Source organism: Streptomyces sp. NPDC093510 (assembly GCF_040683555.1).
Classification (GTDB): domain Bacteria; phylum Actinomycetota; class Actinomycetes; order Streptomycetales; family Streptomycetaceae; genus Streptomyces.
On sequence record NZ_JBFBEE010000018.1, the window covers coordinates 1 to 115343 of the forward strand.

Annotated in this window: 68 protein-coding genes and 1 riboswitch; of the genes, 17 read left to right on the forward strand and 51 right to left on the reverse strand. The window is 71.3% G+C overall.

Annotation, left to right across the window (positions count from 1 at the left end; translation table 11 throughout):
- The 17 genes from AB0N81_RS27435 to AB0N81_RS27515 form a co-directional block, all read right to left on the reverse strand.
- On the reverse strand, positions 1–9986 hold a 9986-nt coding region (locus AB0N81_RS27435; RefSeq protein WP_365362794.1), incomplete at its 3' end, for an SDR family NAD(P)-dependent oxidoreductase.
- A gap of 38 nt (positions 9987–10024) precedes the next feature.
- The gene (locus tag AB0N81_RS27440; protein WP_365362796.1) at positions 10025–10300 is read right to left on the reverse strand and encodes a phosphopantetheine-binding protein; all 276 of its coding nucleotides are present in this window, start codon (positions 10298–10300) and stop codon (positions 10025–10027) included.
- Positions 10301–10317: 17 nt separating this feature from the next.
- On the reverse strand, positions 10318–11346 hold the full coding sequence (locus tag AB0N81_RS27445) for a methyltransferase (protein WP_365362798.1): 1029 nt from the start codon (positions 11344–11346) through the stop codon (positions 10318–10320).
- An 86-nt stretch (positions 11347–11432) separates the two neighbouring features.
- Positions 11433–13361, reverse strand: coding sequence for an amino acid adenylation domain-containing protein (locus AB0N81_RS27450; RefSeq protein WP_365362800.1), 1929 nt, complete (start codon positions 13359–13361; stop codon positions 11433–11435).
- Positions 13358–14188 (reverse strand): alpha/beta fold hydrolase, encoded by an 831-nt coding sequence (locus AB0N81_RS27455; RefSeq protein WP_365362802.1) that lies wholly within the window; start codon positions 14186–14188, stop codon positions 13358–13360. Before AB0N81_RS27455 ends, AB0N81_RS27450 begins: the two co-directional genes overlap by 4 nt.
- A complete protein-coding gene (locus AB0N81_RS27460) occupies positions 14185–15699 on the reverse strand; it encodes an amidase (protein ID WP_365362803.1) in 1515 nt (504 codons plus the stop codon). The genes AB0N81_RS27455 and AB0N81_RS27460 overlap by 4 nt, the downstream gene beginning before the upstream one ends.
- Position 15700: 1 nt before the next feature.
- On the reverse strand, positions 15701–17641 hold the full coding sequence (locus AB0N81_RS27465; RefSeq protein ID WP_365362805.1) for a condensation domain-containing protein: 1941 nt from the start codon (positions 17639–17641) through the stop codon (positions 15701–15703).
- A gap of 41 nt (positions 17642–17682) precedes the next feature.
- On the reverse strand, positions 17683–28989 hold the full coding sequence (locus AB0N81_RS27470) for an SDR family NAD(P)-dependent oxidoreductase (RefSeq protein WP_365362807.1): 11307 nt from the start codon (positions 28987–28989) through the stop codon (positions 17683–17685).
- A gap of 1 nt (position 28990) precedes the next feature.
- Positions 28991–30283, reverse strand: coding sequence for a type III PLP-dependent enzyme (locus AB0N81_RS27475; RefSeq protein ID WP_365362809.1), 1293 nt, complete (start codon positions 30281–30283; stop codon positions 28991–28993).
- A complete protein-coding gene (locus AB0N81_RS27480; protein ID WP_365362811.1) occupies positions 30280–31803 on the reverse strand; it encodes an AMP-binding protein in 1524 nt (507 codons plus the stop codon). The genes AB0N81_RS27475 and AB0N81_RS27480 overlap by 4 nt, the downstream gene beginning before the upstream one ends.
- A gap of 203 nt (positions 31804–32006) precedes the next feature.
- Positions 32007–33710, reverse strand: a complete 1704-nt coding sequence (locus AB0N81_RS27485) for an AMP-binding protein (protein ID WP_365362813.1) — start codon at positions 33708–33710, stop codon at positions 32007–32009.
- 4 nt (positions 33711–33714) lie between these two features.
- Positions 33715–34611, reverse strand: a complete 897-nt coding sequence (locus tag AB0N81_RS27490; RefSeq protein ID WP_365362815.1) for an ACP S-malonyltransferase — start codon at positions 34609–34611, stop codon at positions 33715–33717.
- Between the two features lie 74 nt (positions 34612–34685).
- The gene (locus tag AB0N81_RS27495) at positions 34686–35663 is read right to left on the reverse strand and encodes a hypothetical protein (RefSeq protein ID WP_365362817.1); all 978 of its coding nucleotides are present in this window, start codon (positions 35661–35663) and stop codon (positions 34686–34688) included.
- Positions 35664–36265: 602 nt separating this feature from the next.
- Positions 36266–36916, reverse strand: a complete 651-nt coding sequence (locus AB0N81_RS27500; RefSeq protein WP_365362819.1) for a thymidine kinase — start codon at positions 36914–36916, stop codon at positions 36266–36268.
- Positions 36917–36985: 69 nt separating this feature from the next.
- Entirely contained in the window at positions 36986–38173 is a 1188-nt protein-coding gene (locus AB0N81_RS27505; RefSeq protein WP_365362821.1) for a nucleotide pyrophosphatase/phosphodiesterase family protein, read from the reverse strand.
- Entirely contained in the window at positions 38173–38760 is a 588-nt protein-coding gene (locus AB0N81_RS27510; protein WP_365362823.1) for a DUF5998 family protein, read from the reverse strand. Before AB0N81_RS27510 ends, AB0N81_RS27505 begins: the two co-directional genes overlap by 1 nt.
- 81 nt (positions 38761–38841) lie before the next feature.
- The gene (locus tag AB0N81_RS27515; protein ID WP_365362825.1) at positions 38842–41676 is read right to left on the reverse strand and encodes a GNAT family N-acetyltransferase; all 2835 of its coding nucleotides are present in this window, start codon (positions 41674–41676) and stop codon (positions 38842–38844) included.
- 154 nt (positions 41677–41830) lie between these two features.
- Between AB0N81_RS27515 and AB0N81_RS27520 the strand changes: the two genes are divergently transcribed.
- On the forward strand, positions 41831–42112 hold the full coding sequence (locus tag AB0N81_RS27520) for an HPr family phosphocarrier protein (RefSeq protein WP_362992734.1): 282 nt from the start codon (positions 41831–41833) through the stop codon (positions 42110–42112).
- 119 nt (positions 42113–42231) lie between these two features.
- Here the strand turns inward: AB0N81_RS27520 and AB0N81_RS27525 are convergent, their stop codons facing one another.
- The 4 genes from AB0N81_RS27525 to AB0N81_RS27540 form a co-directional block, all read right to left on the reverse strand.
- Positions 42232–42918 carry a GntR family transcriptional regulator gene (locus AB0N81_RS27525; protein ID WP_365362828.1) on the reverse strand — a complete coding sequence of 229 codons (687 nt, stop codon included), beginning with the start codon at positions 42916–42918 and terminating at the stop codon, positions 42232–42234.
- Between the two features lie 201 nt (positions 42919–43119).
- The gene (locus tag AB0N81_RS27530; protein ID WP_365362830.1) at positions 43120–43923 is read right to left on the reverse strand and encodes a M23 family metallopeptidase; all 804 of its coding nucleotides are present in this window, start codon (positions 43921–43923) and stop codon (positions 43120–43122) included.
- Positions 43924–43935: 12 nt separating this feature from the next.
- Positions 43936–44098, reverse strand: a riboswitch (cyclic di-AMP (ydaO/yuaA leader).
- Between the two features lie 211 nt (positions 44099–44309).
- Positions 44310–45695 (reverse strand): pitrilysin family protein, encoded by a 1386-nt coding sequence (locus AB0N81_RS27535; RefSeq protein WP_365362832.1) that lies wholly within the window; start codon positions 45693–45695, stop codon positions 44310–44312.
- Positions 45692–47053: a pitrilysin family protein gene (locus AB0N81_RS27540; RefSeq protein ID WP_365362834.1), complete on the reverse strand. Its 1362-nt coding sequence runs from the start codon at positions 47051–47053 to the stop codon at positions 45692–45694. Before AB0N81_RS27540 ends, AB0N81_RS27535 begins: the two co-directional genes overlap by 4 nt.
- A gap of 213 nt (positions 47054–47266) precedes the next feature.
- Between AB0N81_RS27540 and AB0N81_RS27545 the strand changes: the two genes are divergently transcribed.
- On the forward strand, positions 47267–49720 hold the full coding sequence (locus AB0N81_RS27545; protein WP_365362836.1) for a DNA topoisomerase IV subunit A: 2454 nt from the start codon (positions 47267–47269) through the stop codon (positions 49718–49720).
- A gap of 31 nt (positions 49721–49751) precedes the next feature.
- Here the strand turns inward: AB0N81_RS27545 and AB0N81_RS27550 are convergent, their stop codons facing one another.
- A complete protein-coding gene (locus tag AB0N81_RS27550; protein WP_365362838.1) occupies positions 49752–50846 on the reverse strand; it encodes a GTP-binding protein in 1095 nt (364 codons plus the stop codon).
- A gap of 315 nt (positions 50847–51161) precedes the next feature.
- Between AB0N81_RS27550 and AB0N81_RS27555 the strand changes: the two genes are divergently transcribed.
- Entirely contained in the window at positions 51162–51719 is a 558-nt protein-coding gene (locus AB0N81_RS27555; RefSeq protein ID WP_365362840.1) for a DUF6082 family protein, read from the forward strand.
- A gap of 239 nt (positions 51720–51958) precedes the next feature.
- On the forward strand, positions 51959–52198 hold the full coding sequence (locus AB0N81_RS27560) for a hypothetical protein (protein ID WP_365362842.1): 240 nt from the start codon (positions 51959–51961) through the stop codon (positions 52196–52198).
- Between the two features lie 73 nt (positions 52199–52271).
- On the opposite strand, the gene AB0N81_RS27565 is transcribed toward AB0N81_RS27560, so the two are convergent.
- On the reverse strand, positions 52272–53447 hold the full coding sequence (locus AB0N81_RS27565) for a citrate synthase/methylcitrate synthase (RefSeq protein WP_365362844.1): 1176 nt from the start codon (positions 53445–53447) through the stop codon (positions 52272–52274).
- Positions 53448–53567: 120 nt separating this feature from the next.
- Here AB0N81_RS27565 and AB0N81_RS27570 point away from each other — a divergent pair, with 120 nt between their 5' ends.
- The 4 genes from AB0N81_RS27570 to AB0N81_RS27585 all read left to right on the forward strand — a co-directional run bounded on the left by AB0N81_RS27570 (position 53568) and on the right by AB0N81_RS27585 (position 58401).
- Entirely contained in the window at positions 53568–54836 is a 1269-nt protein-coding gene (locus AB0N81_RS27570; RefSeq protein WP_365362846.1) for a citrate synthase family protein, read from the forward strand.
- A gap of 133 nt (positions 54837–54969) precedes the next feature.
- The gene (locus AB0N81_RS27575; protein ID WP_365362848.1) at positions 54970–55905 is read left to right on the forward strand and encodes a sucrase ferredoxin; all 936 of its coding nucleotides are present in this window, start codon (positions 54970–54972) and stop codon (positions 55903–55905) included.
- 130 nt (positions 55906–56035) lie between these two features.
- Entirely contained in the window at positions 56036–57727 is a 1692-nt protein-coding gene (locus AB0N81_RS27580) for a sensor histidine kinase (RefSeq protein ID WP_365362850.1), read from the forward strand.
- Positions 57724–58401 (forward strand): response regulator, encoded by a 678-nt coding sequence (locus tag AB0N81_RS27585; protein WP_365362852.1) that lies wholly within the window; start codon positions 57724–57726, stop codon positions 58399–58401. Before AB0N81_RS27580 ends, AB0N81_RS27585 begins: the two co-directional genes overlap by 4 nt.
- A 33-nt stretch (positions 58402–58434) precedes the next feature.
- On the opposite strand, the gene AB0N81_RS27590 is transcribed toward AB0N81_RS27585, so the two are convergent.
- The 6 genes from AB0N81_RS27590 to AB0N81_RS27615 all read right to left on the reverse strand — a co-directional run bounded on the left by AB0N81_RS27590 (position 58435) and on the right by AB0N81_RS27615 (position 65421).
- Positions 58435–60027, reverse strand: coding sequence for a cation acetate symporter (locus AB0N81_RS27590; protein ID WP_365362854.1), 1593 nt, complete (start codon positions 60025–60027; stop codon positions 58435–58437).
- Positions 60024–60566, reverse strand: coding sequence for a DUF485 domain-containing protein (locus AB0N81_RS27595; protein WP_365363025.1), 543 nt, complete (start codon positions 60564–60566; stop codon positions 60024–60026). The genes AB0N81_RS27590 and AB0N81_RS27595 overlap by 4 nt, the downstream gene beginning before the upstream one ends.
- 135 nt (positions 60567–60701) lie before the next feature.
- Entirely contained in the window at positions 60702–61439 is a 738-nt protein-coding gene (locus AB0N81_RS27600; RefSeq protein ID WP_365362856.1) for a response regulator transcription factor, read from the reverse strand.
- The gene (locus AB0N81_RS27605; RefSeq protein ID WP_365362858.1) at positions 61436–62581 is read right to left on the reverse strand and encodes a histidine kinase; all 1146 of its coding nucleotides are present in this window, start codon (positions 62579–62581) and stop codon (positions 61436–61438) included. Before AB0N81_RS27605 ends, AB0N81_RS27600 begins: the two co-directional genes overlap by 4 nt.
- Complete coding sequence (locus AB0N81_RS27610) at positions 62578–63108, reverse strand: DUF1453 domain-containing protein (protein WP_365362860.1); 531 nt, start codon at positions 63106–63108, stop codon at positions 62578–62580. The genes AB0N81_RS27605 and AB0N81_RS27610 overlap by 4 nt, the downstream gene beginning before the upstream one ends.
- Before the next feature lie 189 nt (positions 63109–63297).
- A complete protein-coding gene (locus tag AB0N81_RS27615; protein WP_365362862.1) occupies positions 63298–65421 on the reverse strand; it encodes a DNA topoisomerase IV subunit B in 2124 nt (707 codons plus the stop codon).
- Positions 65422–65861: 440 nt separating this feature from the next.
- Here AB0N81_RS27615 and AB0N81_RS27620 point away from each other — a divergent pair, with 440 nt between their 5' ends.
- Positions 65862–66092 (forward strand): hypothetical protein, encoded by a 231-nt coding sequence (locus AB0N81_RS27620; RefSeq protein WP_055544920.1) that lies wholly within the window; start codon positions 65862–65864, stop codon positions 66090–66092.
- A gap of 187 nt (positions 66093–66279) precedes the next feature.
- Here AB0N81_RS27620 and AB0N81_RS27625 read toward each other — a convergent pair whose 3' ends face one another.
- From AB0N81_RS27625 to AB0N81_RS27655, 7 genes are all read right to left on the reverse strand, one after another.
- Entirely contained in the window at positions 66280–67110 is an 831-nt protein-coding gene (locus tag AB0N81_RS27625) for a serine protease (protein WP_365362864.1), read from the reverse strand.
- Between the two features lie 142 nt (positions 67111–67252).
- Complete coding sequence (locus AB0N81_RS27630) at positions 67253–68797, reverse strand: RNA polymerase sigma factor (RefSeq protein WP_365362866.1); 1545 nt, start codon at positions 68795–68797, stop codon at positions 67253–67255.
- 468 nt (positions 68798–69265) lie between these two features.
- Positions 69266–70153: an FCD domain-containing protein gene (locus tag AB0N81_RS27635; RefSeq protein WP_365362868.1), complete on the reverse strand. Its 888-nt coding sequence runs from the start codon at positions 70151–70153 to the stop codon at positions 69266–69268.
- 161 nt (positions 70154–70314) lie between these two features.
- The gene (locus tag AB0N81_RS27640) at positions 70315–72270 is read right to left on the reverse strand and encodes an ATP-binding cassette domain-containing protein (RefSeq protein ID WP_365362871.1); all 1956 of its coding nucleotides are present in this window, start codon (positions 72268–72270) and stop codon (positions 70315–70317) included.
- 122 nt (positions 72271–72392) lie between these two features.
- A complete protein-coding gene (locus AB0N81_RS27645) occupies positions 72393–73154 on the reverse strand; it encodes an NUDIX hydrolase (protein WP_365362873.1) in 762 nt (253 codons plus the stop codon).
- Positions 73155–73429: 275 nt separating this feature from the next.
- Positions 73430–75358, reverse strand: coding sequence for a glycogen debranching N-terminal domain-containing protein (locus AB0N81_RS27650; RefSeq protein WP_365363027.1), 1929 nt, complete (start codon positions 75356–75358; stop codon positions 73430–73432).
- Between the two features lie 325 nt (positions 75359–75683).
- Positions 75684–77309 (reverse strand): DUF4192 domain-containing protein, encoded by a 1626-nt coding sequence (locus tag AB0N81_RS27655; RefSeq protein WP_365362876.1) that lies wholly within the window; start codon positions 77307–77309, stop codon positions 75684–75686.
- A gap of 247 nt (positions 77310–77556) precedes the next feature.
- On the opposite strand from AB0N81_RS27655, the gene AB0N81_RS27660 reads away from it, so the two are divergent.
- From AB0N81_RS27660 to argB, 4 genes are all read left to right on the forward strand, one after another.
- On the forward strand, positions 77557–78213 hold the full coding sequence (locus AB0N81_RS27660) for an isochorismatase family protein (protein ID WP_365362878.1): 657 nt from the start codon (positions 77557–77559) through the stop codon (positions 78211–78213).
- Between the two features lie 146 nt (positions 78214–78359).
- Positions 78360–79400 carry an N-acetyl-gamma-glutamyl-phosphate reductase gene (gene argC / locus AB0N81_RS27665; protein WP_365362881.1) on the forward strand — a complete coding sequence of 347 codons (1041 nt, stop codon included), beginning with the start codon at positions 78360–78362 and terminating at the stop codon, positions 79398–79400.
- Positions 79397–80548: a bifunctional glutamate N-acetyltransferase/amino-acid acetyltransferase ArgJ gene (gene argJ / locus AB0N81_RS27670; protein WP_365362884.1), complete on the forward strand. Its 1152-nt coding sequence runs from the start codon at positions 79397–79399 to the stop codon at positions 80546–80548. Before argC ends, argJ begins: the two co-directional genes overlap by 4 nt.
- Before the next feature lie 104 nt (positions 80549–80652).
- Complete coding sequence (gene argB / locus AB0N81_RS27675) at positions 80653–81531, forward strand: acetylglutamate kinase (protein WP_365362887.1); 879 nt, start codon at positions 80653–80655, stop codon at positions 81529–81531.
- A 112-nt stretch (positions 81532–81643) separates the two neighbouring features.
- Here argB and AB0N81_RS27680 read toward each other — a convergent pair whose 3' ends face one another.
- Complete coding sequence (locus AB0N81_RS27680; RefSeq protein ID WP_365363029.1) at positions 81644–82135, reverse strand: amino acid acetyltransferase; 492 nt, start codon at positions 82133–82135, stop codon at positions 81644–81646.
- A 325-nt stretch (positions 82136–82460) separates the two neighbouring features.
- Between AB0N81_RS27680 and helR the strand changes: the two genes are divergently transcribed.
- Positions 82461–84665: an RNA polymerase recycling motor ATPase HelR gene (helR, locus tag AB0N81_RS27685; RefSeq protein WP_365363031.1), complete on the forward strand. Its 2205-nt coding sequence runs from the start codon at positions 82461–82463 to the stop codon at positions 84663–84665.
- Positions 84666–84715: 50 nt separating this feature from the next.
- Here helR and AB0N81_RS27690 read toward each other — a convergent pair whose 3' ends face one another.
- Together AB0N81_RS27690 and AB0N81_RS27695 are read right to left on the reverse strand one after the other, a co-directional pair.
- Positions 84716–86284 (reverse strand): amidohydrolase, encoded by a 1569-nt coding sequence (locus AB0N81_RS27690; RefSeq protein WP_365362890.1) that lies wholly within the window; start codon positions 86282–86284, stop codon positions 84716–84718.
- 30 nt (positions 86285–86314) lie between these two features.
- On the reverse strand, positions 86315–86527 hold the full coding sequence (locus AB0N81_RS27695; RefSeq protein WP_365362893.1) for an MbtH family protein: 213 nt from the start codon (positions 86525–86527) through the stop codon (positions 86315–86317).
- Positions 86528–86647: 120 nt separating this feature from the next.
- On the opposite strand from AB0N81_RS27695, the gene AB0N81_RS27700 reads away from it, so the two are divergent.
- Positions 86648–87778, forward strand: coding sequence for an alpha/beta hydrolase-fold protein (locus AB0N81_RS27700; protein ID WP_365362895.1), 1131 nt, complete (start codon positions 86648–86650; stop codon positions 87776–87778).
- A gap of 256 nt (positions 87779–88034) precedes the next feature.
- Here the strand turns inward: AB0N81_RS27700 and AB0N81_RS27705 are convergent, their stop codons facing one another.
- The 8 genes from AB0N81_RS27705 to AB0N81_RS27740 form a co-directional block, all read right to left on the reverse strand.
- A complete protein-coding gene (locus AB0N81_RS27705) occupies positions 88035–89759 on the reverse strand; it encodes an ABC transporter ATP-binding protein (RefSeq protein ID WP_365362897.1) in 1725 nt (574 codons plus the stop codon).
- Positions 89731–100743, reverse strand: coding sequence for an amino acid adenylation domain-containing protein (locus AB0N81_RS27710; RefSeq protein ID WP_365362898.1), 11013 nt, complete (start codon positions 100741–100743; stop codon positions 89731–89733). The genes AB0N81_RS27705 and AB0N81_RS27710 overlap by 29 nt, the downstream gene beginning before the upstream one ends.
- 58 nt (positions 100744–100801) lie before the next feature.
- Positions 100802–102574, reverse strand: a complete 1773-nt coding sequence (locus tag AB0N81_RS27715; protein ID WP_365362900.1) for an ABC transporter ATP-binding protein — start codon at positions 102572–102574, stop codon at positions 100802–100804.
- A 76-nt stretch (positions 102575–102650) separates the two neighbouring features.
- Positions 102651–103700 (reverse strand): iron-siderophore ABC transporter substrate-binding protein, encoded by a 1050-nt coding sequence (locus AB0N81_RS27720; protein WP_365362902.1) that lies wholly within the window; start codon positions 103698–103700, stop codon positions 102651–102653.
- A gap of 170 nt (positions 103701–103870) precedes the next feature.
- A complete protein-coding gene (locus tag AB0N81_RS27725) occupies positions 103871–104713 on the reverse strand; it encodes an ABC transporter ATP-binding protein (protein WP_365362904.1) in 843 nt (280 codons plus the stop codon).
- A 58-nt stretch (positions 104714–104771) separates the two neighbouring features.
- Complete coding sequence (locus AB0N81_RS27730; protein WP_365363033.1) at positions 104772–105779, reverse strand: iron ABC transporter permease; 1008 nt, start codon at positions 105777–105779, stop codon at positions 104772–104774.
- Between the two features lie 146 nt (positions 105780–105925).
- Positions 105926–106984, reverse strand: a complete 1059-nt coding sequence (locus AB0N81_RS27735; protein WP_365362906.1) for an iron ABC transporter permease — start codon at positions 106982–106984, stop codon at positions 105926–105928.
- Positions 106985–107052: 68 nt separating this feature from the next.
- Positions 107053–108402 carry a lysine N(6)-hydroxylase/L-ornithine N(5)-oxygenase family protein gene (locus AB0N81_RS27740; protein WP_365362908.1) on the reverse strand — a complete coding sequence of 450 codons (1350 nt, stop codon included), beginning with the start codon at positions 108400–108402 and terminating at the stop codon, positions 107053–107055.
- A gap of 259 nt (positions 108403–108661) precedes the next feature.
- Here AB0N81_RS27740 and AB0N81_RS27745 point away from each other — a divergent pair, with 259 nt between their 5' ends.
- Positions 108662–109609 (forward strand): methionyl-tRNA formyltransferase, encoded by a 948-nt coding sequence (locus tag AB0N81_RS27745; protein ID WP_365362910.1) that lies wholly within the window; start codon positions 108662–108664, stop codon positions 109607–109609.
- A 182-nt stretch (positions 109610–109791) separates the two neighbouring features.
- Here the strand turns inward: AB0N81_RS27745 and AB0N81_RS27750 are convergent, their stop codons facing one another.
- A complete protein-coding gene (locus tag AB0N81_RS27750) occupies positions 109792–111951 on the reverse strand; it encodes a RecQ family ATP-dependent DNA helicase (protein WP_365362912.1) in 2160 nt (719 codons plus the stop codon).
- Positions 111952–112365: 414 nt separating this feature from the next.
- Between AB0N81_RS27750 and AB0N81_RS27755 the strand changes: the two genes are divergently transcribed.
- Positions 112366–112908 carry a hypothetical protein gene (locus tag AB0N81_RS27755; protein ID WP_365363035.1) on the forward strand — a complete coding sequence of 181 codons (543 nt, stop codon included), beginning with the start codon at positions 112366–112368 and terminating at the stop codon, positions 112906–112908.
- Between the two features lie 253 nt (positions 112909–113161).
- Here the strand turns inward: AB0N81_RS27755 and AB0N81_RS27760 are convergent, their stop codons facing one another.
- The 3 genes from AB0N81_RS27760 to AB0N81_RS27770 all read right to left on the reverse strand — a co-directional run bounded on the left by AB0N81_RS27760 (position 113162) and on the right by AB0N81_RS27770 (position 115300).
- Complete coding sequence (locus AB0N81_RS27760; RefSeq protein WP_365362914.1) at positions 113162–113791, reverse strand: hypothetical protein; 630 nt, start codon at positions 113789–113791, stop codon at positions 113162–113164.
- Between the two features lie 79 nt (positions 113792–113870).
- Positions 113871–114572 (reverse strand): ribonuclease HII, encoded by a 702-nt coding sequence (locus AB0N81_RS27765; RefSeq protein ID WP_365362916.1) that lies wholly within the window; start codon positions 114570–114572, stop codon positions 113871–113873.
- A gap of 113 nt (positions 114573–114685) precedes the next feature.
- A complete protein-coding gene (locus tag AB0N81_RS27770) occupies positions 114686–115300 on the reverse strand; it encodes a TetR/AcrR family transcriptional regulator (RefSeq protein ID WP_365363037.1) in 615 nt (204 codons plus the stop codon).
- Positions 115301–115343 lie beyond the last annotated feature (43 nt).

The following is a 115343-nucleotide window of genomic DNA, read 5'->3' on the forward strand; positions in this document are numbered from 1 at the left end:
GTGCCGAACACATCAGCACCCAGATGACGCGCCACATGCACCGCCGCCATCCCCACACCACCGGACGCGGCATGCACCAGCACCGACTCACCCGCGCTCAGACCCGCCAGATCCACCAACGCGTAGTACGCCGTCAAATACGCCACCGGAGCCGCCGCCGCCTCAGCAAACGACCAACCCCTCGGAACCGGCGCGATGTGCCGTCGGTCCACGACGGCCCGGGGGCCGAACGCCCCGGAGAACAAGCCCATGACCCGGTCGCCGGGTACGAGGCCCTCCACGTCGGGGCCGGTCTCGATGACCACACCGGCCGCCTCAAGACCCAACAGCCCCGCATCGCCCGGATACATACCGAGCACATTCAGCACATCACGGAAGTTCATACCGGCCGCACGGATCGCCACCCGCACCTCACCCGGCCCCAACTCCGCCGACGCCTGCGGAAACTCCGCCACCCGGAAACTGTCCAACGTCCCCGTCGCGGCGAAATCGACACGCCACGGCGTTTTGTCGGCGTCGACACCCGACGTCTCGGGAACGTGCAGGACCGCGTCGGTGGCCCGCGCGAGCCGGGCCGCGAACGCCCGTCCGGCTCGGATCGCCAACTGCGGCTCCTGGTCACCGTGTTGGACGACCACAGCGCGAGCCGACTCCTCGACCTCAGGGGAGTCCACCGGCCCGTCGGTGTCCACCAGCACGATCCGACCCGGATGCTCGGCCTGCGCAGAACGCACCAGACCACGCACAGCAGCAGCCGCCACGTCCGGCACCCCATCACCCGCGACAGCAGCCACCGCACCACAGGTCACGACCACCAGCCGCGCACCATCCCCGTGCCCGGCCGCCAGCCACTCCTGCACAACCTCCAACGCACGCCCAGCAACGGCGCCCACGCAGACTGCCTCACCATCGACGTCACCGTCACCGTCACCGGAGAAGGACACCACCGTCAGATCAGCGCCCCGCTCCTCCGAGCCCTGCCCTTCCGGCACCTCGCTCCCCGAAGCAGCCAACTCCCGCCACTCCACCCGGAACAACGAATCAAAACCACGACCGGCAGCCGCCGAAGCCAACTGCCCCTCCGACACCGCCCGCAACACCAACGACCCCACCGACGCCACCGCAAGACCGGCCCTGTCAGCCACCTGAAGCCGCACCCCACCGGCACCCTCGGACCCTGATATCCGTACGCGCAGCTCGGCGGCTCCGTGCGCGTACACCGTGACGTCCGACCAAGCGAACGGCAGCAGCGCGCGCCCGTCGTCACCGACGAACTCACCGAGCCCGATGCCGTGCAGGGCGGCGTCCAAGAGGGCCGGGTGCAGCCCGAACCCGTCGGACTCCACTCCATCGGGCAGGACGACCTCGGCGTAGACGTCCTCGCCCGCGCGCCAGGCCGCTTTCAGCCCCTGGAAGACAGGCCCGTACTCCAAACCGGACGCCGCGAGATCCCCATACAGCGAGTCCACCGCGACCGGCTCCGCACCGGCCGGCGGCCACACCGCCAGATCGAAGTCCGCCTCCGGAACCCCGGCCACCAGCACACCCTCGGCATGCCGGACCCACGGCACGTCCGCCGCGTCATCCGGACGCGAGTGCACAGTGACAGCCCGCCGCGCGTTCTCATCGGCCTCACCGACCTGGACCCGCAACACCACCGCACCACGCTCATCCACGACCAGCGGAGCATGCAGCGTCAGATCCTCGACCGTGCCACAACCGACCTCATCACCGGCCCGCACCACCATCTCCACGACCGCCGCACCCGGCACCACAACCACGCCACCCACCGCGTGATCCGCAAGCCACCCATGCGACGCCAGCGACAGACGCCCAGTGAACAACGCGCCATCGGTGTCGGGCATCGCCACAGCCGCCCCGAGCAACGGGTGCCCGGCGTTGACCAGCCCGGCTGCCTGGACATCACCGGCGCCGAGGGCCTTCTTGGGCCAGTAGTGCTCGTGCTGGAAGGCGTACGTCGGCAGGTCCACCGGCGTGGCACCCGTACCGTCGAAGAAGGCCCGCCAGTCGACGGCCACGCCGTGCGCGTACAGCCGGGTCACCGCCTCGACGACGGCCTGAGCCTCGGCCCGGTCCCGGCGCAGGGCCGGCACCAGCACGACGTCCGTGTCCGTGTCCGTGTCCGTGTCGGTGAGGGTCTCAGCGGCCATCGCGGTCAGCACCGCCTCCGGACCCACCTCCAGGAAGGCGCTCACACCCTGCCCGGCGAGGGTGCTCACGGCGTCGGCGAACCGGACGGTGCCGCGCACGTGACGCACCCAGTACTCGGGGTCCGACAGTTCCTCGTACGAGAGCGCCTGACCCGTCAGCGTCGACACCAACGCCATCTGCGGCCGCCCATACGTCAGCCCCGCAGCGACCTCACCGAACTCGGCCAGCATCGGCTCCATCAGCGAGGAGTGGAAGGCGTGGCTGACCGACAGCCGCTTCACCTTGCGGCCCGACTCAGCGAAGTGCGCAGCGACTTCGTTTACGGCCGCCTCAGTGCCGGAGATCACCAGGGAGGCGGGCCCGTTCACGGCAGCGATGTCGACCCCGTCGACCAGGGCGGCGCGCACCTCGTCCTCACCGGCCTGCACCGCACACATCGCCCCGCCAGAAGGCAGGCCCTGCATCAGCCGGCCCCGAGCGCAGACCAGCCGTGCCGCATCCTCCAACGACCACACACCAGCGACATACGCGGCCGCCAGCTCACCTATGGAATGCCCGGCCAGCACATCAGCGCGCACACCCCACGACTCGACCAACCGGAACAACGCCACCTCGAACGCGAACAACGCAGGCTGCGTGAACGCGGTCTCATCCAAGACCGCAGCCTCAGAACCGAAGACGACCTCAGCAAGCGGCCCATCCAAGTGCACGTCGAGCGCGGCACACACCTCGTCCCACACAGCAGCAAACACCGGGAAAGCGCCATACAACTCACGCCCCATCCCCAACCGCTGACTGCCCTGACCCGTCAGCAGCACAGCCAGTCGGCCACCGGCCGCCACACCCCGCAACGGCGCGTCACCATCCACAACCGCCTGAAGGCCAGCGAGGAACGACTCCCTGTCCCCGGCCACCACACCGGCCCGATGAGCGAACGCAGACCGAGCCGTCAGGAGCGTCAGCCCCACTCCGGACAGGTCACGCTCGGGCTCCGCCAGCACGAACTCGCGCAGCCGCACAGCCTGACTCCGTACGGCCTCCGCGGTCTTCCCGGACAGCACCCACGGCACCACCGGCAACTCACGGTCGGCAGAGGCAGCTTCACCGTCCAGCGCGGGAGCTTCCTCGACGATCACGTGGGCGTTGGTGCCGCTGATACCGAACGACGAGACACCAGCCCGCCTCACCCGCTCCCCCGCACGCCACTCCCGCGCCTCCGTCAGCAGCCGCACCTCACCCGCAGCCCAATCCACCTGCGAACTCGGCGCATCCACATGCAATGTCGCCGGAAGAACCTCGTGCTGCATCGCCAGAACCATCTTCATGATCCCCGCGACACCAGCAGCGGCCTGCGTATGACCCAGATTCGACTTCACCGAACCCAGCCACAACGGCTCATCGGCGGTCCTCGCCTGTCCGTACGTCGCCAGGAGCGCCTGCACCTCAATGGGGTCACCCAGGCGCGTCCCGGTCCCATGTCCTTCGACCACGTCCACGTCACCGGCGGACACGCCACCCGCCGCCAACGCCTTTTCGATCAGACGCTGTTGCGAGGGTCCGTTGGGCGCTGTGAGGCCATTGCTCGCGCCGTCCTGATTGACGGCCGAGGCCCGCACCACGGCCAGCACGCGGTGGCCGTTCTTCCGCGCGTCGGAGAGCTTCTCCAGGACGAGTACGCCGACGCCCTCGCCCCAGCCAGTGCCGTCCGCGCCCTCCGCGTACGCCTTGCACCGGCCATCCGCCGCGAGGCCCCGCTGACGGCTGAACTCGATGAACGTCTCCGGAGTCGACATCACCGTCACGCCACCCGCAAGGGCCAGCGAACACTCACCACTCCGCAGCGCCTGCGCAGCCAAGTGCACCGACACCAGCGATGACGAACACGCCGTGTCCACCGACACAGCAGGACCCTCAAGACCCAACGTGTACGACACACGGCCCGACGCGAGACTGCCGCCCACGCCCATGAAGCCCTCGGTGTCCCGCTGCGCGGAACGAGCGAGCACCTCGCTGTAGTCGTGGTACATGATCCCGGGGAAGACACCGGTCGAACTGCCACGCAGCGAACCCGGCTCGATGCCGGCCCGCTCAAGGGCCTCCCACGACGTCTCCAGGAGGATCCGGTGCTGCGGGTCCATGGCCAGCGCCTCGCGCGGGCTGATCCCGAAGAACTCCGCGTCGAAGTCCGCGGCACGGTCCAGGAAGCCGCCGTGCCTGGCATAGGTCTTGCCCGGGGCGTCCGGATCGGGATCGTAGATGCCCTCCACGTCCCAGTCCCGGTCGGCCGGGAACGCGCTGACCGCGTCCTTGCCCGTGGAGAGCAGCTTCCACAGGTCCTCCGGCGAGGAGACCCCGCCCGGGAAGCGGCACGCCATCCCGACGATCGCGACCGGCTCGTCGACCGCGCCCTTCGATGCCGCCGACGTCGTGGAGGCCGCCGCGGTGTCCGTGCCGGCGGCCGTCTCGCCGAGCAGCTCCTCGTGGAGGAGGAGGGCGAGGGCGGTGGCGTTCGGGTAGTCGAAGACGAGCGTGGCGGGCAGGCGCAGGCCGGTGACCGCCGCCAGACGGTTGCGGAACTCGACGCCCGTCAGCGAGTCGAAGCCGAGATCCTTGAACGGCAGGCCCGGGTCGATGGAATGCCCGGCCGCGTGGCCGAGGACCGTGGCCGCGGCCTCGCGGACGAGGTCGAGGAGGTGTTCGTGCCGGGCGACGGCCCCGAGGCTCGCCAGCCGCGCGGCGAGACCCTGTTCGCCTTCGCCGTGGCCGTGCCCGGCGGTGGTACGCGCCGTGCGCCGGGCGGCCCCTCGGACCAGAGCCCGCAGCAGCGGCTCGGGGCCGGTGCCGGACCGCCGCGCCTTGACCGCGTCGAAACGCATCGGCACCAGCACTGCCTCGCCCGAGCCGGCGTCGTCGTCCGAACCGGCATCGTCGCCCGAACCGGCATCACCGCCCGAAGCCGATCGGCTCAGGCCCACCGCCGCGTCGAACAGTGCCAGGCCATCCTCCGCCGAGAGCGCGCCATGCCCGCTGTCTTCCATACGGGACAGCTCGGCCGCGCCGACAGCACCGCCCATGCCACCGGACTCCAGGGTCCACAGGCCCCAGCCCAGGGAGAGGCCGGGCAGCCCAGCGGCCCGGCGCCGGGTCGCGAGGGCGTCCAAGTAGGCATTGGCAGCCGCATAGTTGGCCTGGCCCGCACTGCCCAGCGTCGCCGCAGCGGATGAGAACAGCACGAACAGAGACAGTTCCGCGCCCCGCTCCCGCGTCAGCTCGTCCAAGTGCCGGGCCGCCTCCGCCTTCGGAGCCAGCACGGCGTGCAGCCGCTCCGGGGTGAGCTTCTCCAGCAGACCGTCGTCCAGGACACCCGCCGCGTGCACCACACCCGTCAACGGGTACTCAGCCGGAACGGCCTCCAGGACGTCGGCCAACGCCTGCCGGTCAGAGACATCACAGGCCGCCCAGGACACGCGCGCGCCCAACTGGTCCAGCTCAGCCGCGAGTTCGTCGGCTCCTGGTGCCGCGTCGCCCCGACGGGAGACGAGGAGCAGGTGACGTACGCCGTAGTCGGACACAAGGTGCTTGGCGAAGAGGCCACCCAGCGCACCTGAGGCCCCGGTCACCAGGACGGTGCCCTCCGCGAGGCGGAGGGGGGCGGCAGAGCGCTCGGCACCGAGCGGCGCACGCACCAGCCGCGGCGCGTACACGCGGCCTTCGCGCACGGCCAACTCCGGCTCGGCGTAGCCGTACTGGGCCACCAGCGACAAGAACTCGGCCCGTCGCCCGGTGCCAGCACCGGCACCACCCTCATCGACCTCACCGTCGGCATTGACATCGACATCGACATCGACCAGGACGATGCGTCCCGGGTGCTCCGACTGCGCGGAGCGGACGAGGCCGTGCACTGCGGCAGCGGACGCATCGGGCACCTTGTCACCCGCGGCGGCGGCGACCGCACCGGAGGTGACGACCGCGAGCCGCGCACCATCCGCATGCTCGGCCGCCAGCCACTCCTGCACGGCCTCCAACGCACGTTCGGCCACCGCGCCCGGCCCCCGCCCGACACCGGAGAAGGACATGACCGACAGATCAGCGCCCTTGCCATCCGGCACCGCGTTCCCGGAAGCGGGCAGCTCCTGCCACTCCACCCGGAACAAGGAATCACGCCCACGCCCGGCCGTCGACGCACCATCCATGTGCTCCGCCGACACGGCCCGCAGTGCGAGCGAGCCGATCGTGGCCACGGGGGCGCCCGCACTGTCGGCAAGCCGCAGCACCCACCCGGAGGTCCCCGGCGTGATCCGCACCCGCAACGCACCCGCCTGAGCCGCGTGCAAGGTGACATCGCTCCAGGAGAAGGGCAGTTCGGCTTCCTCACCCGCCTGCGGGCTCAGCCCGATGCCGTGCAGGGCGGCGTCGAGGAGCGCCGGGTGCAGCCCGAACCCGTCGGTCGCGGTGCCCTCCGGCAGGACGACCTCGGCGTAGACGTCCTCGCCCGCGCGCCAGGCCACTTTCAGGCCCTGGAAGACAGGCCCGTACTCCAAACCGGACGCCGCGAGATCCCCATACAGCGAGCCCACCGCGACCGGCTCCGCACCGGCCGGCGGCCACACCCCCAGATCGAAGTCCGCCTCCGGAACCCCGGCCACCAGCACACCCTCGGCATGCCGGGTCCACGGCACATCCGCCGCGTCATCCGGACGCGAGTGCACAGTGACAGCCCGCCGTGCGCTCTCATCGGCCTCACCGACCTGGACCCGCAGCACCACCGCACCACGCTCATCCAGAACCAGCGGGGCATGCAGCGTCAGATCCTCGACAGTGCCACAACCGACCTCGTCGCCGGCCCGCACCACCATCTCCACGACCGCCGCACCCGGCACCACGACCGTGCCACCGACCGCGTGATCCGCAAGCCACGCATGCGACGCCAGCGACAGACGCCCGGTGAGCAGCGCACCGTCGAAGTCCGGCAGCTCGACTGCCGCGCCCAGCAACGGGTGCTCTGCGTCCACGAGGCCGACCACCGACACGTCGCCCGCATAGGACTCACCGGCGTCCAGCCAGTAGCGCTGCCGCTGGAAGGCATACGTCGGGAGGTCCACTGGCGTGGCACCCGTACCGTCGAAGAAGGCCCGCCAGTCGACGGCCACGCCGTGCGCGTACAGCCGGGTCACCGCCTCGACAACGGCCTGAGCCTCGGTCCGGCCCCGACGCAAAGCCGGAACCAGCACGGCGTCGCTGTCGGTGAGGGTCTCAGCGGCCATCGCGGTCAGTACCGCGTCCGGTCCCACCTCCAGGAAGGTGCTCACACCCTGCCCGGCGAGCGTGTTCACCGCGTCGGCGAACCGGACGGTGCCGCGCACGTGACGCACCCAGTACTCGGGGTCCGACAGTTCCTCATACGAGAGGGCCTGACCCGTCAGCGTCGACACCAACGCCAAATGCGGCCGCTCATACGTCAGCCCCGCCGCAACCTCACCGAACTCGGCCAGCATCGACTCCACCAACGCCGAGTGGAAGGCATGGCTGACCGAAAGACGCTTCACCTTCCGGCCCAACCCAGCGAAATACGCGGCGACGTCGTCCACAGCAGCCTCGCCACCGGAAACCACCACGGAGGCAGGCCCGTTCACCGCGGCGATGTCGGCCCCGTCAACCAGAGCCGCCCGCACCTCATCCTCACCGGCCTGCACCGCACACATCGCTCCACCGGCCGGAAGGTCCTGCATCAGCCGGCCCCGAGCGCACACCAGCCGAGCCGCATCCTCCAACGACCACACACCAGCCACATACGCGGCCGCCAACTCACCTATGGAATGACCCGCCAAAACATCAGCACGCACACCCCACGACTCAACGAGCCGGAACAACGCCACTTCGAAAGCGAACAGCGCGGGCTGCGTGAACCCAGTCGCGTCCAAGACCGCAGCATCAGCACCGAAGACGACCTCAGCAAGCGGCCGATCCAAGTGCACGTCGAGCGCGGCACACACCTCGTCCCAAGCAGCGGCGAACACCGGGAAGGCGCCATACAGCTCACGGCCCATCCCCAACCGCTGACTGCCCTGGCCCGTCAGCAGAAGGCCAACCCGGCCACCACCGACGGCCGTCCCCTGCAACGACGCCCCGCCATTAACAACCGCCCGCAGCCCGTCCAGCAGCGCCTCCCGGCCGCCGGCCACCACACCGGCCCGATGCGCGAACGCAGACCGAGCCGTCGCCAGCGTGAAACCGCCCGCCACGAGATCCATGCCGGGGCGCTCCTCGACGTACGAGAGCAACCGTGCCGCCTGATCCCGAACCGCTTCCGCCGTCTTCCCCGACAGCACCCACGGAACAGCCCCCAACTCCCGTAGGACGGACGCATCGTCACCCGACGCGAGCGCCGGAGCCTCCTCGACGATCACATGCGCATTGGTGCCACTGATACCGAACGACGACACACCAGCCCGCCGCACCCGCTCCCCCGCACGCCCGGCCCGCCCGGCAGGCCACTCCCGCGCCTCCGTCAGCAGCCGCACCTCACCCGCAGCCCAGTCCACCTGCGAACTCGGCGCATCCACATGCAACGTCGCCGGAAGAACCTCGTGCTGCATCGCCAGCACCATCTTCATGATCCCCGCGACACCAGCAGCAGCCTGCGTATGACCAAGGTTCGACTTCACCGAACCCAGCCACAACGGCTCACCCTCCGCCCGACCCTGCCCATACGTCGCCAGCAACGCCTGCGCCTCGATCGGGTCCCCGAGCCGCGTGCCGGTCCCGTGCCCCTCGACCACATCCACATCACCGGCAGACACACCCGCCGCCGCCAGCGCCTGACGAATCACCCGCTGCTGCGAAGGACCATTCGGCGCCGTCAACTGGCTGCTCGCACCGTCCTGATTGACCGCCGAACCCCGCACCACCGCCAGCACCCGATGCCCGTTGCGCCGCGCATCCGACAACTTCTCCAGGACCAGGACACCCACACCCTCGCCCCAACCCGTACCGTCCGCACCCTCCGCATACGCCTTGCACCGGCCATCCGCCGCAAGACCCCGCTGACGACTGAACTCGATGAAGGTGTCGGGCGTCGACATCACGGTCACGCCGCCCGCCAGGGCCAGCGAGCACTCTCCGCCCCGCAGCGCCTGCGCCGCCAGATGCACCGTCACCAGCGAGGACGAGCACGCCGTGTCCACCGAAACCGCGGGGCCCTCAAGACCCAGCGTGTACGACACACGGCCCGAAACGACGCTCGCCGCGCTGCCGTTGCCGAGGAAGCCGCTGACATCGTCGGGGACGTCGTGCAGGCGTGAGCCGTAGTCGTGGTACATGACGCCCGCGAACACGCCGGTCCGGGTGCCACGCAGGGCACCCGGGTCGATCCCGGCCCGCTCCAGAGCCTCCCACGACGTCTCCAGGAGCAGCCGCTGCTGCGGGTCCGTCGCCAGCGCCTCGCGCGGGCTGATCCCGAAGAAGTCCGCGTCGAACTCGGCAGCGCCGTCGAGGAATCCGCCCTCGTTCGAGTACGTCCTGCCCGCCCGGCCCATGGCCTCCGGGTCCGGGTCGTAGATGCCCTCCACATCCCAGCCACGGTCGTCCGGGAACTCCGCCACCGCGTCGCTGCCCGTGGAGAGCAGCTTCCACAGGTCCTCCGGCGAGGAGACTCCGCCCGGGTACCGGCACGCCATTCCGACGATGGCGATCGGTTCCCGCTGCTTGTCCTCCTCGTCGCGCAGCCGCCGACGAGTGTCCTGCAGCTCTGCGGTGGCCCGCTTGAGGTAGTCGAGGAGCTTCTGTTCGTTCGACTCGTACGGCTGGTTCGACACGTGGTTCACCTATCGGGATGTGAAAGAGAGAAGAGAGATCAGCGCGCTTCGGCGGTGCGCTTCAGTTCGGAGATGGTGCGCCACAGCGAATCCGCAGTGGCGAAGGTCTCCATGTCGAGTGCGGAATCGGTGAACTTGACGTCATAGCTGTTCTCGACGGAGAACAGCAGGTCCACCGTGCCCAGCGAATCCAGCCCCGCGTCACGCAGGTTCAGGTCGGCGGTGATCGGCGTCTCTTCGGGAAGGAAAGGAAGCCAGGCGCGGAGAATGTATTCGAATTGCGCGTCCCACATGATGTTCTCGTTCCTGTACATCGCAGTGTCTGTTTCCGTCAGTCCCGGGCCAGGCGGCATTCGATGACGCTGTGTTCTGTGCCCAGGTTCTTGATGGAGCGGATCTCGAGTCCCGCGCTCGCCACCTGGCTTCGCAGGTCTTCCTCCGAGCGGATGCGGGTGCCTTCCTCGCACACGACCATCTGGAAGAGCGCCCGGATCGACGACACGTTGTCGTGGCCGAGGAGCGGTTCGATGATGAAGAGCGTGGGCTCGACACCGACCCCTTCGTGTTCCTCGACGGTGCCCACCATCGCGCGGCGGATCGTCTTCAGAATGCGGATGCTGCTTTCGGGGCTCCAGTTGTGCAGCACGTTCTTCAGGAAGTACGCGTCGCCGCCGCTCGGCACCTTCTCGAAGAAGTCGACCGGGGTGAAGGAGAGCCGCCGGGAGAGGTCGTCGTCGCCCTCCTCGGCAAGGGACTTGGCGCCGCGTTCTGCGACGTCGGCGCGCTCGGCGACCACGCCTTCCATCGTGGGGTGGGCTGCCAGAATCGTCTTCAGCAGATGGCCGCTGCCGCCGCCGACGTCGATGGACTTGTTGACCCACGAGAAATCGAAGTCGCGCGCGATCTCGGCGGCGGCGGGGCGGGCGATGTCGACCATCGCCTTGTCGTAGACCTCGCCGGCGTCGCTGTCCTTGTCCATGTAGGCGTAGATGGAACTGCCGTATTCCGAGCGGGAAGCGGGCTTGCCGGTCTGCACCGTCGTCAGCAGGTCACGCCATACGTCGTAGTACATCTCGCCGCCGAGCACGCACCAGTGGCGCATCGACTGCGGATGGTCGTCGCGCAGCTGCTGCGAGATCTCGGTGTGCTGGAAGGTGCCGTCCTCGTTCTCGTGGAACACGCCCACGACGCCGAGCACGCGCAGCAGATAGCGGATGCCGTCCGGATCGGCGTCGCAGAGCTCGGCGATCTCCTCCGGCGTCTTCGGGCCGTCAACGAGGCGTGAGGCGATGTCGAGGCGGGCGGCGACGCTGAGCGACCGGGATATCCATCCCATTCCTGCCAACTGCAAGAGCTGCATGTGTTCTTGTCTCCTCAGAAGTTCGCGAGTTCGGGTTTCGGGAGTTCGGGTTTCGGACGTTCGGGAATTGAGGGGTGTGCCGGTTCTCAGTGGACGGCCTCCGCGAGGCGTCGCACCGTCCGGTGGTCGAGTACGTCCCGGAGGCTGAAGCGGACGCCGCCGCGGCGGGCCTTGCTCGCGATCTGGGCGGCGCCGAGGCTCGTGCCGCCGAGCGCGAAGAAGTCGTCGTCGAGGCCGACCCGCTCGGCGCCGGAGAATTCGGCGAACAGGCCGCACAGCAGCGTCTGCACCTCGGTGGCGGGCGCGCGGAACGCGGTGAGCGCGGCGAAGCGGGGGGCGGGGAGTTCCCTCGTCTCCAGCTTGCCGTTGGCGTTCAACGGGAGTTCGTCCAGCGTGACGAAGGCACTGGGGACCATGTAGTCGGGCAGGTGCCCGGCGGCGTACGCGCGCAGCCCGCTCCCGTCGTACGGGGGCGCGCCCGTCCCCGGCCGAGGGCTTCGGGGGACGACGTACGCCACCAGGTGCGCGCCGTGCGTGCCCTCGCGGAACACGGTGACCGCCACCCGGGCCACGTCCTCGTGGCGCAGCAGCACGGACTCGATCTCGCCCAGTTCGATGCGGTAGCCGCGGATCTTGACCTGGGCGTCGAAACGGCCGAGGTATTCGAGGTCGCCTTCGGCGTTCTGGCGTACGCGGTCGCCGGTGCGGTACATGCGGGTGCCGGGCGGGCCGTACGGGTCGGTGACGAAACGGTCGGCGGTCAGGTCGGGGCGGTGCAGGTAGCCGCGGGCCAGCTGGTCGCCCGCGATGTACAGCTCGCCCGTCTCGCCCGGCGCGACCGGAGTCAGCTTCTCGTCCAGTACGTAGAGCGTGGTCGCGGTCGTCGGGCGGCCGATGGGGACCGCCCCGGGCGGCAGCGTGTCGCCGGGGCGGACGATGTGCACGCAGCAGCCGACGGCGGCCTCGGTCGGCCCGTACTCGTTGACGACGGTGACGTGCGGGTGGTTCTCACGGAACGCCTCCACGACCTCCGGCAGGAGCAGCTCGCCGCCGACCACCAGTTCCCGGCTCGGTGCCGCCTCGGGCGGCAGCGTGGCCAGGAGTGCCAGGTGGGAGGGGGTGACCTTGAGGAAGGTCGGCCGGACGCCGGGGTCATCGAGGGGGTTGATGACGAGCGTGCCGCCCGTCGTCAGGGGTGCGTACAGGGTCGTCACCGTCATGTCGAAGGCGACGGACGAGTGCAGCAGCGCCGTGCCGGACACGCTCGGGTAGGCGGTGCGCGCGTAGGCGAGGTAGGCGGCGAGCGCGTGGTGCGTGACGACGACGCCCTTGGGCGTGCCCGTCGAGCCGGAGGTGTAGATGACGTACGCGGCGTGGTCGGGGCGCAGAGGGGCTTCGCGGTCGGCGTCGGAGGGGTTCGCCCCGGAGGCGTCCGCCAGCTCGCGCGCCGTCCCGGGGGCGTCCACGACGAGCACCGGAACCGTGTCGTCCTCTTCGTCGACGCCCGAGTCGGCGTCATCGATGACCGAGTCGGCGTCATCGATGACCGAGTCGGCGTCGGCCGCCGTCGTCAGGAGCAGCGCGGGCCGCGCGTCCCGCTTCATGAACTGGAGCCGCTGGGAGTGGAGTTCGACGTCGAAGGGGACGTACGCCGCACCGGCCTTCAGCACCGCGAGGAAGGCCACCACCAGCTCCGCCGAACGCCGCATGGCGACGGCGACGAGGTCGTGGGGGCCGATGCCCGCGCCGATGAGGTGGTGGGCGAGGCGGTTGGCCCGGGCGTTGAGCTCGGCGTACGTGACGCGGGTCGCATCAGCCGCACCGGCACCGGCGCCCCCGCCGGCCAGCACCGCCACCACGTCCGGGGTGAGCCGCGCCTGCTCCTCGAACCGGCCGGGCAGCAGATCTCCCGCCAGGACCTGGGGCCGGGGCTGGGTTCGGGGCTGGGGCTGGGGCTGTTGCGGCTGCTGCCGGGGCTGCGGCCCCTGGCGCTCCTCGGCGGCCACGTTCGTCATCGCAGCCCACCCGGTACCGGCACCCGCATGCCCTCGCGGATCGCGTCGCACACTTCCTTGTCCCGGCCCGGGTCGGCGAGGTAGAAGTGCCCGCCACCGGCGAAGACCCGCAGATCGCAGCCGCTCGTCGTGTGCTCGCTCCAGGCGGCGGCCTCGGCCACCGTGGTCGTCGGGTCGTCGTCGCCGACGAGGACGGTCAGAGGGCAGTCGACGCGGGCGCCGGGCTCGGGGCGGTAGGTCTCGATGGCGCGGTAGTCGTTGCGGATGGCGGGCAGCGCCATCCGCATGATCTCCTCGTTGCCAAGGACCCGCGGGTCCGTGCCGCTGAGCCGCCTGACCTGCGCGATCAGCTCGTCGTCGGTCTTGGTGTGGACGGATTCGACGCGCGGCCGCGACGGGGCCCGGCGCGCCGAGACGAACAGCCGCCGCGGCCCCCGGGAGTCCGCGGCCAGGCGGCGCGCGACCTCGAAGGCGAGTACGGCGCCAAGGCTGTGACCGAAGAACGTCAGCGGTTCACCGGGTTCACCGGATGCGCCGGGTTCACCGGGTCCGCCGGGTCCGCCGGCGAACGGGCGCAGCGCGGCCGCGATGTGGTCGGCGAGGGCCGGGACGCTGTCGACGAAGGGTTCGGCGCGGCGGTCCTGGCGGCCCGGGTACTGGACGACGAGAGCGTCGATGCCGGGCGCGAGGGCCTGGGCCAGCGGGAAGTAGAAGCTGGCGGAGCCGCCCGCGTGCGGGAAGCAGACCAGGCGCGGCGCACCGTCCTGCGAGGTGCGGTAGCGGCGTATCCAGGGGTTGTCGGTGAGGTCGTTCACATGCGCGTTCATGGCGTGTTTCCCACGGGGGTCTCGGCGAGGAAGGCGAAGAGCATGGACATGAGCTCCCACTGGCCGGTGAGCTCCTGGATCTCGTCGGGGGCGATCGACCGGCCCAGGCCGAGGCCGTCGAGCAGCACGGTGACCTGCTGCAGCGTCTCGGCCGAGCCACCGCCGCTCCGGGGCACGACGACGGCCGCCGGCTCGGGCGCGGGCGTTGGCACGGGCGTCGGCACGGGCCCGTCCGCTTCCCGCTCCCGCGGCCTGGGCGGACCGTTCAGGTGCCAGGCGGTGTGCTGTTGGTAGACGTCCGCGAGGGAGGCCAGCGCGAAGTCGGTGTCCGGGAGTCCGGCCAGCTGGAGCGAGAGCGGCAGGCCGTCGGCGCCCGGCCCCATCGGCAGGGCGATCGCCGGGAAGCCGACCGCGCTCCACAGCGCGGGCAGCCAGGAGACCGTCTGCAGCGCCTGCGCGTCGTCGAGGCGGGGAGCCGTCCCCGGCCAGGTCGGCGTGGCGACGGCGTCGAGTCCCTGGAAACGGTCGGTCAGCGCGTCCCGTGCCCAGGCCCGCACCCGCTCGGCGAGCACGCGGGTCTCGTCCGGGATCAGCCCGCCGAGCACGATGGTGCGCCGGAACGGCCGCCCGTACTCGGCCCAGCGCTCCCGCAGACCGTCCGCGTGCAGTGCGTAGCCCTCGGTCAGGAGCGTCACCAACTGAGCTGCGTAGAGCGGGTAGACCTCCGGCAGTTCTACGTCGACGATGTCCGCGCCGAGCTCCCGCAGCTGTCCGAGGGCCCGCTCGAACGCCTCCTCGCAGTCCTCCGAGCACCCGGCGGACTCCTTCAGGGCCCGCCGCGGTACGCCGACCCGCGCCCCTGCGAGCCGGTCCTTCCAGCGGCCCCCGCCGTCGGGGTGGTCCAGTTCGCCGGTACGTCCCGTCATGACCGCGAGCGCCTCGGCGCAGGCCCGCGCGGTGCGGGCCAGCGGGCCCACCACGTCGAGGGAGGGGCTGAGCGGGAGGCAGCCGTCCAGCGGCACCGCGGCGTGCGTCGGCTTGAGGCCGGTGACCCCGCACAGTGCGGCGGGGATGCGGATGGAGCCGTTGGTGTCGGTGCCGATGCCCAGGCCGAACGCGCCCGCGGCGACGCCCGCCGCGCTGCCGCCGCTCGATCCGCCCGTCCAGCGGTCCATGTCCCAGGGATTGCGGGGCACCGGGAAGCCGAGCGCCGGGTCCGGGCGGCCGAGCGCGTGCTCGGACATGAGCGTGTGGCCGAGTATCCGTGCCCCGGCGGCGCGCAGCCGCTCGACGACGACGGCGTCGCGCCCGGCCCACCACTGCGGGTCGTGGACGTGGCTCTGGCCGGTGGCGACGGCTTCGCGGGCGGCGACGGCCGCCTTGAGGCCGACGGTGGTCCCGGCGAGCGCCGCCGTGTCCACGCCCGCCTCCACTGCTGCCTCCACCTCCGCGCCTACGCCTACGCCCGCGGGGAATTCATTGAGGAAGACGTTCACTTCGGAGACGTTCACTTCAGCGCGCCTCCCCCGACAGGAAGTGGGCGAGCCGACGTGGGGTCGGGTGCGCGAAGAGGTCGGCCAGCCTGGCCTTCCGCTCGGCCCCGATGTCCTTCTTGACGCGCTTGAGGAGCTGGAGCGCGAGCAGCGAGTTGCCGCCGCTCGCGAAGAACCCGGAGTCGGCCGTCACCTCCTCGCCCTTGAGGAACTCGCGCCAGAGCGGCAGGAGTCGGGCCGTGAGAGCTTCGACGTCACCGCCCGCGGCCGCCTTCTGGGCCACCGCCTCCTGGACACCGGCGGCCTTCTCCTGCCGCCCCTCCTCCCGCCCCGCCACGCGGCCGAGCAGCTCGATGCGGCCGTCCGGCAGCCAGCGCACCAGGTCGCCCGTCCGGACGGTCCTGCCCTCGGCCGTGTGCTCCAGGCACAGCTCGCCCCGGACCAGGACCGGCAGCTCGGCGCCGTCGGGCGCGGCGACGAAGGCCCGTACGCCCGCGCCGAACTCGTGCCGGTCGCCGGCGCCGACCGCCGCCCGGTCCGCCGCGCACCACACCGAGAGCTCGCCGACGGGCCGGTCCAGGTGCTCGCCGAGCTCGACGAGCAGCGCGTCGTAGCGGGCGAGCAGCAGGTCGACCTCGGTGGCGGAGAAGGCCTGGGTGCGGAAGACCGCACGGATCTCCTCCGCCAGGAAGAAGAACTCCAGGTCGAACTTGCTGTAGCCGTTCTCGACGCGGCGCAGCCCGGCCGGGTGACCGCCGAAGGCGAACTCGGCGGACATGCCGCCGGGCACGTAGTTGAACAGGTGGTTGGTGAGCGAGTTCCGCCAGGTGCTCGCTGGCTCGCGGACCTCGTCGAGGACGGACTCGGCAGGGACGCCGGAGTTCCCGAGCCCTTCGAGGAAGACGCCACGGGCACGGTTGACGAGCCGCTTGAACGGCTTGGCCGCGTCCACGTGCACCCGCAGCGGCAGCACGTTCACGTGGTAGCCGATCGCGCCCTCGCGGCCCGCGGGCCGCACGCTCACCGGCGAGCCCGCGACTATGTCCGCTCCCGCGCCGTGCCGGGACAGGAGCAGGCAGTACGCCGCGAGCAGGATGACGGCTTCCGGCGCGCGCAGCTCCTTCTCCAGACGGCGTACGACGGCGCGCGCGTCGGCGGAGAGCCGGTGCCAGGACGTGCCGCCCGCCAGGTCGGGTTCGGGCGAGGGCGGGCTGCCGATCCACAAGCTGTCCGGTGCGTGGAATCCGCGCAGTTGATCGCGCCAGAACCGCACGCTCTCGGCGGAGGGCTCGGGCTCCACGGCCGGCGGCACGGGCGTCGTGTCGTACCGGTCCGGGGCCTCGTACGCGCCGATCAGCTCGGCGAGCAGGCTCGGCGTCGACATGGCGTCGAAGATCAGGTGGTGCAGCGCGACGCAGACGATGTCGCGGTCCGCGCCGTCGATCCGGAACACCGCGCCGCGGACGAGCAGGCCGCCGTCGAGCGCGAAGGGCACACCGACGAACTCCTCGACCGCCCGCTGCGCGTCCGCCTCTCCGACCGTCGCCTCGACCACGTCGACGACGGTGTGGGCCGGGTCGAGGACGCTGCTGGTGAGGTCCGTGTCGGAGCTGTGGAAGACGGTGCGGAGGATCTCGTGCCTGCGGACGACGAGGCGTATCGCGTGGGCGAGCGCCTCCCGGTCGACGGGGCCTTCCACGTCGAGGGTCAGCGAGAGGTTGTTGACGCCCGACCCGGGCACGAGACCCTCGAGCAGCCACAGGTCGGTCTCCTTGCGCGTCCCCGGTCTGCGCGTGGCGGGCGGCACGGCGTCCGCCGTGGACGTCAGTGCCTGTCCTGCGCTCACGTCCGCGCTCACGTCCGCGTCCGCGTTCGCGTTCGCGCCCATGTCCGCGTCCACGTTCGGGACCACGTCCGCGTTCGCGTTCGCGTCGGCGACGGTTCCGGCTGTTCCGGACATTCCTGCGCTCCTCATTCGTAGCGTCGTCGTCATAGGTGTCATCACTCGCGCCCGAACTCGCCGTCGAGAATCCCGAAGAGCTCGTCGGCGTCCGCGGCGGCCAACCGGTCGGCGCCGGCGTCGGTGCGGGCTTCGTCCGCGCCACCGGCGGCGGTCCAGTCCGAGGCCAGGGCACGCAGGCTCCCGCCGATCCGGGCACGGTCGACCGCCGCAAGCTCCGGCTCACCGGCCACCGCCGCGAGACGTGCCTTGAGTCCGGCGAGTTCGGTCTCGATCGCGCGAAGCGCCGCCGCACCGGTCTCCCGCGGCGCCAGCTGCTCACGGATGTGCTCCGCGAGCACCTCGCACGTGGGGTAGTCGAAGATCAGCGTCGCGGGCAGCCGCAGCCCCGTGGCCGGGTTCAGCCGGTTGCGCAGCTCCACGGCCGCCAGCGAGTCGAAGCCGAGGCCGCCGAACCCGCGCTCGGGGTCGACCGCTTCGGGCCCCGCGTGCCCGAGGACGGCTGCGACGTGCGTGCGCACGAGCTCGAGCACGACCGGAGTCCGCTCGCCGGGGGCGAGTTCGAGCAGCCGCTCCTTGAGGCCGGTGGCCGGTCCGGACGCGGCGCCCTCGGGGGTGGGGGCGCCGCGCCGGGCCTGTGGTGCGCGGACCAGGCCGCGCAGGATCGCGGGCAGCCGGCCGGCCGCGGACCGCTCCTGGAGGGCGCGTGCGTCGAACGGCACCGGCAGCACGTGGGCCGCCCCCGTGCCGAGCGCCGCGTCGAACAACTCCATGCCGTGTCCGGCCGCGAGCGCCTGCGGTCCGGTCCGCGCCACCCGCGCCACGTCGGCGCGGGTGAGGCCCGCCCCCATGCCGCCCGCCGACGGGTCCCACAGCCCCCAGGCGAGCGAGACGCCGGGCAGCCCGTGGGCCCGGCGATGCGCCGCGAGGGCGTCCAAGTAGGCGTTGGCGGCCGCGTAGTTGCCCTGGCCGGCACCGTCGAAGGTGGCCGCCGTCGAGGAGAACAGCACGAACGCGTCGAGCTGCCGGTCAGCGGTGAGCTCGTGCAGGTGACGGGCCGCGTCGGCCTTCACCGCGAGGACGGTCCGCAGGCGCTCCGGCGTGAGCGACGCGACGGTCGCGTCGTCGAGCACGCCCGCCGTGTGGACGACGGCGGTCACCGGGTCCGGGTGCCGCGCGAGCAGTCCGGCGAGCGCCTCGCGATCGCTCACGTCACAGGCGACGATGGCGACCTCCGCGCCCGACTCCTTGAGCTCGGCGGCGAGTTCACCGGCGCCGGGGGCGGCGGGGCCACCACGGCTGACGAGGAGCAGGCTGCGTACGCCGTGTACGGCCACCAGGTGGCGAGCGGTGAGCCCGCCCAGGGCTCCGGTGCCGCCGGTGATGAGGACTGTGCCTCCGGTGGACCAGGGGGCGGCCGGGGCGGCGGCCGCCGAGGTGGCGGCTGTCGGGGCGGCGGCTGTCGGGGCGGGGACACGGGCCAGCCGGGGTGCCGAGAACTCTCCGTCGCGCAGGGCGAGCTCGGGCTCGTCAGCGGCGAGGATCGCCCGCACGGGAAGGAGGTCAGCGGCATCAGCATCGACGTCAACATCGGCATCGGCGACCGTGTCCGTGTCCGTGTCCGTGTCCGTGTCCGTGTCCGTGTCCACCAGGACGATGCGGCCGGGGTTCTCGTCCTGCGCCGCCCGCACCAGACCGCGCACGGCGGCCTGCCCCGGATGGCTCACGTCCTCCCCGGGCCGCACGGCCACCGCCCCGCGCGTCACGACCACCAGCCGCTCCTCATCGGCATCGCCGGACTCGGCGAGCCACTTCTGAAGGCGTACGAGGGTGTCGCTGACGGAGTCGTAGGGCTCGGCGTGCGGCTCCGCGCCGGGGAAGCACCGTAGGACCGTGACCCGGCCGGCGCTGTCGCCGCTGTCGCCGCCATCGGTGCTCTCGGGGAGCGCCAAAGGCGTCCATTCGACGTGGTAGAGATCCCGCGTCGCGGTCGCCCGGAGGTCCTGCGCGTTCACGGGCCGCAGTGCGAGCGAGCCGATCGTGGCCACGGGTGCGCCCGCACTGTCGGCAAGCCGCAGCACCCACCCCGAACCACCGGGCGTGATCCGCACCCGCAACGCACCCGCCTGAGCCGCGTGCAAGGTGACATCGCTCCAGGAGAAGGGCAGTTCGGCTTCCTCACCCGCCTGCGGGCTCAGCCCGATGCCGTGCAGGGCGGCGTCGAGGAGCGCCGGATGCAGCCCAAAGCCGTCGGTCGCGGTGCCCTCCGGCAGGACGACCTCGGCGTAGACGTCGTCACCCGCACGCCAGGCAGCCTTCAGGCCCTGGAAGACAGGCCCGTACTCCAAACCGGACACCGCGAGATCCCCATACAGCGAGTCCACCGCGACCGGCTCCGCACCGGCCGGCGGCCACACCCCCAGATCGAAGTCCGCCTCCGGAACCCCGGCCACCAGCACACCCTCGGCATGCCGGGTCCACGGCACGTCCGCCGCGTCATCCGGACGCGAGTGGACACTCACGGCCCTGCGCCCGGCCTCATCGGCCTCGCCGACCTGGACCCGCAGCACCACCGCACCACGCTCGTCCACGACCAGCGGGGCATGGAGCGTCAGGTCCTCGACCGTTCCGCAGCCGACCTCGTCGCCGGCCCGCACCACCATCTCCACGACCGCCGCACCCGGCACCACAACCACGCCACCCACCGCATGATCCGCAAGCCACCCATGCGACATCAGCGACAGACGCCCGGTGAACAGCACCGCATCGGAGTCCGGAAGCTCAACCGCCGCCCCCAGCAAGGGATGACCGGTGGCGGCCTGGCCTGCCACCGACACATCGGCCCCACGGGGCTCACCGGCGTCCAGCCAGTAGCACTGCCGCTGGAAGGCGTACGTCGGCAGGTCCACCGGCGTGGCACCCGTACCGTCGAAGAAGGCCCGCCAGTCGACGGAGGCGCCGTGCAGGTGGAGACGAGTGATCGCTTCGGTCAGCGCCTGAGTCTCGGCCCGGTCCCGGCGCAGGGCCGGAACCAACGCGGCGTCGCTGTCGGTGAGGGTCTCGGCGGCCATCGCGGTCAGTACCGCGTCCGGGCCCACCTCCAGGAAGGCGCTCACACCCTGCCCAGTGAGGGTGTTCACCGCGTCGGCGAACCGGACCGTGCCGCGCACCTGCCGCACCCAGTACTCGGGGTCCGACAGTTCCTCGTACGAGAGGGCCTGACCCGTCAGCGTCGATACGAGCGACAGGCGCGGCCGCTCGTACGTGAGACCGGCAGCGACCTCACCGAACTCGGCCAGCATCGGCTCCATCAGGGATGAGTGGAAGGCGTGGCTGACCGTCAGCCGCTTCGCCTTGCGGCCCAACCCAGCGAAGTGCGCGGCCACTTGATCGACGGCAGACTCGACTCCCGAGATCACCAGGGAGGTGGGCCCGTTCACGGCGGCGATGTCGACCCCGTCGACCAGGGCGGCGCGCACCTCGTCCTCGGTGGCCTGCACGGCACACATCGCCCCGCCGGCCGGAAGGTCCTGCATCAGCCGGCCCCGAGCGCAGACCAGCCGGGCAGCGTCGTCCAGTGACCAGACCCCGGCAACGTAGGCGGCCGCCAGCTCACCTATGGAATGCCCGGCCAGCACATCAGCGCGCACGCCCCACGACTCGATGAGCCGAAACAGCGCCACCTCGAACGCGAACAGTGCGGGCTGCGTGAACCCGGTCTGATCCAAGACCTGCGCGTCCGCACCGAACACGACCTCGGCAAGCGGACGATCCAGGTGCACGTCCAGCGCGGCACACACCTCGTCCCACGCGGCAGCGAACACCGGGAAGGCGTCACACAACTCACGCCCCATCCCCAGACGCTGACTGCCCTGACCCGTCAGGACGATCCCCAACCGGCCGTCCGGATCAGCGATGTGCGAGTCCGCACGACCGTCTGCAATCGCCCGAAGCCCGTCCAGCAGACCATCCCGGTCCCCGGCCACCACACCGGCACGATGAGCGAACGCCGCCCGCTCAGTCGCCAACGACAACCCAACACCAGCCGGATCAACCTCCGACCGCTCACCCACGTACGACAGAAGCCGCGCCGCCTGATCCCCAACCGCCTCCGCCGTCTTCCCCGACAGCACCCAAGGAACAGCCACCAACTTCCGTCCCACAGAGGCCACTTCGTCCTCCAGGGGCGGAGCTTCCTCGACGACCACGTGGGCGTTGGTGCCGCTGATACCGAACGACGACACACCAGCCCGCCGCACCCGCTCCCCCGCACGCCCGGCCCGCCCGGCAGGCCACTCCCGCGCCTCTGTCAGCAGCCGCACCTCACCCGCAGCCCAGTCCACCTGCGAACTCGGCGCATCCACATGCAACGTCGCCGGAAGAACCTCATGCTGCATCGCCAGAACCATCTTCATGATCCCCGCGACACCAGCAGCAGCCTGCGTATGACCCAGATTCGACTTCACCGAACCCAGCCACAACGGCTCACCCCCCGACCGACCCTGCCCATACGTCGCCAGCAACGCCTGCGCCTCGATCGGGTCCCCGAGCCGCGTCCCGGTCCCATGGCCCTCGACCACATCCACATCACCGGCAGACACACCAGCCGCCGCCAGCGCCTGACGAATCACCCGCTGCTGCGAAGGACCATTCGGCGCCGTCAACTGGCTGCTCGCACCGTCCTGATTGACCGCCGAACCCCGCACCACCGCCAGCACCCGATGCCCGTTACGCCGCGCATCCGACAACCTCTCCAGGACCAGGACACCCACACCCTCGCCCCAACCCGTACCGTCCGCACCCTCCGCATACGCCTTGCACCGGCCATCCGCCGCAAGACCCCGCTGACGGCTGAAGTCCACGAAGGTGTCAGGGGTCGTCATCACCGTCACGCCGCCCGCCAGGGCCAGCGAGCACTCGCCACCCCTCAGCGCCTGCGCCGCCAAGTGCACCGACACCAGCGATGACGAACACGCCGTGTCCACCGACACCGCGGGACCCTCAAGACCCAACGCGTAGGCGACGCGGCCGGAGACGACGCTGCCGAGGCCGCCGTTGCCGAGGTAGCCCGCAAGCTCCTCCGGGACGTCGTGGAGCCGGGTGGCGAAGTCGTGGTACATGACGCCGGCGAAGACACCGGTGGCGCTGCCACGCACCGCGTCCGGGTCGATCCCGGCCCGCTCCAGAGCCTCCCACGACGTCTCCAGGAGCAGCCGCTGCTGCGGGTCCGTCGCCAGCGCCTCGCGCGGGCTGATCCCGAAGAAGTCCGCGTCGAACTCGGCAGCGCCGTCGAGGAATCCGCCCTCGTCGGAGTACGTCTTGCCGACGGCGTCCCGGTCGGGGTCGTAGGCCGCTCGCCAGGCCGGCCCACGGTCCTCGGGGAAGGCGGAGATCGCGTCGCCGCCCGTCGCGAGGAGGTCCCACAGACCTTCCGGCGAGGAGACCCCACCGGGGAAGCGGCACGCCATCCCGACGATCGCGACCGCCGCGTCGTCGTCGGCGGCGGCGGACACGGCCGCTCCGGGAGCCGCTCCCGGAGCCGCTCCGGCGGCCGGGTCCGAAGTCTGCGGCCCGTCCACCAGCTGCTCCCGCAGATAGCCGGCAAGGGCCTGGGTGTTCGGGTAGTCGAAGGTGAGCGTCGCCGGGAGGCGCAGGCCGGTGGCGACGCCGAGACGGTTGCGGAGTTCGACCGCGGCGAGCGAGTCGAACCCGAGCGTGCCGAAGCCGCGGGCCGGGTCGACCGCCTCGGGGCTCTCGTGGCCGAGGGCGGTCGCGACGTGCGTACGGACCACGGCCAGGAGGTGGCGTTCACGCTCGGCCTCGGGCAACACGGCAAGCTGCGCGCGGAGTTCGTGCGCGCCGCCGCCCGAGGTGCCGCTCGCGGCCGCGGCGCGCCGCGCCACGGAGGGGCGGGTGAGGCCGCGCAGGACGGCAGGCACACCGGACGATTCGGCCCTGCGGCCCAGCGCGTTCGTGTCAAGGCGCAGGCCCAGCAGGTGTGCCCGCTCCTCACGCAGGGCGGTGTCGAACATCGCGAGGCCCTGTGCCTCGGTGTGGGCGGGGGTTCCGGCGCGTGCCACGCGCGCCAGGTCCGCCTCGCTCAGCCCGGCTCCCATGCCGCCCGCCGACGGGTCCCACAGGCCCCAGGCCAGGGAGAGGCCCGGGAGGCCGAGGCCGCGGCGGTGCTGGGCGAGGGCGTCCAAGTAAGCGTTGGCGGCGGCGTAGTTGGCCTGGCCCGCGCCGTCGAAGGTGGCCGCCGCGGAGGAGAACAGCACGAACGCGTCCAAGTCCCTGTCCGCCGTCAGCTCGTGCAGCAGGCGTGCCGCGTCCGCCTTCGCGGCGAAGACCGTGCGCAGCCGCTCGGGCGTCTGCGCCAGGAAGGTCGCGTCGTCCAGGGCTCCCGCCGCGTGCACGACACCGCTCAGCCGGCCGCCGGTCGCCGCCACACCGTCCAGAAGGGCCGCGAGAGCCGCGCGGTCGGTCACGTCGCAGGCCGCGATGGTGACCTCCGCACCCAACTGGCCCAGATCGCGGTGGAGTTCCTCGGCGCCAGGGGCGTCGGGGCCACGACGGCTGACGAGCAGCAGGCTGCGTACGCCGTGCTCGGTCACCAGGTGACGGGCGACCGCCGCGCCCAGCCCGCCGGTACCGCCCGTCACGAGGACCGTTCCGCCCTCACGCCCTCCGGCGAAGAAGGAGGCGGAGGCGGAGGCGGAGGGCGAGGCGGAGGCGGAGGGCGAGGGCGAGAGCCGGAACGGGGATGACTCGTCGTCCGGCACCGTGACCGTACGCACCAGGCGCGGCACGTACACGCGCCCCTCGCGCAGCGCCAGCTCCGGCTCGTCCGCGACAAGGGCGCCCACGACGCCCACGGCATCCACGACACCGGCCCCCGAGACGCCGGCCCCCGCGATGTCCACGAGCACGACTCGGTCCGGGTGTTCGGCCTGCGCGGCCCGCACCAGTCCTCGTACCGCCGCCTGTTCCAGGGCCACCGCCTCGACGCTCTCGCCGGGCAGCACGGCTGCCGCGCCCCGCGTCACCACGGCGAGGCGGCTCTCCGGAGCGCGCCCGTCGTCGTCCGCCAGCCACTGCTGTACGCGGCCGAGCACAGCGGCGAGCGGATCCTCGTCCGGCACGTCGAAGACGACGACCGCCCCCGGCGTGACCTGCATGTCCCGGGAGTCCCGAACGTCCCGGGTACCCAGGGCATCCTGCGAGACCTGCGTCCACTCCACGTGGTGGAGCGGCAGGCCGGGGCCGCCCGCGAGCTGCCGCGCGTCCAGCGGACGCAGCGCCAGTGAGCCAACGGTCGCGACCGGCGAACCCGCGGTGTCGGTCAGGTGCATCGTGACGGCGGACGATGTGCCCGGCGTCGGCGTCACCCGCACCCTCAGCTCCCGCGCGCCGGAAGCGTGGAACACAACGTCCGTCCAGGAGAACGGCAGCTCCGTGCCGCGTGCGTCCTCGTCCACGCCGATGACGTGCAGCGCCGCGTCGAGCAGCGCGGGATGCACGGCGTATCCGTCGGTGTCGACACCGTCGTCCAGCGCGACCTCGGCGTACATCTCGTCGCCGCGCCGCCAGGCCGCACGGAGTCCCTGGAAGGCGGGCCCGTAGCCGTACCCCTGGGCGCTCATGCGCTCGTACGCGTCCTCGACGGGGATGGTCTCCGCGCCCGCGGGCGGCCAGCTCCCGCCCTGCCCGGCCCCGCCCGGCCCGGTCCCGCCCTGCCCGGTCCCGCCCTGCCCGGTCCCGGCGTCGCCGTCCCGGGCCCCGCCGGCCCGCAGCGAACCCACCGCGTGCCGAGTCCATTCGGCTTCGCCCGCACGGGAGTACACGCCCAGCGCGCGCCGGCCACCGGCGTCCGGCTCCTCGACCACGATCTGGAACTCGACGCCCGCGCCGTCCGGTTCGAGCACGAGCGGCGCCTGGAGCGTCAGCTCCTCCAGTACGTCGCAGCCGACCGCGTCCCCGGCCCGCACCGCGAGCTCCACGAACCCGGTGCCGGGCAGCAGTACCGTCCCGCCCATCGCGTGATCGGCCAGCCACGGCTGCGCGGCGACCGAGAGCCGCCCGGTCAGGACGAGCCGCTCCGCACCCGGCGCGGAACCCGCCACGGTCACGACGGCACCGAGCAGCGGGTGCCCGGCGGAGGCGAGCCCGAGCGCGCCGGCATCGGCTTCGGCGTCGGCGGCAGAGGCGTCCATCCAGTAGCGCTGCCGCTGGAAGGCGTACGTCGGCAGGTCCACCGGCGTGGCACCCGTACCGTCGAAGAAGGCCCGCCAGTCGACGGCCACACCGTGCGCGTACAGCCGGGTCACCGCTTCGGTCAGCGTCCGGGCCTCACCGCGGTCCTTCCGCAGCCCCGGTACCACCACGGCTTCCATTCCGGTGAGGGTCTCGGCGGCCATCGCGGTCAGCACCGCGTCCGGGCCCACCTCCAGAAGAGTGCTGACGCCCGTCGCGGCGATCGTCCCGACGGCGTCGCCGAACCGCACGGCACCGCGCGCGTGCCGCACCCAGTACTCGGGGTCCGACAGCTCCTCGTACGTCAGCACCTGCCCGGTCAGCGTGGACACGAGGGTGACGGAGGGCGGCGCGTACTCGATGACCTGCGCGTACTGCCGGAACTCGGCGAGCATCGGCTCCATCAGCGAGGAGTGGAAGGCGTGGCTGACCGTCAGCCGCTTCACCTTGCGACCCAACTCGCGGAAGTACGCGGCGACTTCATTCACGGCAGCCTCGCTACCGGAAATCACTACAGAGGCGGGCCCGTTCACGGCGGCGATGTCGACCCCATCGACGAGAGCCGCCCGCACCTCGTCCTCACCGGCCTGCACCGCACACATCGCCCCGCCAGAAGGCAGGCCCTGCATCAGCCGGCCCCGCGCACACACCAGCAACGCCGCGTCGTCCAGCGACCAGACCCCGGCGACATAGGCGGCGACCAACTCGCCCACCGAGTGCCCGGCGAGCACCTCCGCCCGCACACCCCATGACTCGATGAGCCGGAACAGCGCCACCTCGAACGCGAACAGTGCGGGCTGCGTGAACCCAGTCTCATCCAACACCTGCGCGTCCGCACCGAACACGACCTCGGCAAGCGGCCGATCCAAGTGCACGTCGAGCGCGGCACACACCTCGTCCCACGCGGCAGCGAACACCGGGAAGGCGTCACACAACTCACGCCCCATCCCCAGACGCTGGCTGCCCTGACCCGTCAGGACGACCCCCAACCGGCCGTCCGCATCGGCGATGTGCGAGTCCGCACGACCGTGAGCAATCGCCCGCAGCCCGTCCAGCAGACCATCCCGGTCCCCGGCCACCACACCGGCACGATGAGCGAACGCCGCCCGCTCAGTCGCCAACGACAACCCAACACCAGCCGGATCAACCTCCGACCGCTCACCCACGTACGACAGAAGCCGCGCCGCCTGATCCCGAACCGCCTCCGCCGTCTTCCCCGACAGCACCCACGGAACGACCACCAACTCGCGCTCCACAGAAGCAACTTCGCCCTCCATGGGCGGAGCTTCCTCGACGATCACGTGGGCGTTGGTGCCGCTGATACCGAAGGACGAGACACCGGCCCGCCGCACCCGCTCCCCGGCCCGCCCGGCAGGCCACTCCCGTGCCTCCGTCAGCAGCCGCACCTCACCCGAGCCCCAGTCCACCTGCGAACTCGGCGCATCCACATGCAATGTCGCCGGAAGAGTCTCGTGCTGCATCGCCAAGACCATCTTCATGATCCCCGCGACACCAGCAGCCGCCTGCGTATGACCCAGATTCGACTTCACCGAACCCAGCCACAACGGCTCAGCCCCCGCCCGACCCTGCCCATACGTGGCCAACAGCGCCTGCGCCTCGATCGGGTCGCCAAGCCGCGTCCCGGTCCCATGCCCCTCGACCACATCCACGTCGGCCGACGTCAGCCGTGCCGACGCCAGCGCCTGTTCGATGAGGCGCCGCTGGGAAGGCCCGTTGGGGGCCGTCAGACCGTTGCTCGCGCCGTCCTGGTTGACCGCGGAGCCGCGCAGCACCGCCAGCACGCGATGCCCGTTGCGCCTCGCATCCGACAACTTCTCCAGGACCAGGACACCCACGCCCTCGCCCCAGCCCGTGCCGTCCGCACCCTCCGCGTATGCCTTGCACCGACCGTCCGCGGAGAGGCCCCGCTGCCGGCTGAAGGCCGTGAACGTACCCGGGCTCGACATCACCGAGACGCCGCCCGCCAGGGCCAGCGAGCACTCGCCGCCGCGCAGCGCCTGCGCCGCCAGGTGCAGGGCCACCAGCGACGAGGAGCAGGCCGTGTCGACGGTGAGGGTGGGGCCTTCCAGGCCGAGCGCGTAGGCGATCCGGCCTGAGATGACGCTGGTCGTGCTGCCGGTGAGGAGGTAGCCCTCGTAACCGGCGGGCGCCTGGTGGAGGAGCGGTCCGTACTCCTGCGGCTCGGCCCCGATGAAGACGCCGGTCGCGGTGGAACGCACCGTGTCCGGATCGATTCCGGCCCGCTCCAGGGCCTCCCAGGACGTCTCCAGGGTCAGCCGCTGCTGCGGGTCCATCGCGGCGGCCTCCCGCGGGCTGATCCCGAAGAAGTCCGCGTCGAACTCGGCGGCACCGTAAAGGAATCCGCCCGCGCGGGCGTACGTCTTGCCGGGCGCGTCCGGGTCCGGGTCGTACAGGCCCGCCACGTCCCAGCCGCGGTCGGCCGGCAGCGCGCCGATGGCGTCGCCGCCGGAGGCGATCAGGTCCCAGAGTTCCTCGGGCGAGGTGATGTCGCCGGGGTAGCGGCAGGCCATGCCGACGATCGCGACCGGCTCATCGGAGGCGTCGGCCCCGGACAGCGAGGGCATCGCATCCTCGCGCGTCGCGGCCCCAGGCATCGCATCCCCGCGCCTCGCGGCCCCGGAGGCCACGACCACGTGAGCCGCCTCCCGCGGGTCCACACCGAGCACCGTCCTCATCAGCTCCTGCGCGAGCGCCTGCGCCGACGGGTGGTCGAACGCCACGGACGCGGGCAGTTCGGCGCCGGTCGCCTCGGTCAGCCGCCGCTGGAGGTCGACCATCGCGAGCGAGTCGAAGCCGAGACGCAGGAAGGGCAGGGCCGGGTCGAGGGGCACGGACGGCTCGCGGTCGGCGGCACGCAGCGACGCGGCGGCCTCGCGCAGGACCAGGCCGCGCAGCCGCCGGAACTGCTCCGCCACCGGCAGACCGGCCAGCTCCGCCCGGAAGTGCTCCGGTGTCTGCGCCGCATCCCGCGCCGGGATCTGCGCCGCATCCCGCGCCGGGATCTGCGCCGCTTCCCGCCCCGGGATCTGCGCCGGGAACTCTGAGGACTCGTTCATGTCACTTGGCTCCGCTGTCGATGGCCACGCGGGACGAGGTCAGGCGGGTGGCGGAGACGACCTCGCCGCCGCGGACCAGGACCTCCGTGGGGGCCGGGCGGCCGAGGAAGTGCGTCAGGCTCGCCGTCAGGCCGTACGCGCCGACGTTCGGGACGGCGAGTACGTCGCCCGGTGCGGGCACGGGCAGCCGCGCCGACCGTGCGAGCAGATCGCCCGGGGTGCAGAGCGGGCCCGCGAGCGAGACGGCAGTCTCCGTGCCCGCGCCGCCCACGCCGCCCACGCCGCCCACGCCGCCCGCACCGCCCGCGCCTCCCGCGCCGCCCGCCACCGGTTCGACGGCGAGCGGCAGCAGCCTGCCGAGGCCCGCCATGCCGCCCAGCGTGTTGATGCCCGCGTCGAGGATCGCGAAGGTCTTGCCGCGGCTGTGCTTGACGTTGGTCACCGAGGTGAGCAGTCGGCCGCTGTCGCCGACGAGATGGCGGCCCGACTCGCAGGCGATCTCCAGGCCGCCGTCGCGCCACCGCGGCAGGTGCGTGTCGAGGGCCTTCTCCAGGGCGGCGCGCAGACCGGCGTACACGGGCCGCTCGCCGGGTACGGAGTACGGTGCGCCGAATCCGCCGCCGATGTCCAGCACGTCCAGGGGCAGGCCGAGTTCGGCCTCCAGTGCCGCGGCGGTGGCGATCGTCGCGGTGAACTCGGCGATGAGGCTGTCCTCGTCGCGGGAATTGCTCAGCGGGAAGAAGTGCGCGCCCAGGACGCGGACGCCCTCGACCTCGCGGAGTTCCGGCAGCACGCCGGGGAGCGTCTCGGCGTCGAAGCCGAACTGGGAGGCCGTGCCGGTCATACGGATGCTGGTGGTCGCGGCGGCGTCCGTCGCGTTGACGCGGATCAGCACCCGGGCCTCGACCCCGTGACGCACGGCGGTGGCGCCGAGCCTGCGCAGGTCGCCCGGCGACTCGACGGAGAAGGTCCGCACACCGCGGGTGAGCGCGTCCGTGAGCTCGTCGGAGGTCTTGCCGGGGCCCGAGTAGAGGATGGTCTCCGGCGCGTGGCCGGCCTCGACGGCGGCGGCGAGTTCACCGGTCGAGCACACCTCCGCGCGGCAGGGGCGTTCGCCCTCGCGCAGGGCCCGTACGAGGCCGGGGTGCGGGTTGGCCTTGAGCGAGTAGTACAGCGTGAAACCGTCGGGCAGCGCGGCCATGAGGTCGTCGCGGGCGGCGGCGACCCGGTCGAGGTCGTACACGTACAGCGGGGAGCCGTAGCGCTCCACCAGGTCACGGTCGGTGAGGGTCATCGCGCGGCCTGCTCCCCCGCGTCGAGCATCGCTTCGAGCTGCTGCTTGGAGTTCTTGCCGTTGGAGTTCAGCGGGAAGGAGTCGATGACGCGGCACAGCGACGGCACCTTCACCGCCTCCAGGCGGTCGGCGAGTTCGCGCAGCACGGCCTGCGGGGTCAGGCTGTCCGACTCGATGAAGATCATCAGGTCCCGGCCCTCGGCCGGCTTGAGCACGGCGGCGTTGCGCACGCCGGGTACGTCCATCGCGGCGGCCTCGATCTCGATGGTCGACACCCGCATGCCCTTGCGCTTGAACATGTCGTCGCGGCGGCCCTCGAAGTAGAGGTAGCCGTCCTCGTCGAGGTGTCCGTAGTCGCCGGTGTGCAGGCGGGTGGCGCCGGTGGCCGGGTCGGTGCGGAAGGTGCGCGCGGTGATCTCGGGCAGCTCCCAGTACCCGGCCATGACGTGCGGTCCGGTGACGGTTATCTCGCCGCTGGTGCCCGCCGGGACCTCGTTCCCGTCCTCGTCCAGGACGGCGACGCGGGTGCCGGGGATGGGGCGGCCGCTGGAGCCGGGGCGTTCGTGGTCCTCGTCGGGCGGCATGACGGTGATGCGCTTGCACTCGGTGATGCCGTACATCCGCACCACGCGGGCGCCCGGGTAGGTGCGCCACAATCCCTCGATGACGCGCTGCTCCAGTGCCGCGCCGGTGCTGGTGAACATGCGCAGGCTCGTCTCGCCCGGGTCGCGTTCGGCGAGGCGGATCAGCGGGCCGCCCAGGGACGGCACCATCGGCAGGACGGTCGCGCCGGTCTCGCGGATGAGCGTGTACAGCTTCGCGTCGGCTTCGCTGTCGGCGAGGTGGAGCCTCGCGCCCGACAGCGCGCACAGCAGCACCTGGAAGAGGCCGTAGTCGAAGGAGAGCGGTACGCGGACGAAGACGGTGTCGTCGGCGCGGTAGCCGAGGACCTGGTTGATGGAGTCCGCGGCGAAGGTCATCTGGGCGTGCGGGCAGATGATGCCCTTGGGCGTGGACGTGGATCCCGAGGTGTAGATGAGCACGCCGGGCGCGTCGGCCGGCGGGCGCCCGGTGTCCGCGAGGCGCGCGCCGGGCGCCAACTCGCCCCACAGCACGCCGACTTCGTGCACGCTCCGGTCGGTGAGCGCGCGCACGGCGTCGCCCGCGCCGTCCGTGACGACCACCAGGCGCGGCGCGCAGTCGGCGAGCACGGCCCGGAGGTGGAAGTCCTTCATCTCCGTACTGAGCGGCACGAGTGCGGCGCCGCAGCGTGAGGCGGCGTACAGGAGCGCCACGGACTCGCGGACGTTCGGCAGCCGCACGACGACCCGGTCACCGGGCAGCACACCCTGCGCGCGCAGCCAGACGGCCGCCTCGTGGCTCTTGTCGACGAGGGTCCGCCAGGTCCACTCGTCGCGGGAGTCGGCGACGGCGACGGCGTCCGGCCGCGCGGTGGCCGTGGCGTCGAGCAGGTCGTGCAGGAGCCGGGGGGTGCTGTGGTCGGTGTCAGGGGCGTCCACGGGCTTCTCCTTGTCAGCCTTTGTCAGGCTCTATCAAGCTATTTCGGGCTCTCTAGAGCCGACGGTTCTCTGCGGTCTTGCTCAGTGCGGGGTTTGTGCGTACGAGGGGCTGCGTGTACGAGCTGTCGTACGGCGAGGCGTGGTGCGGGGGAAGGGGTGCGGGGGGAAGGGGTGCCGGGGGGAAGGGGTGCCGGGGGGCCGGGTCAGCGGCGGGTCCCGCCGCCGTCCAGGAGAATGGCCGCGAGCTCCTTGAGCGCCGTCCGGTCGGTCTTGCGGTTGGCGTTCAGCGGGAACTCGTCCAGGTGGTGCAGGAGGCGGGGCACGGTGGCCGCGGGCAGTTCCTCGGCCAGGTGCCTGGCGAGCACGGCCGGGCTCTCGCGGCGGCCGGTGTAGAACCCGGCGAGCTGGTGGCCGCCGCCCGGTGCCGTCTCGACGGCGACGACGACCGCGTCCTCCACGCCGTCGAGCCCGCGCAGGCTGTGCCCGACCTCGGCGGGCTCCACGCGCCAGCCGTTGACCTGGGCCTGGTCGTCGGCGCGGCCGAGGTAGGCGATCTCGCCGTCGGCGTAGCGGCGTACGCGATCGCCGGTGCGGTAGTAGCGGCGGCCCGCCCGCTCCACGAACCGGCCCTCGTCCTCGGCCGGGTCGAGGTACCCGGAGAACATCTGCGGCCCGGTGACGCACAGTTCGCCCTCGACGGCACCGTCACCGGCTGCCGGGGCGGCGGCGTCCGTTCCGCCGGGCGCGAGCAGTACGGCGTCGAGGGTGTCGTGCAGGGTGCCGATGGGCACGGCCCCGTTCACGTACCGCTCGTCGGGGGTGTCCGGCGCGAGGCGGTGCGCGGTGACGGTGATGGTGAGTTCGGTGGGGCCGTAGAGGTTCTCGACCGCGGAGGCCGGTGCGGCCGCCTGCCACTCATCGGCGTCCTTGCGGTGCAGTACGTCGCCCGCGAACAGGCTCCAGCGCAGTCCGGGCAGGGCGCCGGGGGCGAGTGCCCCGGCGCGCCGGGCGAGCGCGATGGCACCGGGGGTGGAGAACCACACGGTCACCTGCTGCTCCGCGAGGTACGCCGGCAGTGAGTGGTAGGCCCGCGCGGACAGCGGCACCACGCAGCCGCCCGCGCCCCACGCGCAGAACAGGTCGAACATCGCGCAGTCGAAGGTGAGGTCGAAGGTCTGCGTGAAGACGTCGTCGGGTCCGAAGCCGTAACGGGCGTCGAGCGTACGGAAGTAGCTGTCGGTGGCACCGTGCGTGGTGGGCACGCCCTTGGGGCGGCCGGTGGAGCCGGAGGTGAAGAGGATGTACGCGATGTCCTCGTGGCGCACCTCCCGGGGCGCGAGGAGCGCGGTGCCCGCGGGCGCCCGGGTGAGGACGTCCGGCCCGGTGCGGTCCGTCCCGTTGCGGTCCGTCCCGGTGCGGTCCGTCCCTGCCGCGGACGGCGCGAGGACCGGGACGCCGGGTCCTGGTTCCGGCAGGGCGTCGAGGGCGGCGAGACCGTGCCGGTCGGCGATCACCGCGTCGACGGCGGCGGCTTCGAGGACGGCCCGGTTGCGGGCTGCCGGGAATCCGGGGTGCATCGGGACGGCGGCGGCCCCCAGGTAGAGGGCGGCCAGCAGGCCGACGTACGCCTCTTCGCTCTTCGTCGCGAGGACCGCGACCGTGCGCGGGAGTTCCTCCGTGGCGTGGGCGAGCGCCCCGGCCCAGGCGAGCGCCTTGGCGTGCGCTTCGGCGTACGTCACCTCGTGGCCGTCGACGCGGAAGGCGGGGCGGTGCGGCGCGACGGCGAGGCCGCGCAGGAAACGTCCGTGCAAGGGGGCGCCGGCGGCGTCCGGTGTGCCGGCGCCCCAGGGTATGTCCGCGGCGTCGGCGCTGCCGGGGCCGCGACTGTCCGCTGTGGTGGTACTCATTGCGTCATATCCCCGTTCTGGTCCGTCGTGCCGCACGCGTCGGGTCGACGGTGACGACGTCGAAGGCACTGGTGGCGCACCGGACCCGGCCGAAGAGGCGGTCGGGTCCCGCGATGACGAGCCGGTCGACGCCTCGCTCGCGCAGCGCGTGCAGCGCGGCGGGCCAGTCGACGGGCCGTACGAAGTGGTCGAGGAGCATGGTGCGCAGCTCCTCGGCGGTGTGGATCGGGTGGCCGTCCTGGTCGGCGACGACCAGGAGTTTCGGGTCGCGCAGCGCAAGGCCGTCGATGACGTCCCTGGCGGCCTTGTCCCGCAGTCCCGCGAAGAGCGAGGAGTGCATCGGCGGCCGCATGGTGTAGAGCGGGAGCGCGCCGAGCGCCTTCAACTGCCGCTGGAACTCATCCAGTTGGGCCTCGTGCAGCGAGATCATACAGAAGCCGTCGTCGAGCAGGCAGGACAGCTCGTGCCACTCGCCGCGCTCGTCCATCCCGGCGAGCAGCTCCTGCAGCCCCTCCGCCGGGGCGCGCACGAACGACTGGGTGACGACGTCACGGTGCTCGACGGCGAAGTACTCCGCGGTGCAGCGGGCGAGCCCCGCGGTCATCGCGACGGCGTCCGGGAAGTCGAGGGCGCCGCTGAAGCCGATGAGCGGCTTCTCGCCGAAGCTCGGGCCGACGACCGCGTCGGGCGAGACGCCGAGCTCGCTCTGGGCCCACTCGGCGAGCGCGGTGCAGGCGACCATGAAGGCGACCTGCGCGGACTCGGCGTACGGGTCGTCGGTCTCGCGGAAGGCGTCGAACAACGAGTACCCGAGGACCTCGTCGGCGATCTGCCGCAGCTCCTTGGCCAGCGGATTGATCAACAGGAATTTACCCAGATCCGAGAACGTGGTCGGACCCATTCCCGGAAAAACCATCGCCTCTGTCATGACAGAAACCAATCTTTGTACGCCGCACCCGATGCGGACGCGTCACCCTAGCGCTTGGCGGCAATCTTCGGGTAACGCGAACTGAATATTGCAGGAACGGCGAAGCTGGCGACCTTTACGAAGACTATGTATTGCGCCGTCTGACTCCCGGAGCGAATGGCGAGCGCGAGAACTCCTCCCGCGGCCGCGAACGACAGGGCCCAGACGAATGTGATCACGGTATTGGTACGGAAGAACGCCGCCGTGTCGTGCACGCTCACCGGCGCGATCTTGCGGGCGAGCGCGAGGGTGAACGGCCTGAGGACCACGATCGAGGCGAGCGCGGTGGCCCCGAGCCAGGCGTCCACCAGGGCCGGACTGTAGGTGATCAGCGGGGAGTCAGGGGACTTGTGGACGATCCATGTCATCGCACCGAAGAACACGACGGCACTGGACTCGATGACCATCTCGTCCCACGCATTGCCTTTGCGGCGGCCGATGAAGACGGTGCCCGCGGCGGCCACCAGGCCCACCAGAGCACTTGACTTCGGGTCCTTGCCCGCGACGAGGGCGTAAACGATCCAGGGAAGAAAACCGAAGATGTAGCCACTCATGGCGGACTTGCTCTTGCCTTCGGATTCCGGCATCAAAATACCGCCGCCGAGCAGGACCGCGCCGCCGAGCAGAGTCTCTTTCACTCCGTAAGGCATGCGGTCCGCATACGCCTTCACGGTCGATCCGCCCATGCTCTCGGCATCGCGCCAGATCCACCAGACGGTCGCCACGACGACGAGCGAACCCCCCATGACGGCGAGCCATCGCGACTTGTTCTTGACGGCGAGAACGGCGAGCACGCCACCGGCGACCATCAGATAGAGAAGCGAATCGAACTGCCCGAGTCGGGATAACCGTCCATCATGGAAGAGGTACTCAAGACGGAAGTCTCTGCCGGCCTCTTTGCCGTGCCACGGAAGCAGAACTCCGCGTACGGCGAGCACGGCCCCCGCAAGCGCCATAAATGCGCCGAGTGCATTCCGGAACTTCACCGATCCCCCCTTGGTTCGAGGATCACAGTGTCATCCGTACCTGTCAAGTCTGACACGTCGACCACGAACCCTCAGCCATCAACCTGTCCAGCCAGGAGTACCGACACTGTTACCGCAGGTCAGAGCGGCGAGCGGCGGAGGGATGACGTAGGGGTGGCGCAGAGATGCGCCCTCGTGACGCAGAGATGGACGACGGCTGCGACCGCAGCCCGCCCGATATGTCCCGCCCAGGGACCAACACCTTCGACCACATGAATCCCCCGTGTGTGCTTGGCCAACGAACCGTTCAAGCCAAAGTCAGCACACCATGGGAAGTCAAAAGGGAGCACAAAACCGACCCCCTTTCCTGCCCAAGGAAACGTAAACGAGGGAGGTCACGCAAAGTCACACGGATAACAGATCGACACTCGGAACGCCCTATTGTCACGCCGGGTAATCAGTCGATCACCTGGGGCGCCGGGCAGACGGGCCCACTCCTCGCCCACGGCGCCCGCTTCTTTACTTTGCTTTTCCCAAGCCTGGCAGAACCCGCCGGAGCCGCCCGCACTCAAGAGCCGGCCGGGAGTCCCCCCGGGGACCTCCCGCACCGGCCGCCACGCGACTCACACCTCGGCAACTGGCAGCACATCGGGGGAGAGCGCCACGGCATGCGCCGCCGCGCTCGTCATCCGCCTGCGGTGATGGCGGCGGCACAGCACTTCGTAGCCGACTTCCTCAGCCGGCCGGTCCACGTCCCCGATCACGACCTGCTCACCCTCGACGACCATCTCGCCGCCCACGGTGCGCGCGTTGTGGGTCGCTCGCTCCCCGCACCAGCACATCGCCTGGACCTGCAACGCCTCGATCCGGTCGGCCAGTTCGATCAGCCGCTGCGACCCGGGGAAGAGCTTCGTACGGAAGTCGGTGGTGATACCGAAAGCGAAGGTGTCGAGCTCGAGGTCGTCCACGATCCGGGCGAGCTGGTCAATCTGCTCCACGGCGAGGAACTGCGCCTCGTCCGCGATCACGTAGTCCACCTTGCCGCCCCGCGACAGCTGCCCCACCACATACGCGTACAGATCAAGGCCGGGGGCCGCCTCCACGGCGTCCGTCACCAGACCCAGGCGCGACGACAGCTTGCCCTCGCCCGCACGGTCGTCACGCGTGAAGATCAACCCGCTCAACCCTCGTGCCGACCGGTTGTGCGCCATCTGCAGCGCCAGGGTCGACTTCCCGCAGTCCATGGTCCCAGAGAAAAACACCAGCTCGGGCATGGGGAGTTGAAGACCTTTCAGGGCGTACGGGGGGGGACGTGGTCGACGGGCGGCTCAGGAGAGCACGGCTCAGGTGCGTACTTCGAGGAGCGGGACGAGCTGCTCGACGGGGGTCATGGAGCCGTGCATGCCGACCAGGGCGGACTCCTTGGGCTCACGCTCCGAGGCAATGATCGCCACGTCGTCGTGGGCCGCCGCGACGACATCGCCGATGCGCTCGTACACACGTTGATCAATGTGTGGACCGAACCACCCGGCGGCGATCGCCTCGTCGCGTCCGGCCACCCAGAACTGCTCGCCGAGGACCTCGCGCCACACCGTCAGGACGTCGTTCTCGGCCCCCGGCACCGCGTACACGTGGCGGGCGCGCCCCTCGCCGCCGAGGAGGGCGACGCCCGCGCGCAGCTCCCAGTCCTCGTCGAAGTCGATGCGGGACGCGTCGTCGAAGGGGATGTCGAGCATGCCGTGGTCCGCGGTGACGTAGAGGGCACTGCGCGGCGGCAACTGCTCGGCGAGACGCTGCACGAGCCGGTCGACGTACATGAGCTGGCCGCGCCACGCATCGGAGTCCACACCGAAGCGGTGACCCTTGCCGTCCACTTCCGCGTAGTACGTGTAGACCAGGGAGCGGTCTCCGGCGGCCAGTTGCTGTGCGGCGAGGTCCATGCGGTCCTCTCCGGAGAGCCTGCCCCGGAAGGAACCGCCGCTCAGGGCGACCTTGGTGAGCGGGGTGTGCTCGAAGGTCGGCGAGGAGACCTGCGCGGTGTGCACACCGGCGTCGTGGGCCTGCTGGAAGACGGTGGGGTACGGCTGCCACGCGTGCGGGTCGGTCCACGGGTTCCAGCGGAGCTGGTTCATCAGCCCGCCGGTCGCCGGATCACGGACGGTGTAGCCGGGCAGGCCGTGCACGCCCGGCGGCAGGCCGGTGCCGACCGAGGCGAGCGAGGTCGCGGTGGTGGCGGGGAAGCCCGCGGTGACGGGCTGTCCCGTGCCGCCGCGCGAGCTCTCCAGCAGCGACGTCAGGAAAGGCGCCTCTGCCGGGTGCGCCCTGAGCTGCTCCCAGCCCAGGCCGTCGATCAGGAACACGCAGTTCCGGTCGGCCGGGGTGAGTTCGGCGATGACGGGCACGAAGCCGTCGACGCCCTGGTGGGCGACGAGCGTGGGCAGCAGATCGGCCAGCGAGGCCGTGCCGTAGGCGGGCACGGGTGCGGTGTCGAGGGCGAGCGGTTGTACGTCGTCCCAGGCAGGCAAGGACATCAGCGCGCGTTGTCCACGGTGGCCTCGGACAGGGCCTGGGCGAAGGCGAGGGTCTGCCGCACGGCGTCGGGGCCGTCGCCCGCCTCGCTGACGCGCAGGCTCAGGTCGTCGGCGGTCGAGCTGCCGGTGTACCCGTGGTCCGCCTCGCAGTTGGGGTCGCCGCAGGCGGCGGGCTCCAGGTCGAGGCGGGACACGGCGCCCCAGCCGATGGTCAGGACGACCTCGCGGGGCGGCGTCCCGGGAACGTACTTCTCGGGGTTGGCGACGACGCGGCTGACCACGACCGAGGAGATGCGGCCGATCTTGACCGACTCGGTGGAGGTCGTCGCGTACGGCGTCGGGGACGTGCTGTCCGCCGCCTGCTCGTCGGTGTGGCTGACGATGAAGCGCGTGCCGGTCAGCACGAGGACGGTCACGTGCCGGCGCACTTCGTTGGCGTCGAACGTCGTCTCCTGGTGGACCAGGTAGGACCCGATGGCCTCGCCGCCGATCGCGGCCTCCACCGCCTCGGCCACGAGGGCCGGGTAGTAGCCGCTGCGCTCGATCGCCGCGCGCAGCCCCTGGGTCGTCGTACCGGTCTTTGCCATGCCGTCCATCCTACGGCCCGGTGCGGGGCGCGCGGTGCCCCGCGGGGCCGCCTCGCTCCCGGGAAGGAGCCTCAGTGGCTCTCAGTAGCCGGGAAGGGTGCGGGGGCCGAGGTCGTCACGGGCGGGCGGGGGCGCCAGCCGGACGGAGGCGTCGAGCACGGAGAGGCCGCGCTGGGCGACGACCACGGGCTCCAGGGTGACGGTGACCACTTCGGGGTGGTCGTCGACGAGCCGGGAGACCCGCTGGAGCAGCTCTTCCAGGGCGGGGGTGTCGACGGGAGCGGAGCCTCGCCAGCCGAACAGGAGCGGCATGGTCCGGATGGACCTGACCATGGAGGCCGCCTCCCGGTCGGTGACCGGGACGAGGCGGTGGGCCGTGTCGCCGAGCAGTTCGGAGGCGGCGCCCGCGAGGCCGAACGAGAGCACCGCTCCGGCCGCCGGGTCGAGAACCGCCCGCACGACGGTGTCGACACCGCGCGGCACCATGCCCTGCACGACGGGCCGCAGCTCTGCGGGGGTGCCGAAGGCGTCCGTCAATTCCTGGTACGCCCGGCGCAGTTGCTCCTCGTCGGCGAGGTCGAGCCGCACCCCTCCGAGGTCGGCGCGGTGCCGCAGGTGCGGGGCCGTGGTCTTCAGGGCGACGGGGTAACCGAGGGTGCGCGCGACGTCCGCGGCGGCGTCGGGACCGGGCGCGGGCAGGGCCTGTCGTACGCGGATGCCGTAGCGCCCGAGGAGTTCGTGGGCGTCGGCCGGGGCGAGGGTCAGTCCGCGCGGGCCGCCGTCCTTGGCGAGCAGCTCCGCGATGCGCTCGGCGGCCCCGCTCTCGTCGATGTCGTCGTACTCGTGCACCCGCCCCGGCTCGGCGGCCTCGCGCCGCCACTGGGCGTACTTGACGGCTTCGGAGAGGGCACGTACGGCCCGCTCCGCGGCGGGATAGGCGGGGATGCGGTACTGCTCCGTGGCTGCGGGCGGCTCCTCCGGGGTGTCCGGCGGGGCCCCTTCCGCGGGCGGCCTGCTGGTCGGCGGGGCGGGGGCGTCGGGGCGGGTGCTGGCAGCGGCGGCCAGTGCCTCGGCGAGCCCGCCGAGCTCCACGTGCACGACGGCCACGGGCTTCGCCGGGCACCCCGCGGCGGCGGCTCGCAGCTCCGTGGCCAGTGTCTCGGGGTCCGTCGTGGCCCCGTCCTCCCCCACCCAGGGGATCGCGTTGACGATCACCGCGTCGCAGCCGTCGTACGACAGCGCCTCGGCGAGCGCGGTGCGGAAGTCGGCCGGGGTCGCCGCTGTCGTGAGGTCGCGCGGCGACAGCGGCCGCAGTCCGTCGGCGACGCACGCGTCGTACGTGAGGAGGCCGAGGGACTCGGAGTTCCCGAGGATGCCGACCCGGGGCCCGGACGGCAGCGGCTGTCCGGCGAGCAGCAGCCCCGCGTCGACCATCTCCGTGACGGTGTCGACGCGGATGACGCCCGCCTGGCGCAGCAGCGCCGAGACCGTGGCGTGGGGCAGGCGGGTGGCCTGCACGGCGTGGCCGGTCGGTGTGATGCCACTGTGCCGGGCGCCCTGGACGACGACGAGGGGCTTGGTGACCGCCGAACGCCGCGCGAGACGGGTGAACTTGCGCGGGTTGCCGATGGTCTCCAAGTACATCAGCGTGACGTCGGTGTCCGGGTCCTCGAACCAGTACTGGAGAAGGTCGTTCCCGGACACGTCCGCGCGGTTGCCGGACCCGACGAACGTGGAAAGGCCCGCGCCCCGCCGGTGCAGGCCGGACAGCAGGGCGATGCCGATCGCGCCGGACTGGGTGAACAGGCCGATGCGCCCGCGCGCGGGGGACTGCGGGGCGAGCGAGGCGTTGAGCCGTGTCTCCGGAGAGGTGTTGATGACCCCGAAGGCGTTCGGGCCGATGATGCGCATGCCGTACGACCGGGCCTGGCGCACCAGTTCGCGCTGCCGCCCGCGGCCGAGTTCGCCGCTCTCTCCGTAGCCCGCGGAGAGCACTACGAGGCCGCGCACCCCGTGCTCGCCGCATTCGGCGACAGCCTGCGGGACGCGCTCGGCGGGCACGGCGACCACGGCGAGGTCCACGGGCTCCTCGACGGCCGCCACGGAGCGGTGCGCGGGCACCCCGTCGATGTGAGCGCCCTCGGCCTCCTCTTCGAAGGCACTGTTCACCGCGTACAGGCGGCCGGTGAAGCCGGACTCCCGGAGGTTGCTCAGCACGCTGCGGCCCACGCCGCCGGGGGCCCGGCCCGCGCCGATGACGGCGACCGATCCCGGGGTGAGGAGGCGCTGCACGGACCGTCCCTCTGCGCGCTGTTCGCGGGCGCGCTGCACGGCGAGCGAGCGGTCGGTCGGCTCCAGGTCGAACTCCAGGCGGACGACGCCGTCCTCGAAGCTGCGCTTCTGCTGATAGCCCGCGTCCGTGAAGACCTTGATCATCTTGGTGTTGGCGGGCAGCACCTCGGCGGCGAAGCGCCGGATGCCGCGCTCCCTGGCGACGGCCGCGATATGTTCCAGGAGTGTGGAGGCGACGCCCCTGCCCTGGTGGGCGTCCTGCACGAGGAAGGCGACCTCGGCCTCGTCCGCGGGCGCGCTGGCGGCCATGCCGCGTTCGTCGATGCGGTCGTAGCGCACGGTGGCGATGAACTCGCCGCCCACCGTGGCCGCGAGGCCCACCCGGTCCACCTGGTCGTGGTGGGTGAAGCGGTGCACGTCCTTGGCGGACAGCCGCGGGTAGGGCGCGAAGAAGCGGTAGTACTTCGACTCGTCCGAGACCTGTTCGTAGAAGCTGACCAGGCGGTCCGCGTCCTCGGCCGTGATGGGCCTGATCCGGGCGGTGCCTCCGTCGCGCAGCACCACATCGGCTTCCCAGTGGGAGGGGTAGTCGTGCCGATCCTGCTGATCCGACGGGGTCTGCATGGGCCCAGGGTACGGGTCGCGCGCCCGCCGGGGCCGGGGCAAGCTGGGACGGGTCGCAGGCGTCGGGGGCCGGGACGCGCGTCCGGCAGAGCACCCGTGACGGCATGAGACACTGGTCTAGACAAGTGTGAGACACCTGGAAGGGCAGCAACACATGGCTGAGCGCCGCGTCAACGTCGGCTGGGCCGAGGGCCTTCACGCCCGACCCGCCTCCATCTTCGTCCGTGCGGCCACGGCCGCCGGCGTCCCCGTGACGATCGCCAAGGCCGGCGGCAACCCGGTCAACGCCGGCTCGATGCTCGCGGTGCTCGGCCTGGGCGCCCAGGGCGGCGAGGAGATCGTGCTCGCCTCCGACGCCGAGGGTGCCGACGCCGCCCTCGACCGTCTGGCGAAGCTGGTCTCGGAGGGTCTCGAGGAGCTTCCGGAGACGGTCTAGGACACGCTCCTTGCATTACGTAAATGGGGTCATCCGGAATTCCGGGTGACCCCATCGACGTATGCAATAGAGTCTTTTGTCGCTGCTCTTTGCTCTTGTCTTTGTATACGGCGTCTCCGTTAATTCCGGAGGCTCACCGTGTTTACGGCATGTTGCGAACTCCTCACACGGCCGCCCCGACGCGCATGGCGCAATCGGTGGGCGGCCGTCGCGCGTTCCGCGTGCTCGGAGGTGAGCGCCCTGGCGCGCTCGGGGTCCCTGCGGGCGACCGCGTCGAGGATCGCGGCGTGCTCGGCCCAGGACTCGACCGGCGCCGCCGGGGGCTCGACGACGTACATCCAGGCGATCTTGTGCCGGAGCTGGGTGAGCAGCGCGCTGAGCCCGGGGCTTCCGGAGGCCTGGGCGAGCGTCTCGTGGAACCACCCGCCCAGCGAGCGCAGATCCTCCCCGAGGCCGTTCCTGGCGCGCTCCTGGCCCAGCCTGACGAGTCCGCGCAGGACCTTCAGGTGCGCGTCCGTGCGGCGCTGCGCGGCACGCGCCGCGGCGAGCGGTTCGAGCAGCGTCCGCACCTCCAGGAGGTCGGCGGCCTCCTGCTCGGTGGGCTCGGCGACGCACGCGCCCGCGTGCCTGCGGGTGACGACGAAGCCCTCGGCCTCCAGGGTGCGCAGGGCCTCGCGCACGGGCACGCGGGAGACGCCGTAGCGACGCGCGAGGAGTTCCTCGGTGAGCCGGCCACCCCTTTCGTACACACCGGCGACAATGTCGTCCCGAATGGCCGTGCATACCGATTGCGCGGCAACGCGCATGACCGGACCTCCGCCTTAATCCCCGCTGAACGCGGTCGACCGACGCTCGTTCATCGACTCTATTGCAGAGCTCCGCAATTTCCGACGGCGGGCCGGAATCCATGGATATCTTTTGGCCAAGGGCGGCGGAACAACGGCAACGCGAAAGCCCCGGCTCTGGGCGAGCCGGGGCTTTCGGAGCTGTGCGGGGTCCGTCGTCCGTCAGACGCTGACGCCGTGCGAGCGGAGGTACGCGACGGGGTCGATGTCCGAGCCGTACTCCGCGCCGGTGCGGGCCTCGAAGTGGAGGTGCGGGCCGCTGGAGTTGCCGGTGGAGCCGGAGAGGCCTATCTGCTGGCCCGGGGTGACCGCCTGGCCCACGGTGACGCCCAGGGACGACATGTGGCCGTACTGGGTGTACGTGCCGTCGTTCATCTTGATGACCACGTTGTTGCCGTAGGCACCGCCCCAGCCGGCCTCGACGACGGTGCCGGAGCCGACCGCGTGGACGCTGGTGCCGGACGCCGCGTGGAAGTCGACACCGGTGTGGCTGCCGGAGGACCACATGGCGCCGCCGGTCTGGTAGCCCGTGGAGACGTACGAGCCGCTGATCGGGGAGACGTAGGTGTTCAGGCGCTTGCGCTCGGCCTCGCGGGCGGCGCGCTCCTTGGCCTCGCGCTCCTTCTTGGCCTTCGCCTTGGCCTCGGCCTCCGCCTTGCGCTTCTCCTCCGCGGCCTCCTTCTTGGCGGCCTCTTCGGCCTTCTTCGCGGCGGCGGCGTCGTCGGCGGCCTGCTGCTGCGCCGCGGCCTGCGCGTCGATGCTCGCGGCGAGCGAGTCGCCCACGGATATCGCCTGGGTGAGGCCGGTGTGCTCCATGGCCGCTTCGTCGGGGGCGGCGAGCGCCGGGGCCGCGAGGCCGCCGATGACACCGGTGGTGGTGAGCGCCGCGACACCGGCGACGTTCGCGGTGGTACGCGTGAGGCGGCTCGGACGACGGTGCTTCCCGGTGGCACGGGTGAACGCCATGTGGCGGGTGATCCTTTCCTTCCTTCTCGCCTACCGGGTTAGCTGACGGGTTCGGAGCAGGAAGGTCTCCTACGGACCCCTCACCTCGCGGCAAGGTGCCCGATTCACCCCAGGGGACATGTGGGTCCCCGGCTCCCCTGGCTCGCGCCGTACGGGGACTCGGCGATGACTGTCCGGTGCCGCGGATGCGGCGTACTGCGCGACGAACAGCCGGCTCGACGCTAAACGGGCCGACTGCAATCGACAAACAGAAGTCGTTTTTTGTAGCGCACGCCACACGGCAGACAGGCAACCACCATAGTAATTCGGACATATGGGGACCCCGATGCCTGAAGCGGTCATCGGGGTCCCGATATGTCCTGGCCGGCGAACAGCCTGACGGTCACTCAGCCGGTGACAACACTCACTTCGCCGATGCCGAGCGCCCTGACGGGCTCCTCGATCTGCGCGGCGTCCCCGACCAGGACCGTCACCAGACGGTCCGCCGGGAAGGCGTTCACGACGGCGGCAGTGGCCTCCACGGTGCCGGTGGCGGCCAGCTGTCGGTACAGCTGCGCCTGGAAGTCGTCCGGCAGGTTCTGCTCGACCTGGTCGGCGAGGGTGGCCGCCACGGAGGCCGCCATCTCGTACTTGAGCGGGGCGACGCCCACGAGGTTCTGCACGGCCACATCGCGCTCGGCGTCCGTGAGTCCCTCGGCGGCGAGGACGCGCAGGACCTTCCACAGGTCCTCCAGTGCCGGCCCCGTGTTCGGGGTGTCCACGGAGCCGCTGATGGCGAGCATGGCGGCACCCGAGCCGTCCGGCGCGGAACGCAGGACCTGACCGAACGCCCTTACACCGTAGGTGTATCCCTTCTCCTCACGAAGGACACGGTCCAGACGCGAGGTGAGGGTGCCGCCCAGGCAGTACGTGCCGAGGACCTGGGCCGGCCAGACCCGGTCGTGCCGGTCGGCCCCCACACGGCCGATCAGCAGCTGCGTCTGGACCGCTCCGGGGCGGTCCACGATGACGACGCGGCCACGGTCGTCGGCGGTCACCGGCGGCACCGGGCGCGGCTCGCCCGCGGAGCCGGTCCAGGCGCCGACGGTGTCCGCGAGGACGGCGTCCAGGTCGGTACCCGTGAGGTCACCGACCACGACGAGGGTGGCCGTGGCGGGGCGGACGTACTTCTCGTAGAAGGCACGCACCGCCGCCGAGTCGATGGCCGCGACCGTCTCCTCGGTGCCCTGGCGCGGACGCGACATGCGCGAGGTCGGCGGGAAGAGCTGCCTGGAGAGCTCCTTGGCGGCGCGGCGCGCCGGGTTGGCGGCCTCGTGCGGGATCTCGTCCAGGCGGTTGCGCACGAGCCGCTCGATCTCGCTGTCCGCGAAGGCCGGGGCCCGCAGGGCGTCGGCGAGCAGCCCGAGCGCCTTCGGGAGCCGGGAGACCGGCACCTCGAGGGAGACCCGCACGCCCGGGTGGTCGGCGTGCGCGTCGAGCGTCGCGCCGCAGCGGTCGAGCTCGGCGGCGAACTCCTCGGCGGAGTGCTTGTCGGTGCCTTCGTTGAAGGCTCTCGCCATGATCGTGGCGACGCCGTCGAGGCCCTCGGGCTCGGCGTCCAGGGGCGCGTCGAGGTTGATCTCGACGGCGACGACCTGCTGGCCGGGGCGGTGGCAGCGGAGCACGGTCAGGCCGTTGGGCAGGGTGCCGCGCTCGGGCGCCGGGAAGGCCCAGGGCTTGGCCGTGCCTGCCTGGGGCTGGGGGTGGAACTGCATCGTCGCGGCCTCGGTCACTTCGCCGCCTCCTCTTCCTCGGTGTCCTCGGCGCCGTCTTCGCCCTCGCCGGCGGCCGTCACGGGTTCGTACACGAGCACCGCGCGGTTGTCCGGGCGCAGGCGGGCCTTGGCGACCTCCTGGACCTCTTCCGCCGTGATGTCGAGCACGCGCTGGACGGCGGACAGGGCGAGCTGCGGGTCGCCGAACAGGACGGCGTACCGGCACAGTTCGTCGGCGCGGCCCGCGACCGTGCCGAGCCGGTCGAGCCACTCGCGCTCCAGCTGCGCCTGGGCGCGCTCCATCTCCTCCGGAGTGGGGCCCTCCGCGGCGAAGCGGGCCAGCTCCTCGTCCACGGCTGCCTCGATGACGGGAACCTCTACGTCACCGGAGGTCTTCACGTCCAGCCAGCCGAGCGAGGGCGCCCCGGCCAGGCGCAGCAGGCCGAAGCCCGCGGCGACAGCGGTGCGGTCCCGGCGCACGAGGCGGTTGTAGAGCCGGGAGGACTCGCCGCTGCCGAGGACGGTGAGGGCGAGGTCGGCCGCGTCGCACGCGCGCGTGCCGTCCTCCGGGAGGCGGTAGGCGGCCATCAGGGCGCGCGCCGGGACGTCCTCCTCGACGACCTCACGCAGCTCCTTGCCGATGCGCTCGGGCAGGGAGCCGTCGCGCGGCGGCTGCTTGCCGTCGTGCCCGGGGATCGACCCGAAGTACTTCTCGACCCAGGCGAGCGTCTCCTCGGGGTCGATGTCGCCGACGACCGAGAGGACGGCGTTGTTGGGCGCGTAGTACGTGCGGAAGAACGCGCGCGCGTCCTCCAGGGTGGCCGCGTCCAGGTCGGCCATGGAGCCGATCGGCGTGTGGTGGTACGGGTGGCCCTCCGGGTACGAGAGGGCGGTCAGCTTCTCGAAGGCCGTGCCGTACGGGACGTTGTCGTAGCGCTGGCGGCGCTCGTTCTTGACGACGTCGCGCTGGTTCTCCATGGACTCCTCGTCGAGCGCGGAGAGCAGTGAGCCCATCCGGTCGGCCTCGAGCCAGAGGGCGAGCTCCAACTGGTGGGCGGGCATCGTCTCGAAGTAGTTGGTGCGCTCGAAGCTCGTCGTGCCGTTGAGCGAGCCGCCGGCGCCCTGGACCAGCTCGAAGTGGCCGTTGCCGTGCACCTGCTTCGAGCCCTGGAACATGAGGTGCTCGAAGAGGTGCGCGAGGCCGGTTCGCCCCTTGACCTCGTGGCGCGAGCCGACGTCGTACCAGAGGCAGACCGCGGCGACGGGGGTCAGGTGGTCCTCGGAGAGCACCACGCGCAGGCCGTTGGCCAGCCGGTGCTCGGTCGCTGTCAGGCCGCCGGAGCCGGCCTCGGCTGTGGCCGTGTGACCCATGGGCATGTACGTCCCTTCGATCGCTAAAACATTGCTGGTTCTGCCAGTCCTGCCACTTTATGCAAGCGTGCTGACACCTGACGAAGTTCCCGGTCCGCCCTCGGCGTAGTCGCGGGTGACACCGCCGGTGCACGGGTCGTGGTCGGCGATGTCAGTGGGACAGTCCACAATGGTCGGCGTCAGAACCCGCACTTGCTTGGTGAAGGAGCCGCAGCAGCGATGGCCCGCCGCAGCACGAAGACCCCGCCGCCCGACGATTCGTACGAGGAGAAGATCCTCGACATCGACGTCGTCGACGAGATGCAGGGCTCCTTCCTCGAGTACGCGTATTCGGTCATCTACTCACGCGCCCTGCCGGACGCCCGGGACGGCATGAAGCCGGTGCACCGCAGGATCGTCTATCAGATGAACGAGATGGGCCTGCGCCCCGACCGCGGCTACGTGAAGTGTGCCCGCGTCGTCGGCGAGGTCATGGGTAAGTTGCACCCGCACGGCGACGCGTCGATCTACGACGCGCTGGTGCGCATGGCCCAGCCCTTCTCGATGCGCCTCCCCCTGGTGGACGGCCACGGCAACTTCGGCTCGCTCGGCAACGACGACCCGCCGGCCGCCATGCGGTACACCGAGTGCAAGATGGCCGACGCCACCTCCCTGATGACGGAGTCGATCGACGAGAACACCGTCGACTTCGAGCCGAACTACGACGGCCAGGAGATGGAGCCGTCCGCCCTCCCGGCGGCCTACCCGAACCTCCTGGTCAACGGCGCGTCGGGCATCGCCGTCGGCATGGCGACGAACATGCCGCCGCACAATCTCGGCGAGGTCATCGCCGCCGCCCGCCACCTGATCAAGCACCCGGGTGCCGACCTCGAGACCCTGATGAAGTACGTGCCGGGCCCGGACCTGCCCACGGGCGGCCGGATCGTCGGCCTCAACGGCATCAAGGACGCGTACGAGACGGGCCGCGGCACCTTCAAGACCCGCGCGACGGTCTCCGTGGAGAACGTGACGGCGCGCCGCAAGGGCCTCGTCGTCACCGAACTGCCCTTCACCGTCGGCCCCGAGAAGGTCATCGCCAAGATCAAGGACCTGGTCGGCTCGAAGAAGCTCCAGGGCATCGCCGACGTCAAGGACCTCACCGACCGGGCGCACGGCCTGCGCCTGGTCATCGAGATCAAGAACGGCTTCGTCCCCGAGGCCGTCCTGGAGCAGCTCTACAAGCTGACGCCGATGGAGGAGTCCTTCGGCATCAACAACGTCGCGCTGGTGGACGGCCAGCCCCTCACCCTCGGCCTCAAGGAGCTCCTGGAGGTCTACCTCGACCACCGGTTCAACGTGGTGCGCCGCCGCAGCGAGTTCCGCCGCGGCAAGAAGCGCGACCGCCTGCACCTGGTGGAGGGCCTCCTGGTCGCCCTCCTGGACATCGACGAGGTCATCCGCCTCATCCGCTCCAGTGACAACTCCGCGCAGGCCAAGGAGCGCCTGATCGAGCGCTTCTCGCTCAGCGACATCCAGACGCAGTACATCCTGGACACGCCGCTGCGCCGGCTGACCAAGTTCGACCGCATCGAGCTGGAGTCCGAGCGCGACAAGCTCAACGGCGAGATCGACGAGCTGACCGGCATCCTCGACTCGGACGCGGAGCTGCGCAAGCTGGTCTCCTCCGAACTGGCCGCCGTCGCCAAGAAGTTCGGCACCGACCGGCGCACGGTGCTCCTGGAGTCGGCCGGCTCCCCGGCCGCGACGGTCTCGCTCCAGGTGGCGGACGACCCGTGCCGGGTGCTCCTGTCGTCGACGGGCCTGCTGGCCCGCACGGCCAACGGCGAGCCCTTCGCGGACGGCGACGCCAAGCGCGTCAAGCACGACGTGATCGTCTCGGCGGTACCGGCGACGGCGCGCGGCGAGGTGGGCGCGGTCACCTCCGAGGGACGGCTGCTGCGCCTCCCCGTAGTGGACCTTCCCCAGCTGCCGGAGACGGCGAGCGCACCCAGTCTCTCCGGAGGAGTGCCCGTCGCGGAGCTGCTCTCCCTGGAGAAGGACGAGAAGCTGATCTGCCTGATGACGCTCGACGAGTCGTCGCCGGGTCTCGCACTCGGCACCGAGCAGGGCGTCGTCAAGCGCGTGGTCCCCGACTATCCGTCCAACAAGGAAGAGCTTGAGGTCATCACCCTCAAGGACGGTGACCGGATCGTCGGCGCGGCCGAGCTGCGCACCGGCGAGGAGGACCTGGTCTTCGTCACGGACGACGCCCAGCTCCTGCGCTACCAGGCTTCGCAGGTCCGCCCCCAGGGACGGCCCGCGGGCGGCATGACGGGCATCAAGCTCGCCGACGGCGCGAAGGTCATCTCCTTCGCGGCGGTGGACCCCGCGGTGGAGGCGGTGGTCTTCACCGTGGCGGGCTCGCGCGGCACCCTGGACGACTCGGTGCAGACGACGGCCAAGCTCACACCCTTCGACCAGTACCCGCGCAAGGGCCGCGCCACGGGCGGTGTGCGCGTCCAGCGGTTCCTGAAGGGCGAGGACTGCCTGAGCTTCGCCTGGGCGGGCCCGACGCCGCCGCACGCGGCGCAGCGCAACGGTTCACCGGCGGAGCTGCCGGAGATCGACCCGCGCCGAGACGGTTCGGGCGTCTCGCTCGCGAAGCCGGTGGCGGCGGTGGCGGGCCCGGTGTAGCCACGCCCCGCCGACGCGCCGCGCCCACCGCCTAACTGTCCTCGTCGAGCTCGTAGGCCTCATCCGGCCCATCGGGCTCGCCCGGCTCCTGGACGTACCGCAGTACGCCCCACATGGCCTGCTCATCGGCCTGTGGGGCGTACTCGCGACAGGCCTCGAGCTCCTTCTCCAGAGCCGGTACGTCGATGTGTGACCCGATGAGCACGAGCTGGGTCAGCCGCGGCTCGTCCGGAGCCCACGGCTCCGGGTAGAAGCGCAGGAACCGTCCCACGGCGTGCACCTCGTACCGGTTGCGCGGGTCGGCGGCACCGAAATCGACGTACCCCTTGATCCTGTAGAGCCCTTCGGGCCTGCTGTCGAGCAGGGCCATCAAGGAGCGCGGCGCCATGGGCACTTCGGAGGTGAAGGCGAGGCTTTCGTAGGCGGAGTGCACGTGGTCGTGGTGCCCGCCGTCCGCTTCGTGGTCGTGCGGGTCCTCGTGGTCGTGCAGGTCGTCGAAGGAGAGCTGTCCCACCCGCTCCCCCACCGGCGCGCGATCGAAGAACAGCTCGACGTCGACGCGGCCGTAGGAGGCGGTGACGACGGCCGCGCGCCCCGCGAGCCCACCGACGACACCGAGGACGCGTTCACGCTCCTCGTCGGGCACGCGGTCCGTCTTGTTGACCACGACGAGATCGGCGATGCCCAGGTGCCGGTCCACCTCGGGATGCCGCTCCCGCGTGGCGTCGAACTCGGCGGCGTCGACGACCTCGACGAGCCCCCCGTACACGACGTGCGGGTTCTCGCTGGCGAGCAGCATCTTCACGAGCTCCTGCGGCTCGGCGAGCCCGCTCGCCTCGATGACGATGACGTCGATCCCGGCGGCGGGCCGAGCGAGCCGGTCCAGGTACTCGTCGAGCTCACTGGCGTCCACGGCACAGCACAGACAGCCGTTGCCCAGGGAAACGGTCGAGTCGCCGAGCTGGCCCGCGACCGACATGGCATCGATCTCGATCGACCCGAAGTCGTTGACGATCGCCCCGATCCGGGTGCCGCCGCTGCGGTGCAGCAGATGGTTGAGCAGGGTGGTCTTGCCCGAGCCCAGGAAGCCGGCGAGGACGACGACCGGAATCTGCTGCTGGTTCAATGCGGACCTCTCGTGTCGACGCTGGTACGGACCGCGGCGGATTCCGTACGACGAATCAAGACCGGCCCAGAATAAGCGCGCGTAGTCGGGCCGCGAAGTGAACGATTGTCGGCGGCGCTCGCGGGGCACACGTCAGGCACGGCGCCGGTTCATGCGACCACTTCTTCCTCCCGTGCGCCGCCGTGCCACCTCCCGCCGATCAGAGCCGCTCGGCACCCTGGGAGACGGCAAGCGCACCGCCCATCGCTCGCCGGTCCGCTCCCTGTCGACCCGCACCCGACGACCGGCGGACGGTCGCCCGAATCGGGGGTTGACATGTTCACAAAGATGCACGCGGCGGAGATGCTGCGCTGCGTTGTCACAGCAGGGCTCGGCATCGTCGCGGGGGCCGCCGCCACCTCGGCCGCGCAGCGACGTACCTTCGACGCGTTCGATGAGCGGCTCAAGTGCCTGGAGCGGACAGCGCGAGCCCAGCGCCACACGAATCTGACCTGCCAGCAGCGGCTGCACTGGGAGTTGCTGAGCAAGGCCATGGACGACGCCGACCTCGCCGAGGTTCTCGACGCCTACGGAGAGAACGTCTCCCCCAAGCGGCAGCGGCAGTACCTCTACGCCAACGCCATGTACACCAACATGGTGCTCAACTACCGCCTCGGGAACTTCACCCGGGACCAGTTCTACGGCTACGCCCGCGGCATGCTCCAGAATCCGATCGTCCGTGAGTACTGGCACGCCACGCAACCTCACCGGGCGACGCTGGACAGCGCGACGGAGGAAGCCCAGTTGGGTCTGTTGGTCGATGACCTCCTGCGGCAACTCGAGGAAGCGGACATCGACAGCTGGTGGGTGGTGGGCGAGCCACCGCCCGCCTGAGCCCACCCGGGGGAACGTACACGTCCGGATCGTGTCGCGAACACTGCCCGTAACCAAATTTGGCACTGTGACGTTTTGCAGTGCCAGACGGTGAACGCCAGCTTCACGCGCGTTCACGCGCGCGGGACTTCACCACCACAAGAGCGCCGGGTGTTCCACCGTTTGTCTGCGAGCCCTTCCGACCCAGGTCTCACGGCGCGGCACGATGCGTCGGCAGCGAGATCAAAGGGGCAACGACAGTGAGCCAGATCATCCGTCGGATCGGGGCGTCTCCGCGTGCGCGAGGCTGTGCGACAGGTCAGAACTGCCCCGACATCTTCGAACTGTCCGACGGACGTTTCGCTGTCATCGGCACCGACGCCACAGCCACGCTGGATGCCGACCTCCCCGCCGACGCCTCGCGCGCCGACTATGAACGCATCGTCACGATCTCCCGCGAGACCCTCATCCGGGCCAAGGCCGACATCCCCGACGCCTGACGGGCCGCGCCCCAGTCCTCCACGCCCAGGGTGCCGACGCTCACGGAGCGTCGGCACCCTGCAGTGATCCCGGTCAGTCGCACACGGGGACCGCCACCGGAGGCGTCACCCCCACATAGCGTGCCGCCGGCCGGATGATCTTTGAATCGCGGGCCTGTTCCAGGATGTTGGCGCTCCAGCCGACCACGCGCGCGGAGGCGAAGGTGGGCGTGAACATCTCGCGGGGCAGGCCGCACAGTTCCATGACCACGCCCGCGTAGAACTCCACGTTCGTGTGCAGTTCGCGGCCCGGCTTCAGTTCCGCCAGGATCGCCTCCACGTGGCGTTCGACCTCGATCGCGAACTCCACCATGTCGCCGCCGAACTGCTGGGCGATGCCCCGCAGCATGCGTGAGCGCGGGTCCTCCGTGCGGTAGACGGGGTGACCGAAGCCCATGATGCGGTCTCCCGCCAGGACGCGTTCGCGGATCCAGCCGTCGATGCGGTCGGGGGTGCCGATCGCGTCGAGCGTGTCGAGGGCACGGCTCGGCGCACCCCCGTGCAGGGGACCCGACAGTGCGCCGACCGCCCCCACCAGGCACGCCGCCATGTCCGCCCCGGTCGACGTGATGACCCTGGCCGTGAAGGTCGACGCGTTGAAGCCGTGATCAATGGTTGAGATCAAGTACTGCTCGATCGCCCGGCTGCGGGAGGCGTCCGGCTCCGAACCGGTCATCATGTAGAGGTAGTTGGCGGCGTACGACAGATCGTCGCGCGGTTCGACAGGGTCGAGACCCTGGCCGAGCCGGTACAGCGCGGTGAGCAGGGTCGGCACCACGGCGGCCGCGGCCAGGGCGTCCGCGCGCCGCCGGTCGTCGTCGATGTCGTACACCGGGCGGAAGCCCTTCGACGCCCCGAAGAGCGACAGGGCGGTGCGCAGTCCGGAGAGCGGGCCCGACAGCACACTGGCGCGGGCTATGGCGGGCAGCGCGTCCCGCACTTCCGCGGGCAGATGGCGCAGCGCCGCCGTATGCGCGGCGAAAGCGGCGCTCTGCCCGGCGTCCGGCAGCTCGCCGTGGAACATCAGGTGCCATACGTCCTCGAAGCTGCGGTTCTGCGCGAGCTCGACGGCCGAGTACTGGCGGTAGTGGTAGAAGCCCTCATATCCCCTGACGTCTCCGAGTTCCGTCTCGGTGACGACGACGCCCGCGAGTCCTCGTGGGACCTCCACGGGCTCGGCGGGGGTGGCGGCGGAGCCATTGATCGGCATGTTCTTCCTCGACTTCCTACCTGGACTTGATTTGACTGTCCATGCTTGACTTGAGTCCTGTCAATGTTGATTGAATCAATGCGAAAATGCAGATGTCGTGATGCGGATACGGTGACGCCTATGACGGATCAAGGAACCACGCGCGAAAGCCGACGGCTCAGCACCAAGGAAGCCGCCGAGCTGCTCGGCGTGAAGCCCGAGACCGTGTACGCGTACGTGAGCCGGGGCACCCTCAGCAGCCGCCGCGGCCCGGGGGCACGGGGCAGCACGTTCGACGCCAAGGAGGTCGAGGCGCTGGCCCGTAGGAACAGGCGCGAGCCCGCGACGTCGACCACGGGCAACGAGCTCTCCGTGCGCACCCGCATCACGCTCATCGACGAGGACCGCTATTACTTCCGTGGTGTCGATGCCGCGGAGCTCGCCCTGAACCACTCCTACGAAGAGGTCGCCGAGTGGCTGTGGACCGGTGTCCTGCGCCCCGGTATCCACTTCACCGCCCCCAAGGAGACCGCCGCCGCGGCCCGCCGCGCCGTCAACGCGCTGCCCGAGCACAGCGGCCCGACCGACCGACTGCGCGTCGCTGCGATCTCCGCAGGGGCCGCCGATCCGCTCCGCTTCGACCTCTCCGAAGAGGCGGTCATCGGCACCGCGCGCACGCTGATCCCCACCCTCGTGGCCGCACTCCCGCCGGTCCTGTCCGGCCACCGCGACGAGGGCCCCCTGGCCCGCCGCCTGTGGGCACGGCTGACCGGCGGCAAGCCCGACGAGGCATCACTGCGCGCGCTGGACACGGCTCTCGCCCTGCTCGTGGACCACGACCTCGCCGCGTCGACGCTCGCCGTCCGGGTCGCGGCCTCGGCGCGAGCCCACCCCTACGCCGCGGTGTCGGCGGGGCTCGGCGTCCTGGAGGGCCCACTGCACGGTGCCGCGAGCGGGCTCGCCCACCGCATGCTGCTCGACGTGCTCGACCGGGGCAGCGCGAGCCCCGTCGTGGCCGACGAACTCCGCGCCGGCCGCCGCGTCCCCGGACTCGGCCACCGCCTCTACCCCGGCGAGGACCCGCGCGCGCAGGCGCTCTTCGCTCTCCTGGAAGTGATGCCGAAGGCCGGACCCGCCCTCGCCGCGGCCCGCGACGTGGTGGCCACCACCGCCCGCCACACCGACCTGCGAGCCAATGTCGACCTTGCTCTGGCCGTCTTCACGGTCTCCTCGGGGATGCCGGCGGAGGCGGGCGAGACGATCTTCGCGGTGGCGCGCACGGCGGGCTGGATCGCGCACGCCCTGGAGGAGTACGACGAACGGCCGCTGCGCATGCGCCCCAGCGGCCAGTACGTAGGCCTGCGTCCGCCCCAGCCGATGCCCTCCCCGACGGATTCCCCGACGCCCTGACGCCGAACGACACCAGTGGCACCGGTAGGACACCAGTGACACCGGATGACGCGGGGCGATGTCGACCATGCCGCCGCCCGACTCCGGAGCCGTGTGAATCACGTGACGTGGGGTGCGGGTTAGGCTCGCCTGCGTGAGTACGTGCGCGACCGCCTCGCGGGACCTGGCCGAGCCTCTCGCGGGGACCGCCGCCACAGCCAGGACGTGGCTACTGCTGGAACAGCCGGGCCCCTGGGGCGCCAAGGCGCTGAAGTCCAGCCGTCTCGACCCGGAGGTGGGCCGCGCCCTGGAGGCGGCTGCTGAGGGCACGGGCGTACGCATCGCCCTCATCCGCCGTCCCGGACGGCACGCGGACTGTCACGCGCCGACCCGGCAACAGGTCTACGTAGGGCACACCGTTCCCGGCCGCACCTGGCTGCGCGGAGCGGAGCTCGACGACCCGCGCCAACTGCTGGACCTCGACTTCGCCGCCCTCGGCGCGGGCGACCACGGCGGCTTCGGAACCCCGTACACCGGCGCCCCGCTCGCGCTCGTCTGCACGAACGGCAAGCGCGACCGCTGCTGTGCGCTGCTCGGCCGGCCGCTCGCCTCCGCTCTCGCCGCCTCAGGTGAAGAGGGCGTCTGGGAAATCACTCATCTGGGCGGCCACCGCTTCTCCCCCACCCTGCTCGTGCTGCCCCACGGATACGCGTACGGCCGTGCCGACCTGCCGGCCGTCAAGGGGATCCTCGATGCGGTGCGCGCGGATCGCGTCGTGGCCGAGGGCTGCCGGGGCAATTCGGCCTGGGAGCGTCCCGGGCAGGCCGCCGAGCTGGCTGTGCGCACGGAGACCGGCGAGGACAGGGCGGGCGCGCTGAGTGTCGTCGCCACGGACGGCACGGGCCCACGCCTGGAGGTGACCGTCGCGCACACCGACGGCCGCCGGTGGCGGGTGACCGTCGAGCAGGGCGCTTCCCAGCCGCCCCGACCGGAGAGCTGCGGGGCGGCTCCCGCCTCGCCCGGGCGGGTGGACGTGGTGGCGGTGCGGGCGCTCCCGGGCGGGCCCGGCGGACTCGGCAAGCGCAGCTGACTCGGCGTACTCGGCGGACCAGAGGGACCCGACCGAGCCGGAGTGCCCTATGTGCCCTGCGTGCCCGGGTGAGAGATCCCCGCCACAGTGACTTCGGAGTAGCCCGCCCGCGGCCGTACCGTTCGTACACATGAGCCCGACCTCTCCTGCGCGACGCCTCCGCCTCGGTCTGCCGCGGCGTGTGTTCTCGCAGGTGCTGCTGATGCAGCTGGCCATCGCCGCCGGGGTCGCGGTGCTCGCCACAGGGCTCTTCCTCGCCCCGCTGAGCGATCAGCTCGACGACCAGGCGATGCGCCGCGCACTCGCCATCGCGCAGACGACAGCCGCCCAGCCGAAGATCGCCGATGACCTGTCGTCCTCACGTCCCACGGCCGACGGGCCGGTCCAGGAGTCGGCCGAGCGGATCCGCCGGGCGAGCGGCGCCGAGTACGTCGTGATCATGAACAAGGGCGGTGTGCGCTGGTCCCACACCGACCGCGGCCAGATCGGCAAGGTCGTCTCGACGGACCCCAGCGACGCCCTCGCGGGCCGCGACGTGATGGAGATCGACAACGGCACCCTGGGCCGCTCGGCCCGCGGCAAGGTGGCGCTGCGGGACGCGGACGGGAACATCGTGGGCGCCGTCTCCGTAGGCATCGAGTACGACAGCGTGCGGGCCCGTCTGGTCCACTCGATCCCAGGGCTGCTCGCCTACGCGGGCGGAGCCCTCGCCGTCGGCGCGCTGGCCGCGTATCTGATCTCCCGCAGGGTGCAGCGGCAGACCCGTGATCTCGCCTTCTCGGACATCTCCGCCCTGCTCGCGGAGCGCGAGGCGATGCTGCACGGCATCCGTGAGGGCGTCGTCGCCCTGGACCGCGCGGGCCGGATCCGGCTGCTCAACGACGAGGCCCAGCGCCTCCTCGGTCTCGGCACGGAGGTGATCGGGCAGCCGCTCGACGAGGCGCTCGGCCCTGGACGTACGACCGACGTACTCGCCGGCCGGGTCACCGGCACCGACCTGCTGACCGTCCGCGGACAGCGCGTCCTGCTCGCCAACCGCATGCCCACCGACGACGGGGGCGCCGTCGCCACCCTGCGCGACCGCACGGAGCTGGAGCAGCTCGGCCGCGAGCTCGACTCCACCCGCGGCCTCATCGACGCCCTGCGCGCCCAGGACCACGAGCACGCCAACCGCATGCACACGCTCCTCGGCCTGCTCGAACTGGAGATGTACGAGGAGGCGGCGGAGTTCGTCGGTGAGGTGGCGGGTGCCCACCGGGTGACCGCCGAGCAGATCACGGAGAAGATCCACGATCCGCTGCTCGCGGCCCTCCTGGTCGGCAAGGCCACCGTCGCCGCTGAGCGGGGCGTCGCACTGTCCGTGCCGCACGCCACCGCTCTGCCGGACCGGCTCGTCGACCCGGGGGGACTCGTCACGATCGTCGGCAACCTCGTCGACAACGCGCTCGACGCCGCCGCGGGCACCCTCCACGCGCGCGTGGAGGTCGATGCGCGCGCCGAAGACCGAACCGTGGTCCTCCAGGTGCGCGATTCCGGCCCCGGGGTCCCCGCCGGGCAGCGCGAGACGATCTTCACCGAGGGCTGGACCACCAAGGAACCCCCGGCCCACGGCAAGCGCGGTATCGGGCTCGCCCTGGTCCGCAGGCTCGCCGAGCGGCAGGGCGGCAGCGTACGCATCGACGAAGCACCGGACGGGGGCGCGGAGTTCACCGTCGTCCTGCCCGAAGCGCTCACTCGGCCCGAGCTCGCCGCCCCGGAGGAGCACGATGACCGCGGACACGAAGGAGCGACGATGACCAGGGCCCCGAGGGAGCCGCGATGATCGAGGTTCTTGTCGTGGACGACGACCTCCGGGTCGCGGACGTCAACGCCGCCTATGTGGCGAAGATCCCCGGGTTCCGGGTGGCGGCGAAGGCCCACAACGCCGCCGAGGCACTGCGCCTCGTCGAGGACGTTCCGGTCGACCTGGTGCTGCTGGATCACTACCTGCCGGATGAAACCGGCCTTTCGGTCGTACGCAGCCTGCGTGAGCGCGGCCACCTGACCGATGTGATCATGGTGACCGCGGCGCGCGACGTCGCCACCGTGCAAGCGGCGATGCGGCACGGCGCGCTCCAGTACCTGGTCAAGCCGTTCTCCTATGCGGGCCTTCGCGCCAAGCTCGACGCGTACGCGACGCTGCGCCGCACTCTCGACGGCGGTGGCGAGGCCGAGCAGGCCGAGGTGGACCGCATCTTCGGCGCCCTCTCGGCGACTCCTGCGCCCGAGCTGCCCAAGGGGCACTCCCCCACGACGGCGGAGCTGGTGCGGCGGGCGATGATGGCCGCGGAGGGGCCGCTCTCGGCCCAGGAGCTGGCGGACCGGACCCGGCTGAGCCGGCAGACGGCACAGCGCTATCTGAAGCTCCTGGAGCGCGCGGGCCGGGTCAGGCTGAGCCTCAAGTACGGCGACACGGGCCGCCCCGAGCACCGCTACGAGTGGGCGGCAAGCGTCTGAGCCGTCCCGGGGGGCAGGGGGCGGAGGGAATCGTTACGCCGCGCCGGCGCCGGTGAGCGACCGCACCTCCGTCTCCGCGTGCTTGGTTTCGTCCGCCTCCTCGCGCGAGGTCACTGTGCCGAGCCACCCCGCGAGGAATCCCAGCGGGATGGAGACGAGCCCCGGGTTCTCCAAGGGGAAGTACTGGAAGTCCACCCCGGGGAACAGGGAATTGGGTCCCCCGGAGACAACAGGTGACAGGGTCACCAGCGCGAGTGCGGGCAGCAGCCCCCCGTACACCGACCACACCGCACCCCGCGTGGTGAAGTTCCGCCAGAACAGGGAGTAGAGCAGCACCGGCAGGTTGGCGGATGCCGCGACGGCGAAGGCAAGGCCCACCAAAAACGCGACGTTGAGGTCGCGGGCCAGCAGCCCGAGGGCGATCGCGGCCACACCGATCCCGGCCGCGGCCAGGCGGGCCACCGCCACCTCGCTGCGCGGTTTCGCGTTCCGTCGCCGCAAGGAGGCGTACAGGTCGTGGGCCACGGACGCAGAGGAGGCGAGTGTGATGCCGGCGACCACGGCGAGGATGGTGGCGAAGGCGATGGCGGCGACGATCGCGAACAGAACCGTTCCCCCTGTGGAGTGGGCACCGCCTCCCAGGTCGAGCGCGAGGAGCGGAACCGCCGTGTTGCCCGCGGCGTTCGACCCGCGCACCGCGTCCGGACCGACGATGGCGGCCGCGCCGAACCCGAGCACGATCGTCATCAGGTAGAAGCTGCCGATGAGGCCGATGGACCAGACGACCGAGCGGCGGGCGGCCCGCGCGGTCGGCACGGTGTAGAAGCGGTTCAGGATGTGCGGCAGTCCGGCGGTGCCGAGCACGAGCGCGAGCCCGAGGCTGATGAAGTCGAGCCGCGCTGTCCAGTCACCGCCGTACTTCAAACCGGGCGCGAGGAATCGCTCGCCGTGGCCGCTGCGGTCCGCCGCGGACCGCAGCAGTTGGTCGAAGTCACCGTGGAAGCGCACCAGGACCAGCACAGTCAGCGCGATCGCCCCGCCCATCAGCAGGACCGCCTTGACGATCTGGATCCAGGTGGTGGCCCGCATCCCTCCCAGCGACACATAGATCACCATGAGCGCGCCGACGCCGATCACCGTCCACGTCTGCGCCGCCTCGCTCGTCCCACCGAGGAGCAGCGCCACCAGTGAGCCCGCCCCCACCATCTGCGCCACCAGGTAGAGAACGGACACGGTGACCGAGGAAGTTCCCGCCGCGATCCGCACGGGCCGCTCCCGCATCCGCGCGGCGACGACGTCCCCGAGCGTGTACCGGCCGCAGTTGCGCACCAGTTCGGCCACGAGGAACAGCACGACCAGCCAGGCGACGAGGAAACCCACCGAGTAGAGCAGCCCGTCGTACCCGAAGAGGGCGATCAGGCCGGAGATACCGAGGAAGGAGGCGGCCGACATGTAGTCACCAGCGATGGCGAAACCGTTCTCCATGGGGGAGAAGAGCCGTCCGCCCGCGTAGAACTCCTCCGCCGTGCCGTGGCGGTTACGGCTCGCCCATGTGGTGATCGCGAGAGTGACTGCCACGAACAACCCGAACAGCAGCAGGGCGAGGCTCTGGTGGTCTCCGGTCATCGCTCCGCCCCCTGCTCCCGCCCCGCGTCCGACTCCCCCACCCCGCCCTGCTCCCGTTTCTGCTCCTGCTCCCGTTTCTGCTCGAAGACGACCCAGCGCAGGTCGAGCGCCGCCCGGTCCCTCCGCAACCGCGCGTGGCGCGTGTATGCCCAGGTCAGCAGGAACGTCGTGAGGAACTGTCCGAGCCCCGCCAGCATCGCCACGTTCACGGCTCCGGCGACGGGTCGCGCCATCAAGCCCGGCGCCGTCGTCGCGGTCACGACGTAGGCGAAATACCAGGCGAGGAAGGCGGCCGAGACCGGGAAGACGAACCGCCGGTACCGACCGCGCACTTCCTGGAAGGCCGCGCTGCGCTGCACTTCCAGGTAGATGTCGGCCGGGCTGGCGCTCCGCTGCCGCACCACGGTCCGGGGCGTCACCACGGAAGCCGGCTCCCCTGTGCCGTCCAGTTCCCCCCATCCGGACGCGAGCGCGTCGCCCCAAGGGTCCCTCAGGTCACCGGGCCGGTCCCGGCCGACCTCGCCCCGGCCCGGCACCACGTCGGGCCCGTCGTGCTTCTCCACCGAACTCTCCTTAGTCAGCAGCCCTGTTCGGCCACGTGCCCAAGGATGGACAGAACGGGAAGATCCCTGACTCTCCTCCCAGTGCTCTTCACCCCATCAGGTGAAGGATCGTCAGATACCGGGTCCTCCTCCCAACTTGATCAGGCCGTTCCTGAAGGCGTAACGGACGGCCTGCGCCCGGTCCTTGAGGCGCGCCTTCGCGAAGAGATTGTTGATGTGGGTCTTCACCGTCGCGGTGGAGACGTGCAACGACCGGGCGATCTCGTGATTCGACATCCCTTCGGCGATGAGGACGAGCACTTCCGTCTCCCGCGCGGTGAGGCCGTCGGGAGGCACCGCCACCGACGGCGGCTCCGGCTCGGACAGCCGCTCCAGAAGTCGCCGTTGGATCCGTGGGGAGAGCCCGGCGTCGCCCGAGAGCACGTCCTCCACGGCCCGCACAATCTCGTCGCCGCCGGCGTCCTTGGTCAGGTAGCCACGCGCGCCCGCCTTGAGCGCCGGGAACAGCGAATCGTCGTCTGCGTAGGTGGTGAGCACGACGACCTGCGTCTGCGGATACTCGGCACGGATGCGCCGCGTGGCCTCCGCCCCGTCACAGCGGGGCATGCGCAGGTCCATCAGGACCACGTCCGGCGCGAGTTCGGCGACGAGGCGGACGGCCTCTTCCCCGTCCGCGCCGGACCCCACGACCTCGATGCCGGGCAGCAGCCCCAACAGCATCACGATCCCCTCACGCACCACGGTCTGGTCGTCGACCACAACCACCCGCGCGGGTGACTTGCCTCCACCCTCGACAGGCTCAGCCGGGCTGATGCCCGCGGCCCTGGCGGTGCCCCCGTCCCCGGTCATCCCGGCACCCTCAGCGTCACCACGAAGCCCTCCTCACCCGGTCCCGCCTCCAGGGACCCGCCCAGCAGTTCCGCCCGCTCGCGCATCCCGAGCAGACCGTACCCGGCGCCGGAGGCAGCGAGCTCGCCCGGCGACCGCCCGCCCGAATCCCGCACGTCCAGTCTCACTTCACCGTCGCCGTACCGGAGGCACACCCGGATCTTCGCGCCCGGCGCGTGCTTGCGGACGTTCGTCAGGGCTTCCTGTGCCACCCTGCGCACCGCCTGCGATGCCTCGGCGGGGAGGGCCCGCCGGTCCCCCGCCACGCTGACCGACGCGCGGTCCGTCGTGACCAGTTCGCGCAGGAAGTCCTCGACCGGGGTCATCTCCCCGCGAAGCGCGGAGAGGGCCTGTCGGGTCTCGGCGAGGCCTTCCCTGGCCATGGAACGGGCCGCCACCACCCGGTCCAGGATCTGCCCCTTGGTCGCATCGCCTTCGATCAGCAGCCGAGCCGCCTCCAGGTGGACCAGCTGCGCGGACAGGCTGTGGGCGAGCACGTCGTGGATCTCGCGGGCTATGCGGGCGCGCTCGGCGAGCGCCGCCGACTCGGCCTCCGCGGCACGCGCGGCCCGCTCCTGGGCGAGCAGCCGGTGGGTGCTGCCCCGCGCCTCCGCGTCCAGTCTCAGGGTGTACCCGGCCAGCACGAGACCGATGACGGTGAGTGCCGTGGTGAGCCAGTTGTCGCCGATGCCCACGGCGTAGGCGGTCAACGCCACGAGCACGCAGGGCGCCGCCGCGACGAGCGGCAGCCGCTCCAGGGCAGCGACCGCCGATCCGCAACACAGCACTGTGGCGAGCACTCGCCAACCGCCGGTCTCAGCGGCGAGCCCGGCCGCCAGGAGCAGCCCCAGCAGCGCCAGGGAGGGCCACAGGCGATGAGCGAACGAGACGCGGAAGAACGCCCACCCCGCCCACGTGACGGCCAGGACCAGGCCCACGCCGGCCACCAGCCGCCAGCCGTGCTCCCGGTGGAACGCGTCCCACAGCAGGCTGCCGAGGACCACCGCGCGCAGGACTCTGACGAACCACAGTCGTGCAAGGCTCATCCCCGCCCAGGTGAGCGCCTCCCTGGAGGGCCATGTCGTCCACCGGTCCCCACTCACACGGGTTCCTTCCGCCACACGGGTTCCTTCTGCATCGGCTCGTGCGCCACGTCGCCTGCGCCGTACACAAGGCGTCCGGACCCGGCGCGCAGCACGAGCAGGCCGCTGCGCACCAGCAGCGTGGCTGCGAGGGCCAGCATCAGCGAGGCACTGCCCTGCCGCATGTGCAACAGGGAGCCGACCCCGAACAGGCCGGCCCGGAGCGCCACCCCGACGGCCCAGACCAGGGCGGTGGCCTTGGTGCCCTTGCTCCACGCGGTGCCATCGGGCTCGGTCCACACATGTGAGGTCCTCGCCCAGCCGGCCCCCATGGCCAGGGCCACGAGCAGCTCGGCGGCGAGCAGGGTCACGGACGCCGCGTGGTGACGGAAATCGATCAGATCGGGCTCCCGCACGGCCATGAAGACCAACACCGCCGGTATCAGCCACCAGCGCCTGTCCGTGCCGATCTTCTGCGCCTTGAACTGGCGGACGACCACCAGCATCACGACGGCGCAGATCACCAGTGCGTTGGTGAGCCCGGACATGTCAGCCTCCGTACGACGAGCGCGGACGAGACCGATCCGACGAGGATCGACGCCTTCGACGCTACGGAAACCGCCCGGTCACGGGATCGGCGCAGGGGTTGAACATGGGTGGAGCCGTGCAGTCCACCCGTGGGTGGAGAGCACGGCTCCGGCGGCGTGCGTGTCACGCGCCTTGGCTCCCGTGGTGTGTCACGCGTCGATGCGTGAGCGGTCCAGCGTCGCCGCGGAGCTGGTGATGAATTCCTTGCGGGGCGCGACGTCGTTGCCCATCAGGAGATCGAAGACCTGCTCGGCCGAGTCCAGGTCAGAGATGTTGATGCGGCGCAGGGTCCGGAACCGCGGGTCCATCGTCGTCTCGGCCAGCTGGTCGGCGTCCATCTCGCCCAGGCCCTTGTACCGCTGGATGGAGTCCTTGTACCGGACGTTCTTGCGCTGCAGCTCGAGCAGCGTCTCGCGCAGCTCACGGTCGGAGTACGTGTAGATGTACTTGTCCTGGCCCTTCTTCGGCTGGCTCAGCTCGATGCGGTGCAGCGGCGGCACCGCCGCGAACACCCGGCCGGCCTCGACCATCGGCCGCATGTACCGCTGGAACAGCGTCAGCAGCAGGATCCGGATGTGCGCGCCGTCGACGTCGGCGTCCACGAGCAGAATGATCTTCCCGTAACGCGCCGTGTCGATGTCGAAGGTCCGGCCCGACCCGGCTCCTATGACCTGGATGATGGCACCGCACTCGGCGTTCTTCAGCATGTCCGTCACGGACGCCTTCTGAACGTTCAGGATCTTGCCGCGGATCGGCAGCAGCGCCTGGAATTCGGAGTTCCGCGCGAGCTTCGCGGTGCCCAGCGCGGAGTCTCCCTCAACGATGAAGAGCTCGCTGCGCTCCACGTCGTCACTGCGGCAGTCCGCGAGCTTCGCGGGCAGCGACGACGACTCCAGAGCCGTCTTGCGGCGCTGGGCGTCCTTGTGCTGGCGGGCCGCGATGCGCGTACGGGCGGCGGCGACGGCCTTGTCCATGACCGCGCGGGCCTGGGCCTTCGCGTCCCGCTTGGTCGACGTCAGGAACGCCTTGAGCTCCTTGGCGATGACGTTGGCGACGATGCGGTTGGCCGCGGAGGTACCGAGCACCTCCTTCGTCTGTCCCTCGAACTGCGGCTCCGCCAGACGCACCGTGACGACCGCCGTGAGCCCTTCCAGGGCGTCGTCCTTGACGATGTCGTCCTCCGCGACGCGGAGGACCTTCTGGGTGCGCATCGCCTCGTTCATCGTCTTGGTGAGCGAGCGCTCGAAACCGCTGACGTGGGTGCCCCCCTTGGGGGTGGCGATGATGTTCACGAACGACTTGACCGTCGTGTCATAGCCGGTCCCCCAGCGCAGCGCCACGTCGACGCCGAGCTCACGGGTGACCTCGGTCGGCGTCATCTGACCGTGGTCGTCCAGCACAGGGACGGTCTCCTTGAAGCTGCCCTGGCCCGAGAACCGGAGGACATCGCAGACCGCCTTGTCCTGCGCCAGGTACTCGCAGAACTCGCTGATGCCGCCGTCGAAGCGGAAGGATTCCTCACCCTTCGTGCCGCCCTCGCCGAGGCCGAACTCGTCGCGCACGATGATGGTGAGGCCCGGCACCAGGAACGCGGTCTGGCGGGCGCGCTGGTGCAGGTTCTCCAGGGACAGCTTGGCGTCCTTGAGGAAGATCTGCCGGTCCGCCCAGTAGCGCACGCGGGTGCCGCTGCGGGCCTTGGGGATCTTCTTGACCTTGGTCAGCTTGGCCGAGGAGTCGAACGGCGCATCCGGTCCGGACTTGGCGAAGGCGCCGGGGACGCCGCGCCGGAAGCTGATCGCGTGGGTGTGTCCGGCGCGGTCCACTTGGACGTCGAGGCGCGCGGAGAGCGCGTTCACCACGGAGGCGCCCACGCCGTGCAGGCCACCGGAGGCGGCGTACGAGCCACCGCCGAACTTTCCGCCCGCGTGCAGCTTGGTCATGACGACCTCGACTCCGGAGAGTCCGGTCTTGGGCTCGACGTCGACCGGGATGCCACGGCCGTTGTCCCGGACCTCCACGGAGGCGTCGTCGTGGAGGATGACCTCGATGTGGTCGCAGTACCCGCCCAGGGCCTCGTCGACGGAGTTGTCGATGATCTCCCAGAGGCAGTGCATCAGGCCGCGGCTGTCCGTCGACCCGATGTACATGCCCGGACGCTTGCGGACCGCCTCGAGCCCCTCCAGGACGAGCAGGTGCCGCGCGGTGTAGTTGGAACCGTCCCGGTCTGCTCCTGTCAGCAATGCTGTGGACGGCACGGACGTCTCGGCGGTCACGCGGTTCGCTCCTCGCTGAATTTCAAGGGGAGTCCTTTGGGGTAAGGACGCGGCTTCGGTTACCGGTCTGAGGGTACCGAGGCCTGGTAGAGCCGTTGTAACGCCACCCTCGTCTCAACTCAGACTAGTCCAGACTCGTATGAATGTTCGATCCCTCGATGGAGTGAAGCACACGTCACGTTCCCTTCGAGGCATGAACCATTTAGGCTCCGGGCACGTCCTCATGAACAACCGGCAAGCCAGCCGGGAGGATCTGACCTGACAGACAGCGCGAAACCGTAAGACACGTAAGAGACGCAATACGGCACATTCGCCGCCAACCGGCAACGGACAGCCTCCTCGAAAAGAAACTTCGAGGAAAAGCCACGAGCGGGAACGTTTTCGGCCTGGTTGGATGTTGACCCTGGTACGACAGCTCGTCGAGCTAGAGAAGAGGCGACGTGACTACTGTTCTGACCCCCGCGAGCCCCCTGACGGCCGCTGATCGCTGCGACCGCTGCGGCGCCCAGGCATACCTGCGCGTCGTCCTGTTGAGCGGCGGTGAACTGCTCTTCTGCGCCCACCACGGTCGCAAGTTCGAGCCGGAACTCAAGAAGATCGCCGCTGAGATACAGGACGAGACGGAGCGCCTGACCGCCGTTCCCGAGAGCGCCACCGAAGAGGAACGCTGACACCTCGCATCCACGACGAGCCAGCTCCGGCACACCAGGCCGGTGAACGGGCGGCCGCACCTGCCACCAGCAGGTGCGGCCGCCCGCTCTCGTCACAGGGCCGTACAGAGCCGTACAGGGCCCTTCCCGGCCGCCCTGGGGACCGCCCCGGGCCGGCCGCCGCACGTGCCCGGGGCAGTCGGACAGCTCAGCCGCGGGCGTCCAGCGCCCCCATGGCGTCCGAGATCCTCGTGTAGACGCCCGGGCTCCCGGCGCGTCCGCAGCCGCTCCCCCAGGACACGAGGCCGATGAGCCGTCCGTGCGCGATCAGCGGCCCGCCGCTGTCCCCCTGGCATGCGTCCCGCTCACCGTTCATCTCACCGGCACAGAGCATGCTGCGGGCCACGAAGCGCCCATCGGCACTGCCCGGGTACGCCTTCTCGCACACCGCGTCGGCAAGGACCTTCACACGTGCCGCATGCAACGTACGGGCGTAGTCACCGGCTCCCGTGGTGTCACCCCAGCCGTACACGGCGGCGCGTGTCCCCGGCCCGTACGCGGGGTCACCCGGGCCCGCCATCGGGATCACGTGCCCCTCGGGCAGCGGCTCGGCCAGGGTCAGCGCCGCCACGTCTCCGGAGTTCGTGTGGCTGTCGTACCGCGGGTTGACCCAGATCTTGCTCACCCGGACCTCCGTGCCCTCCGTGGACCGCAGATCTCCGCGGCCGACGATGACCTTCAGGTCCGACATCTCACTCACTGCCACCCCCAGCACGTCTTTGCTCATGCAGTGGGCCGCCGTCAGGACTGTGGACCGTCCGGTGACCACGCCGCCGCAGAACTGTCCGGAGCGCGCACCTCCGAACCGGTCACGGCTGGCGAGCGCCACCACCCACGGATTCTCGGACACCTCCACCGGCCTGCCCCCGATGACCACACTGTCGGCCACCGCGGGTGCCGGAGAAGCCAACGGAAGGGCGGCGGCAGTGGCCGCAAGAGCCAGTACCCCCGTCCACGCTCGGGCGAAGGGACGAAGCATGCGATCTCCTCACTCTGGGTTGCCAACGCGTACCCCAGAGTCATGCAGTATCGCCCACCCCGCACCCGCGCACGCGAAAGGCCCGAAGCCGCGTGCTGCGGACTTCGGGCCTTTCGTGGAACGCCTCGGTGACGGCCGGTGCCTAGTCGAGGTAGTCGCGCAGGACCTGCGAGCGCGACGGGTGACGCAGCTTCGACATCGTCTTCGACTCGATCTGACGGATGCGCTCACGCGTCACTCCGTAGACCTTGCCGATCTCGTCGAGGGTCTTGGGCTGGCCGTCCGTGAGACCGAAGCGCATGGAGACCACGCCCGCCTCACGCTCGGACAGGGTGTCCAGGACGGAGTGCAGCTGCTCCTGGAGGAGCGTGAAGCTGACCGCGTCGGCCGGCACGACCGCTTCGGAGTCCTCGATGAGGTCACCGAACTCGCTGTCGCCGTCCTCACCCAGGGGGGTGTGGAGGGAGATCGGCTCACGGCCGTACTTCTGGACCTCGATGACCTTCTCCGGGGTCATGTCGAGTTCCTTGGCCAGCTCCTCCGGGGTGGGCTCGCGGCCCAGGTCCTGGAGCATCTGGCGCTGGACACGGGCCAGCTTGTTGATGACCTCGACCATGTGCACCGGGATACGGATGGTGCGGGCCTGGTCGGCCATGGCGCGGGTGATGGCCTGACGGATCCACCAGGTGGCGTACGTGGAGAACTTGTAGCCCTTGGTGTAGTCGAACTTCTCGACCGCGCGGATCAGACCGAGGTTGCCCTCCTGGATGAGGTCCAGGAAGAGCATGCCGCGGCCGGTGTAGCGCTTGGCCAGGGAGACCACCAGGCGGAGGTTGGCCTCCAGGAGGTGGTTCTTGGCGCGGCGGCCGTCCTCGGCGATGATCTCCAGCTCGCGCTTGAGCTTCGGGGCGAGCTTGTCGGCGTTGGCCAGCTTGTCCTCGGCGAACAGGCCGGCCTCGATGCGCTTGGCGAGCTCGACCTCCTGCTCGGCGTTGAGGAGGGGGACCTTGCCGATCTGCTTCAGGTAGTCCTTGACGGGGTCGGCGGTGGCGCCGGCCGCGGCGACCTGCTGGGCCGGCGCGTCGTCCTCGTCCTCGTCGGAGAGCACGAAGCCCTGGGCGCCCTCCTCGGCGGGCTCGCCCTCGCCGGGCTTGCCGGCGGCGGGGGCCTCCTCGGTGACCTCTTCGTCCAGGAGCTCGTCGGCGTCCTTCTTGGAGGTGGTCTTCTTGGCCGCCGTCTTCTTGGCGGCGGTCTTCTTGGCGACGGCCTTCTTTGCCGTCGTCTTCTTGGCGGCGACCTTCTTCGCGGGCGCGTCCTCGGAGGCACCGTCCGCAGTCGACGCCTCAGTGGCGGCGGTGGCGGTGGGCTTCACCGTGGCGGCCTTGGCCGCGACCGTCCTGGTCGCGGTGCGCTTGGCCGGGCTCTTCGCTGCGACGCTCTTGCGGGGGCGCTTCGGCTCCGCGGCACTGACCATCAGCGTCACACCCTCTTCCTCGAGGATCTGGTTGAGGCTGCGCAGAACGTTCTTCCACTGAGTGGCCGGAATCTGGTCAGCTTCGAAGGCACGACGCACGTCATCGCCGGCGATCTGCCCATCAGCCTTTCCCCGCTCGATGAGCGCCATGACAGAGACGGATTCGGCGATCTCCGGCGGGAGCGTACGGGATGTGCTGGCCGACACGAACAACCTCTCGGAACGTTGGAAAACGGCTTCCGGCCCCGTCCATTGTGGACCGGAGCCGACGACCGGCGGCTGGGGATTGTGCCGACGGCGCGGGCGGGGCCGGGGAGCTGCACAGCGCCGCGAACGACGTCTGTATTCCCTCCTCGGCTATCACCTCTTAGGTCATCGCGCTGTTCCTTGGAGCGTTACGCCCAATCTACGTGGCCCGAGTCACACCCCGTAAGCGCACAAAACCATCCAGATACGGTCAGAAGCCACCTATACGCATGCACGAATGATCCCCCGATGCCCCGTGAAGAAACCCCCCATATTCGTGTCGCCGGACTCCACCCGGGCTCCTGTGGAGCCTGCGGAGGTCCGGCGACAGGGGGAACGGTGGCGGAGGCGTCGTTGGGTACGGAGTGACGTACGCGACGGCTCAGCGCTGCCGCGGGGCACGCGCACGACAGCGGCGCCGACGGGGCCGCGCGATCAGTGCTCGCGCGGGGCGGGCACGACGCGCTCCACCTCGGGGTGGACGACGAGCAGCTGCCGCATGGCCGCCTCGGCGCCGGCGCCGTCGCCCGCCGCGAGACCGTCGACCACGCGGGAGTGGTGCACGAGGGCGGCCTCGCTGGGGCGGTCACAGCCGGTGATCGGCCCGCCCGAGACCTGAAGGGCGGCCGAGACGATGCCGGACAGGTGCTCCAGCATGCGGTTGCCCGCGACCTGGATGAGCAGCGAGTGAAACTCCGCGTCGGCGCGGGAGAAGGTGATCACGTCGCCCTGACCCAGTGCGTGCCCCATGATCTCGACCATGTCGGCGAGACGCTGCTGCACGTCCTCACGGCCGTGCCCCGCGGCGAGGCGGGCGGCGAGGGGCTCGATCATCCAGCGCAGCTCGCCGAGCTCGCGCCGCTGGTCGTCGCGCTGCGGCCCGAAGGCACGCCACTCGATGATGTCGGGGTCGAGCAGGTTCCAGTCGCTGACGGGGCGCACACGCGTGCCGACATTGGGCCGGGCGCTGACCAGGCCCTTGGCCTCGAGCACGCGGAGGGACTCACGGACGACGGTGCGGGAGACCTCGAAGCGCTGGCCGATCTCCTCGGGGACGAGGGGGCGGTCGGCTCCGAGGTCACCGGAGACGATCATCTGGCCGAGCTGCTGGACGAGTTGGCCGTGCAGCCCGCGGCCGCGGCTTCCGGCGGCGCGCCGGCCCACGCGCCCCAGATCCTGGTCGGGGCCGTCCCACACGGGGGCGGCGACGCGGTCGCCACCGGCGGGCTCCGCGAACGGGTATCGGTCGAGGTCGCCCGGGCCGGCGAGGCCGGAGTCGGCGGAGCGGGCGGCGGTCATCATGGTGTGCGCAAGGGTACTCACGGATCAGTTGTCGGCGCTGCCTCCAACTCCCTTGAGGTCTTTGGTGAAAAGCACACGAAAGGGTGATCGCTTACCTCGCCGCAATTGACGCCTTATCGGAAAGAAATGGACCCCCTCCGGGGAGTTGCGCACGGGGTCGCGGCGGAGGGCGGCGGACGACGTCAGCGGACCCTGGTCCGCGTCGCCGTGAGCAGATAAGTGCAGAGCAGAGCGGTCAGCGACAACATCAGCGCCCCGCCCACGGGTTGGGCGATCATGCGCACTGCCGCCGCCAAATACCGCTCGGCACCGAACGGCCACTGCACCAGAGCGAGGTCCCGGAGCCGTCCCGGAAGTCCGGCCGCCGATCGCACAGACGGTCCCTCGACGGCCTTCTGTACGAGCGGTACGACGACGATCGGCACGGCGAGCACGGCGGCGAGGCCCGCCGCCGTGGACCGGAACACACCCGCGGCCAGCACCCCGGCCCAGGCGCAGCCCGTCACGAGAGCTACCCAACTCGTACTCAGGGAAAGCCAGTCCGCGGGAACCTTTGTGAGCTCGTCTCCGTATACAAGGTGAAGCAGCGCGGCGTCTGAGGCCACCGCGAGGGTGCTCAGCAGCAGTGCGGTGGCGGCCGCGACGAGCAGTTTGGCGCCGAGCATCCCGAGGCGGCGCGGGACGGTGCCCCGGTCCGCGGCGAGGGCGGGGTGGCGGAACTCGTCGCCGAAGGCGAGGGCCCCCAGCAGCCCTGCGCCAAGGGCCGCGGGCGGCAAGGGGAGTTCGTGCGGCCAGGCCGCGACAATGCGCGGCTGCGGCGTGTGGCCGGTCCGTGCCAGGAAGACGCAGAGGAGAGCGGAGGCGGCGAGGACGGCGGCCAGGGTGAGATAGGCCGTGCCGACGCCCAGCAGGCGACGCAGCTCATAGCGCAAGGGATTGAGCGGGCTCCTGCCGGGGCGGACGGTGATGGGGGGCGGCAGGGAGGACGCCGCGCCCCGAGGGGTGGGCAGTGTGGCCTCGCGGAGGCTGAAGGAACTCGTGTCCCTGGTGTCGATCGGAACGGTGTCGTCCCCTTCGAGCGGCGCCCGTGGCGACAACAGGATTTTCCGCTCGCCTTCGGTCGGTGCGGCGGCTGGTTCGACGGTGGGATCGGGGGTCGGCTCGGGGGAGAGTTCGGCGGTGGTGTCGGCAGGACGGGGGTCAGGGGGCGCTTCGGTCGTGAGCGAGGTGCCGGATGGTGCCGCGCTCTCAGGGCTCTGCGGCGGTCCCGCGTCGCCGATCTCGTCGGCGAGTTGATGGACGAGGATGCCATGGCGGTACGCGGTCTCCCCCACATCGGCGCAGTTGCTTCCGTAGACGGAGAGCCTGTTGCCGTCCTCCCTGACCACCTCGATCGAGCGCCGCCCCGCGCGTGCCTCTTTGGCGAGGAGGGCGCCGAGGCGGGCGGCGTGCGGGCTCCGGACGGCGACGCGGGGGCGGAGCCTGGTCCGGGCGAAGTCCGCGGCCTCCTGGTCGGCGACCAGCCGTCCCGATTCCAGGGTGACGACGCGGTCGGCGGTCCGTGCGGCCTCCTTGGGGTCATCCGTGGTGAACAGGACCGTGCCGCCCTGGCCGGCGTGGGCGCGCAGGATTCCGTGCAGCCACGCGCCCTCCCGCACGGAGAGACTGTCGCCCGGTGCGTCCAGGACGAGCGTGTGCGGGTCGGCGAGAAGCGCGCACGCGAGCCCCAGGCGGCGGTCCATGCCGCGCGAGAGGGTGCCGAGACGTTGGTCCCTGAGGCTGACGAGTCCGACGACCTCCAGGACGTCGTCGGCGCGCCCGACGGGCACGCCCGTGGCCGCGCACAGCATGCGCAGATGGCCGCGGACCGAACGTGCGGGGTGGCCGGGGACGTCGCCCAGGAGGACGCCCACTTCACGCGAAGGCTGGGCGATGCGGTGCAGCGGGCGGCCTCTGAAGTACGTGATTCCACGGCCCTGTTGGAGTTCGAGCATCAGCCGCAGCGCCGTGGCCGCGCCGGTGGCTTCGGCGTCGAGCAGCGCCGTGACACGGCCGGTGCGCGCCTCGAAGGACACGTCGTCCACGACGGGCGGAAGCTCCTCGCGGGGATTGCTGGTCAGTCCGATGGCCTGGATCATCGCTTCTCTCGCAGGATGTGCGACCGCTCGGCGGCCGAGGCCCGTCAGCCGGATCGGGAACCGACGCACCCCGTGGGTACTGCAGCAAGATAACGCGACATTTGCGGCTTTTCGGTCAGGCTTCAGACTTCGGGGCGCAGCATCGGCGGGTTGAGGAGCGTCGCGCCGCCGGCGCGGAAGAGCTGGGCGGGCCGTCCGCCCTGCCGGGTGGTGGTCCCGCCGGTGGGCACGAGGAAGCCCGGGGTGCCCGTGACCTTGCGGTGGAAGTTGCGCGGATCGAGGACGACGCCCCAGACGGCCTCGTACACCCGGCGCAGCTCGCCGACGGTGAACTCCGGCGGGCAGAAAGCGGTCGCCAGCGAGGAGTACTCGATCTTGGAGCGGGCGCGCTCCACGCCGTCCGCGAGGATCTGGGCGTGGTCGAAGGCGAGCGGCGCGGCCTGTTCGTCCTCGCGGCCGTAGCCCCCCTGCTTGAGCAGGGCCTCGACGGGGGCCCAGCGGGCGCTGTGCGCGTCGCCGCCGGCCCGTGGTGCGGGCAGGTCCGGCGCGAGCGCGAGGTGGGCGACGCTGACCACGCGCATGCGGGGATCGCGCTTCGGGTCGCCGTAGGTGGCGAGCTGTTCGAGGTGTGCTCCGTTGGCCTGGGCCGGGGCGTCGGGGTCATGGGCGCACAGGCCCGTTTCCTCGATGAGCTCGCGGGCGGCCGCGGCCGACAGATCCTCGTCGGCTCGTACGAAACCGCCTGGCAGCGCCCAACGCCCTTGGAACGGCTGCTCACCGCGCCGCACGGCCAGTGCGCAGAGCGCGTGCCGGCGCACGGTCAGCACGACCAGGTCGACGGTGACTGCGAAGGGCGGGAAGGCCGACGGGTCGTAGGGCGACATGCCGCGATCATAGTCGTCTGCCTGACGATAAACACCTCCTTCGCCCATTGCCGACCGTCACGTCGACCGGGGCGGGGGCAGGTCCGGCGGGGCCGTCTCGGTGGGAGTTGCCCACTGCGGTGCCGTGGAAGACATGTTCGCCGAGGCGGACGCAGCCCGACCGGGTGGCCTCGACGGCCGACGGGGCGAAGAATCCGTCCGTGTCGTTAGCGGTCAAGTCGTCGATGCTGTCGAGCCGGTTGGACCCCTACGCCCGCACCGGGTGAGCTCCTGGGTCACACTCCCAACTGCAGCCCGTCGGCCGCCTCCTCGACCATGGCGAGGCCGAGTCTGCTGACGCGCACGGAGAACGGGGCTCCCGCGACGCTCAGCGCACTCAGCCCCAGCTCGCCCAGCGGGACACTGCGGAGCGGGCTCAGCTTCACCGTGCGGGCGGGCGCGTCGGGGCGGATTCCGGCGAGCGCCACGAGGACGTGCACCCCGGCGGCCGCGGCGGTGGCCGCCGGACGACAGGCTGCCGGGTGCGGCAGCGGAACTCCGCCTTCCGTGCGCTGCTCCCCCGCGTACATCTCGGGCAGGCGGTGGCCGAAGGCCTCGGCTGCGGACAGCATGCCGCGCAGCAGTGAACTCGCCTCTTTCTCGTATCCCACCGCGGCCAGCCCCGCGACGGCGACGGCCGTCTCCTGCACGCGGACCGCCCCGCCCCGATGTCCGAACGGGTTGTACGCGGCCTCCTTCGCGCCCATGCTGCGCAGCCCCCAGCCGGAGTCCATGGCGGGGCCGCCGAGGAGTCGGGCGAGCTGCTCGGTCCTGACCTTGTCCAGCAGGCCGGGGGCGAGTGTGCCCGACCCGAGCAGGCCGGTGTCCAGGAGGTGGGCCGCTCCCCCGGTGAGGTGCGGCACGGGCCGGCCGTCGGCCAGGCGGGCGGCGGCCGGTCTGCCGCCGGTCCTGTCCGCCACCCAGAACTCCTCCTGGAACGCGGACCGCAGTCGGGCCGCCCACTGCCGCAGCCCGGCGGGATCCGCGCGGCCGTGCGCGTCGAGCAGGTCGGCGCCGAGCAGCGCGGCGCGATGCGCGTGGGCCTGGATCTCACCGCGGGCCGCCCCGCCCGGGCGGGCGTCGGTCAGGAACACGCCGTCGCCGACCGAGGTGAGCAGCCACCCCAGGCATCGTTCCGCCGCGGGCAGCAGGTCCTCGACCTCCTGTGCGGGGAGTCCCCAACGCCAGGCCTCCGCGAGGAGCACAGGGAAGAGCAAGGTGGCCTCGGTGCCGGTGCAGCCGGGCGGCAGGTGCGGTCCCGCGTCCCGCAGCGGCCCCGGGATCATGCCCGACCGTGGGCCCGGCCCCGTGAGTTGACTGCGGGCGAGGGTGCGCAACGTCCCCGCCGCGATGCGTGTGCCCAGGGGCAACGCCATGCGGGCGGCGGCCAGTGCCTCGGCCGGCGCGAGTCCGCACCGCCACGGCGCTCCCGCGGCCGGATACACATCGGTCGGGTGCTGCGGGGCGCGGAGCAGCAGCGCCTGCAGATCCTCCACGGACCGGGCGAGGAGCGGCTGGACCCTCGGGTCGTCGCCGACGGCCCTCGCCCCCGCTCCGGCGCCCGGGCGCATCGTGCCGTGTCCCGCCGCCCGGACCGGCCCGGCGCCGTCGGGCCGCACCCTCAGCTCCACACTCCTGGAGGAGCCCGGCGGCAGGTCCACCTCCCAGCGCAGCAGGCCCGCGGATGCGAGGGCGTCCGCCGGTGCGGGGTCGGCCGTGACCACGCAGTGGGCCGTGGCGGACGACCAGCGCATGCCGGAGTCGTGGACGGTGGCGGGCAGTTCGGGTCCGGCCCGGCCCGAGGCTACCGCGCCCACCTCGGCGAGGTCCGTGCCGAGCGAGACTTCGAGGGGCAGTCGCAGGGGGCGTCCGGAGGCGCTGCGCAGGGTGATCCGTTCCGTGCCGTCCGCGTGGCGGACCCGCTCGACGACGACCTCGGGGTCGGGGCCGCCGTCCGTGGACAGCCGCAGCGTCGCGACGAACCGGGCGCTGTCGGCGGACAGCATACGGGCCTGTACGGCGACCGGCTCGCGTCCCGCCACGCGCACCTGGCAACGGGACAGGGTCCTGCGCCCCGCGCGGTAGAAGCCCTCCAGGCCCCGGCCGGTCAGTTGCCCCTGGTCCGTCGAGATCGCGAGGGCGGGCAGGGCGACGCAGATCAGCATGGCGTGCGCGGGCGGGAGTTCACCGGGACGGCGAGGCACCGCGGCCGGAACCGGTGCCGAGGCCGGAACCGGTCCACCGGAGAAGGGCGTGGGGGCCGGCGCGGCTCGCCGGGGCCCCTCTCTGTCGAAGACGGAAGACGGAACGGGAAGAGACATGAGGCAGCTTCTTCTGCGTTGTCTGCGCTACGGGAGTCGGGAGGTCGAGGAGGTGCGGCGGCGCGGCCCGCCTGCGGGTACCGCCACTCAGGTGAACGGGCCGACCCCGCTCCAAGTCACGCCCGCACGACGGAAGCCGACCATCTGGCCCATCCCGGTGACCGCGCGCTCATCGGTCGTCCCGCGCGCCGCGACGCATGGTGCGGCGGCGGTTCTGCGGCCCTGCGCCCGGGCCGTCGGGTCCGCCGGGTCCGCCGGGTCCGCTGGGTCCGCCGGGGGTTCGCGTACCGCCGACGTCCTTGAGAGCGGCACGAGAAGCGGGGCGGGTGCTGGGCCGAGGAGTGCCGGCCGCCTGAGTCCCCGCTTCGTCCGCCGATCGGGACAGCCGTCGCCGGCGTCGCCGACGAGGAGCGTCTTTCGGCGCCTCGGGAGAGTCCAGCCGATGTGCGGGACCCGAAGAGTCCGAGAGGGACCGCGCCTCCTCGTCGAACGCCGTCCGCACGGCACGCTCGTCGCGCCGCCTGCGCAGGCACCGGCGGATCGATTCCGGGTCCATGTCCTCGTTGCAGGCGCGGTTGAGGAGCACGGCGAAGGTGTAGTCGGAGTCGGCGCTCAGCGCCATGTCCAGGGCCTCCTGGCCCTCCGCGAGGTCTCCGAGCGACCAGGCGACCCAGCCCGCGAGGGCGAGCGGCGCCGCCGCGTGCTCCGTGTACGCACCGACGCAGCGCCTGGCCAGGGCCCGCCAGAGGCGCAGCGCGGGTGGCGCCTCGTCTCCTTCCATCCACTCCGCCGCACGGTCGCGGGTCGCGCCGGGTTGGAGGCCGAAGATCAGTGCGGCCGCCTCGTCGTGGGCGATCAGCTCGTCGTCCCTGTTGTCCGCATCGAGGGTGTCGGGGGCTGAGGGTGCGGCTTTCAGGCGTGCCATGATCCGGCGGGCCAGGTCCAGCGTCTCGGCGGCGACACAACCGCCGCCGTCGCGGCGCTCGCCGTGCCGCTCGCCGTGCCGCTCGCCGTGCCGCTCGTCATGGCTCTCTGCGTGATGCTCTTCGTGGTCCTCCTCGCTCAGCATCCTGGGGAGGAGTTCGAGGCCTGCCGCGTCGAGCGCCCGCTCCTGGTCCGTCGCCGCGGCCGTGTTCCACGGGGCGAGCCGCCCCCTGATCTCGCTCTGCGTGGCGCTCGCCCGGACGCCCATGTACGTCGCGGCGGCGGCCAGGACCGAGGTGCCCGGCCTGAGCAGAGGCCTGCCCTCCGGCGGGCAGCATCGAGTGTCCGGGCAGCAGTAGGTCCAGAAGCGGCCTTCCGAGATGCACACGACTTCGAGCACCGGGACGTCGAGGCGGCCGCACGCCGTGCGCAGCATCTGCGCCAGCGGCCGCAGACGCTGCACGACCTGCTGCCCGGTCTCCGCGCCGACGGGCTCCTGACAGAGGAAAGCGACGATCCCCTCAGGGCGCATTCCCCTCCTCTCGCACCCTCCCACCAGGCACTGGGCGAGCTGCTCCGCGATGCACGGCCAGTCCTCCGCGCGCTCGGGCACGCCGAGGCGCACGCGGCCGCCGAACCGGCCCCTCTCGCCATGCAGGGCGATGAGCACGACGCTCTCCTCGGGCCTGAATCCGAGCAAGTACGGCAAGGCGTCCGCCAGTTCGGCCGGTGTGCGCAGGGTGACGATCGGCTCTTCGAGCGAGACGCGTGGATCGAACGAGTCGCTCGGATCGAACGAGTCGTGCGGGTCGAACGAGTCGTGCGGGTCGAACGAGTCGTGCGGGTCGGCTGCTTCGCTGTGATTCGTCATGCGCCGACTCTCCCGCGGAACGCAGAAGTCCGGTTGACCCTGTGGATAACCACGATCAGGGGCACGCCAAGGGTTATCCACAGCCCCCGCGAACTCGCCCGCCGCGGCGTCAGAATGAGCCTCATATCAGCGCCCGGCCGGCCGACCGGCCCACCGCCCCAACCCGCTATTTAGGTTAGGCTAAGCTAACGTCACTTCGCAGTTCGGACCCAGCGGTGCGCGCGTCTTCAGGGGAGGGAAATCACCCATGGGCCTACCCGCCATCGGCTCCTACCCGATGCCGGACCGCACCGCCCTTCCCCAGTCGCATGTCTCCTGGAGGATCGATCCGGTGCGTGCGGCGCTGTTGATCCACGACATGCAGAACCACTTCGTGGGGGCATTGCCGACGGGGCGCTCCCCTGTGGCGGAGCTCGTCGACAACATCGCGACGCTCCGGGAACTCGCCGCGACGCTGGGCATGCCCGTGATCTTCAGCGCGGAGCCCGCCGGGCAGGGCCCGGGGCAGCGGGGGCTGGTCGCCGACATGTGGGGGCCGGGCATCGGGGACGAGCCGGGAGCCGCCGCGATCGTCGAGCCCCTCACCCCCCGCCCCGGCGAACACCTGCTGTCGAACGTGCGCCACAACGCCTTCCTGCGCAGCCATCTCGGCAGACTGCTGCGGTCGAAGGGCCGCGACCAGCTGATCATCTGCGGGGTGTACGCACACCTGGGCGTCCTGTTGACCGCGGCGGACGCCTTCATGAACGACATACAGCCGTTCGTCGTCGCCGACGCGGTGGCCGACCTCTCCGCCGAGGAACACACCCTGGCACTGCGCTGGGCGGCACGCAGCGGGATGGTCTGCACGACGGACGGCCTGTTGCGCGGCCTGCTCCTGCACAGGGAGCCGAACAACGCCTGATCACCTCACGGACGGCACCCCGGGCGGCATACGAGTGGGCCCACAGACCCAGTAACACGCAAACACCCAGTCACGCAGGCAGCAGACACGCGGTCGTGCAGACACACAGTCACGCAGACACACGGACGCCACGAGAGACGGAGACCATGACAGTACGGGCCGCGGTGGCCGGAGCCAGTGGCTATGCCGGCGGGGAGATCCTCCGCCTGCTGATGTCGCATCCGGAGGTCGAGATCGGCGCGGTGACCGCGCACAGCAGCGCGGGGCGGCGGCTCGGGGACGTACAACCGCACCTGGCCGCCGTGGCGGACAGAATTCTGACGGAGACGTCGGCCGAGTCCCTGCGGGACCATGACGTGGTGTTCCTGGCGTTGCCGCACGGCCAGTCCGCCGCCCTGACCCGCCAGTTGGAGCCGGGCACCCTCGTCGTGGACTGCGGGGCGGACTTCCGGCTGCGCGATCCGGGCGACTGGGAGCGGTTCTACGGTTCGCCGCACGCCGGGACCTGGCCTTACGGGCTGCCCGAACTGCCGGGGGCGCGGGACTCGTTGAAGGGCACCGACCGCGTCGCCGTGCCGGGCTGCTATCCGACGGCGGTGACCCTGGCGCTGTTCCCGGCCTTCTTGGCGCGGCTGGTGGAGCCGGAGGCGGTCGTCGTCGCCGCCAGCGGGACATCGGGAGCGGGCCGGGTGGCCAAGCCGCATCTGGTCGGCGCCGAGGTGATGGGCTCGATGACGCCCTACGGAGTCGGCGGCGGTCACCGGCACACTCCGGAGCTGACGCAGAACCTGTCACACGTCGCGGGCGAGCGCGTGACCGTCTCCTTCACCCCCACCTTGGCACCGATGCCCCGGGGCATCCTGGCGACCTGCTCGGCACGCCTGCGCCCCGACGTGCCAGCCGACGCCGCGGAGGACGCCGCACGCGCCGCGTACGAGAGCGCCTACGCCGACGAGCCTTTCGTACGTCTGCTGCCGCCCGGCACCTGGCCGTCCACGGCCGCCGTCCTCGGGTCCAACACCGCGCAGGTGCAGGTGACCGTGGACACCGACGCCCGTCGGCTGGTCTGTGTCGGCGCCATCGACAACCTGACCAAGGGCACCGCGGGTGGCGCGGTGCAGAGCATGAACGTCGCCCTCGGCCTTCCCGAAGGGATGGGCCTGCCCATGAATGGAGTGGCTCCGTGAGCGTGACCGCTGCCCGGGGATTCCTCGCGAGCGGAGTGTCCGCCGGGATCAAGGAGTCCGGCGATCCGGATCTGGCGCTGGTGGTGAACCGGGGGCCGTCGGCCGCGGCGGCCGGGGTCTTCACCTCGAACCGCGTGCAGGCCGCGCCCGTGCGCTGGTCCCGGCGCGCGATCGCTGACGGCGCCCTGGCCGCGGTCGTCCTCAACTCCGGTGGCGCCAACGCCTGTACGGGGCCCGCGGGTGAGGACGACGCCCGGGTGATGGCCGAGCACACGGCGCGGGCGGTGGGCGCCGAGCCCGGTCACGTCGCGGTGTGTTCGACCGGCCTGATCGGTGTCACGCTGCCCATGGACCGTGTGACGGCGGGCATCGACGCCGCCGCGGCACGGCTGTCGGAGGACGGCGGTGTGCCAGCCGCGGTCGCGATCAAGACGACCGACTCGGTGCACAAGACGGCGGTGGCAGCCGGCCCCGACTGGACCGTGGGCGGCATGGCGAAGGGCGCCGGCATGCTGGCCCCCGGCCTCGCGACCATGCTGGTGGTCCTCACGACGGACGCCGACGTGAGCGCTCCGGTGCTCGACTCCACGCTGCGGGAGGCGGTCCGCACCACCTTCGACCGGGTGGACTCGGACGGCTGCATGTCCACCAACGACACCGTGCTGCTGCTCGCGTCGGGCGCTTCGGGGGTGCGGCCCGACCCGGCCGAGTTCGCCGAGGCCGTACACAACGTCTGTCGCGACCTGGCGCTCCGGCTCGTCGCCGACGCTGAGGGCGCCTCGAAGGAGATCGAGGTACGGGTGGTCGGCGCGGCGTCCGAGCAGGACGCCGTGACGGTGGGCCGGTCGGTGGCCCGCAACAATCTCCTCAAGTGCGCCCTGCACGGCGAGGATCCGAACTGGGGCCGCGTGCTGTCGGCGATCGGCACGACCTCCGCCGCCTTCGATCCGGACCGCCTGGACGTGGCGATCAACGGCGTATGGGTGTGCCGGGACGGTGCGGCCGGTGAGCCGCGGGACCGGGTGGATCTGTCCGGGCGTGAGGTGACGGTCACCGTCGACCTGCGCTCGGGCGAGGCGGCGGCGACGATCTGGACGAACGATCTCACCGCCGCGTACGTCCACGAGAACAGCGCGTACAGCTCGTGAACGGGGCAGGAGCAGGGGCAGAGGAAGAAGCAGAAGTGCGGATGACCACGGATATGGAAACAGACGCGGTTGCGGGGACGGCCGCAGATGCGAATGCGGATGCGATGGATCCGTCCGTCGCGTCGCTTCTCGCGTCGGCGGAGATGCGGGGCAGCGTGATCGTCGTCAAGTTCGGCGGTCACGCCATGGTGGACGCGGAACTGCAACGGACGTTCGCCCGGGACGTCGTGGAGCTGTGGCAGGCCGGCCTGCGCCCCGTCGTCGTGCACGGAGGCGGCCCGCAGATCAACGCGATGCTCGACCGCCTCGGCCTGGAGACCCGGTTCGCGGCGGGCATGCGGGTGACGACTCCGGAGACCATGGAAGTGGTCCGCATGGTGCTGACCGGCCGGGTCCAGCGCGATCTCGTCGGCCACATCAACGCCCATGGGCCCTTCGCCGTCGGCATGACGGGCGAGGACGCGCACACGATGACGGCCGTGCGGCGGTCGGTCTGGGTGGACGAACAGCCGGTGGACATCGGCCTCGTCGGCGACATCGTGGACGTGAACACCGGTGCCGTGCGCACGCTTCTGGAGCAGGGTCACATCCCGGTCGTCTCCCCCGTGGCCCGCGGGGAGGACGGGCAGGTCTACAACGTCAACGCCGATCTCGCGGCGTCGGCCCTGGCCGTGGCCCTCGACGCCGAACGTCTGGTGATGCTCACCGACGTGGAGGGGCTGTACGCGAACTGGCCGCACAGCACCGAGGTGATCGAGCGCCTGACCGCCGACAGGCTGGATGAGCTGCTCCCGGGGCTCGCGAGCGGGATGCTGCCGAAGATGGAGGGCTGCCTGCGGGCCGTCCGCGGTGGCGTGCGCAAGGCTCATGTTCTCGACGGCCGAGTGCCGCATGCCGTGCTGCGAGGCGTTCTCGGCGAGACCAGCCCCGGGACGACCGTGGTCCCCGACAGCGTGACGGACCGCGCCGAGTGCGCTGTCTGACCGTCATGGACAACGGCTTCCGACCCCGTGCGCCCCGGGAGGGAGCCACAAGACGTGACGCGACGCCGAGACGCGACGCCGAGGTGACGTAGCGCCGACGTGATGCGCCGCGTCAGAGGCTCCGCGTGAGTATCCGCGCGTTGCGCCGGGGGTCGAGCGAGCGCGCCCAGGACGGGGGTGCCAGACGCGCGTCCGCGGGCTCGAATCCGTACCGGAGGAACAGGTCGCCACCCCCCGTCGTCGCCGTGAACAGGGCGCCGAGCGACTTGGCGTGCGCCACGGCCAGTACGGCGCGCAGCAGCCCCGCGCCCACTCCACGGCCCTGCCTGTGACCGGCCACGCAGAAGTTGTACAGGACGCCCGCCTCCCTGGGGCCTTCGTCACACCCCTCGCGCTCCTCTGCAGGATCGGCGGCGGGGTGGACGCGGAGGCCCACGCAGCCTTCGAGGGGGCTTCCGGGTACGTCCATCACGAGGAAGTCGGTCGCGTGGGCCGCGTACAGCGAGGGCGATCGCTCGCGCAGCGCTCCGGAACGTACGAAGGGCCGGGACAGGGCGACGAGCGCGGCGGCGTCCTCCTCGCGGGCGGCGCGCACGGTGGGCATCCCCTCGGGGAGCTCGTACCGCGGCGGGGCCGACAGCTCGTGCTGCGGCGGGGCAGGGCGCGGCGTAGCCGTGATCAAGGCTGGACCTTCCTCGGTGTTCCACGATCGAAGAACGGCTCGTCGCCGTGTCTCTTCTACGGGACAAGCGAGATAAGGCTAGCCTTACCTAACTAGCGAGTCCAGCCGGGGCGGATCTTGCCCGTAAACAACAAAGGGCAAGAGGGTGTACCCACCTCTTGCCACTCTCAACTTATAGCGCACCGGGGGACTTGCGGCAAGACCCCGGTCGTCCCGCACAATCACTGGCCTAAGCCTGATCCTGCGGATATCGGAGACCCCCCTGACCACCAGTGCGTTCAACCTGCCCGCCAACCTCTCGCCCAAGGCCGACCCGGCGCTGATCGGCCACGACGAGCAGCGCTTCGCCGCCATCGCGGCGAGCCTCGACCAGACCGTCGCCGACCTCACCGGCCGGCTCGACGTCCTGCGCAAGGCGCCCGGCGGCATCGGCCGGGAGGCGATGGACCGGGACTCCGAGATCCACCGGCTGAGCAGCAGGCTGCGCGCGCTGCGCCGCTTCGGACTCGACCTGTGTCTGGGGCACGTCGTCACCGCCGACGGCTCCGAGCCCCTCTACATCGGACGCCTCGGCCTCACCGACAGCGAGGGCAACCGGCTCCTCGTCGACTGGCGTTCGCCCGCGGCCGAGCCGTTCTTCGCCGCGACCCACGCCAACCCGATGGGGCTGGTGAGCCGCCGCAGATACCGCTGGACCAGCGGCCGGATCAGCGACTACTGGGACGAGGTCTTCACCGCCGACGGCCTGGAGCACCACGCCGCGCTCGACGACCAGTCCGCCTTCATCGCCAGCCTCGGCAGCAACCGGTCGGCCCGGATGCGTGACGTGCTCGGCACCATCCAGGCCGATCAGGACGCCATCATCCGCGCGGGTTCGCGCGGCGCGCTCGTCGTCGACGGCGGGCCGGGCACCGGCAAGACCGTCGTCGCCCTGCACCGCTCCGCCTACCTCCTCTACTCCGACCCGCGCCTCGGCAAGCACCGCCGCGGCAGCGTGCTCTTCGTCGGTCCGCACGAGCCCTACCTGGGCTACGTCGCCGATGTCCTGCCCAGCCTCGGCGAGGAGGGCGTACAGACCTGCACGCTGCGGGACCTCGTGGCCGAGGGCGCCACGGCGGCTCCCGAGACGGACCCCGAGGTGGCCCGCCTCAAATCGTCGGCCGACATGGTGAAGGCGATCGAGAAGGCCGTCGCGTTCTACGAGGAGCCGCCGACCGACGGCGTCACGGTCAGGACACCCTGGGCCGAGGTACGGGTGAGCCGCGCCGACTGGGCCGAGGCGTTCCGGGCGCCGGGCCCGGCCACCGCGCACAACGAGGCGCGTGAGCTGATCTGGGAGGAACTGGCCACGATCCTCATGGACAAGCAGGGCATGGACGAGGAGGAGGACGGCGTCTCCCCCGAGATGTTCCAGCGGTCCCTGCGGCAGGACAGGGAACTGGTCACGACCCTCAACCGCGCGTGGCCGCTGCTCGAAGCGGCCGATGTCGTCTCCGACCTGTGGACGGTCCCCGCGTATCTGCGGATGTGCGCGCCCTGGCTCGACCGCGACGACGTGACGAAGCTGCAGCGCAAGGAGGCCCCGCAGGCCTGGACGGTGTCCGACCTGCCGCTCCTGGACGCGGCACGGCAGCGGCTCGGCGACCCGGAGTCGGCACGGCGCAAGCGGCGGCACGCCGTCGCGGTCGCCGCCGAGCGCGAGCGCATGTCCGGCGTCATCGACCAGATCCTGTCGGCCGCCGACTTCGCCTCGGCCGGTGACGACAGCGAGGGCGCCGTCCGGATGCTGCACGGCAAGGACCTCCAGGACAGCCTGATCGACGAGGGCGGCCTGCCCGCCGAGGACCCGGACCGGCTCGCGGGCCCGTTCGTGCACGTCGTCGTGGACGAGGCGCAGGAACTGACCGACGCGGAGTGGCAGATGCTGCTGCTGCGCTGCCCGTCACGGAGCTTCACCATCGTCGGTGACCGCGCCCAGGCGAGGCACGGGTTCACCGAGTCGTGGCAGGAGCGCCTGGAGCGGGCCGGCATCGACCGGGTCACGATGGCCTCCCTGAGCATCAACTACCGCACCCCGGAAGAGGTCATGGCGGAGGCCGAGCCGGTGATCCGGGCCGAGATTCCCGACGCCAACGTACCGACGTCGATCCGCAGCAGCGGCATCCCCGTCTCCCACGGCACGGTCATGGAGCTGGATTCGGTCCTCGACACCTGGCTCGCCGCGCATGACGACGGGATCGCCTGCGTCATCGGCAGCCCCGCGTTCCACGAGAAGTTCCAGGCTCCGGCGCGTGTGAGGTCTCTGACACCGGAGCTGTCCAAGGGGCTCGAGTTCGACCTGGTCGTCCTCGTCGACCCGGAGACGTTCGGCGAGGGCGTCGAAGGTGCGGTCGACCGTTATGTCGCGATGACCCGGGCAACCCAGCGGCTGGTGATCCTCACGAGCTCCTGAGGCCGGAAGGCCGATAAATCGGTACTCATTACGCCAGCGCGTCGTGACGCCTACTGCGGCGTCTCGCGGCCGTCGACGTAGGTCGCCGCCACCTCGATGTCGCCGATGCGTGACGGGTCGACGTGGCGGGGGTCGTCGCCGAGTACGACGAGGTCGGCGCGCTTGCCCGGGGTGAGGCTGCCCAGGGTGTCCTCCCAGTGGCAGGCGTGGGCGCCCGCGACCGTGTAGGCGTGCAGCGCCTCGTCGACGGTGATGCCCTCGTCCGGGCCGATCACCCGGCCCGACGCGGAGGCGCGCTCGACCATGAACTGGATGGCCCGCAGAGGCGATCCGTTCGTGACGGGACGGTCGGAGCTGCCGACGAGAGGGATGCCGTGGTCGAGGAAGCCTCGGCCACGGTAGAGCCAGGGTGCCCTCTCCTCCCCCATGATCGTCGCGTAGTCGTCGCCGAAGCAGCGGAGGAAACCGGGCTGGACGACCGCGCTCACGCCGAGCCGGGCGAAGCGCGGCAGCTGGTCGGGGCGGATCAGTCCGGCGTGCTCGATACGGTGCCGGGCTGCGGGCCGCGGCCGCAGGCGCTGGGCCCGTTCCAGGGCGTCCAGGGCGAGGTCGGCCGCCCGGTCGCCGATCGCGTGGACGGCGAGCTGCCACCCCGCGATGTGGCCGTCCACGATCGTGGCGGCGAGCGCCTCGGGGTCGTCCTGCAACTGACCCGCGTGGTCGAGTCCTTCGTACGGCCTGCTGAGCGCGGCGGTCCGGGCCATCATGCCGCCGTCGGTGTAGATCTTCAGGGCGCCCACGGAGAGCCGGTCGTCGCCGAAGCCGGTGCGCAGACCGAGGTCGAGGGCCCGCGGAATGTCGTCGCTCTCGTGCGCGGCGACCGGGCCGAGCCTCTCGGCGGACACCATGAGCTGCACGCGCAGCGGCAGCAGGCCTTCCTCGCGGGCGAGTTGGTAGGCGCCCAGCTCGACCGGGCTGTGGCCGAAGAGGGTGCCGCCGATGCCCGCCTCGGCGCAGGCGGTGACGCCCTCGGTCAGACAGGTGCGGGCGGCGCGCCCGATCGCCTCCGCCAACTCGCGCTGGGAGTACGGCAGTCGCAGCGCGCGGGCGGCGCCCATCGCGCCCTCGGCCAGGAAGCCGTTCTCGTGCGGGGTGCCCGCGGGGAGCAGATCGAGGACGGCGGAGTTGACGACGCAGCCGTGCCCGGAGTCGTGCAGCAGGAACACCTTGCGGCCGTGGCCGACCTTGTCCAGTTCGGCGGCGGTCAGATGACGGCCGAGGGCCCGCTGGTCGTACCCGGCGATGCTCAGCCAGTCGCCGGGCGCGCCGTCGCGGGCGGCCATCTCGTCCACGACGGCGAGCACGTCGTCGATCCGCGTGCGGCCCGCGATGCTCGGGGTGTTCTCCTTGAACCCGGCCCAGGCCAGGTGCACGTGGGCGTCGACGAATCCGGGCAGCACTGTGGCGCCCTGCAGATCGATCACCTCGCGCGCGGGCAGCGAGGTGACGGCCTCGTCGAGGCCCACGATCCGGCCCCGCCAGATGCCCAGGTCATGGGCCACGGAGTGGTCCGGATCCATCGTGAGGAAGCGCGCGTTCGTCAGTCTCGTGCAGAGCATCGACGGTCTCCCTCCCGGGCGTCGAGGAGGTCAGCCGTCCACGGAGGCAGCGAGGGAACGGGGGCGCAGGTCCGTCCAGTTGGTCTCGATGTACTCCAGGCAGGCGTCCCGCGTGTTCTCCTCGAAGGCGATCGTCCAGCCGCCGGGGACCTCGGCGAAGGACGGCCAGAGCGAGTGCTGCCCCTCGTCGTTCACCAGGACCAGGAAGCGGCCTTCGGGGTCGTCGAAGGGGTTGGTGCTCATGTGTCGGTGCCTCCTTGGGCGGGGTGTACGTATCTTGGGCGGGACCGAAGGATTAGGTTAGGCTCCCCTAAATTAATGTGAGCTTAGCCTTTCTTCCTTCCCTCTCACAAGGAGACGTTCATGCGCCTGGCGGCCGACACGGACAGCGCCTTCGCCGAGTTCGGACTGTCCGGCGAGCCCGGCACCGACGCGTTCTGGGCGGCGGCTCGTACGCCCGCGTCCGTGCCCGCCGACGGTGACGCCGGCGAGGGCGGGGGCGATGGCGGGGGCTGGAGGACGTTGTTCCTGTGGCGCGGTTCGCCCGCGAGCATCGTTTTCGAGAGCTGGTCGGAGCCGGTGCCGCTGCGCCGGTGGGCCGACACGGACTGCTGGTACGCCGAGGTGAGGATGCCCGCGCGGCTGCGGGTGACGTACCAGTTCCTCTCGGAGGGGCAGGCGTACGCCGATCCGTTCAACCCGGACGGCGCGGGCGGGGACCGGTCCATCGCCGCGACCCCGGACGCCCCGGCCCAGCCCCACTGGCCCGCCATCGGCGCCGACGACATCCTGCCGCTCCCGAGCACCCGCATCCGGTGGGCCAGCCAGCGGCTCGGCGGACGGCGTACCGTGCGGGTCCACGCGGCGGGCGGTGGCGGGCCGTTGGTCCTGCTGCTCGACGGGGACGACTGGCTGTACCTGCACCCGGCCGTGACCGCCTTCGACTCGGCCGTCGCCGCCGGCGAGATGCCTCCCGTCACGCTCGTCTTCCTGCCGTCCAAGGACCGGGAGGCCGAGTTCGCGTGCGAGCCCGCGCTGTGGGAGGCCGTACGGGACGAGCTGCTGCCGCTGGTGGCGGAGAGCGGCGTACCCGCCGACTTGGAGCGGCTCGTGGTCGCCGGGCAGAGCCTCGGTGGGCTGAGCGCGGTGTACGCGGCGCTGGAGTTCCCGGAGCTGGTGTCCCGTGTCGCCTGCCAGTCGGGGTCGTTCTGGTGGACTCCCGACGCCCTGGGCTCGGGCGACCCGCTGGGCGGGCCCGTCGGGGGCGCGGTCGCGGCGCGGCTGGCGGCGGAACGGCCCGACCTGTCCGGTCTGCGGATCGCGTTCGACGTCGGGGAGCACGAGACGCGGATGCTGCCGCACTGTGAGCTGACGGAGGCGTTGGTGCGGGGGGCCGGGGCGGGGGTCAGGGTCTCTCGGGGGGCGTGCGGGCATGATCGGGCGGGGTGGCGGGGGGCGTTGGTGCGGGATGTTGCGTGGGTGCTTGACGCGTAGCTGGTGGGGGCGGTGTTTTGCGCCGTTCCCCGCGCCCCTGGACACGCCGCCGCCGCCCGCCCCCTGCCGGCCGGTGGGGGTTGCTCGCGCCGTTCCCCGCGCCCCCGGACATGCCCCCGTCGCCCGCCCCCCGCCGGCCCGACGGGGTTGCTCGCGCCGTTCCCCGCGCCCCTGGACATGCCGCCGTCGCCCGCCCCCGCGGGCCCGACGGGGTTCCCCGCGCCCCTGGACATGCCGCCCCGAGCCCTGCGGGCCCCTAGCGTGCTACCGCCGCGCAGTACTCCTCGTCCGTGGCCAGGAGGTTTCGGTGGGTGTTTTCTGCTGTGATTGTGCCGTCGTTCAGGATCAGGACTCGGTCGGCGGCGTCCAGGAGGGCCGGGCTGCTGGTGATCGCTATGGTTGTGCGGCCGCGGCGGAGCTTCGCGATGTTGCGGGCGATGAGTTGTTCGGTGACCGCGTCGACCGCCGTTGTCGGGTTGTGCAGGACGAGGACTTCCGTGTCGGCGGCCAGCGCGCGGGCCAGGGAGAGGCGTTGGCGCTGTCCGCCTGAGAGGTTCGCGCCGCGGTCGCGGACGGCGTAGTCGAGGCCTTCGCGGTGCAGGGCGACGACGTCGGTCAGCATGGACGCCTCGACCGCCTCGGGAACCGAGACACTCGTGCCCGACGGGTCGATGTTCGTGCGGAGGGTGCCGGCGAAGATCTCCCCGTCGTACGGATTGACCAGCATGTGCTCGCGGACCGCCTCGACCGACAGGTCGGCGATCTCCTGACCGCTGACCCGGACCACACCCTCGTACGCGCCGGGCGGCACGTTCACCGCCAGGATCGACGCCAGATCGGCCACCGCGCGCGGCTGGTAACCCGCGATCGCCACGAACTCGCCTGCCGCCACCGTGAACTTCAGGCCACGCAGGGAGCCGTAGCGGACGCCGTCGATCTCCAGGTCGCCGCCCGCGGCCGGGCGCTCGGGTCCCGGGGTCGTCACCGGCGGCGCGGAGAGGACGAGCGCCATGCGTTCCGCCGACGCCCGCGCAATCATCACGTACTTGGGCATCTCCGAGAACATTTTGAGGGGTTCCATGATGAATTGCGCCAAGCCGACGGCCATGACGAGTTCACCGATGGTGATCCGGCCCTCGAACGCCAGCCAGCCCGCCGTCAGGGTCACCGCGGCCGCGAGGACCGCGTTGAGGGCCTGGGCCGTGCCCGCGTACACGCCGTTGACCTTGGCGACGGTGACCGCCTGGTGCTTGGCCTCCGTGCTGACCGTCCGGTACGAGCGGAACGCCGCGTGGTTGCCGCCGAAGCCGTGCAGCGGGCGCAGACCGCTGATCAGGTCGGCGACCTTCGCCCCGGCCCGCGCCACCCTGGCCTGCTGTTCACGCGTGCTGGAGCCGATCCGCCTGGACATCACGCTGAGGATGGAGAGGATCGCGACCGTACCCACGATCACGAGCAGGCCCAGCCGGTAGTCGGCCATGCCCAGCGCGACCGCCGCGACGAGCACCGCGACCAGCGAGCTGATGAGCAGCGGCACCACCTCGATGATGTCGGCGGTCTGGTCGGCGTCCTCGGTGGCGATGGTGAGGACCTCGCCGGACTTGAGGTCGACGTCCCTGGCCACCGGCTGGAGCCCGCAGGCCGCGACCTTCACCCGCCAGCGGTGGGCCTCTGTCGTGTTGGCCTTCTGCAATATGCGCATGCCGAACCGCCACGACAGCGACACCGTCGTGATGATCACGGCCAGCGCGCCGATGGAGAGGGCGAGCGCGCCGAGGGTCCGGTCGTCCTGCATCGTGTGCTCGACGATCAGGCCGAGCGCGATGGGGAACGCCGTCTCACCGGCCTGGTAGAGGCCCATGAGGACGGTGCCCCAGACCATGGCGCCGATGTTGCGGCGCAGGGCGGTCCGCAGGATGGCGGAGCCCGGGTGGGGCCGGGGCCGCTTCGTGTCAGGAGTTGTCGGGGTCACGGTTCTCATCGAGGTGGCGGGCAATCGCTTCCGGGGTTCGCAGGGTGAACAGGTCTCGGATCGTGACCACGGGACCGTATTCGCGGCGGAGCAGGCCGATCAGCCGCACCGCCAGCATGGAGTGTCCTCCGAGGGACACGAAATCGCTCACCGCGCTCACCTCGTCGTCGTCGAGGTCCAGGGCTTCGGCGAAGAACTCGCAGACCACCGTCTCCGTCTCGGTCTCCGGGCCGCGCTCCCCCGCCGTGGTCAGCGCGCCGAGGGGCTTGGCCTCCGGCAGCGCCTTGGTGTCAGCCTTCCCGTTCACGGTGAGGGGGATGCTGTCGACCTGGGCGTAGTGCGTCGGGCGCAGGAAGTCCGGCAGGGCTGTGCCGATGTCGGCTGCGACGGCGGCCAGGTCGGCGCCGTCGAGCACGAGGTAGGCGGCGAGGCGGTACGCCCCGTCGACCTGCGGGTCGGGCTGGGCGACCGCGGCGACGAAGCTCACCGCCGGGTGGGCCGCGAACGCGGCCTCGACCTCGCCCAGTTCGACCCGGTGTCCCCGGATCTTGACCTGCTGGTCGGTGCGGCCCAGGTAGGTGAGGTTCCCGTCGGGGCGGCGGGTCACCAGGTCGCCGGTGCGGTACATGCGCTCGCCGGGTGCGCCGAACGGGCAGGCGACGAAGCGGTGCGCGGTCTGCGCGGGCTGGCCGAGGTAGCCGCGCGCGATGCCGATGCCCGACACGTACAGCTCGCCGGGGACGCCGTCCGGCAGCGGCCGCAGCCACGGGTCGAGGACGTACACCTCGGTGTTGTCGATGGCCACGCCGACCACCGGGTCCTGGCACTCGAAGGTACCGACGCCGAGGGTGTTGATGGTGTATTCGGTGGGTCCGTACAGGTTGTAGCCGACGGTTCCCTCGGTCTCGGCGAGCCGCTGCCAGAGTGTCGGGGTGACGGCCTCGCCGCCGAGGAGGACCAGCGCAGGGCGCCGTGCCGGGTCGGCGAGCAGGCCCTCGGCCACCAGCTGCTGGGCGTAGGTCGGCGTCACGTTGATGACGTCGATCCCGTGCTCCAGGCAGTACTCGACGAGGCCGGGCGCGTCGCGGCGCAGCTCCTCGTCGCAGATGTGCACCTCGTGGCCGTCGGCGAGCCACAGCAGCTCCTCCCACGACATGTCGAAGGCGAACGACACGGTGTGCGCGATCCGGAAGGTCCGGTGGCCGCGCTCGGCGAGGACCGGTTCGAAGATGCGGCGCTGGTGGTTGATGAGCATGTTGGTGAGTCCGGCGTACTCGGTCACCACGCCCTTGGGCTTCCCGGTCGAGCCGGAGGTGTAGATCGTGTACGCGGGGTGCCGCAGCCGGTCCGGGTCGTCCGGCGCGAACGTCACGAACGGCTCGGCGTCGGGCAGCGGACGGTCCAGCTCGATCAGGCCGCACACCTCGTCCACGGCACCCGTCAGCCGGGGCGACACCGCGCTCACCGTGAGGATCACGTCCGGGCGGGCGTCCTCGACGATCGCCGCGATCCGCTCGTCGGGGTGGTCCAGTTCGAGGGGTACGTACGCGGCGCCGACGCGCAGCACGGCGAACAGCGCCACGATCGAGTCGAGGGAGCGCGGGATCGCGAGCCCCACGGTCTTCTCCGGTCCGAGCCCCCGCCCGGCGAGCACACCCGCGACCGCGCGGCTGCGGTCCCTGAGCTCGGCGAAGGTCATCGTCGAGCCGTGGGCGACCAGGGCGACACGCTCCGGGTCGCGGTCGGCCGCCCGGTCGAAGCGGTCGACGACGGTGTCCGTGCCGACGTCCGTGCGTTCGGCGGGCCCGGGGTCGCTGCCGAGGCCGGGCAGCGCGCCGACGGGGCCGGCGGAACGGGCCAGGTCCTCCAGCACGCGCACGTAGTCGTCGAGGAGGCGGCGGGCGTCGCCGGTGTCGCCGTAGCGGTGTTCCAGCTTGACCGTGAGCCGGTCGCCGGGGGTCACGACCCAGGTGAACGGGTAGTGGGTGGAGTCGTCGGCCCGTACGGACGTGATGCCGTGCCGGGAGTTCATCTCGGCGAAGGCGTCCATGTCCAGGAAGTTCTGGAGTACGAACAGGTTGTCGAAGAGCGTGTCGTGGCCGCTGGCCCGCTGGATCTCGCCGAGCCCGAGGTGCTCGTGCTCCATCGCCTCGACGCGGGCCGCCTGGACGGCCGCCAGGTACTCGCCCACGGTCTCTTCGGGCCTGGCCTTCGTCCACTGGGGCACGGTGTTGAGCAGCACGCCGACGACGTCGGAAAGGCCCTCGCCGTCGCGCCCGGAGACGGTCACGCCGAACACGGCGTCGCTGCGTCCCGTGTGCGCGCCGAGCAGGAGGCCGAACGCGCCGGTCAGTACCGAGTTCAGCGTGACGCCATGCGTCTTGGCCGCGTTCCGCAGCAGGTCCGACTGTTCGGCGGAGAGCTGGTGCACGAGCGCGGGCGGCAGGTCGGCCGAGAGGGCCGGTGCCGGCCCGGCGAGCAGCGTCGGGCCGGGCAGCCCTGCCAGATGCTCCGCCCAGAAGCGTTCCGATACGGCCGGGTCCTTGGCGTCGAGCGCCCGTGCGTGATCCTCGAAGCTCGGCGTGGCCGGGGCGGAGTCGAAGGGCTCGCCCGCGACGACGGCCTCGTACGCGTCGAAGAGGTCCCGCAGCACGATCTCGCGGGACCAGCCGTCCCACAGCAGCAGGTGGTAGCTGAGCAGCAGTCCGTCCCGGTCGTCCGGCAGGCGGACCACCGTGAGGCGGATCAGCGGCGGTTCGGCCGGGTCGAAACCGGCGTCCCGGTCCCGGGTGCGGAAGGCCTCGACCTCCGCGTCGTCCGCGAGCTCGACGGTGCGGACGTCGACGCGTCGGCCCGCCTTGAGGACCTGCACCGGGTTGCCGTCGTCGTCGGTGGTGAAGCCGGCGCCGACGACCGGGTGCCGCGCGATCACGTGCGCCATCGCCTCGGCCAGCGCGTCGGCGTCCAGGCGCCGGTCGAAGGTGAACCAGCTCTGCGCGACGTAGTGACCGGCCGCGCCCGCCATCTGGGCCTGGAAGAACAGGCCCCGCTGGAGGGGGGTGACCGGCGCGGTGCGCTCGGCGGTCGCGGAGGCGTCCGCGAGGTGCTCCAGGGCGCGTCGCCAGTGGTCGGTGATCGCGTCGGGGATGCCGTCGGCGAGGGTGAAGGCCGCGTGCAGGCTGCCGGTGGCGTCGTCGGTCCAGGCGTTGACCTCGACGGCGTACGGGCTGCCCTGGTCGCCGCCGGTGATGTGCACCGCCTGGGACTCGCTGCCCCGGCCGAGGTAGTTGAACAGGACCTGCGGGCGGGCGGTGAGCAGCGGCGCCGTCTGCGGGTTCAGGTACCTCAACCGGCCGTACGCGACGTGCCCGCGCTCGTCCGGCTGGCGCTCGGCGACCTCGCGCGCGGCGGCAACGGGGTCGGTGTGCGCGGTGAGCCGTACGGGGGCGATGGAGGTGAACCAGCCGACGGTACGGGTGTAGTCGTGCTGTTCGAGGGCCGGGACCCGGCCGTGCCGCTCCAGCTCGACCGCGAGGTCGGTGGGCGACGCCTGCACATGGGTCAGCGCGGTGCGCAGCGCGCCGCACAGCAGCTCGGTGAGGCCGACGCCGAGCGCGGCGGGCGCGGTCCGCGTCACGAGGTCGCTGGTGCCGGGCGGGAGCACGACCGTGGTCTCGCGCAGGTTCTGGACCTCCGGCAGCAGGCCGGGGGCCTGGAGCGTGGTGATCCAGTGCCCGAGGCCGTCGATCGCGTCGGCGGACCGGAGCGTCAGCGCCTCGGCGTACTCGGCGTAGGACGTGGTCGGCGGTGCCAGGTCCGCGCCGCTCATGGCGGTGGCCAGGTCGTCGAGGAGGATCAGCCAGGACACGGCGTCGACGGCGAGGTGGTGCACGGCGACGACCAGCGTGCGGCTCGCCTCCAGCCACGTGAAGGCGATGACGTTCCCGGACTCGGGGTCGAGCCGTCCGGCGGCCTCGTCCGCGGCGGCGGTCACATCGGTCGCGTCGGTCGCATCGGTCGCATCGGTCGCGTCACCGCGTACGACAGGAATCTCGCGCGCGGGCTCGGTGCGCAGCGCCCACACGCCGTGCTCGACGCGCAGCCGCAGCCGCAGGGCCGGGTGCGCGGCCACGACGGCGTTCGCGGCCCGCCGGGCATCGGCGAACCCGGTGCCCTCGGGCGCCACCAACGTCCTGGCCTGGGCGAACCGGTCGAGCGAGCCGCCCAGTTCGCGCTGGCGCAGGATGATCGGCGTCGGTGCCAGGGGGCCGTCCTCCCGGCGAGCGGAGGCGGGAGCGGCGTCGGGCGCCGCGGCCTGCGACGCGCTCGACCCCAGGTGCTCGGCGAGTGCGCGGGGCGTCCTGAACAGGAACACGTCGCGCGGCGCGATCCGGAGGCCGAGCGCCCTGGCCCGGTTGATCACGGTGATGGCGACGATGCTGTCGCCACCGGCGGCGAAGAAGTCGGTGTCGGCGTCCGCGGTGGTTCCGCCGGGCAACACATCCGAGAAGATGCCGACCAACTGACCGAGTACAGGGGCTTTTTCGCCCGCCTGCGCGTCGTAGCCGGTCGCGCAGCTCTCCGGGGTGGCGGCCGCCCGCTCGGCCAGCGCCTTGCGGTCCAGCTTGCCGTTGACCGTCAGCGGCAGGGCGTCGACCGGCAGGACCCGGCCCGGCACCATGTGCACGGGCAGCTTCGCGGCGAGCAGACCGGCGAGGTCGCCGGGCACACTGCCCACGACGTGCGCGACCAGATGGTCGCCGCTGTCCGCGACGGTGACGGCCACGTCGGTCACGCCGTCGAGTTCCCGGACCGCGGACTCGACCTCGCCGAGCTCGATGCGGAAGCCCTTGAGCTGCACCTGGTCGTCGGCGCGTCCGGCGAACTCCAGCTCGCCGTCGAGCGTACGGCGGGCGAGATCGCCCGTGTGGTACATACGGGAGCCGTCGTCCGTGAACGGGTTCGCCACGAACCTGCCCGCGGTCAGGCCCGGCCTGCCCAGGTAGCCGAGCGACACCTGGTCGCCGGCGACGTAGATGGCGCCGACCCGGCCGGGCGGCACCGGCCGGAGCCGGTCGTCGAGCAGATAGGTGACCAGGCCGGGGACCGGGCCGCCGATGGGGCTGACGTCCTCGCCGCGGGCGAAGTCCTCGTCGGTCAGCACGCGGTGGGTGACGTGGACGGTGGTCTCGGTGATGCCGTACATGTTGACCAGCTCGGGCGACGCGGTGCCGTGCCGCTCGACCCAGCCGCGCAGCCGCCCGAGGTCGAGGGCCTCGCCGCCGAAGATGATCCGGCGCAGCTCGGTCACCGGCTCGCCGGCGTGCCGGTCGGCCTCGATGAACTGGTAGAACGCCGACGGGGTCTGGTTGAGCACGGTCACGCCGCGTTCGCGGACGAGGCGGTGGAAGTCGACGGGCGAGCGGGTCAGGCCGTACTCCGGCACCAGCAGCTCACCGCCGTGCGCCAGCGCTCCCCACAGCTCCCAGACCGCGAAGTCGAAGGAGAAGGAGTGGAACTGGACCCACACGTCGTGCGGCCCGAAGCCCATGTCCTGCTGGGTGTTCGCGAGCAGGGTGACCACGCTGGAGTGCGGGACGACGACGCCCTTGGGGCGGCCGGTCGAGCCGGACGTGTAGATGACGTACGCGGGGTCGTGCCAGTCCGCCTGGAGCGCGGGCGCCTCGGTGGTCTGCGTCGGCGGCTCCTCCCCCTGGACGACGACGCGGGCCGGTATGCCCGTGCGGCCGAGGAGTTCGGTGAAACGGTCCCGCTGCTCACGGTCGACGAGCACGACCTGCGGAGCGGCGTCGGCGAGGATGTACTCCAGGCGCTCGTCCGGGTACGCGAGGTCCAGCGGTACGTAGGCGCCGCCCGCGGCGACGATCGCGACCAGGGCGACGACCTGCTCCACGGAGCGCGGCACGGCGACGGCGACCCGCTTGCCCGGGGCGACCCCGGCCGCACGCAGCACCGACGACAACTCGTCCTTCGCGGCGGCCAGTTCGCCGTACGTCAGGGACCGGGTGGTGCCGTCGAGCGCGCACTGGGTGACGGCGGTGGCCGCCGGGTCTCGCCGGGCGGCGGCGTCGAACAGGCCGCCCAGGGTGGCGCGTTCGACCCGCGCGGGGCGGCGTGCGTCCGTGGCCGCGAGCTCGGCGACCCGGGCGTCCGGTCGCGCGAGCAGGCCGGTGAGGGTCCGGGTGAACGTGCGCAGGATCTCCTGGGCGGTGCTCTCGCCGAGGAGTTCGCCGTCGTAGATCAGGTTGAAGCGCGGGCGGCCGTCGAGCGCGCGCTCCACGACGAGCGTCAACGGGTAGTGCGGGGCGCCTTCGTTGACGATGTCGCCGATGACAAGCTCGGCGTCAGGGCTGCGCAGACTGTCCACGTCGGTGGCGACGTCGAACACCACGAGGGTGTCGAAGAGTGATCCGACGCCCGCCTGGCGGCCGATCCGTGCGAGCGAGACGTGCTGGTGGGGCAGGACGGCGCTCTGGTGCTCCCGCACCGAGGCGAGCAGTTCACCGGCGGTGGTAGCTGCGGTCCAACGGGCGCGCACGGGGATCGTGTTGATGAACAGGCCCACCATGTCGCCGATGCCGGGCACGTCGGCGTCGCGTCCGGACACGGTGGAGCCGAAGACGACGTCGTCGCCGTGCAGGATGCCGCCGAGCGTCACCGCCCAGGCGCTGTGCACGGCCACGCTCAGCGGCACGCCGGCCGTGCGGACGGCCGCGTCGATGTCGTCCTCCGCCTCGACGGCGGTGTCGGCGAACCGGTCGGAGGGGGTGTGCCCCTCGGCGACCAGCGACGGCGCGGGCAGCTCGGCGAGCTCCTCGCGCCACACCCGGTCGCTCTCGTCGTCGTCACGTGAGGCGAGCCAGGTCACGTAGTCGGGGAAGCCGCCGATCGGGTACACGGTCCCCGGCGCGTGGTACTCGGCGAGGAGCGCGCGCAGCATCGGCGGGACGGACCAGCCGTCGGCGATGATGTGGTGCACGGTCTGCACCAGGACGTTCCGTCCTTCGCCGGCGCGGACGAGCGTGTACCGCATCAGCGGGCCGGTGGCCAGGTCGAACCCGGCGCGGCGGTCCCGCTCGGCGAGGTCGCGTATCTCCTCGTCGGTGATGCCGGGGCGGTCCACGGTGGTGAAGGGGGCCTGGACGCCGCTCTCCAGGACGGAGACGACGCGGCCGTCGGCGAGCGCCGTGAACCGCGCGGCCAGGTTCGGGTACAGCGTGAGCAGCCGGGTGGCCGCGGCGGCGAGCCGGTCGGCGTCCACCTCGCCGTCCGAAGCACCCTCCGGCGCCTCCAGCGTGAGGAGCTGCTGCTCGACATACGCGCCCGCCGAGTCGTCGTCGAAGACCGAGTGGAAGTACAGGCCCTCCTGCAGCGGCGTCAGCGGCAGGACGTCCCGCAGCGAAGGCCCGTCGAGGGCGTCGACGTCGGCCTGGCTGAGCGGCACCAGGGGGAAGTCGCTGGGCGTGTGGCCGCCCTCGTCGAGCGCGGCGAGACCGGCGAGGGCCACGCGGAAGTAGCCGCCGAGCGTCGCGATGTCCTCGTCGGTGAACATGCCGTCGGGCCAGGAGACGGTGGTGACCAGCTCGTAGTCGCCGCCGTCCGCGGCCGGTTCGGCGATCGCGTTGAACTCGAGGGCGCGCGGCAGGCGCATCCTCGGGTCGCGCTTCTCGCCCAACTGGCCGGTGGCGCCCGACAGTTGCCAGTCGCCGGAGGCGCCCGCGTCGAAACGGCCCAGGTAGTTGAAGAGCACCTGCGGCGCGGGGGCGTCGAACCGGGTGTCGGCGAGGTAGCGCAGGGCGCCGTACGAGATGCCGTTGCTCGGCACCCGTGAGAGGTCTTCCTTGACCGCCTTGAGGGCGGCGGCGAGGTAGGCGGGGGCGGTGAGGTCGGGGGCGGCGCCGGGGTCCACAGTCACCGGGAACAGGGTGGTGAACCAGCCGACGGTGCGGGAGAGTTCCGGCTCGAAGCCCGCGGTGTCCGCCACGAAGCGGCCCTCGCGGCCGTGACCCTCCAGTTCGATGTGCGCGAACGTCTGGTCCTGTCCGAGGTCGCGGCGCCACCTGGCGAGGGCGACGGCGAGCGCGGTGAGGAGGACGTCGTTGACGCCCGCGTGGAACTTCGCGGGGATCTCGCCGAGGAGCGCGGCGGTGACCTCGGGGCCGACTGAGACGGCCCGGGTCCGCTCCCGTGCGACGGTGTCGGCCTCGGTCAGGGCGCGCCGGCCCACCGGCCGGTCCTGGCCCGGCAGGGGCTGCTGGAAGTAGCCGCGGTCCGCCTCGAAGCCGGCGCGTGCGAGGAGCTGCGTCCAGCGGCGGAACGACGTGCCCACCGGGGGCAGTTCGACCGTGGCGCCGTCGGAGAACTGGCGCCATGCCGTGGCCAGGTCCTCCATCAGGACCCGCCAGGAGACGCCGTCGATCACCACGTGGTGGACGACCATGACCAGTTGGCGTGCCTCGCGGCGCCACACGGCACGCAGCATCACGCCGTTGTCCGGGTCGAGCCCGTCGGTGGCGAGCGTGACGCAGTCGTCGAGCGGCAGGCCGCTCTCCTGCCACACAGGGACGGCCGGGTCCGCCTCCGGGATGTCAAAGCTCCAGCGGTCGCCGCGCACCAGCTTGGCGCGCAGCATGTCGTGCCGTCCGAGGACGGCGCCGAGTATCCGGTCGAGCGCTTCGCCGGTGAGGTCGGCGGGGGTGTTCAGGACCACCGACTGCACGAAGCCGTCGATGGCGTCCGTGGTCTCGCCGAGCCACTGCACGATGGGCGATCCCACGACGGCGCCGGTGGCGACATCGCCGTGGTCCACCGTGGAGACGTCCTCGCGGCTCGCCACCGCGGCCAGCGCTCCCACGACGCTGTTGGTGAAGATCTGCCGCACGGTGACGTAGAGGCCCGCGTCGCGCAGCGCGCCGAGCAGCGAGATCGTCAGGATGCTGTCGCCACCGAGCTGGAAGAAGTCCTGGTCGACGCCGACCTCGTCGAGTTGCAGCACCGCGGCGACCGCCGCACAGACCACGCGTTCGTTCTCGGTGGTGGGCGGGGCGAAGGAGCCCGCCGGGGTGGCGGGTTCCGGCAGCGCGTTCCGGTCGAGCTTGCCGTTCGCCGTGAGCGGGAACTCGTCCAGTACGACGATGTGGGTGGGGACCATGTACTCGACCATGTGGTCGGCGGCCCACGCCTTGACCTCGTCGGCGCGCAGGTTGTCGTGGCCGGCCGCCGGGATGACGTATCCGACCAGGTAGGTGCCGCCCGCCGTGTTCTTCTTGGCGACGACGCAGGTGTGGCGTACGCGGGGGTGCTCGGCGAGGCCGACCTCGACGTCCTCGATCTCCAGGCGCATGCCGCGGATCTTGATCTGGTTGTCGGCCCGGCCGAGGAAGTCGAGGGAGCCGTCGGGGGCGAACCGCGCGAGGTCACCGGTCCGGTAGAGCCGGGACCCGTCCGCGGCGAAGGGGTTGGCGACGAAGCGGGAGGCGGTCAGGCCGGGCGCGTTGACGTAGCCGCGCCCCAGGAGGAAGCCGCCCACGTACAGTTCGCCGCCGACGCCGACCGGGACCGGGCGCAGCTCGTCGTCGAGGACGTACAGCTGGGTGTTGGGGTTGGCCCTGCCGATCGACGTCGACAGGCGTTCGGCCGCGCCGCGGTAGATGACGTGGGAGACGCCGATCGTCGTCTCGGCGGGGCCGTAGCCGTGGTACATGGGGATGTCGAGCCGGGTGCGGAACCGTTCGTACAGCTCGGGGGTGAGCACCTCGCCGCCGCACCAGACGTGCCGCAGGCTGTCGAGACGGCCGGAGTCGCCCGCCATCTCCAGGAGCACGTCCAGCATGGACGACACCAGGTACGTGAAGGTGACGCGCTGTTCGGCGATCACGCTCAGCAGGTGGTGCGGGTCGCGTTCGCCGCCGGTCCGCAGGACCACGACGCGGCCGCCGCAGACCAGCGGCAGGAAGATCTCGTTGATGGAGATGTCGAAGGACAGCGGCGCCTTGAAGAGTGACGCGTCGTCGTGGCCGAAGCCCAGGATCTCGTCGACCTGCCAGAGCAGGCGTTCGCTGATCGCCTCGTGGCGGATCATCGCGCCCTTGGGCCGCCCGGTCGAACCGGACGTGAAGATGACGTACGCGAGGGCGTTGCCCGGGACGGTGACCCCGGGGTCGCCGGTGGGGCAGGAGCCGAACCTCCAGTCGCCGAGGTCGACTGCGACGGCTTCGGGTTCGCTCGGGTCATGCTCGCCCGTGGCGTTGAGCTGCAGCACGACGCGGGCGTCCTCGATGACGACGGAGCGGCGCGCGGCGGGCCACTGCGGGTCGAGCGGCACGAAGGCGCAGCCCGCCTGGAGCACGGCGAGCAGCCCGACGACCATGTCGGCGGAGCGGCTGAGCGAGATGCCGACGACCTGTTCGGCGGTGAGGCCGCGTCCGATGAGGTGGTGGGCCAACTGGGCGGAACGCTCGGCCGCCTCACGGTAGGTCAGGGAGCGGTGTTCGTCGACGATGGCGACGGCGTCCGGCCTGGTCCGTGCCTGCTCGCGGAACATCTCGACGATGGTGGGGCGGGCGCGGTCGGCGTGGGTGTCGTTCCACCTGGCGAGGGCTTCGAGCCTGGCCGCCGGGCCGGACGGGCCGATGGTGCCGAGGGGCCGGTCGGGGAAGTCGGCCAGGTCGTCGAGGGCGAGCTGCGCGTCGGCCCGCTCGACGCCGTCGGGAACGGCGATGGTCCATCCTTCCGCTCCGGCGTCCCGGCTGCCGGGGCCCGTACCGCCGTTGTCGACCCAGCCGAGGACGTCTGCGAAGAGGGTGGCGGGGGTGAGCTCGATGCCTTCGGGGCTCCGGCCGGTCGCCCAGTACGAGAGACCGATGGCGCACGCCTCGGCGACGGTTCGGTCGGAGTAGTCCCCGGCGCGCCGACGCACATCGGCCAGGCGAGTGGGGGAAAGCAGCACGAGGCGAGCGCTCGGTTCCATCATCGAAGACTCAGCGTCCCTTCCAGGTAATCGCAGTAAGGCTAACCTAAATTAGGCTTGCCTAACTACCCTCTCGCCAGGCCCGCCAGAGGCGCGCGTACCGGCCGCCGAGAGCCACCAACTCGTCGTGCGTGCCCAGCTCCACCACCCGCCCCGCGTCCAGCACGGCGATGCGGTCCGCCGCCATCGCCTGCGTCAGCCGGTGCGCCACGAACAGCGTGGTCCGGCCGGCGCACGCGGCCAGCACGGCGCGCTCCAGTTCGGCGGCGCCCTCGCTGCCCGCCTCCGCGGTGGACTCGTCGAGCACCACCACCGGCGTCCGGCTCAGCACAAGGCGGGCCAGCGCGATCTGCGCGATCTTGGTGACGTCCAGGCGCTCGCCGCCCTCGCCGACCATGGTGTCCAGGCCCTCGGGAAGATGCTCCACCCACCCGTCGGCGCCCACCGTGCGCAGGGCGTCCATCAGTTCGGCGTCGGACGCCTCCGGCGCGGCGAGCCGCAGATCCTCGGCGAGCGGACCGGAGAACACGTGCGTCTCCTGCGTCAGGATGCTCACCATGGCCCGCGCCCCCGCCTCGTCCAGACCGCCGAGGTCGTGCTCCCCTACGCGCACCGAGCCTGCCTGCGGGGTCCCGATGCCCGCGATCAGCGCCGCCAGCGTCGACTTGCCCGCACCCGTCGCCCCCACCAGGGCGAGAGAACCGCCCGCCGGAATCGTCAGGTCCACGTCCCGCAGGACCGGTTCGTCGGTGCCGGGATAGCTGAACGTCAGCCCCTCCACGGTCACCTGGTGCGGCACGGCATCCGCCACCTCGACGGAGGCGTCGCCCACCAGCCGCTCCTCCGCGGACTCCCCGAGGACGCCCACGAGACGGGTCAGGCTCGCGCCGGACTTCTGCGCCTCGTCGAAGGTGAACATGATGGCGCCCAGCGGCGTGAACAGCCGGTGGAACATCAGCGGGGCCGCCGACACCTCGCCCAGGCTCGCGGCGTCGGCCTCCAACAGGGCATATCCCACCACGAGGATGAGGACGAGTCCGATGAACTCGGCACGGTTCTCCCGGCCCACGAACCGGCCGAAGAACCGGAACACGTCGATGCCGAGATTGCGCACCCGCCACGACTCATGGGTGACCTTCTCGCGGACGGAGTCCTCCAGGCGGTACGCCCGGACCGTGTCGATCCCGTTCAGACCGCTGATCAGGGCCTGCGCGCGGTCGGCCTGCGCCACCCGCTGCTTGCGGTAGAGCGGGGCGGACCGGGGGAGGTACCAGCGCAGGGCCAGCGCGTACGCCGGCAGCGCACCGGCGCCCGCGAGGCCGAGCCGCCAGTCGAGGCCGAACATGCCGACCGTGGCGATGAAGACCAGCACGCCCGCCGAGAACACGGTCGGGATGGCCGTCCGGATTCCCTTGGACAGGACGGCGACGTCGTCACCGACCCGGGAGAGCACGTCACCCCGGCCGACCTGCTCGATCCGTTCGCTCGGCATCCCGAGCACCGCACGGACGGCGCCTTCCCGCAGCCGCGCGAGCAGGTCCGCGCCCAGCCGCCCGATCAGATAGGTCGACGCCGCGGTGGCCGCCGCGCCGAGCAGCGCGGCGGCCCCCATCAAGATCCCGATCGTGACCAGGACCGAACGCGACTCTCCCCCGACCACCCCGTCGACCACCCGGCCGAGCAGCAGCACAGGGAGGATCTGGAGCGCCGCCCCGGCCACCGTGGTGGCCACGGTGGCCGTCGTCAGCCACGGCACCTCGCGACAGTGCGCCGAGACCCACCTGGTGGCCTCACGTCCGGACGCCGTGCGCAGAGTCGCGGGGGCAGCGCCCATGCCGGCGGGGGGTGTTTCGGTGGTGCTCACACGTTGGCCAAGTCGGTACGGGGGCGGGCGGGGTGGGACAGCATCTCTATTCGACCGACTTGACGAGCTCGTCGATCGCGTACGGGAGGGACAGCGCGGTGCCCTGCGACATCGCGGCGCCGACCGCCGGGCCCTCGCTGTCCAGGAGGTAGGACACGTTGCCCTTCTTCACGGCCTTCAGGTTCTTGAACAGCTCGAACTTCTTCAGCGCCGCCGTGTCCGCCTTGTCGTTGATGACGACGATGCGGTCGACGTCGACCAGGTCGGTGCGCTCGGGCGAGAGCTCGGTGGAGAACTTGCCGCCCGCGATCTTGTCGATCTTGGTCTGATACTTGAAGCCCATGCCCGTCAGGAGCCGTCCACGCACGTCGGTGGAGGTGAACGGGTTGATGGAGTCCTTGTACCAGGACAGCGCGACGGAGGTCTGCTCGGCGAACTTCGGGTGCGCCTTCTTGGCCTCGGTCAGCTGGTCCTCGACGCCCTGGACGATCTTCTTGCCCTCGTCCTCCTTGCCCAGCGCCTTGGAGATGTGCACCACGTTGTCCTGCCACGGAGCGCTGAACAGCTCCTTCTCACCCTTGGTGCGGCCCACGGTCGGGGCGAGCGCGGAGAGCTTGTCGTAGGCGGCCTTGTCGATCTCGGAGTACACCGCGATGATCAGGTCCGGGCTCAGGGAGGCGATCTTCTCGTAATTGGGGCCGGAGTCGCCGTTCTTCATGACGACCTCGGGCTTGGTGTCGCCCCACTTGTCCTTCACCCAGGGCCACTGGGTGTTGATGTCGGGGGACTTGCCCTCCGGGTTCGGGTACTGGTCGACCATGCCGACCGGCTTGGTGCCGAGCGCCAGGACGGTCTGGTCGTCGGTGTAGCCGACGGTGACGACCCGCTTGGGAGCCTTGTCGATCTTCGTGGATCCGAACGCGTGCTCCACGGTGACCGGGAACGTGCCGCCGGCGGCTGCCGGGGTCTCGTCGCTCGCCTTGTCTTCCGAGTCGGAACCGCATCCCGCGAGGAGGCCGACACCGAGGGTCGCCGCGGTCAGTACCGCCGCCAGCCGCCGCCGTGGCTTCGTGAGCTTCGTTCGGTTGAGGAGCATCCGGATTCCCTTGCTTTCGCGCTGACCGCTGCGCCCCGTGTCTAAGGGCAGCCAAACCTTATCCTGCAGAGATGAGGTTAGCCTAGCCTTACTTGATTATTCTTCGGAGGGGCGGGTCTCCGGCCGCACAGCTCAGTCGAGTTGGACAGCTCAGTCGAGTTGAGGACAGCTCAGTCGAGTTGGACGTGCGTACGGCCGATCGGCACGATGAGCGGCCGGTCCCCCACCGGGTCGTCGACCACCTTGGCGCGCAGGCCGAACGCCTCCTGCAGCAGGTCCGCGGTGATCACGTCGCGCGGGTGCCCCTGCGCCAGGATCGAACCCGCCTTCATCACGATGAGGTTGTCGCTGTAGCGCGTGGCCAGATTGAGGTCGTGCAGCACCATGACGACGGTGCGCCCCGATTCGTGCAGGTCGTCCACCAGGTCGAGCACGTCGATCGCGTGCGCCAGGTCCAGGTACGTGGTCGGCTCGTCGAGGAGCAGCAGGTCCGTGCCCTGCGCGAGGGTCATCGAAATCCAGACGCGCTGGCGCTGCCCGCCGGAGAGCGAGTCGACGGGGCGGTCCGCCAGGTCGGAGACGCCGGTCATGGCCAGCGCGCGCTCCACGACACCGGCGTCGTCCGACGACCACTGGCGCAGCCAACTCTGGTGCGGGTGGCGCCCCCTGGCGACCAGATCGGCCACCGTCAGGCCCTCCGGCGCGACGGGCGTCTGCGGCAGCAGGCCCAGCTTCTTCGCCACGTCCCGCGTCTTGAGCTTGACGATGTCCTGACCGTCCAGCACGACCGATCCCTTGACCGGCTTGAGCAGCCGCGTCAGGGTGCGCAACAGGGTCGACTTGCCGCAGCCGTTGGGGCCGATGATCGTGGTGATCACCCCGGACGGAATGGACACGTCGAGGTCGTCGATGACGGTACGGCTGCCGTATCCGACCGAGACGCCCCTGGCGGCCAGCCGTGCGGTGGCGTCCTCGACCCCTGACTCGATCTCGGTGATGTACTGAGCGACCACAAGCCCCCCTAATATTAGGTTTGCCTCACCTTTGTACCAGCTATCCGGGCCGGACCCGCTATTTGAGGTTGGCCCGTACCAACAGGTAGACGAGGAAGGGGCCGCCGATCGCGGCGGTGACCACGCCGACGGGGAGGTTGTTCGGCAGCACCGCTCGCGCGGTCAGGTCGGAGCCGATCAGCAGCAGCGCCCCGAACAGACCGGAAGCGATCAAGGGCGGCGTCGGACGCCGCGTCAGACGCATCGCCACCTGGGGCGCCACCAGCGCGACGAACGGGACAGGACCCGCCGCGCTCACCGCCACGGCCGCCAGCAGCACCGCACACAGCAGCAGCACCGCACGCACCCGCCCGAAGCGGACACCGAGCCCGGCGGCGATGTCGTCGCCGAGATGCAGCGGCTTGAACTGGAACGCGACCGCGGCCACGACGACCAGAAGGCCGAGCGAGCACCAGAGCGCCACCCAGACCTCGTCCCACGACCGGTTCTCCAGCGAACCGACCAGCCATGCCTGGGCGCGGGCCACATCCCTGATGTCGGCCGAGACGAGGAGCCAGGTGGTGATCGCCTGTGTCACGGCGCTCACGGAGATCCCGATGAGGATGAGCCGGAAGCCGTCGATCCCGCGCCGCCACGCCAGGAAGTACACGAGCAGGCCCGTGCAGAGGCCGCCGCCGAGCGCCGCCGCGGACAGCCCCACGGAGTCGACGATCGCCGCGGCGGACCCGCCCGACACCGTCACCGAGAACACCGCGACCGTGGTGGCGCCACCGGTGATCCCGAGAATGTCGGGGCTGGCCAGCGGGTTGCGCGCGACCGACTGCGTGATCGCGCCGGACACGCCAAGCGCGATCCCCACGACGAGCCCGGCCAGGGCGCGCGGCATCCGCAGATCCATGATGACGAACTCGTCGACCTGCTCGCCCCGCCCGAGGAGCGTCGCGATCACCCGGGACAGACCGATGTCGAAGTCCCCGATGCTGACGGACAGGCAGAACACCAGGAAGGTCGCCGCCGCGAGCAGCAGCGTGACGAGGACGAGCCAGGGCCGCCAGACGAACGACATGGGGCCGAGCCGCACGCCCGGCGCCACCGAGGTCTTCACATCTGCCCCGACTTCCGTGCCGGCCCGCGTCCCGGCCTCTGTTCCGGTTCCGGTTCCTGTTCCTGTCCCGGTTCCTGTCCCGGTTTCTGACCCGGTTTCTGTCCCGCTCATGCGTTCTTGAACTTTCCTCGCCAGACCAGGACCGCGAAGAACGGCGCCCCGAGCAGGGCCACGACGACGCCGCTCTCCAATTCGGCGGGCCGCACCACCAGTCGACCCACGATGTCGCAGACCAGCAGGACGACGGCGCCGAGCAGCCCCGCGTACGGCACCAGCCAGCGGTAGTCGGGGCCCGTCAGGTAGCGGGCCACGTGCGCCACCATCAGGCCGAGGAACGCGATGGGGCCGCAGGCCGCCGTCGCCGCGCCCGCCAGCAGGGTGATGGCGAGGATGCCGACGGTCCGGCTGAACGCGATGTTCACTCCGAGCCCCCGCGCCACGTCCTCGCCCAGGTTGAGCAGGTTGAGGGCGGGCAGCGTGGTCAGGGCAAGGACGAGGCCGACCACGATGAACGCGGTCACCGGCCAGATCACCTCGAAGCCGACACCGGCCACCGAGCCCGCGTTCCAGAACCGCAGCGCGTTCAGGGACTGCTGGTCCGAGAGGGAGACGGCCGTGGTCATCGCCGCGAGGAACACCGTGATGCCCTGCCCGGCCAGGGCGAGCGTCAGGGGGTTGCCGGCCCCGCGGCCGATGCTCGCGAGGCCGAACACGACGACTCCGGCGACGGCCGCCCCCACGAAGCCGAACCAGACGTACTGGAACGGGTTGGAGAGCCCGAGGACGGCGACCACCGTCACCACGGCGAACGACGCGCCGGCGTTCACACCCAGCAGGCCCGTGTCCGCGATGGGGTTGCGCGTGTACCCCTGGATGAGCGCGCCGCCGACACCGAGCGCTGTGCCCGCCACCACGGCGAGCACCGTCCGCGGCACCCGCACGGTCTCCACGATGAGCCGGATCTCGGTGAGCCGCTGGTCGGATTCCGGCGCCGCGAACAGCGCGTGCCACACCTCGGCGGGGGTCAGCGCGCGCGCCCCGACGGCCAGCGACACCGCCGCCGCGATCACCAGGACCGCGGCGAGGACGCCCAGACCCACCACCCGCCGCCGACGGGACTCCGTTGCGCCCCTCGGCACGGGACGCTCCACTGCAGTCGTGCACATGTCGACGTACGTTATCCCTTTGATCGGACCGCACCGCATGGCCGGGTGGGGCGCCCGCGGCTCACGGCCTAGCGGGCGGCGCTGCCGGTCTCGTCGGCGACCGGCCGGGCCTCGGCGGGCGCGGCCCTCCGGGCGCGCAGGGAGTCCAGGATCTCGCCGACGCGGATGGCGATGTTGGACAGCAGCGACGAGGTGATGCCGTGCGTGTGCTCCGTGCCGCCCTGGAGGTAGATGCCGCAGCGCAGGTCGGCGTCGGTCGTGATGCGGTAGTCGCGCTCGACGCGGACGCGGCCCTCGTCGTCGCGCAGGCAGCGGTCCGCGACCTCGCCGAGGAGGCCGACGGGGTCGGCGGGGCTGTAGCCGGTGGCGAACACGACGACGTCGGCGTCCACGAGGTTCTCCTCGCCCGTGACGAGGGACTTCACCGTGGCGCGGACGCCCTCGGGGGTCTCCTTGACGTCGGTGAGGCGGGACACGTTGAGGAAGCGGAGCCGCTCGGTGCCGAGGACCTTCTCCTGGTACATCTGCCGGTACAGGTCATCGATCAAGTCGATGTCCACGACGGAGTAGTTGGTGTTGCCGTGGTAGCCCATCAGCCGCTGCTTGACGTCCTCGGGGGCGTCGAAGTACTCGTCGACCGCTCCCGGGTCGAAGATCCGGTTGGCGAAGCTGCTGTCGTCGGCGGGGCTGTAGCCGTAGCGCGAGAAGACCGCGCAGATCTCGGCCTCGGGGAAGCGGCGGTGCAGGTAGGCGACGTTCTCGGCGGCGCTCTGTCCGGCGCCCACGACGACGAAGCGGGACGGCGAGGCGTCCTCCAACTGGTCGACCTTCGTCAGCAGTTCGGAGTTGTGCCAGACGCGGTCGCCGCGCTCCACGCCCTCCGGCATGAGGGGGCGCAGGCCGGTGCCTATGACGAGGTTGCGGGCGCGGTGGACCGCGAGCCCCTCCGCCGAACGGACCGTCACGTCCAGGTACTCCACGACCCCGTCCCGCACGAACGGCGTGACCCCGACGACCTCGTGGCCGTACGAGACCATGTCGTCGACCTTGGCCGCGGACCACTCCAGGTAGTCGTGGAACTCCACCCGCAGCGGGAAGAGGTTCTTGTGGTTGATGAAGTCGGTCAGCCTTCCCTTGCTCTTCAGATAGCAGAGGAAGCTGAACTCACTGGTGGGGTTCCGCTGCGTCACCAGGTCCTTGAGGAAGGACACCTGCATGGTCGCGTCGTCGATCAGCATGCCGCGGTGCCAGCCGAAGCTCGACTGCTGCTCGAAGAAGTGAGCGGTGACCGTCTCCTCCCTGCCGACGCTTGCGTTGTGCTCGCTGAGCGCGATCGCCATCGCCACATTGGACGGGCCGAAGCCGATGCCAATGAGGTCGTGGACCAGTGGTGCGTCGCCAGGAAGAACCTGTGACATGTCACTCCCATCGTGCGGGGAAGCCGCCTGTCAGGCGTGGGGGAAGGTGAAGAAGGTGGGCACGTCGACAGAGCGGCCCACTCGAACTTAGGTGAGCCTAAGCTAATCGGGCGAAGCTGTCGACCGGGCAAAACGGGCAAGCGGGCCCACAGGTGGCCGACGGGCCCCATCAAGTGGGGTGCAAAGTAGACTCGTTGCATACTAAGGTAAGCCTTGCTTTACTTATCGTCAGCTGTTCCCTGCTCTGAGGAGGAACCCCATGCGGGTCGTCATGTTCGGTTACCAGACGTGGGGGCACCGCACCCTGCAAGCCCTCCTGGACTCCGAACACGACGTGGCACTGGTCGTGACGCACCCCAAGAGTGAGCACGCGTACGAGAAGATCTGGAGCGATTCCGTCGCCGACCTCGCCGAGGAGCACGGCGTACCGGTGCTGATCCGCAACCGCCCCGACGACGACGAGCTGTTCGAGCGTCTCAAGGAGGCGGACGCGGACATCATCGTCGCCAACAACTGGCGCACCTGGATTCCCCCGCGCATCTTCGGCCTCCCCCGCCACGGCACACTGAACGTCCACGACTCGCTGCTGCCGAAGTACGCCGGCTTCTCCCCGATCATCTGGGCGATGATCAACGGCGAGTCCGAAGTCGGCGTGACCGCGCACATGATGGACGACGAGCTCGACGCCGGTGACATCGTCCGCCAGGAGGCCGTCCCGGTCGGCCCGACGGACACCGCGACCGACCTCTTCCACAAGACGGTCGACCTGATCGCCCCGGTCACCATTGGCGCGCTCGACCTCATCGCGAGCGGACAGACGGAGTTCACCAAGCAGGACCGCTCCCAGGCGAGCTTCTTCCACAAGCGGTCCGCCGAGGACATCCGCGTCGACTGGACCTGGCCTGCCGAGGACTTGGAGCGCCTGGTCCGCGCCCAGTCCGCGCCGTACCCCAGCGCGTTCGCCTTCCACAAGGGCAAGCGGCTGGAGATCGTCTCCGCGGTGGTCTCCGAGGGCCGCTACGGCGGTACGCCCGGACGCATCTTCTACCGCGAGGGCGAAGGCGTGGTCATCGTCGCCGGAGCCGACGCCCGCCACGGCCGCAACCACGGCCTCGCCATCACGCGCGTACGGACCGAGGACGGCAAGGAGCTGCCCGCGACGGAGTACTTCACCTCGATGGGCGGCTACCTGACCAGCCGCCCCTGAGCTTCTCCGGAGCGAGTCGGCCCTGAGCTTCTCCGGAGCGAGTCGGCCCTGAGCTTCTCCGGAGTGAGTCGGCCCTGACCTCTCCCGAGGTGGGGCGACCCTGAGATCCCCCGAACCGGGCCGTCTCCGAGGTCCCCGAACCGCCGTCCTGAGTCCCTCGGTCCGCTCCCGGGCCGGGGGACTCAGCCCGCCGCAGCGAGGACCAGGGGCAGCACCTGGTCGCTGCCCGCCCGGCGCAGAAGGCGGGCGGCGACCGCGAGGGTCCAGCCGGAGTCGGTGCTGTCGTCCACCAGCAGGACGGGTCCCGGTGCGGCGCTCAACGCGGCGGCCAGGTCGGCTTCGACGGTGAAGGCGCCGGACAACGCCCGGAGCCGCTGGGCGGAGTTGCTGCGGCGCGCCGCGTGCGCGCCGTCCGGGCCGGTGTACGTCAGGGTCCCCAGGAAGGGGAGGCGGCCGACGGACGCGATCCCCTGGGCGAGGGAGCCGACGAGCTGCGGACGGGACAGGGACGGCACGGCCACCACGCCCACCGGCCGGGCTGCGGCGTCCGCGGCGTCCGACGCCCATCCGCCCGGCGAGCGCGCCCAGTCGGCGAGGACCGCCACCGCGGCACGCAGGACGTCGTCGGGGACCGGTCCGTCGGGCGCGCCCTCGGCCAGCAGCGGGCGCAGCCTGTTGCCCCAGCCGATGTCCGAGAGCCGGCCCAGCGCGCGCCCGGTGGAGCACTGCTCCGTGGCCGGAATGCGCCCCTTGAGGTCGACGCCGAGCGCGGGCATGCCCGTGGGCCACATGCGCCGCGGCTCGATCTCGACACCCGGCCGGTCCAGCTCCTTGGCCGCGCCCGTCAGCGCCTCCTGGGAGACGGACGCATCAGTCCAGGCGCCCGCGCAGTTGTCGCAACGGCCGCACGGCACCGCCCCCTCATCGTCCAGCTGGCGGCGCAGGAACTCCATCCGGCACTGGCCGGTGCTCACGTAGTCCCGCATGGCCTGCTGCTCGGACTGGCGCTGCCTGGCGACCCAGGCGTACCGCTCGGAGTCGTACGCCCACGGCTCGCCGGTGGAGATCCAGCCGCCCTTCACGCGCTTGACCGCCCCGTCCACGTCGAGCACCTTCAGCATGGTCTCCAGACGGGTGCGGCGGAGCTCGACCAGCGCCTCCAGGGCCGGCACGGACAGCGGCCGCCCCGCGTCGGCGAGCGCCGAGAGGGTCTGGCGGACCTGCGCCTCGGGCGGGAACGCCGTATCGGCGAAGTAGCGCCAGATGGCCTCGTCCTCCTTGCCCGGCAGCAGCAGCACATCGGCGTGCTCGACCCCTCGTCCCGCACGGCCCACCTGCTGGTAGTACGCGATCGGCGAGGACGGCGAACCGAGGTGCACCACGAAACCCAGGTCCGGCTTGTCGAAGCCCATGCCCAGCGCCGACGTGGCGACCAGCGCCTTGACCCGGTTCTCCTGGAGGTCGGTCTCGGCCTGCAGACGGTCGGCGTTCTCCGTACGGCCCGTGTACGAGGCCACCTGGAAGCCGCGCTGCCGCAGGAATGCGGTGGCCTCCTCGGCCGCGGCGACCGTCAGTGCGTAGATGATGCCGGAGCCCTGCAGCTCGTCCAGGTGCTCGGCGAGCCAGGCAAGCCGGTGTGCGGCGTCCGGGAGTTGGACGACGCCCAGGCGCAGGCTCTCCCTGTCCAGCGGGCCGCGCAGCACCAGGGCCTCGCCGGCGCCGGTGCCCAGTTGCTCGGCCACGTCCGCGGTGACGCGTGCGTTCGCCGTCGCGGTGGTGGCGAGCACCGGCACGCCCTCCGGGAGCTCGGTCAGCATCGACCGCAACCGGCGGTAGTCCGGCCGGAAGTCGTGCCCCCAGTCGGAGATGCAGTGCGCCTCGTCCACCACGAGCAGGCCGGTCGTGGCCGCGAGCTTGGGCAGCACCTGGTCGCGGAAGTCCACCGAGTTCAGCCGCTCGGGGCTGACGAGGAGGACGTCGGTCTCGCCGCGCTCCACCTCCCCGTAGATGGCGTCCCACTCCTCCGGGTTGGCCGAGTTGATGGTGCGGGCCTGGATGCCGGCGCGGGCCGCCGACTCGACCTGGTTGCGCATCAGCGCGAGGAGCGGCGAGATGATCACCGTCGGCCCCGCGCCACGCCGCCGCAGCAGGGCGGTGGCCACGAAGTACACCGCAGACTTGCCCCAGCCGGTGCGCTGCACCACCAGCGCGCGCCGCCGCTCCCGCACCAGCGCCGCCACCGCCTGCCACTGGTCCTCGCGCAGCCGCGCCGACCCCCCGGGGTCGCCGACGAGCTCGGCGAGGATGGTGTCGGCTTCGGTACGGAGCTCCAGGGTGTCCATGTCCCCATGCAACCCGATGCCACTGACAATCGCCCAATCTGCCGCGGGCATGCTCCGCACAAAGGGCTTGTTGCCGCTGGTCCCGGCCGTGCAGGGAGGGCGGAAGCGTCGGAGGCCGATGATCTGGGCAGGGATATAAGCAACGCATCGTCCGATACCGGCATGCGGTGCCGATTGCTCGTTGCCGCCGGCGACTGCGACGGGAAGAATTGGAGTCGCTCCCCGTGCGGCTCCCCCTGGTCCGGTAGGGCTGTGCCGTGCTGCGCTCCCCCAGTCCGACCCCGCCCTCATCACGGGCGCGTAGCCGAAGGGAGGACCGTGACCTTCGGATTCGTTTCGTCCGCCGCCGTCCCGGTGCCGGAACCCCCTGCGTCGGCCGAGTTGTCCGCCGATTCCGCGCACCGACTGGCCCGGATGCTCGAGCCCGCCGAGTGGTCGGCCGCGGGCATTCCCCTGCTGCGCAATCCCCGTGAGGTCGTCAGCGGGCTGCACGCACGCCATCGGCCGACCCCGGCGACGGCCGTCGTGGCCGTCCTCGATCCCGACGAACGGCTACGGGCGAGCGCCTCGTTCAGCCGGCGCGCGACCGCGACGGACGGCTGGGTCTTCCGCAACGCCCTGCTCACGCAGTTGCGCCGGATCATCCCGCACGACCTGCGACGCCGCACCCCGGTGCGCACGGCGGTGCTGCTCTACTGCCGTGACGGGGACGCCCGTTGGACCCAGGAGGACGGCGCCTGGATGTGGGGACTACGGGACGCCTGCACGCTGCACGGGCTGCGCTGCGGCGCGTACATCACGCTGACGCGTGACGGGTGGCAGGTGCTCGGCGAGGGACGCGGCGGCCGTCGGCCGAGCGCCGGTTCACGACCGGAGGACCTCGCCGAGGCCGAGCCACCGGCCCTACGCACCGGAGGCGCCGCATCCGACATCCTCCGCCGCGCGGCGGCACGCTGACGCCAAGCGGCGGCACGCTGACCCGCGGCGCGCCTCTGCCCCGTGCAACGCCAGGCCCGCACGAGGCCGCACGCACTCCGGAGAGCACCCGGACACCACGCCGCAACACACTCGCAGCACACCGCACCGCAGCGCACCGCGCGGAGAGGCAGTGCGCGACCGACCCGGCCGTGCCTCGCACGGCACACGTCGGCCACCGCACTGTGCTCCCGCGCGGCCGCCGCCTCGCGGCGTCACCGCGCGGACGACGGTGTCAGACTCCCGCGCCCAGCATCGCGTTGATCCGCTGCGGGTCACCGCAGACGATCAGCAGGGTGCCCGCGCGCGAGAGCGCCGTCGGCAACGCCGCGACCGCGGTCTCCTCGCTGCCGCCGTTGAGGGCGACGACGACCACGGGCCGGGGCGCGGCACGAGTCAGTGCGGCGGCGTCGGCGTAGAAGACGTCGTCGCCCGCGTCGTGCTGGGCCCAGTAGGCGGCTTCGCCGAAGGACAGCTCGTGCGTGGCCCACGGGTGCGGGTCACCGGTGCTGATCACCAGGACGTCGCCGGGGGCACGCCCGGAGTCGAGCAGGAGGTCGACGGCTTCTTCGGCCGCGTCCAGCGCCCCCTCGGCCGAGGCCGGGATCAGCTGGATCTGCGGAACCGAGGCCGAAGCGTCGGGGGCAGCCGGGGCGGACGCCCCGGGCTTGGCGGCCGTGTCGCGCGGCGCACGCTGCGCGGGCGGCATCGGCCGGGCAGGACCCGGACGGCCGGGGCGCGGCGGGGCCGCGGGACGCGGGCCGGGTACGGGGCGGGGGGTCGGCGCGGTGCGGCCGCTGGCCGGCGTGGCGCGGGGACCCTGGGCACTCTCGTGAATCTGAGGCTCCTCGGGAATGAGAGGCATGAAGTGTTGTCTATCAAACGCCGACACGAGTCGCGTCGGCGGGTGGCACATGAGTGCGACCGGAAGCGCCGGAAAGGCGTCAGAACTCAAAGCCGAGCTGACCCTCAATTTCCGGAACTTTTCCGTCCGCCCAACTGCGGGCTTTCTTGAGATGCCGCCACTGGGGCAACGCATCAAGATACGCCCACGAAAGCCGGTGGTACGGGGTGGGTCCCCGCTCCGCCAGCGCGGCCTTGTGCACCGGCGACGGATAGCCGGCGTTGGCCGCAAAACCGAAGTCTGCATGTTCGATGCCCAGTTCGGCCATCATTTTGTCGCGCCGAACTTTGGCGATCACCGAAGCCGCGGCGACAGCCACACAGGACTGATCACCCTTGATCACCGTACGAACCTGCCAGGGAGTCCCGAGGTAGTCGTGCTTCCCGTCGAGGATGACCGCGTCCGGGCGGAGCGGCAGCCCCTCCAGAGCGCGCACGGCGGCGAGCCGCAGCGCGGCCGTCATCCCCAGTTCGTCGATCTCCTCGTGCGACGCGTGCCCCAGGGCGTGCGCCGTGACCCAGCTCTCCAGCTCCTCGGCGAGCGCGGTGCGCCGCTTGGGAGTGATCAGCTTGGAGTCGGTGAGCCCTTCGGGCGGCCGGCGCAGTCCCGTGACCGCCGCACAGACGGTGACCGGTCCCGCCCACGCGCCGCGCCCGACCTCGTCGACACCGGCGACGATCTTCGCTCCGGTGGTGGCGCGCAAGGAGCGCTCGACGGTGTGGGTGGGTGCTTCGTACGGCATGGCGTCAATAGCCTACGCCGCCGGGAACCGGCCGCGACACCCAGGCTTGCCCAAACGTTCCTGAGCCCCCCGCCGGACATCTCCCGCCACCCCCTGACCGGCCCGCCGACCGGTCAGGGACGCAGCATCGGGACCATCACCTGGTCGATCAAGGCCTCGAATTCATCGTCCCGCCATTCGCTTCCGCACACCTTCGCGCGGTAGACGAGCATCGCCGGAATGACATCGCAGACATAGGCGTCCAGCCCTCCGGAACGGACCTCTCCGCGCTCAATTCCACGACGCACAACATCCTTGATCAACTTCACGCTCGGCTCGACGACACCTTCGAAGATCACGTCATGGAACCGCTCCGCCGTTGCCGTGTCGCACTCGTGAAGCACGGCACGCAGGGCGAACCCGGAGCGCGAGAACATCGTCACCCTCATCTGCTTGCACAGCTGCAACAGATCCTCCCGGACGCTCCCGAGATCCGGGACGCCGCCGAGCCGCGGCAGCCCGGCCCGCAGCGCGTCCATGACGAGATCCTCCTTGGACGGCCAGCGGCGGTACACGGCCGCCTTGCCGGTCTGCGCCCCCGCCGCCACTCCCTCCATCGTCAGTCCGCTCCAGCCGACCGTACTGAGCTGATCGAGGGCGGCGTCGAGGATCGCCCGCTCCAGGACGGGCCCCCGCCGACGCGAGGAAGCCGTTCGAGCGGGAACGGCCGCCCAACGGGAACTAGCCATCATTCTCTCTCCATTGAGCACGCAAGGAAGGGTGAGTGAACGC

Coding starts and splice junctions, on each gene's coding strand:
- AB0N81_RS27650 (WP_365363027.1), bottom strand. CDS start 75,358: ATGCTGATCTGCGTCGCCCTGCCCGCCCTCGCGATCTCGACGGACCAG.
- AB0N81_RS27580 (WP_365362850.1), top strand. CDS start 56,036: ATGAGCCCGACCTCTCCTGCGCGACGCCTCCGCCTCGGTCTGCCGCGG.
- AB0N81_RS27710 (WP_365362898.1), bottom strand. CDS start 100,743: ATGATGGAACCGAGCGCTCGCCTCGTGCTGCTTTCCCCCACTCGCCTG.
- AB0N81_RS27735 (WP_365362906.1), bottom strand. CDS start 106,984: ATGTGCACGACTGCAGTGGAGCGTCCCGTGCCGAGGGGCGCAACGGAG.
- AB0N81_RS27545 (WP_365362836.1), top strand. CDS start 47,267: ATGGCCCGCCGCAGCACGAAGACCCCGCCGCCCGACGATTCGTACGAG.
- AB0N81_RS27590 (WP_365362854.1), bottom strand. CDS start 60,027: ATGACCGGAGACCACCAGAGCCTCGCCCTGCTGCTGTTCGGGTTGTTC.
- AB0N81_RS27500 (WP_365362819.1), bottom strand. CDS start 36,916: ATGCCCGAGCTGGTGTTTTTCTCTGGGACCATGGACTGCGGGAAGTCG.
- AB0N81_RS27565 (WP_365362844.1), bottom strand. CDS start 53,447: ATGCCGATCAATGGCTCCGCCGCCACCCCCGCCGAGCCCGTGGAGGTC.
- AB0N81_RS27655 (WP_365362876.1), bottom strand. CDS start 77,309: ATGACGAATCACAGCGAAGCAGCCGACCCGCACGACTCGTTCGACCCG.
- AB0N81_RS27680 (WP_365363029.1), bottom strand. CDS start 82,135: ATGCCCACCGTGCGCGCCGCCCGCGAGGAGGACGCCGCCGCGCTCGTC.
- AB0N81_RS27660 (WP_365362878.1), top strand. CDS start 77,557: ATGGGCCTACCCGCCATCGGCTCCTACCCGATGCCGGACCGCACCGCC.
- AB0N81_RS27760 (WP_365362914.1), bottom strand. CDS start 113,791: ATGCCTCTCATTCCCGAGGAGCCTCAGATTCACGAGAGTGCCCAGGGT.
- AB0N81_RS27445 (WP_365362798.1), bottom strand. CDS start 11,346: ATGCAGCTCTTGCAGTTGGCAGGAATGGGATGGATATCCCGGTCGCTC.
- argC (WP_365362881.1), top strand. CDS start 78,360: ATGACAGTACGGGCCGCGGTGGCCGGAGCCAGTGGCTATGCCGGCGGG.
- AB0N81_RS27740 (WP_365362908.1), bottom strand. CDS start 108,402: ATGTCACAGGTTCTTCCTGGCGACGCACCACTGGTCCACGACCTCATT.
- AB0N81_RS27645 (WP_365362873.1), bottom strand. CDS start 73,154: ATGTCGCCCTACGACCCGTCGGCCTTCCCGCCCTTCGCAGTCACCGTC.
- AB0N81_RS27585 (WP_365362852.1), top strand. CDS start 57,724: ATGATCGAGGTTCTTGTCGTGGACGACGACCTCCGGGTCGCGGACGTC.
- AB0N81_RS27455 (WP_365362802.1), bottom strand. CDS start 14,188: ATGAACGCGCATGTGAACGACCTCACCGACAACCCCTGGATACGCCGC.
- AB0N81_RS27730 (WP_365363033.1), bottom strand. CDS start 105,779: ATGTCGTTCGTCTGGCGGCCCTGGCTCGTCCTCGTCACGCTGCTGCTC.
- AB0N81_RS27570 (WP_365362846.1), top strand. CDS start 53,568: ATGACGGATCAAGGAACCACGCGCGAAAGCCGACGGCTCAGCACCAAG.
- AB0N81_RS27695 (WP_365362893.1), bottom strand. CDS start 86,527: ATGAGCACCAACCCCTTCGACGACCCCGAAGGCCGCTTCCTGGTCCTG.
- AB0N81_RS27610 (WP_365362860.1), bottom strand. CDS start 63,108: ATGTCCGGGCTCACCAACGCACTGGTGATCTGCGCCGTCGTGATGCTG.
- AB0N81_RS27485 (WP_365362813.1), bottom strand. CDS start 33,710: ATGAGTACCACCACAGCGGACAGTCGCGGCCCCGGCAGCGCCGACGCC.
- AB0N81_RS27770 (WP_365363037.1), bottom strand. CDS start 115,300: ATGGCTAGTTCCCGTTGGGCGGCCGTTCCCGCTCGAACGGCTTCCTCG.
- AB0N81_RS27440 (WP_365362796.1), bottom strand. CDS start 10,300: ATGTACAGGAACGAGAACATCATGTGGGACGCGCAATTCGAATACATT.
- AB0N81_RS27520 (WP_362992734.1), top strand. CDS start 41,831: ATGGCTGAGCGCCGCGTCAACGTCGGCTGGGCCGAGGGCCTTCACGCC.
- AB0N81_RS27720 (WP_365362902.1), bottom strand. CDS start 103,700: ATGCTCCTCAACCGAACGAAGCTCACGAAGCCACGGCGGCGGCTGGCG.
- AB0N81_RS27515 (WP_365362825.1), bottom strand. CDS start 41,676: ATGCAGACCCCGTCGGATCAGCAGGATCGGCACGACTACCCCTCCCAC.
- AB0N81_RS27690 (WP_365362890.1), bottom strand. CDS start 86,284: ATGCTCTGCACGAGACTGACGAACGCGCGCTTCCTCACGATGGATCCG.
- AB0N81_RS27540 (WP_365362834.1), bottom strand. CDS start 47,053: ATGCCCATGGGTCACACGGCCACAGCCGAGGCCGGCTCCGGCGGCCTG.
- AB0N81_RS27625 (WP_365362864.1), bottom strand. CDS start 67,110: ATGCTTCGTCCCTTCGCCCGAGCGTGGACGGGGGTACTGGCTCTTGCG.
- AB0N81_RS27755 (WP_365363035.1), top strand. CDS start 112,366: ATGCTCGAGCCCGCCGAGTGGTCGGCCGCGGGCATTCCCCTGCTGCGC.
- AB0N81_RS27750 (WP_365362912.1), bottom strand. CDS start 111,951: ATGGACACCCTGGAGCTCCGTACCGAAGCCGACACCATCCTCGCCGAG.
- argB (WP_365362887.1), top strand. CDS start 80,653: ATGGATCCGTCCGTCGCGTCGCTTCTCGCGTCGGCGGAGATGCGGGGC.
- AB0N81_RS27530 (WP_365362830.1), bottom strand. CDS start 43,923: ATGGCGTTCACCCGTGCCACCGGGAAGCACCGTCGTCCGAGCCGCCTC.
- AB0N81_RS27715 (WP_365362900.1), bottom strand. CDS start 102,574: ATGGGCGCTGCCCCCGCGACTCTGCGCACGGCGTCCGGACGTGAGGCC.
- AB0N81_RS27505 (WP_365362821.1), bottom strand. CDS start 38,173: ATGTCCTTGCCTGCCTGGGACGACGTACAACCGCTCGCCCTCGACACC.
- AB0N81_RS27640 (WP_365362871.1), bottom strand. CDS start 72,270: ATGATCCAGGCCATCGGACTGACCAGCAATCCCCGCGAGGAGCTTCCG.
- AB0N81_RS27700 (WP_365362895.1), top strand. CDS start 86,648: ATGCGCCTGGCGGCCGACACGGACAGCGCCTTCGCCGAGTTCGGACTG.
- AB0N81_RS27470 (WP_365362807.1), bottom strand. CDS start 28,989: ATGAACGAGTCCTCAGAGTTCCCGGCGCAGATCCCGGGGCGGGAAGCG.
- AB0N81_RS27525 (WP_365362828.1), bottom strand. CDS start 42,918: ATGCGCGTTGCCGCGCAATCGGTATGCACGGCCATTCGGGACGACATT.
- AB0N81_RS27465 (WP_365362805.1), bottom strand. CDS start 17,641: ATGTCCGGAACAGCCGGAACCGTCGCCGACGCGAACGCGAACGCGGAC.
- AB0N81_RS27510 (WP_365362823.1), bottom strand. CDS start 38,760: ATGGCAAAGACCGGTACGACGACCCAGGGGCTGCGCGCGGCGATCGAG.
- AB0N81_RS27705 (WP_365362897.1), bottom strand. CDS start 89,759: ATGAGAACCGTGACCCCGACAACTCCTGACACGAAGCGGCCCCGGCCC.
- AB0N81_RS27475 (WP_365362809.1), bottom strand. CDS start 30,283: ATGACCCTCACCGACCGTGACCTGGTGGAGCGCTACGGCTCCCCGCTG.
- AB0N81_RS27490 (WP_365362815.1), bottom strand. CDS start 34,611: ATGGGTCCGACCACGTTCTCGGATCTGGGTAAATTCCTGTTGATCAAT.
- AB0N81_RS27765 (WP_365362916.1), bottom strand. CDS start 114,572: ATGCCGTACGAAGCACCCACCCACACCGTCGAGCGCTCCTTGCGCGCC.
- AB0N81_RS27555 (WP_365362840.1), top strand. CDS start 51,162: ATGTTCACAAAGATGCACGCGGCGGAGATGCTGCGCTGCGTTGTCACA.
- AB0N81_RS27745 (WP_365362910.1), top strand. CDS start 108,662: ATGCGGGTCGTCATGTTCGGTTACCAGACGTGGGGGCACCGCACCCTG.
- AB0N81_RS27600 (WP_365362856.1), bottom strand. CDS start 61,439: ATGACCGGGGACGGGGGCACCGCCAGGGCCGCGGGCATCAGCCCGGCT.
- AB0N81_RS27450 (WP_365362800.1), bottom strand. CDS start 13,361: ATGACGAACGTGGCCGCCGAGGAGCGCCAGGGGCCGCAGCCCCGGCAG.